This is a genomic window from Rhizobium sp. NFR03 (assembly GCF_900111275.1).
GTDB lineage: Bacteria > Pseudomonadota > Alphaproteobacteria > Rhizobiales > Rhizobiaceae > Ferranicluibacter.
This window is the reverse complement of sequence record NZ_FOGR01000006.1, coordinates 57,672-169,651: the sequence shown is the minus strand read 5'-3', so window position 1 is coordinate 169,651 and position 111,980 is coordinate 57,672. Positions and strand designations below refer to the sequence as shown.

Sequence of the window (111,980 nt, the reverse complement as noted above, 5' to 3'; positions counted from 1 at the left end):
GTTTTCCCGGCTTTGCCGTAAGGTGCAAGGAGGGCGCTTGCCTCTGCGACCAGTCGCGCCAGTTCGGCTTCGGCCCAGTCGGTGCCGCGGCGGGCGACCAGCGTCGCCTTGCCGCGAGCTTCGTCCTTGCCGGTCGCCTTGCCCATTGTCTCGGCGTCGGCCTTGAGGTCGAGAAGGTCGTCGGCGAGCTGGAAGGCGCGGCCGATGCGTTCGCCGAACTGGCGCAGGCGCGCACGGTCTTCGGCAGGCGCGCCGGAGACGATGGCGCCGGCCTCGCAGGCAAACCGGATCAGGGCGCCGGTCTTCATGGCCTGGAGCGTGACGATGCCCTGTTCGTCGGGGGCTCTTGTTTCCGCTGCGAGATCGAGCGCCTGCCCGCCGGCCATGCCGCCAAGGCCCGAGGCGCGGGCGAGGGCCAGCACGAGTGCCGTCTTCACAGCATCCGGCAGTGCGGTCTCGGGTCCGGCCAGAATGTCGAAGGCAAGAGTGAGCAGGCTGTCGCCGGCGAGGATGGCATTCGCCTCCCCATAGGCGATGTGGACCGTCGGCTGGCCACGGCGCAGGTCGTCATCGTCCATGGCCGGCAGATCGTCGTGGACGAGGGAATAGCAATGCACGCATTCAAGAGCGGCAGCGACGCGAATGGCGGCTTTGCCATCTCCGCCAAAAAGTGCGGTGCTCTCCATCACCAGAAAGGGGCGCAGCCGCTTGCCGCCGTTCAGCACGCCATGGCGCATGGCGGCCAGCAGTGCGGGCGGGCGGGCGATCTCGTCGGGCGCGACCGTGTCGCTCAGGAGTGCTTCGAGGCAGGCCTTGACCTGGTCGGCACCCTCCCGGAGCTTGATGTCGAAGGTCTGGGCAGCTGCGTTCATGGCGGCTCTTTGGCATGAGCGTGCGGCGCGTTCAATAATTTTCACCGGGAAGGCCGTCTCTAAAGGGGACAGCGGTGAAAAGGACGTTCAAATCCGCCCGATCTTAGACTATGACGGGAGACGCGGATGGGGCGACGGCGGGTTGATCAGTCGGGACGATCAGAATTGGGATATCGTACCCGAACCACGTGAGCCAGAATCGCGGGGGTCAGACACCCGTAAGCTCCCGGCCGATGTGCCATGGGAGCCTGATGTCGCAGAGGTCCGTGATGCCGGCGCTCAACCACGGACACATGAGGTTCGCGCCGAAGACCTATCCTTGCGCGACAGTGTCCGCATGGATCCGGCGAGGCTGGAACCTGAACGTCAGGACGTTCACGGGCCGGATACAGGTGGAGATGAGGAACTGCGGTCCAACACCAAACGAGGCATTTTCGCGCGGGTCAGGCGCCGGTGGCGCCAGCTTCTCGCCATCGCGGTCGTCCTCCTCCTGCTGCCCTACGCCCTGATCATCCTCTATTCGCCGAGTTTCGTGCATCCGGTGTCGTCTCTCATGCTGCGCGATCTCGCGCTTCTGCGTGGCTATGATCGGCAATGGGTACCGTTCGAGAAGATTTCTCCCAATCTCGTCCAGTCGGTCATGATGTCGGAAGACGGGCAGTTCTGCATGCATGCCGGCGTCGACTGGGTGCAGATGCGCGGTGTCGTGGATGACGCGCTCGAGGGCGAGCAGACGCGCGGCGCGAGCACCATTCCCATGCAGACGGCGAAGAACCTGTTTCTCTGGAATGGCCGCTCTTTCGTGCGCAAGGCCATGGAGCTGCCGCTGGCGCTGGCGGCCGATTTCGTCTGGACCAAGCGGCGACTGATGGAGATCTACCTGAATATTGCCGAATGGGGCCCGGGCATCTATGGCGCCGAGGCCGCAGCCCAGCATCATTTCGGGGTGTCCGCCTCCAAGCTGACGCGCCGGCAGGCGGCACTTCTCGCGGTCTCCCTGCCCAATCCCATCGACCGCAATGCCGGGAAGCCGGGGCGTGGGCTGAAGCGCCTCGCCTCCATGATCGAGCGGCGGGCAGGCGCGTCGGGTGGATACATCAAGTGCCTTTATCCCTGAAATCACGCCTTTTGATTGGATGACCTCCCAAGGGTCTGCTCTAACGCCGGGACCGCTACCGGAGAACCCAGCATGAGCGACCTCGTCCTTTATGTCGGCAACAAGAACTATTCCTCCTGGTCGCTGCGGCCGTGGCTGGCCCTGAAAGGCTGCGGCGTTCCCTTTACCGATGTCGTCATCCCCTTCGACTTTCCGAACGGTAATCCGCGTTTCCGGGAGCTTTCGCCGACGGGCCGGGTTCCGGTGCTGCATCACGGCGCGGTTCGCGTATGGGAATCGCTTGCGATCATCGAATATGTCGCCGAGCTTTTTCCGGAAGCCGGTCTCTGGCCTGGGGATCGGGCGGATCGGGCCATGGCACGCAGCATCTCGATGGAGATGCTGGCAGGGTTCCGTGCGCTTCGCGGGGCCTGCCCGATGAACATCCGCCGGCCGGTCGGCGCGATCGCCCTGCCGGAGGGGGTGATGGAGGATGTCGCACGGATCGAGGCCATCTGGGCAGAGGCGCTGGCCAAGTCGGGCGGCCCGTTTCTGTTCGGCCGCTTCACGGCTGCGGATGCGATGTTTGCGCCGGTCGTGAACCGGCTGGAGATCTACGCGCTGACGCGAGATCCGGTGTCGCTGGCCTATATGACGGCCGTGAAGGCGCATCCCGCCTTCCTCGCGTGGCAGACGGACGCGCTGGCGGAGACCTGGATCGTGCCGGAAGACGAAGCCTGAGCGCGCCTTTTCGAAAGTTCGCAGTGCCTGGGCAAAAAAAACCTGTGGGGTCTGGCCAAGATGGCATCTTGCATGTATAAGCCCGGCCAATTCCGAGATTGAAACGCCTTCATCCCGGCCCGTTCAACGGTCCGCAGACTGGTGGTTTCCCCCGATACGTGGAGTGTTTGAAATGGCTGTTCCTAAGAGAAAAACGAGCCCGTCGAAGCGCGGCATGCGCCGTTCTGCAGACGCGCTGAAGACCCCGACCTACATCGAAGACAAGAACTCCGGTGAACTGCGTCGTCCGCATCACATCGACATGAAGACCGGCATGTATCGCGGTCGTCAGGTTCTGACGCCGAAGGCGAGCTGATCTTTCTCCGTCCGGTAGGCACGCCGTTTGGCGATGCTCTGGACGGATGAACGAGAAGACAAGGTTTGGAAAGGGCTGGCCACCGCGCCGGCCTTTTTCGCATTTGCGGGCGTCGGTATTTTGTCGGTCGGCTGGATGTGGATATGGGTGTCGGAATGGCATGCCTGCCTGTGCCTTGCCGATCCGTAGCGTAGATCTGCCAAAGCCTTGATTGCCTCACATCGCTGGTTCATACCCGGAGTGAAGGCCCGTTACGAAACCCGCCGATGTCGCCAGCCAGGAAACATGCCATGCTTGCCTCCATTCCCCTCCTGATCCTGCCATTCGCGCTCTACAACCTCGCGATGACCGGGGCGCTCGGGGCGGGCGGCGTCGCCGTGTTCGAGCAGACCGTAACGAGCCTTGCAATGCTGTCCGGAGCGACATGGAGCATGAGCGTCGGCGATCTCCTGATCGTGGGAAGCCTTGTTCTCCTGTTCGTGGAAATCCTGAAAGCCACCCGCACGAGTTCCAAGACGCTGGTCGATCACATCCTGTCGATGGTGCTCTTCATCGTCTTCCTGGTCGAGTTCCTGCTGGTGGGGGGTGCCGCGACCGACGTCTTCTTCATTCTGATGGCGATCAGCCTCATCGACGTCATCGCCGGCTTCACGATCTCCATGCGCACCGCCGGGCGGGACGTGTCGATCGGGCTTTGATGGCTCAGACACACGCGCGTGGAAGCAAACGGTTGCTCAAGAGCCGCCGTTTCCGTCCAAGCATGAAGCGAGACCTCAGGTGAGGTTTTCGAGCTTGCTCTGGAGCGCGCGCAGCTGCTCCTTCAGTTCGTCGATGTCCTTGGCCTCGGCCTTGCGCGGTTCACGCGCCTGCGGAGCGGCGGCCATGAAGGGCGAGAACATCTGCATCGCCTGATGGAACATCTCGGTGTTGCGCTTCACCTGTTCCTCGACCAGTTGCAGCGGCACCTGAAGGTTCTTGCTCAAAGGCGTGTCGCCGAAGGCCTTGCCGATCTGCTCGCGCATCTGCACCTGCTGGTCGGTGAAGGCCTGCATGGAATGTTCGAGGTAGCTCGGCACGACAGCCTGCATCTGGTCACCGTAGAAGGCGATGAGCTGGCGCAGAAAGGAAATCGGCAGGAGCGTGTTGCCGGTTTTGCTTTCCTGCTCGAAGATGATCTGCGTCAGGACGGAGTGGGTGATGTCATCCCCGCTCTTGGCGTCCTGAACATTGAATTCCTCCCCCTTTTTGACCATGACCGCGAGATCGTCGAGCGTGACGTAGGTGCTCGTTCCCGTATTGTAGAGCCGCCGGTTCGCGTATTTCTTGATAACGATCTGACCGTCCTGCTTCGCCATCAGGGTCTCCTCCCCAAATTGCTGTTTTTATAGCATTTCATGAGGATATGCGGAAATCGCGCCATAAGACAATCTCTTTGTGCGGTGCAGTGATCACGCTCGCGTATCAACCTGCAGGTTTATCCACTTACGCTTTGACTTGCGCGCGGACCTCGTTCAGTCTTGGCTCATGAAGGGGGCTCGCCAGCCGGGTCCGAATGCATCACCAGGGAGGAGACCGTGATGAGCACACCATCCATCGTCATCGCAAGCGCGGGCCGTACCGCCGTCGGCGCATTCAATGGTTCGTTTGCCAATACCCCGGCGCACGAGCTGGGTGCCGCCGTCATCAAGGGTGTGCTGGCACGGGCGGGCCTTGAGGCTGCCGAGGTGGACGAGGTCATCCTCGGACAGGTGCTTTCGGCAGGCGAAGGTCAGAACCCGGCGCGGCAGGCGGCCATGAAAGCGGGCGTGCCGCAGGAGAAGACGGCCTGGGGCATGAACCAGCTCTGCGGCTCCGGCCTGCGGGCGGTCGCGCTCGGCATGCAGCAGATCGCCACGGGCGATGCCTCCATCATCGTCGCCGGCGGCATGGAGTCCATGTCCATGGCGCCTCACTGTGCGCATCTGCGCTCGGGCGTGAAAATGGGCGACTTCAAGATGATCGACACCATGATCAAGGATGGTCTGACGGACGCGTTCCATGGCTATCACATGGGTGTGACGGCCGAGAACATCGCCAAGAAATGGCAGCTGTCTCGGGACGATCAGGACCAGTTCGCGCTCGGCTCACAGAACAAGGCGGAAGCCGCTCAGAAAGCCGGTCGTTTCACCGACGAGATCATTCCCTTCGTCGTTTCCACCCGCAAGGGCGATGTGACGGTGGATAGCGACGAGTATATCCGCCACGGCGCGACGATCGAGAGCATGTCGAAGCTGCGTCCGGCCTTCGACAAGGACGGCACGGTGACGGCCGCCAATGCGTCCGGCCTCAACGACGGGGCTGCGGCGACGTTGCTGATGAGCGAGCAGGAAGCCGTACGCCGCGGGATAACGCCGCTCGCCCGCATCGCCTCCTGGGCAACGGCGGGCGTCGATCCGCAGATCATGGGCACCGGCCCCATTCCGGCATCGCGCAAGGCGCTGGAAAAGGCCGGCTGGTCCGCCGCCGATCTCGACCTCGTGGAAGCCAACGAGGCCTTTGCCGCGCAGGCCTGCGCCGTCAACAAGGATCTCGGCTGGGATACGTCGATCGTCAACGTCAACGGCGGAGCGATTGCCATCGGCCATCCGATCGGCGCTTCGGGCGCGCGTATTCTCAACACGTTGCTGTTCGAGATGAAACGCCGCGGCGCCAAGCGCGGCCTCGCCACGCTCTGCATCGGCGGCGGCATGGGCATCGCGCTCTGCGTCGAGGGTCTTTGAGGAAGGACCCGCTATGAAGGCCGGCGCCGAGCCGGCCTTTTCATTTTCACCAGCGTCGGTCGGGGCGACATCATACGCCTTGAAGAAAAGAACGATTGAGGGAGGACGAGCATGAGCAGGGTTGCCTTGGTAACGGGTGGAACGCGTGGCATCGGTGCCGCTATTTCGATTGCGCTCAAGGGTGCCGGTTATCGCGTGGCCGCGAATTACGCCGGAAACGATGAAAAGGCGCAGGCCTTCTCCGACGTCACGGGCATTCCTGTCTTCAAATGGGATGTCTCGGACTATGCCAGCTGTGCGGCCGGTGCGGCGACGATCGAGGAGGCTCTGGGGCCAGTCGAGGTTCTGGTCAATAATGCCGGCATTACCCGCGACGCTATGTTCCACAAGATGACGCCGTCGCAGTGGAACGAGGTCGTCAACGTCAATCTGAACGGCCTTTTCAACATGACGCATCCGGTCTGGTCCGGCATGCGCGACCGCAATTTCGGCCGTGTCGTCAATATTTCCTCGATCAACGGGCAGAAGGGCCAGATGGGCCAGGCCAACTATTCCGCCTCCAAGGCCGGCGATATCGGTTTCACCAAAGCGCTTGCACAGGAAGGTGCCGCAAAGGGTATCACTGTCAACGCCATCTGCCCCGGTTATATCGGCACGGAAATGGTACGCGCCATTCCTGAAAAGGTGTTGAACGAGCGCATCATCCCGCAGATCCCGGTCGGCCGGCTCGGCGAGCCCGAGGAAGTGGCGCGCTGCGTGGTGTTCCTGGCGTCCGACGATGCCGGTTTCATCACCGGATCCACGCTGTCGGCGAATGGCGGCCAGTTCTTCGTCTAGAAAAATCGCATCCATCGCAGGGCGAAGACCGGTCTTTTTGCCGGCTTGGCCTTGTGTTTCCCGCGCCGCGTGGTCATGTGTGTCGCGCCGCCGACGCTTCGACGTTTGCCGCCCATACAATGCGCAAGGTCTGAAACGTGCCTGACCAACCGATGATCTTGAGTGGCCGCGGCGTGATCGCGGTCCTCGGCCCGACCAACACCGGCAAGACGCATTATGCGATCGAACGCATGGTCGCGCATGAATCCGGCGTCATCGGCCTTCCCTTGCGTCTTCTCGCCCGCGAAGTCTACACGCGTGTCGTTGAACGGGTCGGGGCGCACAATGTCGCGCTCGTCACCGGCGAAGAGAAGATCACCCCGCATCTCGCCCGCTATTCCGTCTGCACCGTCGAGGCCATGCCGCGCGAGACGAAAGCAGCCTTCGTCGCCATCGACGAGGTGCAGCTGGCGGGCGATCTCGAGCGCGGGCACATCTTCACCGATCGTCTGATGCACCTGCGCGGACGGTCGGAAACATTGCTTCTCGGTGCATCCACCATGCGGCCGATCCTTGAACATCTCCTGCCGGGGATCACCATCGTCGAGCGTCCGCGCCTGTCGCAATTGCTTTATGCCGGCTCCAAGAAGATCACGCGCCTGCCGCAGCGCTCCGCCATCGTCGCCTTTTCGGCCGACGAGGTCTATGCGATCGCCGAGCTGATCCGGCGCCAGCGCGGCGGCGCGGCCGTGGTACTCGGGGCTCTCAGCCCGCGCACGCGCAACGCGCAGGTCGCGCTCTATCAGGAAGGCGACGTCGAGTATCTCGTGGCAACCGATGCGATCGGCATGGGTCTCAACCTCGACGTGGACCATGTCGCCTTCGCGCAGGACCGCAAATATGACGGCTACCAGTTCCGCAACCTCAATCCGGGCGAGCTGGCCCAGATCGCGGGCCGGGCCGGGCGTCATCTGAGGGACGGAACGTTCGGCGTCACCTCGCGGGTCGAGCCCTTCGACGACGAACTCGTGCACCGCATCGAGCAGCACCAGTTCGATCCGGTGCGTGTGCTGCAATGGCGCTCCAAGGCGCTCGATTTCACCTCGCTGACCACGCTGAAGAAGACACTGGAGGCGCCGCCTGCCGTGCACGGGCTGACACGGGCGCTTCCGGCAGTCGATCAGCAGGCGCTCGAATTCCTGACGACGCTTCCCGAGGTCAAGGCCCTTGCGACGAATGCGCGGACGGTGGAGAAACTCTGGGAAGCCTGCGCCCTTCCCGATTACCGTCGGATCGCGCCCGCGCAGCATGCCGATCTGATTGCCAATATTTACTCCGACCTCGTGCGGCGTGGCACCGTCAACGAGGATTTCATGTCCGAGCAGGTGCGCCGGGCAGACCATACGGACGGGGAAATCGACACGCTGTCGGCGCGAATCGCGCAGATCAGAACGTGGACCTATGTGTCGAACCGGCCCGGTTGGCTTGCCGATCCGACACACTGGCAGGAAAAGACGCGGGAAATCGAAGATCGATTGTCCGACGCGTTACATGAACGGTTGACGAAACGGTTCGTTGACCGCAGGACATCTGTGCTCATGAAGCGGCTGAGAGAGAATGCGATGCTGGAAGCGGAAATCAGTGTGAATGGCGATGTCTTCGTAGAAGGGCATCATGTGGGACAACTCACCGGTTTCCGGTTCGTGCTGGCCACCACGACGGACGGGCTGGATGCCCGCGCCGTGCAGGGGGCAGCCCAGAAGGCGCTGGCGCTGGAGTTCGAGGCCCGCGCCGCACGTCTGCATGCTGCCGGCAACGCCGATCTGGCGCTGTCGTCCGACGGCCTCGTCCGCTGGCTGGGCGACCCCGTCGCGCGGCTTGCGTCAAGCGACCACATCATGCGGCCCCGCGTCATCCTGCTCGCCGACGATCAGCTGCAAGGCGCGGCGCGCGATCATGTGTCCGCCCGCATCGAGCGCTACGTCAATCACCATATCGCGACCGTCCTGAAACCGCTCGACGATCTGTCGCGTGCCGAAGACCTTCAGGGTCTTGCCAAGGGTCTCGCCTTCCAGCTGGTCGAAAGCCTCGGCGTCCTCTTCCGGCGCGATGTCGCCGAAGACGTGAAGTCGCTCGATCAGGAGGCACGCGCCTCGATCCGTCGCCATGGCATCCGCTTCGGTGCCTATCACATCTTCATGCCGGCGCTCCTGAAGCCGGCTCCGGCCGAGCTCATCACGCTGCTCTGGGCGCTGAAGAACGATGGCCTCGACAAGCCCGGCTATGGCGATCTCATTCCGGTTCTCGCTGCCGGTCGCACGTCGATCGTCACCGACCCGTCCTACGAGCGGATGTTCTACAAGCTTGCCGGTTTCCGGTTCCTCGGCAAGCGTGCCGTGCGTATCGACATTCTCGAGCGTCTCGCCGACCTTATTCGCCCGCTGCTCCAGTGGAAGCCCGGCACGACCGTGCGTCCGGAAGGTGCCTATGACGGGCGCCGGTTCACGACCACGACGGCCATGCTGTCGATCCTGGGCGCAACGCCCGACGATATGGAAGAGATCCTGAAGGGACTCGGCTATCGCGCCGACAGCGTGAAGCCCGAAGAGGCCGCAGCCTTCCTCGGTGCGCAGGCACCGGCGACCATCCCTGCAACACCGAAGGCCGAACCCGCGGAAACCGATATCGAGACCACAGAGCTCGAAACAGGCGATGCCACGGCATCGGACGACGCCGCTACGACGGACGTTGCTTCCGGCGAGGACACGCCAGCCGAGACCGCGACCGAAGAGGCACCTGTCGAAACAGCGCCCGCCGCAGAGGCCGAAGCTGCTTCGGATACGCCTGTAACGGACGATACGCCTGCTGTTGAAGAAACGGCTGTTTCTGACCAGGTGGCCGAGCCCGCGCCGGTTGCCGCAGACGCCGCAGCGTCGGATGCCGTGGCGACCGACGCTCCCGAAGCCGAAGTCAAGCCCGTGCTTCTCTGGCGTCCGGGTGGGCGCAGCGACAACCAGCGCCCGGGCGAGCGTCGTCCCGGACAGCGCGATGCCCGCAATGGCGATCGCCGTAGCGGCAATCGTCCAGGTCAGGACAAGGCCGCTTCTGCACCGGGCGATGGTTCGGCACCTGCTGACGGCCGCCCGCAGGGCCGGCGCGACGAGCGGGACGGCGAGCGCAAGGCTGGTGCGGGCCGTCATGACGGTGGACGTCCCGACCGTAATCGCGGTCGCGATGGCAAGCCGGCCGACGGCGCACGTGGCGACAACAAGGGCGACCGCGGCGAGCGTCGTGACCGCAACGACCGTCCGGGCGGCAAGCCCGGCGGCAGCGGTCATGGCAAGTCCCAGGCTCCGGCCACCTTCGAGGCCCGCCCGCCGCGCAAGGACAAGCCGATCGATCCGGATTCACCCTTTGCCAAGCTCGCTGCTCTCAAGGAGCAGATGAAGAAGTAGGGAGCCGCAACGTCATGGCCGAACAGGAGATCACGCCCATCGAGGCCGCCTCCCGCCAGCGCCTCGACAAGTGGCTTTTCTTCACACGTCTCACGAAGTCGCGCTCGATCGCCCAGAAGGCGATCGAAGGCGGTAAGGTTCTCGTCAACGATCACCGCGTCACCCAGCCTTCGCATGCCCTGAAGGCCGGAGATGTGGTGACGCTGTCGCTCGATCGCCGGGACGTGACAGTGCGCATGCGCAGCGGCGGCAGCCGGCGCGGTCCTTTCGAGGAAGCGCGGCTGCTCTATGACGATCTCACACCCGTGCCCGTTCCCGGCGAACGCCTGACACCTTTCGAGCAGGCGACGCGTGAGCCGGGAAGCGGTCGCCCGACGAAGCGCGAGCGACGGGAGATCGACCGCTTGCAGGACGGATGGGGCGACGGTGACGAGGAGTAAAATCCTCCCTTTCCTCGCCTTCGATTGGAACGCAAGAGCCTTGCAAAGGTTGGGCAAAGCCGTTACCTCACGCAACAACACCTGGGAATGCCAAGGGCGACGTGCGCCGAGGCCCGATGATCGGACCAACGCCACGAGAGGCTCGCGCAGACCCTGGAGCATCTCCAGCCGAAACGCGCTCGCTTCGGCATCGGAGAATGCGGTAAAAGCAAAGATTTTGAGCAATTCCTGTGAGCGCTTGTCCATGGGAGTTGCTCTAGCTGCACGCCGGCGCAACGAGGCATCGGGCATGCGGTTCTTCTGAAGATAGGGCCCCTCGGGCCGAAGCTGTTTGATCCTCGCTCACGCCAAGGCTTCCCAAGCGCCCGGGTTCGAGACGAGACCGACTGGAGTGAGAGCATGACCTACGTCGTCACCGACAATTGCATTCGCTGCAAATACACCGACTGCGTCGAAGTGTGCCCGGTCGATTGCTTTTACGAAGGCGAGAACTTTCTGGTCATCCATCCGGACGAATGCATCGATTGCGGTGTCTGCGAACCGGAATGTCCCGCTGGAGCCATCAAGCCCGACACGGAGCCGGGTCTCGATATGTGGCTCAAGGTGAATGCCGAGTTCGCAACGCAATGGCCGAACATCACGATCAAGCGCGATGAAATGCCGGAAGCCAAGGAAATGGACGGGATCGAAGGGAAGTATGAGAAGTTCTTCTCGCCCAATCCTGGTCAGGGCGACTGAGAGACATCGCGATCTTCCAGACCAGTGCTTTGCACGTCACGCCTTTGCTTTTCCGCAGGTCGTTTTCGCAAAACCACTGCACATTCTCTCGCGACATGCTCTAAGGTCGGGAGGTCGCGCTCCTGAAGCGCATGATTCGATAACGGTCCCCCAAGAGGGAGACCGGCACGCCGTTTTTAACGACACGCGGCGAAGCTTGCCTGTGGCTTAAGCAAAACATTGATTTCGACAGATTTTTGTGGTAGGGTCTGGATACTGATCCACATCGTGGCACTTTTGTGTGTCCGAAACCATCACGAAAGCAAATTCTCCTTCGCCACGGTTCATGTCTCCATGCAACGTCCGTTGCTTGCGTGTGGTCTGTTCGCCGAAGTGTTTGAATTCGTTTGGGGAGTTTCAGTAAGGAGTGACCCGCAGGATGCCCGTCCATCCCGGGCCTGACTGACCCGACCCCGGCCCCATGCCGGGAGCGTAACAGGGAGTTTTTGAAACGAATGACGACCCAGCAGAAAAAATCCTCCACGCGCCATGGCTTTAAAACCGGTGAATCGATCGTTTACCCGGCTCATGGTGTTGGACAAATCGTCGCTATCGAAGAGCAGGTTGTCGCCGGAATGTCGCTCGAACTGTTCGTGATCGACTTCGACAAGGACAAGATGCGCCTGAAGGTGCCGGTTGCCAAGGCCGTCAGCATCGGCATGCGCAAGCTGTCGGAAACGGATTTCGTCGAGCGTGCGTTGAAGGTCGTCCAGGGCAAGGCCCGCGTCAAGCGGACCATGTGGTCGCGTCGCGCGCAGGAATATGATGCCAAGATCAATTCCGGCGACCTGATCGCCATCGCCGAAGTCGTTCGCGACCTGTACCGTGCAGAGAACCAGCCGGAGCAGTCCTATTCCGAGCGGCAGCTCTATGAAGCCGCTCTGGACCGCATGGCTCGCGAAATCGCAGCTGTTAACAAGATGTCCGGTACCGAGGCCGTGCGTCTGGTCGAAGCAAACCTTGCCAAGGGTCCCAAGCGCGGCAAGACGGTTGATGAAGACGAAACTCAGGAAGAAGAAGCCGCGTAAGCGTCTGACCTTCTTTCCGTTCAAAAACCCTGCCTTGCAAGAGGCGGGGTTTTTTTGTGCCTTGAGGTGGGGATTCAAGGAACGGGGTGCAAAGGCTGCCCCTCATCCGGCTACCGCCACCTGCTCCCCGCAGGCGGGGAGAAGGGACTTGAGGCGGTCCAGGTGCTTGTCCGGAAGCGGCCGCCGAGGGTTGAAGGTCAGGTACACTCTCCGTTCCTTATGGCGTGTCAGGGCTTCAGCAGGCGCGCTGGCAAACGGAGAGGGTTGAGCATCGACCATAAAAAAGCCCCGCCTTTTGCAAGGCAGGGCTTTGTTTTCAGGTCTGGCTTGAAGCCTTACGCGGCAGCGCCCTTGCCGCCCTTGCCGAAGCGCTTGCGGTCGTTGGCGTCGAGGTAGGTCTTGCGAAGACGGATGTTCTTCGGTGTGACTTCCATCAGCTCGTCGTCCTGGATCCACGACAGCGCGCGGTCGAGCGTCATGCGGATCGGCGGGGTCAGGCGGACGGCTTCATCCTTGCCGGCCGAACGGATGTTGGTGAGCTGCTTGCCCTTCAACACGTTAACCTCAAGGTCGTTGTCTCGGCTGTGGATGCCGATGATCATGCCGGCATAAACCTTCTCGCCGGGCTCGATGATCATCGGGCCACGGTCTTCCAGGTTGAACATGGCGTAGGCCACGGCTTCGCCGGACTGGTTGGACAGGAGAACGCCATTGGTGCGGCCGCCGATTTCGCCCTTGAAGGGCTGATAATCGTGGAACAGACGGTTCATGATCGCGGTGCCGCGGGTGTCCGTCAGGAGTTCCGACTGATAGCCGATGAGGCCACGGGTCGGTGCGAAGAACTTGAGACGAACGCGGCTGCCGCCGGACGGACGAAGCTCGGCGAGCTCGGCCTTGCGCTCCGACATCTTCTGCACGACCACACCGGAATGCTCTTCGTCGACGTCGATCACGACCTCTTCGATCGGCTCCAGGACGTTGCCATCCTCGTCCTTGTGCATGACGACGCGCGGACGCGACACGGCAAGCTCGAAGCCCTCGCGGCGCATGGTTTCGATCAGAACGGCGAGCTGCAATTCGCCGCGGCCCGAGACGAAGAACGAGTCCTTGCCCTCGGACTCCTCGATCTTCAGCGCGACGTTGCCTTCGGCTTCCTTGAACAGACGGTCGCGGATAACGCGCGAGGTGACCTTGTCGCCTTCCGTGCCGGCCAGCGGGCTGTCGTTGACGAGGAAGGACATGGTGACGGTCGGCGGATCGATCGGCTGTGCTGCCAGCGCTTCCGTCACGGACGGGTCGCAGAACGTGTCGGCAACCGTGCCCTTGGACAGGCCGGCAATGGCGACGATATCGCCTGCATGGGCTTCATCGATGGCGGTGCGCTCGATGCCGCGGAAGGCGAGGATCTTGGAAATGCGGCCGGTCTCGACGACCTTGCCGTCCTGGCTCATGACCTTGACCGACTGGTTCGGCTTGATCGAGCCGGAATGGATGCGGCCGGTGATGACGCGTCCGAGGAAGGGGTTGGCTTCCAGCAGTGTGCCGATCATGCGGAACGCACCGTCTTCGTCGCCGACGCTCGGCTCCGGTACGTGCTCGAGCACGAGGTCCAGCAGCGGCGCGAGGCCCTGGTCCTTCGGGCCTTCCGGGTTGACGTTCATCCAGCCATCGCGGCCCGAACCGTAGAGGATCGGGAAGTCGAGCTGCTCGTCGGTCGCATCGAGGTTTGCGAAAAGGTCGAAGACCTCGTTGATGACTTCCTCGTGGCGGCCATCCGGGCGGTCGATCTTGTTGATCGCGACGATCGGACGAAGGCCGACCTTCAGCGCCTTGGAGACCACGAACTTGGTCTGCGGCATCGGGCCTTCCGAGCTGTCGACCAGAACGATTGCGCCGTCCACCATCGACAGGATACGCTCGACTTCACCGCCGAAGTCGGCGTGGCCGGGGGTGTCGACGATGTTGATGCGCACGCCCTTCCACTCGATGGAGGTCGCCTTGGCGAGAATGGTGATGCCACGTTCTTTTTCGAGATCGTTGCTATCCATCATGCGCTCGACGGTGCGCTGGTTGTCACGGAACGAGCCGGACTGCTTGAGAATCTCGTCAACAAGGGTCGTTTTCCCATGGTCGACGTGTGCGATGATCGCGATATTCCGCATTTTCATGGTTTTGGGTATCCGGGGGCTCGGGGCGTGTCTTGGGAACGCCGCAACTGCATTGCCCGGGCTCTTACATGTTTTTTTGCAAATGCGAAAGAGGGTGCCCGGCGCTCGGTTGGATGAGCGCCGGTTCGGGCCTTTTTCAGGCGTCGCTGCCGGCAAGCGGCTCGGTGATGCCAAGCCCCTTCTTCCGCATCATGGCTTCCGGGCTCGGCAGCTTGCCGCGGAAGGCGATGTAGGCGTCCTCGGGATCGATCGATCCGCCAACGGCGTAGATATTGTCCCGCAGGCGTTTTGCCATAGCGGGGTCGAACGGATTTCCTGTTTCCTCAAAGGCTGAAAACGCGTCCGCATCCAGTACCTCCGACCACATGTAGGAATAGTAGCCGGCCGAATAGCCGTCTCCGGCGAAGATATGCTGGAAGTGCGGCGAGCGGTGCCGCATGGTGATCGACTGCGGCATGCCCAGGCGCTCCAGCACGGCGGCCTCGAACGCAGCCGGGTCCTCGACGCTGTCGGCGGTGTGGTAGGCCATATCGACTAGGGCGGAGGAGGTGAATTCCACCGTGTTGAAGCCGGCATTGAAGGTGCGAGCGGCCATGACCTTGTCGAACAGGGCCTGCGGCATGGGCGCGCCGGTCGCCTCGTGCACGGCATAGCGCTTCAGGATTTCGGGCACGGTCAGCCAGTGTTCGTAGAGCTGGGATGGCAGTTCCACGAAGTCGCGGGAGACGCCCGTGCCCGAAACGGACGGGTAGGTCACATTCGAGAGCATGCCGTGCAGGCCGTGTCCGAACTCGTGGAAGAGCGTGCGGGCATCGTCGAGCGAGAGCAGCGCCGGCTTGCCGTCGGCAGGTTTGGCGAAATTGCAGACATTGTAGATGATCGGCAGCTCGCCCTTTGCTCCATTCGGCAGGGGCAGGCGGTGCTGCGACTGGAAGGCGCTCATCCAGGCCCCCGAACGTTTGGACGACCGCGCGAAGTAATCGCCGAGGAACAGCGCGACGAGGGTGCCATCCGCATTGCGGATGTCGAACACGCGAACGTCAGGGTGATAGCCGCGGACGCCGGTCTTTTCGGTGGCGGTGATTCCGAACAGGCGGTGTGCGACATCGAAGCAGGCTTCAAGAATGCGGTCGAGCTGCAGATAGGGCTTCAGCTCGCTTTCGGAGAAATCGAAGCGCTCGGCGCGCAGCTTCTCGGCGTAATGGCGCCAGTCCCACGGCATGACCGGGTGGTTCCGCCCTTCGCGGGCGATGAGGGCCGCCAGATCGGCTTCTTCCCGGCGGGCCTGTGCGACGGCCTTTTCCCAGACGGCCGTCAGTAGTCCGTTTACGGCGTCCGGCGTCTTGGCCATCGTGTTGTCGAGCTTCAGGGCGGCGTAATTGTCGTAGCCGAGCAGGCGGGCCTTCTCGGCGCGCAAGGCCAGCGTTTCGCGGATGACGGCGCCGTTGTCCGTCTCGCCGCTGTTCTCGCCACGGGACGACCAGGCACGGAACGCCTTCTCGCGAAGGTCGCGATTTTCGGAGAAGGTCAGGAAGGGCTCGACGATCGAGCGGGAGAGGGTGACGGCATAGCCGCCCTCGGCATTGCGTTCCCGCGCTGCCGCTGCCATCGCGTCGCGCAGGAAGCCGGGGAGGCCTGCGAGATCGGCTTCGTCGTTCAGAAGCAGCGACCAGCTCTTTTCGTCGGCCAGCACGTTTTGACCGAAGGCTGCGCCGAGGCCGGCGAGACGCTCATTGATGGCGGCAAGGCGTTCCTGCTCGGGCTTTGCGAGCCGGGCACCCGATTTGACGAAGCCCTTCCAGTGGCGTTCGAGAACGCGGGACTGTTCCAGCGACAGGCCAAGCGTGTCGCGGTCGTTCCAGAGCGTGTCGATGCGGGCGAAGAGGGCGGCGTCCATTCCGATCTTCGAGTAATGCCGCGACATCTTCGGCGCGATCTCGCGCTCCAGCGCCTGAATCGTCTCGTTGGTGTGAGCGCCAGCGCGGTTCCAGAAGAGCGCCGAGACGCGGGACAGGCTGTCGCCGGCAATTTCAAGCGCCACGATGGTATTCTCGAATGTCGGAGCATCCGGATGATGGGCGATACCCGCAATTTCCGCGTCATGCTCGGCAAGGGCAGCGTCGAAGGCAGGTGCAAAATCGGTGTCTGTGACCGCCTCGAAATTCGGGAGCCCGTCGGGGCCTGTCCAGTCTGTCAAAGCGGGGTTGAGATCGGGCGTTGCCATCTTCGAAATCCTTCGGGAATGTCCTGCGGTGATGAAATGCCTGGTGTCAGGCGATTCAGAACTCGGTTAGAAAGGTAGCACTGCGAGATGGCGCTTAGCAAAGACAGCGTCAAGGGATGACGGTTGCCTGCTCTTTCTGCAAATGATAAGAAAAGCTTACTGCATTTCTGCTGAAACAGGAATGCTTTTAATGCGTTATGCAGCGGCGATCTGCCGGTCACGACCGACGCGGCGGCGCATAAGGGAGACGTCATGACCGTCCGACTGGAAGCCGATACCGTTGGCATGCTGCTGACAGACGTTTCCCGACTGTTGCGCAGTGCGTTCGACAGGCGGATCAACGCCGCAAATCTCGGCGTAACGCCCGGCGAGGCGCGCGCTCTCATACAGGTTGCCGTCAACCAGCGCATCAAGCAGGCCGATATCGCGATCCGTATGGGTATCGAGCCGATGACGCTTTCGACCTATCTCGACCGTCTGGAAGCGCTCGGTTTTGTCGAGCGCATTCCCGATCCGTCCGACCGGCGCGCGAAGAACGTCGTGGCGACGCCGGCTGCCGATGGCGTTCTGCTGGATATTCGGACCCATGTTCGTGCGCTGATGGACGACGTGACGGCGGGGCATGATGCGGCGGAGCTTGAAATCCTCAGGCGGAGCCTGAAGATGATGCGCGACAATCTGCATGATCTCGACCGCAACCCGGCGCAGACGGGGGTGACGCAGGGCCAGGAGCCTGCACCTGCACAGGCGAACGTATCGCCATCGGCAGATCGAACGCGTTCATGAGAGATGCCCCGCGTGGGCGAATGAGCGAGCGCCGCACCAGCATTCTGGGCGCTTTGCTCGCCACGCTCGGGCCCATTTCCATGTCGATCTACACGCCAGCCATGCCGCAGCTGGTGAGCGCCTTTTCCTCAACCGAAGCGCTGATCAAACTGACGCTGACCGTCTATTTCGCCGGTTTTTCCGTTGCACAGCTCGTCTCGGGCCCGTTTTCGGATGCCTTCGGCCGGCGCAATGCGACGCTGCTCTTCGTCGGCATCAACGCTATCGGAGGCCTGATCTGCGTACTCGCGCCCGACGTGACCTGGCTGCTTGCCGGGCGGCTGGTACAGGGCATTGGCGCATCTGTCGGGATCACGGTGGCGCGCGCCGTCGTGCGCGACCAGTTCACGGGCGCCGAGGCATCGCGGATCATGAATCTTATCGGCATCATGCTGGCGATCGGCCCGGCCATGGCGCCGGCGATCGGCGGGCTGCTTCTGGCCGGCTTCGGATGGCACGCGATCTTCATGATGCTGATCGCGTTCTCGCTGACGATCATTCTCTCCGTGCTCGTCTTCATGCGGGAAACGGGACGGCCGGATCCATCCCTTGCGCGGCCGCATCGCGTCGCTTCGTCCTATCGGGAGGTGTTGGGAGACGTCAGGTTTCTGGCAGCCACAGGCGTGCTCGGCGGGGCGATCGGCTCGCTCTACGCGCAGGCGACCATGCTGCCGTTCATCCTCATCGACCGGGTCGGCCTGTCGCCGACGGCGTTCGGGCTCGGAATGCTCATGCAGTCCGGCTTCTATTTTCTCGGGTCGGTTTGCCTGCGGCTGACGGCTGTACGGCTCGGGGGCGAGCGGTCGGTGCAGGTGGGGCTGGCGATGCTCGCTTCCGGCGGTGCGCTGATTGCGCTTTCCACGCATCTGCTGACCCCGACCTATCTCTCGGTCATGGCGCCGATCGCCTTTTCGAGCTTCGGCATCGCCTTCCTGACGCCGCATATGACGACAGCGGCGCTTCAGTCGTTCCCACATATTGCCGGCTCTGCGTCGGCCATGCTCGGCTTCATACAGATGGCGAGCGGGTTTATCGGAGGTTTGGCAGCGGCCTTCGTCGGTGTGCCTTTGATGGCGTTCGGCACGATCGTTCCGCTGATGTGCTTCGAAGCCGTCGTGTCCTATCTCGCCTTCATGCGTCTGACACAGAATGCCGTGGGGACGCGTGCCGAATAAGCTGCGGCCGGTTTCCCGGCCGCAGGTTCATGCGCTTACTTGGTGCGGTTGCGGGCCGCGAGCGTGCGCAGGCGCAGCGCGTTGAGCTTGATGAAGCCGGCGGCGTCCTTCTGGTCATAGGCGCCCTGATCGTCCTCGAAAGTGACGAGCTTGTCCGAGTAGAGCGACTTGGCGCTTTCACGCCCGATGACCATGACGTTGCCCTTGTAGAGCTTCAGCGTAACCTCGCCTTCCACATGCTCCTGGCTCTTGTCGATCAGGGCCTGCAGCATGTCGCGCTCCGGAGAGAACCAGAAGCCGTAATAGATCAGCTCGGCGTAGCGCGGCATGATCTCGTCCTTGAGGTGGGCTGCACCCCGGTCGAGCGTGATGCTCTCAATGGCGCGGTGTGCCGCCAGCAGGATCGTGCCGCCGGGGGTCTCGTAGATGCCGCGCGACTTCATGCCGACGAAGCGGTTTTCCACGAGGTCGAGACGGCCGATGCCGTTATCGCGGCCGAGCGCGTTCAAGGCGGTGAGGATCGAGGCCGGGCTCAGCTCCTTGCCGTCGATGGAGACGGCATCGCCCTTGCGGAAGCCGATCTTGACAGTGGTCGCGACATCGGGCGCTTCCTCGGGCGAAATGGTGCGCATATAGACGTAGTTCGGGGCTTCCAGGGCCGGATCTTCCAGAACCTTGCCTTCGGACGAGGAGTGCAGAAGGTTGGCGTCGACCGAGAAGGGGGCCTCGCCCTTCTTGTCCTTGGCGACCGGGATCTGGTGCTTTTCGGCAAACTCCAGAAGGTCGGTGCGGCTTTTGAACGACCAGTCGCGCCATGGGGCGATGATCTTGATGTCGGGGTTGAGCGCATAGGCCGAAAGCTCGAAGCGGACCTGGTCGTTGCCCTTGCCGGTCGCACCGTGAGCAATCGCGTCGGCGCCGGTTTCCCGGGCGATGTCGATCAGGTGCTTGGAGATTAGCGGGCGGGCGATCGAGGTGCCGAGCAGGTAGACGCCTTCATAGACGGCATTGGCGCGGAACATCGGGAAGACGAAGTCGCGGACGAACTCCTCGCGGACATCCTTGATGAAGATGTCCTTGATGCCCATCATCTCGGCCTTCTTGCGCGCCGGCTCCAGCTCCTCGCCCTGACCGAGATCGGCTGTGAAGGTCACGACCTCCGCACCGAGTTCCGTCTGCAACCACTTGAGGATGATGGAGGTGTCGAGCCCGCCCGAATAAGCGAGCACGACCTTCTTGACGTCTTTGGGAAGTGCCATGGTGATCCGTTCCGTCTAGGGTAAAAATCGCGGCAGAATGCGCCGTATCTCTTCGAAATGGCGGAACTCTTACTGCATATTCCGGAAATCCGAAATCCCGCGCCGGGAGAAAATCGCGGACAGCAGGGCGCGCCTCAGGTGATGTCGAGGCCCATCTGCCAGAAGTCGGTTTCCAGTCGGGTCGCCTTGCCGAAGATTGCGGAGAGACGCGAGGCGGCTGTTTCGTCGAGGCTTGCAAGACGCCGGTCCAGCCAGGCGATCTCGCTCCGAACGAGCGCCTGATAGTCGGCACTCGCATACATCTCGATCCATGCAGCGTAGGGGTTGCCGTCCATCTTGAGGAATGGTTGGGCCTGAAGCCAGAGAGCAATCTCGCCATAGCCGATGATGCAGGGCGCAAGCGCTACGTGCAGGTCGGTGAGGTCGCCGTGCAGGCCGGTTTCCAGAACGTAACCGGTATAGGCAAGGGTCGCCGGCGAAGGCGGTACGTCGGCAAGAGCTTTTTCCGAAATGCCCCACTCGGCACAATAGCCGACATGCAGGCCGATCTCGACCTCGACGATGGCCTTCAAGCTTTCCAGCCCCTGGCGGATTTCGTCGAGATCCCGGCTTCTATAGACAGCAAGACCCCAGGCGCGGGCGAACTGGACGAGGAAGAGGTAATCCTGTTTGAGATAGTGACGGAAGGCCTCTTCGGGGAGCGTTCCCGCGCCCAGCCGGCAGACGAAATCATGCTCGCAATAGGCCTGCCATTCCCCGGCATTCCGGCTTTTCAGCATTTCGAAAGACGATGTCATGCGGGAGCCCTTCAGTCAGCATTGTTGAGGTTCTTGCCTTGCGATGGAATAGCTGCAAAAGCTGATGAAGCACAGAACCCTTCTTCGAGACGATGCCATGGACTTCATCCCCAGCCTGCCGACCCTGCTGGCCTTTGCCGCCGCGAGCCTTTTGCTTGCGATTACGCCCGGTCCCGACATGACGCTCTGGATCAGCCGTGCGCTGTCTCAGGGCCGAGCAGCAGCGTTCCAGGTCAGTCTGGGGACCAATCTGGGTTGCCTGATCCACACATTCCTCGTCGCCTTCGGTGTTTCGGCGCTCGTCACGGCGTCGCCGACGGCCTTCTTCGTGCTGAAGACCGGGGGTGCCGCCTATCTGCTCTATATCGCCGTTCAGGCGGTCCGCTACGGATCGAGCCTTTCGGTGAAGCGCACGGCGGCTCCCAAGGCATCGCCTATGGCGAACATCCTGTCCGGTCTATCGGTCAATCTGCTCAATCCCAAGGTCATCATCTTCTTCATGACCTTCCTGCCGCAGTTCGTGACGGCCAGCGATCCGAATCTCAGAACAAAGCTGATCGTGCTCGGACTGATCCTGATTGCCGTGTCGCTGCCGATCAACATCGCGGTCGTGCTGACGGCGGATCGGCTTTCGGGATGGCTTCAGGCACGACCGAGCGTCATGCGCAGCATTGATTATGTGTTTGCCGGTGTGTTTTCGCTGTTTGCGGTAAAGATCGTGCTGACGCAGGCGCGGTGATCAACTGCGCTATTTCGAAGACGATCTATCGGGACGACGATCTTTTCTCGTCACGAACAGCATCAGGCATCCAATCAGCAAACCGCCGACAGGCATGATCAACATCGTCAGAAACTGCTCGGTGCTCATGGCTTCAATCCTTTCAGCACGGATCGCGCTATGAAATGTAGGCCCACCGAGTTCGAAATGCAAACGAGGCAGATAATGGCGACGGTGATGCCGGGTGCCGTTCCCGTGTTCAGCCAGCCGATTGCCGGTGCAAAGCCGCCAACGGCGAAGATCGCGATCGCGACGCCGTTCAGATAGGTCGCGGTCAGCTTCGTTCGCTCGTTGTGGATCAGGCTCATTTCAATCGTCGGCGCCGTGATTGGCGATCATCATCGCTTCGAAAGCCATCCGGTCGACCTTGCGCATACGCTCGGATTCCGACTTCAGCTGCCCGCAGGCGGCAAGGATATCGCGGCCGCGCGGGGTACGGATGGGAGAGGCGTAGCCGGCGGCATTAATGAAGTCGGCAAACGTCTCGATCTGCTCCCAGGACGAACACTGGTAGTTCGTGCCGGGCCAGGGGTTGAACGGGATGAGGTTGATCTTGGCGGGCACGCCCTTCAGCAGCTTCACCAGCTCCTTGGCATCTTCGAGACTGTCGTTGACGCCTTCGAGCATCACATATTCGAACGTGATGCGGCGGGCGTTGGAGAGGCCTGGATAGGCGCGGCAGGCCTCCATGAGGTCTTTCAGCGGATATTTCTTGTTGATCGGAACGAGCATGTCGCGCAGGTCGTCACGCACGGCATGGAGCGAGATCGCCAGCATGACGCCGATTTCTTCGCCGGTGCGATAGATTTCCGGCACGATGCCGGATGTCGACAGCGTCACGCGGCGCTTCGACAGCGACAGGCCATCGCCATCGGTCGCGATCAGGAGGGCGGTCTTGACGCTCTCGAAGTTGTAGAGCGGCTCTCCCATCCCCATCATCACGACGTTCGAGACCTTGCGGCCTTCGGCCGGCGCGATCGTGCCAGGGGGCGTGTCTCGATCGGGAAAGTCGCCGAGCCGGTCGCGAGCCAGCAGCAGCTGCGCGAGGATCTCTTCCGCCGTCAGGTTGCGCACGAGCTTCTGTGTGCCGGTGTGGCAGAAGGAACAGGTGAGCGTGCAGCCGACCTGGCTGGAAATGCAGAGCGTTCCCCGGCCTTCTTCGGGAATGTACACCGTCTCGATCTCGACCGGACGCCCGGCGCCGCGGGCCGGAAAGCGCAGCAGCCATTTCCGCGTTCCGTCCGTGGAGATCTGTTCCTCGACCACCTCTGGTCGAGCGATGGTGAAATGCCGCTTCAGCGTCTCTCGCATGTCCTTGGAGACGTTCGTCATATGGTCGAAATCCGACACGCCGCGAACGTAGAGCCAGTGCCAGAGCTGGCTGACGCGCATCTTCACCTGCCGGTCGGCCACGCCGACGGCGGCGAGCGCCTTGCCCATTTCTTCGCGGGTCAGGCCGATAAGGGACGGCATTTCCTGCAGTGCTGCCGGTCGGCTCGCCGGGCGTGCGGGGCGGTCGAGGGAAAGGATGTCGGTCATCACACAGTGTTCCTGTCGCAACTTCGCCCGCAACGCCGAACGGTTCCCCGTCGTTTGGACGAGAGGGGCGAAGAGCGAAACGGGAGCCAAGCTTATATGGTGCGCACGAGGAGCGTCTCACCCGTGCTGCATGTCGTTGATGCGGCCTCTAGCACGAATTTGCCCGGACGTCACCTCTACGGCTCGACGCCGGGACGTCGCTCATGCGGATACAGCGATACGCAAACGATAAAGGCCGGCGAAGCCGGCCTTTGGTCGATCCATTTCGCAGATGTGCCTACTTGCAGCTTTCGATCTGCTTCAGCGCAGCCGAGATGCCGGAGAGCGAGTAGGAATAGTTGGTCTGTGTTCCCTTGCGCGATTTCGCGACGACGGACATGGCCTTGCCGACCTTCATGGCGGCGACGAGCGCCGGCTCTTCGGCAGCGTTCTCGACCCAGGCGGAGTTGCCCTTGGTGAAGAGCGTGAAGTTCTTGGCGTCGATCGTGACGGTGACCTTGGAATTTTCCTGAAGGGCGTAGCCCATCATGGCCTGCGGCTCGTAGGAGATGTTCTGTCCCGGACGCTGGGAGACCAGGAAGAAGATATCGCCGTGGTCTACATTGGCGGGGCTCTTCTCCTTCGGTACCGACAGGACGTAGCAGACCTTCGACTTGCCCGACTGGTACGAATAGGCTCCCCAGGCGTTGAACTGCTGGATCCGCGTCGGAGACTGTGCCGAAGCGATGCCTGCGCCAGCGAGAAGGAGTGCGATTGCGGTTGAGAGCTGTCTTACAAACATCTTGTCCTGCCGGTTGTCTTGCTGCCAGCGCCCGTCCGATGCCGGGCGATGCATGGTCGCGATTACATTTATTGTGACTTCATTCAGGTTACCAAACCGTCAACACCACAAGAATAAGGCGGGAACGTGCGAAACGGTACGCCTCCGGCGCGCCGAGCATCGTCCGCGACGACGGATTTCGTCGCCTTCGTCTTGCATGTCGCTCTCAGACAGCCTGTTCGTCCTATCGGGGCGAGAGATTCGAAGCGCCATTGACCTCCGCAGCGTGCGGCTGTTTTCAGCATTCGATGAGTCTGGTAAGTTCGGAGACGGTCCGATTTTGTGATAAATTCACCCCAATTGCCGCTAATGTCACAAAGAATCGGGCAACAGTTTGACGTTTCCAGAATGAGCTTTACCTGTTGTTCGACATACACCAAATCTTGGGCTCGGAGGCCCTGAAGGCAGGCATGACAGGGGACGCGAGACAGCATTTCGCAGGGCTGGCGGATGCCGTCGCGAAAGAGCGGGACCAGGCCGCCTTCGCCGAACTGTTTCATTTTTTTGCTCCCCGGCTGAAGTCCTTTCTGCTGCGACAGAATACGCCTGCCAATGAGGCGGAGGAGATCGTGCAGGAGGTGATGATCGTCCTCTGGCACAAGGCCGATCTCTACGATGCCGAGAAGTCCTCGCTGTCCACCTGGCTCTTCAGAATCGCGAGAAACAGGCGTATCGACGCCGCCCGGCGGCAGTTAACCCGCAAATTGGACGAGAAGGATCCGCTTCTCCTGCCGTCCTCGCCGCCGGCGCCTGACGAGCTCGTCCAGAGCGGTGATCGGGAGGACGTGGTGCGCGTGGCGCTTGCCAAGCTTCCGAGCGAGCAGGTGAAGCTGATCCAGCTCGCGTTCTTTTTCGGCCAGTCGCATTCGGAAATCGCCGCATCGACAGGCTTGCCTCTGGGCACGGTGAAGTCGCGGATCAGGCTGGCCTTCGGGAAGCTCCGCACGCTTCTTCACGATGACGGCATCGATGGCACGGAATAGCGGTTTCCGACCTCATGACGTCAGGCGGGAAGGCCTTCCTCGCTGAGAGCCGTGTCCGCCTTGCCGTAATGTTCTTCCTTGATCTGTCCACTGATGGCTGCGAAAGCCGCCGTCAGGACCGCGATATCGTCGGAAAACCCGACCATGGCGAGCACGTCGGGCAGGACGTCGAAGGGCATGACGAAGTAGGCCAGTGCTCCGAGAAGGATACCACGGGTGCGCAATGGCGTCGCAGGATCCATCGCGCAGTAATAGGCGGCAACGAGATCGCGGCTGAAAGGAACCTGGCGGACGGCTCGCTTGAGGGTCGGCCAGAACCGGCGGCGAACCTTCTGCGCCTTCGATTCCTGCTCGCTGCGGTCGCCCGGCAGGAGAATTTCGCCGATCTTGACCTCGTCCATCGTCGTTTCCGCTTTCATGTGCCTGACCTCGCCTGTTTGTCATCCCTGATCGGGCTCGATAGGACCTGATATGGGAGAACATTCGGGCAATTCAAACGATCGTCATGGTCAAACGGACGTCATGAACGTGCGGGAGATGCCGCAGCTTCCATGCGTGCGGCAAGCGCAAGGTCGAGTGCCGTCACGCCTTGAGCGGTATGCGTCGTCAGCTTCACATCGACCCGATTATAGACGTTGAACCATTCCGGGTGATGATCGAGCTTCTCCGCTGCAAGTGCGCTCTGGCTCATGAAGCCGAAGGCCTCCACGAAGGATGGGAAGCGGTAGGTCTTCTCGATGGCCGAGCCATCTTCCGACAGGGACCAGCCGGAAAGGCCCGAAAGACCTGCTGCGATGTCGTCGGCGTTCAGTCTGTCGCGTTTGGTCATGCCGGTCACCTTCATCGATCCATGGGCAGCAATTGATGCCGCGCGGTCAGAGCATGCCCTTGCCAGCCTGTTCCGCGCCCTTCGCAAAGGCGGAAGAGGGTGGCTCGTGCAGCTCGAACACGTCTTCCGTCAGGTAGGGGCCGCCGCCGACCGAATCACGCGAGGACAGGAGCACGAAACGGGAAACGGTGAACGGATTGGTAAAAAAGCCGCCGCGTCCGGAGAGGTAATGCACGACGTCATCGACGCGCGAGGAACGCAGACGCGCCAGGGTGACATGCGGCGTGAACTTTCGCGGGTCGGCGGGAAGACCGAGACGCTGGCATAGGCGCTCGATCTCGGCCTGCAACGCCATCAGTTCGGGGGGATTGGTCACGCCGGCCCAGACGGAATGCGGCTTCTTGGAGCCGAAGGCGCCGGTTCCCATAAGTTGAAGCTGGAATTCCGGTCGCTCGATCCGGTCGAGGCGATCCACGATCTCATCGGCCGTGCGGTTGTCGACATCGCCGATGAAGCGGAGGGTGATGTGGTAGTTCTCGACGTCGATCCAGCGCGCGCCAGGAAGGCCTCCACGCAGCAGAGACAGGCTCATCGCCGCATTACGCGGGATTTCGAGGGCGGTAAACAGTCTCGGCATGACGAGCTCCCCGAATCTTGCAAACACCTCTTGCAGACATCACAGCCGACCACGACGCGCCGCGGCAGGCAACTACAAATTCACACCCGCAATATTTGTCCAACGGTGATTAACGCCCGCTGAACGCCTGACGGCGTGGCAAGCTCTAGCCGGATCGGTCCTTCGGATCATTTCGGCAATCCCTCGACGAAGCTTTCCACCACCGGCAGCATCCGCTCCACCATGACGCCAACGCCCTTGGGGTTCGGATGCATGCCGTCCTCGATCTTCAGGCCCGCATCCTCCACGACGCCATCGAGGAAGAAAGGGTAGAGCGGGACGCCATAGGTCTTGGCGAGTTCCGGATAGATCGGATTGAAGCGGTCGGCATATTCACCACCCATGTTCGGCGGTGCCAGCATGCCGACCAGAAGCACGCCAATACCGCGTGCCTTCAGCTTCTCGATCATCGCCACCAGGTTCTTGCGGCTCTCTTCCGGCGGAATGCCACGCAACGCGTCGTTTGCGCCCAGTTCCAGGATGACACCCTTGGTGCCGTCCGGGACGGACCAGTCGATGCGGGCGAGACCGCCCGATGTGGTATCGCCGGACACGCCGGCATTGGAGATGGAAACGTCATGGCCCTTGTCGCGCAGGGCCTTCTCCAGCCGCGCGGGAAACGCATCGTCCGGCGGCAGCTGATAGCCGGCCATCAGGCTGTCGCCGAAGCCGACGATCTCGATGGGCGCGGCCTGAAGCGGGGTCGCCGCGATCAAACCTGCGAGAGCAGCCAGGAAAAGCGCCCCGAAACCTTTCATTCGCATCAAGCCGCTCCTAAATCCGGTGTGAGCAATTGCAGCATAACCTATATATAGGGCGGACCAGCGTGGCAAAAACCATGATCGAACTGAAAAATGCGGATCTGACCCTCGGGCAGGCCGCAGCGTCCGTCCATGTGCTGAAAGGCATGAGCCTCGACATCGATGCCGGGCAATCGGTCGGTATCGTCGGCCCGTCGGGCTCGGGCAAATCGACCCTTCTGATGGTGCTTGCCGGACTGGAGCGTCTGGACAAGGGCGAGATCGTCATCGACGGGACACCGCTGCAAGGGCTGAGCGAAGATCGGGTGGCGGATTTCCGAGGCCGGAACATCGGCATCGTCTTCCAGTCTTTTCACCTCATTCCCAATATGACGGCGCTCGAGAACGTCGCGGTGCCGCTTGAGCTTGCCAATGTGCGCGACGCCTTCGATATCGCCCGACGCGAGTTGACGTCGGTCGGGCTCGGGGAGCGGCTGTCGCATTATCCGGGGCAGCTTTCGGGCGGCGAGCAACAGCGCGTGGCCATTGCACGTGCGCTCGCACCCTCGCCGAAACTGCTGATCGCCGACGAGCCTACCGGCAACCTCGATACCGAAACCGGACGCCAGATCGCAGACCTGATCTTCTCCAAGCAGGCCGAGCGCGACATGACGCTGATCCTCGTCACACACGACAACAGCCTTGCGGCACGCTGCTCGCGCCAGATCAAGGTGCGCTCCGGCACCATCGTCGATGATGGGCGCTCGGTGGCAGACGTCGCGCCGTCAGCGGTTTCGGCATGATGGCGTCCCTGCGCGCGGCGAACCTGTCGCTTGCCCTGCGGCTGGCGCTGCGCGAAATGCGCGGCGGCCTGTCGGGCTTCTATATTTTCCTTGCCTGCATCGCGCTGGGAACGGCAGCGATTGCCGGGGTCAATTCGCTGTCGCAGGCGATTACCGGTTCGATCGCCTCTCAAGGGCAGGCGCTTCTGGCGGGCGATATCCGGTTCGAGTTGAACAACCGTCTGGCCAATACCGATGAGACGCGCTTTCTTAAAGGTGCGGGCGAAGTATCCCTCACGTCGGGATTGCGCTCCATGGCGCGTCTTCCCGATGGTTCCAACCAGGCGCTGGTCGAGTTGAAGGCCGTGGATGCCGCCTATCCGCTCTACGGTTCCGTGGAAAGCCAGCCGCAGGCGCCGCTTTCAGCGCTTCTCTCGGCTGAAAACGGCACATACGGCGCGCTCGCGGCGCCCCTGCTCCTGGAGCGTCTCGGCGTGAAGACCGGCGACACGCTGCTGATCGGCAATTCGCGGGTCAGGATATCGGGCACGCTGGTGCGCGAGCCGGATGCGCTGTCGGACGGCTTCGGCTTTGCGCCGCGCCTGATGGTGTCGCAGGATGCGCTGGCTGCCAGCGGTCTCGTGCAGACCGGCAGTCTGGTGGAGCATGCCTACAAGGTACGCCTTGCCGATCCCTCCGGCGTGCCCGCCGTGCGTGCCCAGGCGGAGCAGCAGTTTCCGCAGGCGGGTTGGTCCGTCCGATCCAGCCAGAATGCCGCACCATCGCTGACGGCGAACATCACGCGGTTTTCGCAGTTTCTGACACTGGTCGGGCTGACGGCGCTGATCGTCGGCGGGGTCGGGGTTGCGAACGCGGTCCGGGCCTATCTCGATGCCAAGCGGGGCGTCATCGCGGCGTTCAAGTGCCTCGGCGCGCCGGGCGCTCTCGTGTCCACCATCTATCTCATCCAGATTATGCTGATCGCGATGATCGGTATCGTCATCGGCCTTGTCGTCGGTGCGATCATTCCGCTGGTCGCCGCACGGTTTCTCGCCGATATCCTGCCGATCTCGACCGATCTCCAGCTCTATCCCTCGGCGCTCGGGCTTGCGGCCCTGTTCGGCCTGCTGACAGCACTGGCGTTTGCCTGCCTGCCGCTCGGCCGCGCCCGCAGCGTGCCCGCGACGGCGCTCTTTCGCAATCAGGACTTCGACCGCAACCGGTGGCCCACCTGGCCTTACCTCCTCGCGGCGGCCTTGAGCTTTGCGGCGCTCGGCGGTCTCGCCATCTTCACGGCATATGATCGGATGATCTCGCTCGTGTTCCTCGGCGCCATTGCCTTCTCGTTCGTCGTGCTGCGCGGTGTCTCCGTTCTGGTCGCGGCTCTTGCGCGGCGGAGCCCTCGCGTGTCGTCGCCCGCCCTGCGGCTGGCCATCGGCAATATTCATCGGCCGGGCGCCTTGACGCCTTCCGTCGTCCTCTCGCTTGGCCTCGGGCTCGCGCTGCTGGTGACGCTGGCGCTGATCGACGGCAATCTGCGGCGGGAACTGACGGGCAACCTGCCCGAGCGGGCTCCCAATTTCTTCTTCGTGGACATCCAGGGCAGCGAGATCGAAGGCTTTCGCTCGCTGCTGAACACGGCGCTGCCGGCCGGCAAGGTCATCGAAGTGCCGATGCTGCGCGGCCGTATCCTCGCCTTCAATGGCGAGGACGTCGCCAAGCGCGAGGTTGCGCCGGCCGGACGCTGGGTGCTTCGGGGCGACCGCGGCATTACCTATGCCAAGAACCTGCCGGAGAATTCGCGTCTCGTGGAAGGCCAGTGGTGGCCGGACGGCTATAGCGGGGAGCCGCTCGTCTCCTTCTCCGAGCAGGAGGCGCGTGAGCTGAACCTGAAAGTCGGTGACACCGTCACCGTCAACGTGCTCGGCCGAAATATCACGGCCCGCATTTCCAACTTTCGCACGGTCGAATGGGAATCGCTTTCGATCAACTTCGTGATGGTGTTCTCGCCGAACACCTTTGCCGGCGCGCCGCATGCCTGGCTCGCCACCGTTATCGATCCCTCGGCCACTCCAGAGCAGGAAGCCGCGGCACTGCGCCAGATCACCAACACCTATCCGACCATTACCAGCGTACGGGTGAAAGATGCGCTGGACATCGTCAACGGCCTGCTCGGACAGCTGGCGACAGCCATCCGCGCTGCTGCCGGTGTGGCGCTCGTCGCCTCGGTTCTCGTGCTTTCCGGCGCGCTGGCTGCGGGCAACCGCGCACGTATTCACGATGCGGTGGTGTTGAAGACGCTGGGTGCGACCCGGGCGACGCTGATCCGGGCCTTCTGCTACGAATATGCAATCCTCGGCCTCTCCACCGCGATCTTCGCACTTCTGGCGGGCGGCGTGGCGGCGTGGTTCGTGGTGGCCCGCATCATGACGCTGCCCTCGTCCTTCCTGCCTGACGTGGCGTTGCTGACCATTGCCATCGCCCTGATCATGACGGTCGGCATCGGGCTTGCGGGTACATGGCGCGTGCTTGGGCAGAAGGCAGCACCTGTTCTTCGCGATCTCTGAAGAGCGTCCCGCATTACATTTGCGTCATGCGACAGAGCCGCCCTTGAGAATAGGGCGGTTCCGCATCATATTGTCCTCAGGCTTGCTGAAGCTCCGCAGCGGTGCCCGGTCCGAGTTCTCTCGCGACCTGTCCGTCACTTCGAGCTGATATGAGGATAAGAATGTCCGATCCCAGAAACTTTCGCATGCAGACCGCCGGCGCGCGCGCTGACGCTGCTGTCGACCAGGGCCTGCGCGCTTACATGCTGCGGGTCTACAATCTCATGGCGCTCGGCGTCGCCATCACCGGCGTCGCCGCGTTCCTGGCTTTCCAGTTCGCATTTGCCGATGGGCAGCTGACCGCGTTCGGTCAGGCGATCTATGTCAGCCCGCTGAAGTACCTGATCATGCTGGCTCCGTTCGGCATGGTCCTGTTCCTGAGCTTCCGGATCAATTCCATGAGCGTGTCCGCCGCCCAGACTACATTCTGGGTCTATGCCGCGCTGATGGGGCTGTCGCTCTCCTCGATCATGCTGATCTATACCGGTCAGAGCATCGTGCGCACGTTCTTCGTAACCGCGGCCTCCTTCGGCGCGCTGTCGCTCTACGGCTACACCACGAAGCGCAGCCTGTCGGCCATGGGTTCGTTCCTGGTCATGGGTCTCTTCGGCCTGATCATCGCCTCCATCGTCAACATCTTTTTTGCGTCGTCTGCCCTGCAGTTCGCCATCTCGGTCATCGGCGTGCTGATCTTTGCAGGCCTCACCGCCTACGATACCCAGCGTATCAAGGAAATGTACTTCGAAGGCGACGGGTTCGAGGCTGCCGGCCGCAAGGCGATCATGGGCGCGCTGACGCTCTATCTCGACTTCGTCAACCTGTTCCTCTTCATGTTGCGCTTCCTCGGAAACCGTAACTAGGCGTAAGAACACGTTCAGTTGTGATTATCGGAAAGGCGGCTTCGGCCGCCTTTTTTGTGCGCCGATGGAGCTGTCGTCTCCCTTACGCAGCACTTTCCTGTTTCCGTATTCGCCCCGCCTTGATCGTCTGAAGGGAATGTGGAAGGACGTGAGCGACACCCACGACCCACCGACTTTCTTCGAGAGTGCTGCCATGTCTTTCACCCTGCGCGATGCTACCCTTGCTGATATCCCCGTCATTACGGACATTTACAGCGAGTCCGTGCGCAACGGCGTGGCCACTTACGAGATTGCCGTTCCCGACCAGTCGGAGATGACGACGCGTTTTTCCACGATTACCGGCAACAGCTATCCCTATATCATCGCGGTAGACGGGGACGGGATCGTGATCGGCTATGCGTATGCCTCGGCATTCCGTACGCGCAGCGCCTACCGGTTTCTCGTCGAGGATTCGATCTATCTCGCGCCGGAGGCGCGCGGACGCGGCGTCGGCAAGGCGCTTTTGCAGGAGCTGATCGCGCGCTGCACGGATCTCGGCTTCCGGCAGATGGTGGCCGTTATCGGCGGCGCACATCCCGCCTCCATTGCCGTTCACCGATCCACAGGGTTCGTGGATAGCGGGACGATGAAGGGAAGCGGGTTCAAGTTCGGGCGCTGGCTCGATACCACCTTCATGCAGCTGGCATTGGGCGAAGGTCTCGAGACCGCGCCAGCCGAGGGTGTCTATCCGGATACGCTCTACGGAGCCTGATCGAGGCTTTTCACAAGGTCCGGGCGTTCTGCCGGCAATATCAGCTTTTGACGACCTTCAGCAGCTTGTCGAAGACCTTCAAGACCTGTGGCAGCTCATGCCCGCGCTTCAGAATCATGCCGTGGGTGTTGACCACGGCATAGGCGCCCTGTTTCGCGGCGAGCTTCGGGACCTTCTCCACACGATAAAGCGGTAGTTCGCCCGAGCGCTTGAAGACGGAGAAGACCGCCTTGTCGCGCATATGGTCGAGCGCGTAGTCGCGCCACTCGCCTTCCCCCACCATGCGGCCATAGACCCACAGGATCTGGTCGAGCTCTCGGCGGTGGAACGTTACGGGAAGGGGGTCCTTGGCATGTCGGTAGTCGCTGAGATCGACGACCACGCTTTCAGATGCCTTGAGGGTTTGGCGACCTTGCAAATCCGTCTGATCGGTCATGCACATTCCGGCCTTTTGTTATGACAGGACGGTGACAGTGTGCCTGAGTGCCGCTGAAAATCAAGCTTGAATGGAAAGGTTGAGGCGCAGCCGCTCACAACTCCTGAAGCAATGGCTTTTTTTGCACCGCCGCATTGCGGTCAAACCCGCGCCCGAATTCGAGGCTTAACTCCGCCGCGTCGCCGCTGCTTCGGTTTTCCGAAGTACCGCGCGCTGCCCGGCCGGTCGATCAGCGTTTTTCGTTTCGCCGCTCGGGGTTCCTGTGCGGCTTGCCATGCCCGACCTCCGGTCACGCGGGCGCACAGATGGTCATGATCGGGATCGGCCTTCGGCCTTTGCCGGCTTAGACCACCCGGTCCGGTGATATCGAAACCCTCAGCCCCCAGCCCTCGATATGCCGGACCGGTCATTCCCGCTCCTGCGCTGGACGTCTATTGCGATGCCATCAGAGTGGCCGCCCCGACGATGGCGCCGGGGGTCTCCGCATCCTTCATCTGCTGCAGCAGGATCGCGCAGCCGCTGTCCTTTTCCTGATCGAGCACCGAGGCTGGCAGCACGAAGCGGGCTGATTTCCCGTCCCACATGCCGATCGTCTGGATGTCGCGCACGGCGTGCCAGTAGGACATCTTCTTGCCGCTGTTCTCACCCTTTTCCACATCGACCACCTTCTGGCGGTTGAAGTAGACGATGACGACGTTGGCTTTGCCGCTACCTTCTCCAATCGTGATATCGATCTCGTCATCCTTGCGCTCGGCCGAAATCGGAACCTTCATGCCGGCATCAGCACTGCTCAGCGCGATCAGCCGCCCCTTGATGCCTGGGAGATTGGCGCCATTCACCTGATCCCGGCCGTTCAGCACGGCCTGTGGCGTGTAGACACCGTTACGGCCGAACATCTTGGCATAGGCATATTGGCGGGCAGTGTTCTCCTTCGAGGCAAGCGTGTCCGCCCAGCCAAGGTAATTCCAGTAATCCACGTGATAGGAGAGGGCGACGATGGAGCCGTCGTCGATCAGGTGCTTCAGCGCCGCATCGGCCGGAGGACAGGAGGCGCAGCCCTGGCTCGTGAACAACTCCACGACGCCTTTCGGCTGCGTTACCTCCAGCCCTCTGCCCTCTGTCTTCGCCTCGATCGTCTGCGGCGCTGCTTCCTGTGCTGCAGCCGGAAAGGCTGCCAGCAGGAAGAGGCTGGCGATCAGGCTCAAGCGAGAGGTCTTGGAGGCGGGCATGCAGGTTCCACTTCGGGCAGATTCCAATTCGGGCAGGATTGCGGCAGCCGGAAACCGCTTCTTCATACGCCGCAGCGTCCTCAACACAAAGTCACGTTGGAGTGAAATTTTGGCGAAGGCGATCCGTGCCCGCTGGACATGCAAAAGGCCGGAACGGTGTTCCGGCCTTCGCGATCTTCAGGTCGTTGCGCCTCAGGCGGCGAGGTCGCGCAGAACCGTCTGAAGGATGCCGCCATTGTTCATGTAGGTGACTTCATCCAGCGTATCGATGCGGCAGATCAGCGGAACTTCCTTTACCGAACCATCGGCATAGGTGATGACCGCGGTGCGCTTTTCACGCGGCTGGACGTTCGTCAGACCCTCGATGGTGACGATCTCGTCGCCCTTCAGGTTCAGCGATGCCCAGGTCGTGCCGGCCTCGAAGACGAAGGGCACGACGCCCATGCCGACGAGGTTGGACCGGTGGATACGCTCAAAGCTCTCGGCGATGACCGCCTTGACGCCCAGCAGGTTGGTGCCCTTGGCCGCCCAGTCGCGTGAGGAGCCGTTGCCATATTCGCCACCGGCGAAGATGACCAGCGGAACGCCCTCTTCCTTGTACTGCATCGCCGCGTCGTAGATCGACATCTCTTCCTTCGACGGATAGTGGAAGGTGTAGCCGCCTTCCTTGCCGTTCGGTCCGAGCATGTGGTTGCGGATGCGGATGTTGGCGAAAGTGCCGCGCATCATCACTTCATGGTTACCGCGACGCGTGCCGTACTGGTTGAAGTCGGCAACGCCGACGCCGTGGCCCGTAAGGTAGGCACCGGCAGGCGAAGCCGCCTTGATCGAACCGGCCGGAGAGATGTGGTCGGTCGTAATCTTGTCGCCGAAGAGACCGAGGACGCGGGCGCCCTTGATGTCGGAGATGCCGGAGCCGGACTTGCCCATGCCCACGAAGTAGGGCGGGTTCTGCACGTAGGTCGAATCGTCGTCCCAGGCATAGGTCTGTCCGGCGGGAACCTGAACGGCCTGCCAGTTGACGTCGCCCTTGAACACGTCGGCATACTTGCTCTCGTAAAGCTCGCGCGTGACGTATTTCAGGATGAATTCCTGGATCTCGTGCGAGGTCGGCCAGATGTCCTTGAGGAACACAGGCTGACCGTCCGAACCGATGCCGAGCGGCTCGGTCGTGAGGTCCTTCTGGACCGTGCCGGCGAGCGCATAGGCAACGACCAGCGGCGGCGAGGCGAGATAATTTGCCTGAACGTCCGGCGAGATGCGGCCTTCGAAGTTGCGATTGCCCGAGAGGACGCCGGCCGTGATCAGGCCCTTGTCGTTGATCGTCTTGGAGATCGGTGCCGGCAGCGGGCCGGAATTGCCGATGCAGGTCGTGCAGCCGAAGCCGACGAGGTTGAAGCCGAGCGCGTCGAGATCCTTCTGGAGGCCCGACTTCTCGAGATATTCACCGACGACCTGGCTTCCCGGAGCCAGCGAGGTCTTGACCCACGGCGCGCTCTTCAGGCCCTTGGCGACAGCGTTGCGGGCGAGAAGGCCGGCAGCGATGAGAACCGAGGGGTTGGACGTATTGGTGCAGGAGGTGATGGCGGCGATTGCCACGTCACCATGGCCGAGATCGTAGTCGGTGCCTTCGACCGGGTAGCGGTTTTCGAGCTGACCGGGCTTCTTGTAGTCGGCTTCCAGCGACGTTGCGAAGCCGGGCGCGATGCCTTCGAGCGGAATGCGGCCCTCGGGACGCTTCGGGCCGGCCATGGAGGGCACGACGTCGCCGAGATCGAGTTCCAGCGTGTCGGTGAAGACCAGTTCGGCGCCATCGCCATTGCGCCACATGCCCTGCGCCTTGGAATAGGCTTCGACCAGCGCGATCCGGTCCGTCGTGCGGCCGGACATGGTGAGGTAGTTGATGGTTTCGCCATCGACCGGGAAGAAGCCGCAGGTCGCGCCGTATTCCGGGCCCATGTTGCCGATGGTGGCGCGGTCGGCGAGCGTCATCGAATCAAGGCCGGGGCCGAAGAATTCGACGAACTTGGAAACAACGCCCTTCTTGCGCAGCATCTGCACGACGGTGAGCACGAGGTCGGTCGCGGTGACGCCTTCCTTGACCTTGCCGGTGAGCTTGAAGCCGATGACTTCCGGCAGGAGCATGGAGACGGGCTGGCCGAGCATGGCCGCTTCCGCCTCGATGCCGCCGACGCCCCAACCGAGTACGCCGAGGCCGTTGATCATCGTGGTGTGGCTGTCCGTGCCGACGCAGGTGTCGGGATAGGCAACCGTTTCGCCGTCCTCTTCCTTGGTCCAGACGGTCTGGCCGAGATATTCAAGATTGACCTGGTGACAGATGCCGGTGCCCGGGGGAACGACGCGGAAATTCTTGAATGCCTGCTGGCCCCACTTGAGGAAGCGGTAGCGCTCGCCATTGCGCTCGTATTCGAGCTCGACGTTGCGGGCAAACGCGTTCGGCGTGCCGAACTCGTCCACGATGACGGAGTGGTCGATGACGAGATCGACCGGCACGAGCGGGTTGATCTTTTCCGGATCGCCGCCCAGCGCCACCATGGCATCGCGCATGGCCGCGAGATCGACAACGGCGGGAACGCCGGTGAAGTCCTGCATCAGCACGCGGGCCGGGCGGTAGGCGATTTCGTTTTCAGCCGTGCCCTTGTCGTTGAGCCAGGCGGCGATGTTGAGGATGTCCTGCTTGGTGACGGACCGGCCGTCCTCGTTGCGCAGAAGGTTTTCCAGCAGGACCTTCATCGAGTAAGGCAGCCGCGAGATGCCGGCGAGACCATTCTCTTCGGCCTTGGGCAGGCTGAAATAGACATAGTCGGCACCGTTGACCGATAGGGTCGAACGACAATTGAAACTGTCTAGGGACTTGGACACTTGGATACCCCGTTCCGTCTGATCGCCATAAACTGACGTGCGAACGCCCGAGCGCCTGAAGGCGCAGATTGGGATGCGGGTACGGTCATTTCCGCTGTCCGCACGTGGAAAAAACTTCCATGTTCGGCGCTAGGATGAAATTCACGCCGACCGCTGGCGTGTTGGGCGGGTTATAGATAATTTCGCCAAAACGTGCCAGATCGAACGCCGTCAATTCGAGACAATTTTTTTCAATGCGACCAACGTCGTAAAAGGACGATGAATGCCATTTCGCCTGCGCGTGGACGGGCTGGGCGCCAGCCGCGGCGAAGACCCGATCTTCCGGGAGGTTTGCCTCGTTCTCGATGCCGGTGGTGCCCTTCTCGTCACCGGTCGAAACGGCACCGGAAAGTCCACCTTCCTGAGGACACTCGCCGGGCTTCATCCGGCCGACAGCGGTACGATCCTGCTGGAGGGGGGCGTCGATCCCAGGTCGCCGGTGCGCGAATCACTTCATTATCTCGGCCATCGCAATGCGATGAAGCGGGATCTGACGGTTGCGGAAAATCTCGTGTTCTGGTCGCGGTTTAGCGGGCAGGGCGACGATCCGGTGAAGGATGCCGATCCCGCTCTTCATGCGGATACCGCGCTGGAGGCGGTGGGCCTCGGCGGGCTTGGTCACCTGCCGTTCGGCTATCTCTCGGCCGGGCAGCAGCGTCGTGCGGCGCTTGCCCGGCTTCTTATCGCATACCGTCCCGTCTGGCTCATGGACGAGCCGACGGCAGCGCTCGATACGGCGAGCGAACGAATGGTGGAGGCGCTGATTGCTGGACATCGCGCCACCGGTGGCATCGTCATCGCCGCCACGCATCAGGCTCTGGACATTCCCGGTGCGCAGATGCTGACCATGACCGGCTTTGCGGTGCCGGTATGAGGATCGCAAGCGATCACCCCGCGCGTTCGCCCCTTAAGGGATGCCGGTCATGATGGCGCTCTATCTGCGCGACCTGAGGCTTGCGACCCGTGCCGGCGGCGGTGCGCTGACGGGCATCCTGTTCTTCATGGCCGTCGTCGCGGTCGTACCCTTCGGTCTGGGGCCCGACCTGAAGCTGCTCGCGCGGGTGGGGCCCGCCATGTTGTGGATCGGCGCCTTGCTGGCCTCGCTCCTCGGGCTCGACCGCCTGTTTCAGGCGGAGCGTGAGGACGGCGCTCTGGATGTGATGCTGATGCAGGAGACACCGCTGGTCCTCACCGTCTTCGTCAAGTGTCTTGCCCACTGGACCGCCTCGGGCTTGCCGCTCGTGCTCGTGTCTCCGCTTCTCGGGCTATTTCTCAACATGGAGCCGACGGCCATCCTTGCCACCATGCTGACGCTTCTGGCGGGAACGCCGGCGATCACGCTGATCGGCGCGATGGGCGCGGCGGTCGCGGTGGCTCTGCCGCGCGGCGGGCTTCTCGTGTCCATCCTCGTGTTGCCGCTCGTCATTCCCGTGCTCATCTTCGGCGTCAGCGCGGCCTATGCCGCCGTCCAAGACCCCGCGCCGTTTCTGCCGCCTTTCATGATCCTGACGGCGATCACCCTGTTCTTCGCCGTCATCGGTCCGGCCGCGGCGGCTGTCGCCCTGCGCGCCTCTTCCGAATGACGTAAAGGTGACCATGTCAGTCGCCGCGACGTTCATTGAAGCGGCCTCGCGAACTTGGTAGAGACGTTCGTATGCATGAGAAGAGCCTTGCCATTCGCAGCTTTGCAGACCTTGCCAATCCGACGCGCTTCGTCGCGCTGGCCGGGCGCCTGCTGCCATGGCTCGCCGGTCTGACGGCGCTGCTGTTTGCGATCGGCCTGACGCTCTGTTTCACCACCGCGGCTGATTACCAGCAGGGCGAGACGGTGCGGATCATGTATATCCATGTGCCCGCCGCCTGGCTGTCGATGATGGGCTATACGGTCATGGCGGCGTCCGCGCTCGGCACGCTCGTCTGGCGCCATCCTCTGGCCGACGTCGCGGCAAAGTGCGCCGCCCCCATCGGTGCCGGTTTCACGGCGCTGGCGCTCGTTACCGGCTCGCTCTGGGGCAAGCCGATGTGGGGAACATGGTGGGTGTGGGATGCGCGGCTCACCTCCGTCTTCATCCTGTTCCTGATGTATCTCGGCCTGATTGCGCTCAACCGCGCCATGGACGATGCCGGACGGGCGGCGAAGGTCTCGGCCGTGCTGATCCTCGTCGGCTTCGTCAACATCCCGATCATCAAGTTCTCCGTCGACTGGTGGAACACATTGCACCAGCCGGCAAGCGTGCTGCGTCTCGGCGGTTCTGCTATCGATCCGGAGTTCCTGCGGCCGCTCCTCGTCATGGCGCTGGCCTTCACATGCCTGTTCTTCACGCTGCATCTGGCCGCCATGCGAACAGAGATCTGGCGTCGCCGTATCGCGGCCATGCGCCGGCAGGCTGCGCGGGGCGCGGTGTCCGCATGAGCGCGCATATGGGCTATGTCGTCGCCAGCTATGGGGCAGCGCTCGTCGTGGTCGCGAGCCTCATCGTCTGGGTCGCTCTCGACGCGCGCGCCCGGCGCCGTGAATTGCGGGCGCTGGAGGATGCCGGCATCCGCCGCCGCTCGTCTGGTGCAGGTGTGCCATGAGCGACTTGCCCGAGAACCGCGCACCGACGAAGGGCCGTCTGGCGCTCGCACTGCTGCCCTTGACCGTCTTTGCCTGCCTTGCAGCCGTGTTCTGGAGCCAGCTCGACTCCGGCCGCGATATCAGCGAGATCCCGTCTGCGCTCATTGGAACGCAGGCGCCGTCGCTAAGCCTTCCAGCGCTCGAAGGTGCGACGCTGAAAAATGCGGCCATGCCCGCGCTGACGGATGCGGCGGTGAAGGGCAAGCTCACGCTCGTCAATGTCTGGGCCTCCTGGTGCGTGCCCTGCCGCGCGGAAAACCCCGTGATCCTCGCTCTGGCAAAAGACCCGCGTCTGCAAGTCGTCGGCATCAACTACAAGGACCAGACGGACAACGCGCTGCGTTTCCTCGACGAACTCGGCAATCCCTTCTCCGCCATCGGCGTCGATCCGCGCGGCCGTGCCGCCATCGACTGGGGCGTCTACGGGATTCCGGAGTCCTATCTCGTCGCACCCGACGGCATGATCCTCTACAAGCGCGTCGGCCCGTTCGACGACCGCAGCCTGCGCGAAGGCCTGATGCCCGCTATCGAGAAGGCTTCAGCCGGCTCCTAAAGCGCGCCCTGCCACGCCTTCACAGCGTCCAGCGGCCAGACCAGCATCAACACGTTGAGCGTCAGGTTGTCGCGGATCAGCCAGCCTGTGAAGATTTCGAACAGGATGGCTATGGCAATCGTCACGGCGACGGGCAGACGGGCGGCGGCGAGGAAGCCGAGCGCCATGAAGACGGTGTCCATGGCGGAGTTCAGCACGCTGTCGCCGACATAGTTCAGAGAAACGGTCGCGGAGCGATAGCGCTCGATGATGATCGGCGAGTTTTCCAGCAGTTCCCAGCCCGCCTCGATGAGCGTTGCGACGAACAGACGGGCCGAGAGGGGCTTTCTCGGGAAGAGCCAGGTGGTCAGCGCATAGAACAGGAAGCCGTGGATGATGTGGGACGGCGTGTACCAGTCGGCGAGGTGCTGGGAGTTGCCGGGGCTGTTGACCACGGGCTCGAACAGCTTGACGGTGCCGCAGGTGCAGATCGGCGTGCGGCCCATGAAGAGCTCCACGGCCACCTGAAACGCGACAACGCCGAGGCAGGCGCCGATCCAGAGCAGGGTGCGGCTGCGGGGCAGGGCTTCGACGGGTGTGGGGCCAAGGGGTGGGGGAACGGCGGTCATATCTTGTCGGACGCCGATTCGACGGAGTGCCGCAGGATGAGCGGCATCTGCGCCATGGTGAAGAGGATGGTGATCGGCATGGTGCCCCAGACCTTGAACGCCACCCAGAAATCATCGGCCGCCTGAGCGTCGGGCGCATACCAGACCGCGGCACCGCGCCAGACGACCTCGTTGAGGACGGCCAGAAACAGGAAGAAGATGCCCCAGCGCAGGGTCAGCTTGCGCCAGCCGGCCGCGTCCAGCTGGAAGGCGGCATTGAAGACGTGGCCGAGCAGCGATTTGCCGAAGAACAGGCCGCCCAGAAGGACCGCGCCGAACAGCGTGTTGACGATAGTCGGCTTCATCTTGATAAAGGTGTCGTTCTGCAGCCAGATCGACAGCGAGCCGAACACCAGGACGACGATGCCCGAAACGAAGGGCATGACGGGGAGATGGCCGAGCACGATCTTCGAGACGACCAGCGAGATCACCGTCGCCGCCATGAAGAGGCCGGTGGCGATGAACAGCGGGCCGCCGAGTTCGGTCAGCACCGGAAAAGTCTCGGCAAGCCAGGGTCCGCGCATGTTGGCGAAGAAGAAGACGAGCAGAGGCCCGAGTTCCAGAGCGAGCTTGAGCCCGGGATGGTGACGCTCGGCGGGGGTCGGCGTGACGTCGGTGTCTACGGGCCGTTCGGTCTTCATCGTCTCTGCCTTGTGGTCTTTTCGTGAGATGCGTGTGATGTGGCCGCAGACGGCGGCGGAATTTCGGCGGAGGCGCAATGCCTAATCCGCGATCCCGGCAATCGCCTCGGCGAAATCCTGGGCCTCGAAGGGTTCGAGATCGTCGATGCCCTCGCCGACGCCGATGAAATAGACCGGCAGCTTGTGCTTGGCGGAGATGGCGACGAGGATGCCGCCACGGGCGGTGCCGTCGAGCTTGGTCATGATCAGCCCGTTGACGCCGGCAACGTTGCGGAAGATCTCGACCTGGTTGAGCGCGTTCTGCCCGGTTGTGGCGTCCAGCGTCTGGAGCACCGTATGCGGCGCATCCGGATCGAGCTTGCCGAGCACGCGAACGATCTTTTCAAGTTCTGCCATCAGCTCCGTGCGGTTTTGCAGGCGACCGGCGGTGTCGATGATCAGCACGTCGCTCTTCTGTCGGCGCGCCTCCTCGAAAGCTTCGTAGGCGAGGCCCGCGGCGTCTGCGCCGAGCTTCGAGGAAACGATATGGCTGTTCGTCCGGTCGGCCCAGATCTTCAGCTGCTCGATGGCGGCGGCGCGGAAGGTATCGCCGGCGGCAAGCATGACCTTCAGGCCAGCACCCGAGAGCTTGGCGGCGAGCTTGCCGATGGTCGTCGTCTTGCCGGTGCCGTTGACGCCGACGACAAGGATGACGTGGGGGCGATGGTTGAGGTCGAGTTGCAGCGGCTTGGCGACCGGCGTCAGAACCTTGGTGATCTCGGCTGCCATGATGCGCGAGACATCGGCGCCCGAAACGTCTCGGCCATAGCGCTCCGAGGCAAGCGTATCGGTAATGCGGAGTGCCGTTTCGACACCGAGGTCCGCCTGGATCAGCAGGTCTTCGAGTTCTTCGAGCGTGGCGTCGTCCAGCTTGCGCTTGGTGAAGAGCGCCGTGATCTGACCAGTCAGCTGCGACGAGGTGCGCGACAGCCCGGCGCGCAGGCGCTGGAACCAGGTGAGGCGCTCGGCTTCGGGGGCGACCTCCGGCTCTGGCGCCGGTCCTGTGGCGAAGCCTGCGGGCAGGGCGGCGATGTCGCGCGGCCGCTCAAGGTCGGCGGTCGGGCTTTCGGTCAGGCTTTCACCAGGGGGAAGCTCCGCCTCTGCCTCCAGCAGCGACAACGGCACGACGCCGAGATCGCCAATATTTTCAGCTGGCGGAAGCGGGAGCAGCGTCTCGTCCGCGTCTTCGGCCTCTGCCTCACTATCGGACGAAGGACCGCCGGCCGTGGCGATTTCCTCGGCAAGAACCGGATCCTTGGCGAGGGGCAGGGCGTCGTCCGGCGCGGCATCGGCGGCAAGGAGCGGTTCGAAAGCCTCTATGTCTTCGCCGACCGGAGCCGGAGCTGGGGGTGTGACCTCCGCAGGCGTCACCGCATCCGGCGCGCTCTCGTCCATGGGCGGGGCGTCCGCAGGCGGGGCTGCGGGGGTTTCCGGCGGCACCTGATCGAATGTGAAGACCCTTTTGAGGAAATCGAACGCCATCTTATATCCTGAAACCTGCGGGGCCGCTCATGTCACGCAGCCTGTCTTTCGGCGGTGTCGATGGAGAGGTTCTTGCCATCGTGGCCCGTGATCGTCGTCGCGACCAGCGAGCGGGGCTCAAGCCCCGGTGTCGCGACGCGGGTGAAGTTTTCCGTATGGCCGGTGCCGTTGCTTTCGACCAGCACGGTCTGCGCGGTGCCGACCATGGAGGTCAGGTGTTCGCGCGCCAGATCCTCGCCGATGGCGCGCAGGCGCGTGGCGCGCTCCCGGATCAGCGAGGGATCGTGTTGCGGCATACGGGCGGCGGGCGTGCCGTCGCGCGGGCTGTAGGGAAAGACGTGGAGGCTTGCGATTCCCGCCTCCTGCGCCAGCGTTCCGGCTTGCTGGAACATCTCTTCCGTCTCGGTGGGAAAGCCGGCAATCATGTCGGCGCCGAAGGCAATGCCGGGGCGCAGGCGACGGGCCTCTTGCATGAAGGCGAGCGCATCGGCCCGTAAATGCCGCCGCTTCATCCGCTTGAGGATCATGTCGTCGCCGTGCTGGAGCGAGAGATGCAGGTGCGGCATGAAGCGCGGCTCGTCTGCAATGAGGTCGAGCAGGTGCCGGTCGGCCTCGATGCTGTCGATGGAGGAGAGGCGCAGGCGCGCAAGCTCCGGCACCTGCCTCAGAAGCGTCTTGGCCAGGAGGCCGAGCGTCGGCGCGCCTGGCAGGTCGCCGCCGTAGCTGGTGGCGTCGACGCCGGTCAGCACGATCTCGCGGTAGCCGTTTTCCACCAGCATGCGCGCCTGATCGACGACGGCGCCCATCGGCACCGAGCGGGAATTGCCACGGCCATAGGGGATGATGCAAAAGGTGCAGCGATGGTCGCAGCCGTTCTGCACCTGCACGAAGGCGCGTACATGGCCCTCGATCATGCGCACCATCTGCGGCGCGGTTTCCCGCACGCTCATGATGTCGTTGACGCGCAGCTTCTCCTCGCCGCCAACGCCGAAATCGGGCAGAGAGCGATAGGCGTCGCTGTCCAGCTTTTCCGCATTGCCGAGAACGGCGTCGACCTCCGGCATGTCGGCAAAGCTGCCGGCTTCGGTCTGGGCGGCGCAGCCGGTGACGATGATGCGGGCGTCCGGGTGCTCGCGCCTTGCGCGGCGGATCGCCTTGCGGGCCTGACGCACGGCCTCGCCGGTCACCGCGCAGGTGTTCACCAGCACGGCATTGTTCAGCCCCGCCTTTTCGGCAGCGCCGCGCATGACTTCGGATTCGTAGGTGTTCAGGCGGCAGCCGAATGTGATGATCTCGACGCCGCTCACTCTGCCTGTGTCCCTGTCGCTTGCGCTCCGGTATCAGGTTCGCGCAAGAATGTGCCGGTCGCGGGATCGACGCGGCCGGACCACTCCCAGGTGGCCGGTCCGGTCATGACGACATGATCGTCACGCTCGCGCCAGTCGATGGTGAGCACGCCCGCAGGCACGGCACTGGCAACGGTCACCGCCACCTTGCGCCCGGTGCGCCCGGTGCGCGCACCGCTGACAGCCGCCGCACAGGCGGCTGAGCCGCAGGCAAGCGTCAGCCCGGCGCCCCGTTCCCACGTGCGTGTGGTCATGCCGCTTTGCGATGTCACCTGCGCAAGCGTGATATTGGCGCGCTCGGGAAACATCGGGTGGTTTTCGAGCAGCGGGCCGAAGCGTGCGAGGTCGTAGGACATGACATCGCGGTCGACCCAGAAGATCGCATGCGGATTGCCCATCGACATCACGGACGGCGAATGCAGGACGGGAGCGTCGATCGGGCCGATCTGCAGCTCGATGCGGCTCGTATCGTGGAAATCTTCGGCCAGCGGGATACGGTTCCAGTCGAAAACCGGCTTGCCCATATCGACGGAGATCGTGCCGTCCGCGTGTTCCTCGGCATTGAGGATGCCGGCAACGGTATGGAAGGTGAAGGTCTTGCGGCCGGTTTCCGCCGCCAGCGCCTGCACCACGCAGCGCGTGCCGTTGCCGCAGGCCTGCGCCTTGGTGCCGTCGGAGTTCAGAATGTCGATCCAGGCATCGGTTCCGGACGCCTTCGGGTCGTGGATCGCCATGATCTGGTCGAAGCGGGTCTGCGGGTCGGCATTGAGCGCGATGGCTGCCGCCGGGGTGACCACATCGCTCCGGCCGCGCATGTCCACGACCAGGATCGCGTTGCCGAGCCCGTTCATCCTCGCGAATTCGACCGTTCTGTCCATGCCTGTCCGTACCTGTGCGCAAAGGTCTTGGCGAAAGGGCGTATATGGCGGAAAATGCTCCGGATTACCAGAGGGCGGGATTAGCGCGGGATGCCGCTAACGGCGCGTGGCGACACCCTCCGCGATCACGCAGAGCAGCTCGAACAGAATGGTCGCGCCGGCGAGCGCCGTCATGCCCGCGACGTCGAAGGGCGGCGCGACCTCCACGACATCGGCCGCCACGATCCGCACGCCGGTGAGTTCCCGCACCAGCGCCTGCGCCTCGCGCGTGGTAAACCCGCCGATCTCGGGCGTTCCCGTGCCGGGCGCCATGGAGGGGTCGATGCAGTCGATGTCGAAGCTGACATAGGTTGGCCCGCTGCCGGCAATGGCTCGGGCTTCCGCCATGACGTCTGGGATGCCGCGGCGGATGCATTCCTCCATATAGATGATGCGGATGCCTTGCGCGCGGGCCCAGTCGTGCTCGTCGGTCGCGTAAATCGAGCCGCGAATGCCGATCTGCACCGTGCGTTTCGGATCGAGCAGCCCCTCCTCGATGGCCCGGCGGAACGGTGTGCCATGGGTATAGGGGTTGCCGCCGAAATAGGTGTCGTTGGTGTCCGAATGCGCGTCGAAATGGATCATGCCGACCGGGCCGCCCGCGGCCACGGCGCGCATGACCGGCAGCGTCGTCAGGTGGTCGCCGCCGACGGACAGCGGGATCGCGCCTGTCTCCACGATGGCGCGCATGCCGGTCTCGATCCGCTTCAGGCCATCGAGAAGATCGATCGGATTGACGGCGAGATCGCCGACATCGGCAACATTGGCAATGCTGAACGGCTCGGTGAGGGTGACGTGATGGACGCGCCGCATCAGGCTCGACTGGTTGCGCACCTCTCGCGGCCCGTGGCGCGCGCCGGCCCGGTTCGTCGTGCCGCCGTCCCACGGAATGCCGACGAGCGCGATATCGAGGCCGGTGGCGTCTTGAACGGCGGGCAACCGCATGAAGGTGGAGTGGCCGGCAAAGCGCGGCACTTCGGCGGCATCTACCGGCTGGTGAAAGGTGCTGGTGGTCATGCGGGGGTCCTTTCGGGAGGCACGTCGAAGACTTCGCCGGCATGGAGCGGGCGAACGCGGGCAGGATCGACCTTATGTTTTGCCAGCGCTGCATCCAGCGCCCTTTCCGGCGCATCCATGGCCTCGTCGGTGAGCTGGATGGTTGCGAAGTGATGGCCGACGACATAGGCGGCTTTTGCAAGAAGCATGCCCTCGATCGCTTCGTTAGGGTTCTGATGCTGTCCCTTCATAAACCAGCGCGGCTCGTAAGCGCCGATCGGCAGGATGGCGAGACGGAAGCCGCCATATTTTTTCCCGGCCGCGCGGTAGTTGATGCCGTCGTGAAAGCCGGTGTCGCCGATGTGGTAGATCCGGCCCGCCGGCGTCGAGATGACGAAAGCCGCCCAGAGCGCCTTTCGCCTGTCGCCGAGGCCGCGCGCCGACCAGTGATGCGCCGGCTCGCAGTTGATCGAGATGCCGTTCGTGACATCCAGAGCATCGCCCCAGTCCATGAGCGTAATTCGCGCATCCGGTGCAGCCTTGCGGATGAAGATGTCGTTGCCGAGTGGCGTGACAAAGGTCGGCTTATTGGCTGCCTCGAGGCTTGCGATCGTGGTGATGTCCAGATGGTCGTAATGGTTGTGACTGATCAGTACGACATCGATGCGCGGCAGGTCTTCAAGGCGGATGCCGGGCGGCGAGACGCGGCGCGGCCCGGCAAAGGAGACAGGGCTCGCGCGTTCCGACCACACGGGATCGGTGAGGATGTTCAGGCCGGCCACCTGGATCAGCATGGAGGCATGCCCGACCATGGTGACGCGGAGGTTTTGCCCGGTCACCGATAGGTCCGGTTTGATCACGGTCGCGCGCGGGTCGGGCTTTTCGGGCCAGCTTGCCCGCTGGCCATTGAACTGCCACCGCAGGAGATCGCCGAAGCCGTTCGGCTCCACGCCGCCGGGATTGAAGAATCGGGTACCGTCGAAATGGTCGCTGACGGGGCCTTTATAGTAGCGGTTCGCGGCCATGCTGCTCCTTGCGGTAAAGCCGCCGGACAGGACGGCGACAGCGCCGGCGAGCGACCATTTGAAGAACGTACGGCGTTTCATCAATGTCCCCGTGAACGAGCGGTCGTCTTTGGCAGCAGTCGGTGCCCGACGTGATGGGTGATGATGGCGGCTTTTTCTTTCCGGCGCCATCGGAAAGCGGCACCTTTCCGGTATTGGATCGATGGCCCCGGAGAAGCATGAAGGCAGCAAGCCTTGACTTTCCGGGCCGTTTGCTGTTTACCGCGCTCCATCTGCGACGAGACACGACTCCGAGCCGCCGACCGGGACCCTTTGAAGGTATAAACGTTCCCGGAGGTCAACACCCGACAGCGCGATGCGCCCTCGGGTGCCGTTCGGCTTTGCGTCTTGTTTGAAAACGACCCGGAACCCACGTTTGCGGCATCGCCGTAAACGAGAAGGAAGAACCGATGTTTGAAAGCCTCCAGGACCGCCTTGGTTCGATCCTCAATGGATTGACGGGACGCGGTGCGCTGTCGGAAGCCGATGTTTCGGCTGCCCTGCGCGAGGTTCGCCGTGCGCTGCTGGAAGCCGACGTGGCGCTGGAAGTCGTGCGGTCCTTCACCGATCGCGTGCGCGAAAAAGCCGTCGGCGCGGAAGTTCTGAAGTCGATCAAGCCCGGGCAGATGGTCGTGAAGATCGTCCATGACGAGCTGGTCGAGATGCTGGGTGCCACCGGCGTCTCCATCGACCTCAATGCGCCCGCCCCCGTCGTCATCATGATGGTCGGTCTTCAGGGCTCGGGCAAGACCACGACATCCGGCAAGATCGCCCACCGGCTGAACACGCGCGAGAAGAAGAAGGTCCTGATGGCCTCGCTCGACACGCGCCGGCCGGCAGCCCAGGAGCAGTTGCGACAGCTCGGCGTGCAGGCGGGCATCGACACGCTGCCGGTGATCGCCGGTCAGTCGCCGACCGATATCGCCGCGCGCGCCGTGCAGGCGGCAAAGCTCGGTGGTCATGACGTCGTCATTCTCGACACCGCGGGCCGCACGCATATCGACGAGCCGCTGATGATCGAGATGGCCGAGATCAAGCGGCGCTCGAACCCGCACGAAATCCTTCTGGTCGCCGATGCGCTGACCGGTCAGGACGCCGTCAACCTCGCCCGCAACTTCGACGAGCGCGTCGGCATCACCGGCCTCGTTCTGACCCGCATGGATGGCGACGGTCGCGGCGGTGCGGCGCTCTCCATGCGCGCCGTCACCGGCAAGCCGATCAAGCTGATCGGCGTCGGCGAGAAGATGTCGGAGCTGGACGAGTTCCATCCGCGCCGCGTCGCCGACCGCATCCTCGGCATGGGCGACATCGTATCGCTGGTCGAAAAGGCCGCCGAAAATATCGATGCCGAGAAGGCGGCGGCCATGGCCGCCAAGATGAAGTCGGGCAAGTTCGACCTCAACGATCTCGCCGACCAGCTTTCGCAGATGCAGAAGATGGGCGGCATGGGCGGCATCATGGGCATGATGCCCGGCATGTCCGGCATGAAGGACAGACTAGCGTCGGCCGGTCTCGACGACCGGATGTTCAAGCGCCAGATGGCCATCATCTCGTCCATGACCAAGGCCGAGCGCGCCAATCCAGACCTCCTCAAGCATTCCCGCAAGAAGCGCATCGCGGCCGGCTCCGGCACGGATGCCTCCGACATCAACAAGCTGCTCAAGATGCACCGCCAGATGGCCGACATGATGAAAGCCATGGGCGGCAAGAAGGGCGGCGGCATGATGAAGCAGATGATGGGCGGCCTTGCCGGCAAGATGGGTCTCGGCGGCATGGGTGGCGGAATGGGCGGCATGCCCGACCTGTCGAGCCTCGACCCCAAGCAGCTGGAAGCCCTGCAGAAGCAGGCGGAAGCGGCCGGCCTTGGCAAGGGAATGCCGGGCGGCATGGGAGGACTTCCGGGTCTCGGCGGCGGCAAGCTGCCCGGCCTTGGCGGTGGCTTCCCGGGCCTTCCCGGCCTGCCGAAGAAGAAGTGAGGCCCATATGAGCATTGACCGTGTGAGCATCGACCCTTCGATCCGAGAAGAGCTTTCCGGCTACCGCCAGTCGATCGACAATATCGACGCGGCACTTGTCCATATGCTGGCTGAACGCTTCCGCTGCACGAAGGCCGTGGGCGTTTTGAAAGCCCGCCACGATTTGCCGCCGGCCGACCCGGCGCGCGAGGAATACCAGATCGAACGCCTGCGCCGTTTGGCACAGGACGCTCATCTGGATCCGGATTTCGCCGAGAAGTTCCTGAACTTCATCATCAAGGAAGTCATCCGGCATCACGAAGACATCGCCGCCGATCTGAAGGATTGACGGCTTTCGCATACCGACATCAGGCCGCACCCGCGGCACGCCAACATTCAAGGAGATATTGACATGGCACTGAAAATTCGTCTCGCCCGCGGCGGTTCCAAGAAGCGTCCGTTCTACCAGGTCGTCATTGCCGACGCCCGTTCGCCCCGCGATGGCCGTTTCCTCGAAAAGGTCGGTTCGTGGAACCCGATGCTTGCCAAGGACGATGCCAAGCGCGTCGAACTGAACAACGAGCGTATCCAGCATTGGCTCGACAATGGCGCCCTGCCGACCGACCGTGTCCTGCGCTTCCTGAGCGAAGCCGGCATCGTCACGCGCGAAGCCCGCAACAACCCGACCAAGGGCAAGCCCGGCAAGAAGGCGACCGAGCGCGCCGCCGAAGCCAAGCAGAAGGCTGAAGACGCCGCTGCTGCCGCTGCCGAATAATCGGACGGACATCATCTTCGGGAACGGGCGGCATTTTCATGCCGCCCGTTTTCGTTTATGGGGTCGCGCAATCTTTCCGACGAATGATCTCAAGAACGGTTCATCGATGAGCAAGCTGAAAAACCCCGTCCTGATGGGCACGATCGGTGGCGCGCAAGGATTGCGCGGCGAGGTTCGCGTGAAGAGCTTTGCCGAAGAGCCGACGGCGCTGGGCGATTATGGCCATCTCTACAGCGAGGACGGGCGCGTCTTCGAGGTACTGGAGGTGCGCGAGAGCAAGAACGTCGTCATCGTTCGCTTTCGCGGCATCAATGACCGCATGGCGGCCGAGGCGCTGAACGGGCTCGACCTGTTCATCGAGCGGGAAAACCTGCCGGACGACGATCTCGACGAGGACGAATTCTTTTACGCGGACCTCGAAGGGCTGGAGGCGAAGGACGCCGAGGGCAAGAGCTATGGCGTGGTGACCGGCGTGTTCGACTTCGGCGCCGGCGACCTTCTGGAACTCAAAGGTCCGGGCCGACGTCCGGTTCTCATTCCGTTTTCGGAATTTTCCGTGCTCGAAATCGACCTTGAAGGCGGCACGATGTTGGTCGATCCGGTCGCTGCCGGACTTGTCGACGACAAGGACGATCCGTCCGGACCGTTCGATCCCAATACGTCCGGCACGTGAGCACCGCCATGGCGTTCCGGGCCACTATCCTGACGCTGTATCCGGAGATGTTCCCGGGGCATCTCGGCCATTCTCTGGCCGGCAGAGCGCTGGAGCGTGGGCAATGGTCGCTCGATGCGGTGCAGATCCGCGACTTTGCCGAGGACAGGCACCGGACCGTGGACGATACGCCGGCCGGCGGCGGCGCCGGCATGGTGCTGCGGGCGGATATTCTCGCCCGCGCCATCGATCATGTGTCGGGCGATGACGCGCGTCCACGGCTGCTGATGAGCCCGCGCGGGCGGCCGCTGAGCCAGGCTCGGGTGCGGGAAATCGCTGCCGGGCCGGGCGCCGTCATCGTCTGCGGCCGGTTCGAGGGCGTCGACCAGCGGGTCATCGATGCGCGCGCGCTCGAAGAGGTCTCCATCGGCGACTATATTCTTTCGGGTGGGGAGCCTGCGGCTCTGACGCTGCTCGATGCCGTCGTGCGGATCCTGCCGGGCGTCATGGGCAATGCGCTCTCGGGCGTGCATGAGAGCTTCGAGGGAGGATTGCTGGAGCATCCGCATTATACCCGCCCGCAGGTCTTTGAGGAGCGGGAGATTCCCGCCGTGCTGACCTCTGGCAATCACGGTGCCATCGAACGGTGGCGGCGGGCGGAGGCCGAGCGGCTGACGCGGGAGCGCCGGCCGGATCTTCTGGCTCAGCCCCTTTTGTCTCAGCCAGTCACGAAATAATAGAAGGCGAGCAGCAGTCCGACCGCGACGACGAAGGCGCGGATGATGGCTTGCGGGATGCGGCGCGCCAGCCAGACGCCGCTATAGCCGCCAAGCGCCCCGCCCGGGATCATCACGGCCGCCTCCAGCCAGGAGACGACCCCGCCGAAGGTGAAGACGACAACGGCGATGGCGGCGATGACAACGGCGAGCAGGTTCTTCAGCGCATTGATCCGGTGATATCCGCCGCCGGCTGTCAGCCCCAGCACGGCCAGCATCATGATGCCCATGCCCGCCCCGAAGAATCCGCCATAGATCGACGTCGCGAACTGCCCGAGAAGCCCCAGGGCACCAAGCGGCGCGCCGACCTCTCGCGCCTTCGGGCGGAGCAGGGGGCCCGCCGCAAAGATCGCCGTCGCACCCAGCAGCAGCCATGGCACCAGCGCCCGGAACGAGGGGTTGGACATGGCGAGCAGGATGCCGGCGCCGATGAGGCCGCCGACGGCGGAGAGAAGCCCCAGCATGACCGCCATCCGCTTGTCGGCCATCAGTTCGCGCCGATAGGCCAGCGCCGAGGTGATGTAGCCCGGGAACTGCACGATGGAGGAGGTGGCGTTCGCCACGATCGGCGGCAGGCCGGCCAGCGTCATCGCGCCGAAGGTGAGAAACGTGCCTCCACCGGCCACTGCATTGACGGCGCTCGACAGGAAGCCGGCGAGAAAAAGAAGAACGGCGGTTGTAACGGACATCGGCGACTCATCGAAAAAGGGCTGTTTTTCGTGGTATAGCCCTCGTGCATAAACGCAAGGACGCATGTTCGCGCAAGGAGCGTCGCTGCATGACTTTGTCCGACATTTCTTCGAAAGCCGACATCTGGCGCATTCGACAGGTCACTGTACGCGACAAGGGTGTGCTGCGAGATCTTCTCGATGCGTATCTCCTCGGGCTTTCCGCCTTCGGCCCCGTCGATGCCGCCTATCCCTATTTCGATCTTTATTTCGAAGACATTGATCGTTGGGCTTATCTGATCGAGGTCATGCAGGAGGATGCGTGGAATCCCGCTGGTTTTGCCCTCGTCAACCGCCATTCGTGCTCGGGAGTGCCGGTCGATCATGCGATGGCGGAATTCTGCGTGGTGCCGGAATTTCGCAGAACGGGCCTCGGACAATATGCTGCGAACCAACTGATTGCGCGGCATCCGGGTGTGTGGGAGCTCGGCGTCGTCAAGAACAACGCCGTTGCAGGGTCGTTCTGGCGCGGTGTTGCCGCAGCCATTCATGGCGTCGCGGTGATTGATGACGGCGATACGAGCATTCTCCGCTTTGAGAGCCCCGATGCTTCAACCAGAATCCCTTCGGTGGAGGGGTGACAAATCGCTGTTCCCGGTGTATAGGCCGCACCGGCTCGGGTTCCTGCCCGCGACCGTCAACAAAGAATAGTGCATCCGCCGTCGCTCTTCACTGGAAGAGACCTGTCCAGAGGCATTGCCGAAAGACACACGGGCGCTCTGACTGTTTGAGAAGAAAGCAAGGTTAAACCGATGAACATCATCCAGCAGCTGGAAGCCGAACAGGCCGCCAAGATCGAAGCCAAGCGTACCCTTCCGGAATTCTCCGCAGGTGACACGCTCCGCGTCAACGTGCGCGTGACAGAAGGTACCCGTACCCGCGTGCAGGCCTATGAAGGCGTCTGCATCGCCCGTTCGGGTGGCGGCATCAACGAGAGCTTCACGGTTCGCAAGATCTCCTACGGCGAAGGCGTCGAGCGCGTATTCCCGGTCTATTCGCCGATGGTCGAAAGCGTCGAGATCGTTCGCCGCGGTAAGGTTCGTCGCGCCAAGCTCTACTACCTGCGCGATCGTCGCGGCAAGTCGGCTCGTATCGTCGAGAACACCGGTACGCGCGCCCGCAAGCTGAACGATACGGCTCGCCAGTCGGCTGCCGAGGAAAAGGCCCGTCTGGAAGCTGAAAAGGTTGCAGCAGCCCAGGCGCTTGCCGCCGAAAAGGCAGCAGCAGAAGCCGCAGCCGCTGAGGCAGCCGCCGCCAAGGCCGCTGAAGACGCCGCTGCTGCAAAGGCTGCCGAAGACGCAAAGTCTGCAGAATAAGATCTTCGGATCATGTCATTCGAAAAAGCCGCCGGTGCGAACCGGCGGCTTTTTCATCTCCGAAGAGCGGGATGACCGGTTCAAGGCTTGGTTGCCGGATCCCAGTGCTCGTCGGCCTTGCCGTCCAGGATACGCCACGTGTCGAACCATGTCGTGGTGTAGCTCTTCGACGCGTCCTTCTCGTCCTTCACCTCCCTGACATAGCCGACGGTGACGAGATCGCCTTCCGCCGTGACGAAGGCGACGGGCGTCTTCATCTTCTCGGGGATCGGCGTTGGTTTACGTTTCAGAACGTCCGTAAAATAGGCGACCACGCCGGCGCGGCCTGATGCTGCATTCGGATTGTGCTGGAGATAGCGCTCCGTCAGATACTGGTCGGCCTTGTCCCAGTGGTTGGCTTCCAGCAGATCCCTGACGATGCCGAGGGCAACCTGTTTGTTGGCGTTGAGTTGCGGATCCGGGCTGGTAAACAGCGCCTCCGCGTCGGGCGCCGCCACAACGGCTTCCTGCGCCTGCGATGGCGCTGCTGTCAGCAGCGATCCGAACGAGAGGGAGACTGCGAGGAGGGCGGGTGCGAGCGTGTGTTTCATGAACATTCCTTCCAGAAGACCTGATCGCCAGAAGACCGTATCGATGAGCGTCTCGGTCTTGCCAAGAAAACTCTAGGGACAAGCGACGTGTGACGGAAGGAGGCAGGTTTTCCGCCTCTAGTGCCGGAAAAGGAACCATGGCAGGTGCGATGCGGCTTCCTTCATCGCACGCGTTCGACAGGATCGGGACCGGTGCGAACTGAGCGCCGCAGGGAAATGTCGTCATCGTCCGCTCTGCCCTTGCCGTTCGGGCAAGTTTCGTGACAGTCTCGCGCGTCACACGCCAGGAGCCTGCCTCATGTTTTCGCGCCGCCATGTTCTCGCCGGTCTGACCGTTCTTGCTCTTCTGCCGATCAGCGCTGTTGCCGCCGACCTTGCCGATCTCGGCGGGCGCGAGATCGTCGTGGTGACGGAAAATGCTTATCCGCCGCTGCAGTTCATCGACCCGAAAACCGGCGAGGCCGCCGGCTGGGAGTATGATGCGGTGGGCGAGATCGCCAAGCGCTTGAACGCCAAGGTGACGTATCGCAATACCAGCTGGGATGCGATGATCCAGTCCGTTTCCGATGGGCAGTACGACATGGGCATGACCGGCATCACCATCAAGGAAGAGCGCAAGGAGAAGGTGGATTTCTCCGACCCCTATATGCGCTCCGAGCAATTCATGCTGGTACGCGGCGACGAGAGCCGGTTTACGGATGGCAAGTCCTTTGCCGCCCTCACGGAGGGTCTCATCGGCGCCCAGCCGGGAACGACGCCGTTCTACACCGCCATTTACGAGGTGCTCGACGGCAACGAGCAGAATCCGCGCGTGAAGCTGTTCGAAACCTTCGGCGCGACGGTGCAGGCGCTGAAGGCCGGTGATGTCGATGCCGTGCTCACGGACGGCACGGCCGGCAAGGGTTATGTGGATACGTCCGATGGCGGGCTGAAGCTGATCGGCGGGCCGCTCGGCACCGAGGACTTCGGTTTCATTTTCCCCAAGGGCTCCAAGCTGGTTGCGCCCGTGAACGCAGCCATCGCGGCGCTGAAGGCGGATGGCACGCTGGAAAAACTGAACCGCAAGTGGTTCGTCGATTTCAAGATGGGTGAATAGGTCGAGGCTGGATCGGACACGTAGCTCGTGATGCCGCCTCGCCCGTCAGATCCGCCTTCGCAATTCTCTCCGAATAATGCTGCAGGCAGCCCCGGCGAACGCCTCATGGCGGTTCGCCCGGGAGATGGCCGGAGTGCTGCCGGGCGGGAGTTGCCCTGGTGGTTGATCGCCCTTGGCGCAATTGCCGTCGGCCTCGCCATTCTCATCGCCGTCAACGATCTCTATTCCCGCGTTTTCACGGTGGTCGCCGTCGGCATCGGCGTGACGATCTTCGTCACGATCGTCGGCTTTGCCCTTGCCACGCTTCTCGGGCTCGGCGTGGCGCTGATGGCGCTGTCACGGCGCTCGGTGTTGCGTCAGGTCGCACGCTTCTACACCGAGGTGGTCCGTGGCATTCCCGTCCTCGTGCTGCTGTTCTACATCGCCTTTGTCGGCACGCCCGCCCTCGTCTGGCTCATCAACCTCGTCTTGACGCCGCTGATTTCGGCCGGTGCGATGGAGCCGGTGCTGGTGCGCGACCTGTCCTTGATGTGGCGTGCGATCATCGCGCTCACGATCGGCTATTCCGCCTTCATCGCCGAGGTTTTTCGCGCGGGCATCCAGTCGGTGGACCGGGGCCAGGTGGAGGCGGCGGAGGCGCTGGGCCTCAACCGGTTCCAGCGGTTCCGGCTCGTGGTCTTTCCCCAGGCCATCCGCACCATCCTACCGCCGCTCGGCAACGACTTTATCGCGATGATCAAGGATTCGTCGCTCGTCTCCGTGCTCGGCGTGCAGGACATCACCCAGATGGGCAAGGTCTATGCCTCCGGCTCCTTCCGTTTTTTCGAAACCTACTCGATCGTCGCCTATGTCTATCTGCTTCTCACCATCGGCCTGTCGCTGGCGCTTCGGGGTTTGGAGAAGCGGCTGCGGGGCGATCATCGGGGGTGAGGGCTTCTGGATATCCGTCGCGCGCGAGCGCTGGTATCAGTCGCGCGCGAGAATGATCAGCTTGTCTCCGGCCCCGTACTGCACAGCCTCTCCCTTTGCAGGATTGACCACCACACCGCCAAGTCCTCTCGTGTCGCGAACGGCTGCGCCTACCTTGCTGTAGCCGAGTGCCACTTCGCCGCGCATCAAGGCTGCCAGCGTGATCGTGTAGAAGTTCACCGGGCGGTCGATCGCGATGTAGTCGGTGACGGCACGCATGTAGATTTCCGAACCGTCCTCGTCGAGAAGCTCGTTGAAGATATCGGCCATCAGTTCGTTTTCCGAGGCCTGCGCCAGCATGAGGCTGACGAGCTTGTTGCTGACGACGAAGTCGTCGGCGCGGGTCACGGCGGCAAGATCGCGGTTGCGAACGTCGATCATCTCGCTGACGATGCCGATATGCGTGTTTGCGGCCTCGGCAATCTTGCGCAGTTGCAGCAGCGTCACGAGCGTTGCCGTATCGGCCGGCTGTGCAGCCAGATGGTCGCTGTAGCCCAGAACCAGCACATGGTCGAAGGAAGGCACATCCAGCGCATCCAGTGCGGCACGGTTGCTGGTATCGATCACGCGGCACTCGACCGACAGGTTCTCGTTCAGATACGGCATGGCCGCCACCTCATCGAGAAGCTCCGGCGTATCCGCCGCAATCATCAGGCGGGAACCGGGCGCGACGTAACGCGAAAGCTCCTGGGTGATGATGGGTCCCCTGCGGTTCCAGCCGAGCAGGAGCGTGGTTTCCGCCCGGCGCGTGACCGGCGGCCGCGGGCGGATGACGTCGCGATCCACGGTGAAGTCGCCCGTGCGCAGGCGGATGGTGTCGTCGTCCTCGGCAATGAGAATGGCACGCTCGCCAGCCGCGATGACACGGTTGGTGGGCGGGTTCAGATGCACCTTGCCGTCCGTGGTGCCGACGCCGATCAGGGTGGACGTGTCATAAGCCATGACGGCGGCGCCGAAGGATTTGCCGACGAGGTCCGGCTGTTCGAGCGCGTAGATCTCCGAACCGTCGAAATCGAGCAATTCGGTATAGACGCCGCTGAGGCCCGACTGGCGGCTGGAGCTGACGACGATGCGGGAAATAAGCTCGTCGGCCAGAACCAGCTGCAATTCGCTGCCGCCGACAATGCGCGCAACCTCGGCATTGGCCGCATCGCGGATTTCGGCGGCGATGCGGTAGCGCTCCGGGCGCCGCGACGGATCGTTCACGAGTGCGAGGATGGTCTTGATGACCTGCGAATCAGCATAGTCGCCCTCCGGCGAGAGAACGACGATGGCGCGGGAAGCCTGGGGATTGACGATGTTGATGTCGTGCAGATCCGTCGGATCGCCGCTGCGGCAGATGATGCGGGTGTTGCCGAGATCCGGGATCTTGTCGGCAATCTCGTCCTCCATCTCCACCTTGTCCTTGCCGGCCATGATGACGATGCGGGGGCGACGCCGGCTGCGGTTGGCGATGACGAGTTCGGAAATCACGTCGAAGATCGAGGGCGACCAGTTGAAGATGATCGTGTGCTCCTTCTCCAATACGTGCGACCGGCCCTTGCGAAGCTCGTCCAGCTTCTCATCGAGACCGGAGGAAAGGACGCCGATCAGGGCGGAGAAGACGAAGATGCCGGCAACGGTGACCGCCAGCGAGACGCCGCGAAAGCTCCAGCCGACATCGCCGCCCATGGCGCCCGCATCCATCGTGCGCATCAGCGATTCCCATGCGCCCTCGATGAAGGAGACGGGCTCGCCGCCATCCTGCGCGATGCCGCTGATGGCCAGCAGCAGTCCTGCGAGCACGATGACGATCAGCGAGATGACCGCCAGCCAGCCGATCAGCGCGATCGGCCCGGCCGCCATGCTCTTGTCGAACTGATAGCGCGCGCGGTCCCGCCAGGTAATCGGTCGTGTCATGATGTTCCCCCAGATCCGCCTGATGACGGACGTCTTCGGCGTCTCAAACTTTCGGCCTGTTGGCAAGTAAAGCATGAGAAAATCGACAAACACCGTAAAGATCGGAGGTCTGCGGAGCGAGCGGTCGAGCGCCGGCGAAACTTGCAGTCCTGCCTGGAAACTGCTATTCGAGACGCCATGGAATCCAAGTTCGGATGTCGCGCGCAGAATGTCGTCGTGCTGCAGGATCACAAGCGCCTGCCGGCACGCTTTTACGCGCGTGTTTCCGGGGCGCTCAACAGCCGACTTCGATAGATCCTTCGGGGGCGCCTGCCCCGGCTTTTGAAGCCTGATCTCTACCGGCAGACCAGCCGGCTTTTTCCGATTTCTTCTTTCGAATGGATGACACGCCATGAGCGCACCACGGACCCTCTACGACAAGATCTGGGACGACCACGTCGTCGATCAGCAGGATGACGGCACCTGTCTTCTCTATATCGATCGCCACCTCGTCCATGAAGTGACGAGCCCGCAGGCGTTCGAAGGCCTTCGCCTGACGAACCGTCAGGTGCGCGCTCCGCAGAAGACGCTCGCCGTCGTCGATCACAACGTTCCGACCTCGCCGGATCGCCATCTCGGTATCAAGAACGAGGAAAGCCGCATCCAGGTGGAAGCGCTGGCCCAGAACGCCGCCGACTTCGGCGTCGAATACTATTCGGCATCCGACAAGCGACAGGGCATCGTCCACATCGTCGGGCCGGAACAGGGCTTCACCCTGCCGGGTATGACCATCGTCTGCGGCGACAGCCACACGTCCACGCACGGCGCTTTCGGCGCGCTGGCGCATGGCATCGGCACGTCAGAGGTCGAGCATGTGCTCGCGACCCAGACGCTGATCCAGAAGAAGGCGAAGAACATGCTGGTGCGCGTGGACGGGCAGCTGCCCGAAGGCGTGACGGCAAAGGACATCATCCTTGCCATCATCGGCGAAATCGGCACGGCCGGCGGCACGGGGCACGTCATCGAGTTTGCGGGCGAAGCCATTCGCGCGCTGTCGATGGAAGGCCGCATGACCATCTGCAACATGACGATCGAGGGCGGTGCCCGCGCCGGTCTCATCGCGCCGGACGAGAAGACCTTCGAATACATCAAAGGCAAGCCTCGCGCGCCGCAGGGCGAAGCGCTGGAGCAGGCGATCGCCTACTGGAAGACTCTCAATACCGACGAAGGCGCGCATTTCGATCGCGTCGTCGTGTTGAACGCCGCCGAATTGCCGCCGATCGTTTCCTGGGGCTCCTCGCCGGAAGACGTCATTTCGGTTCAGGGCGTGGTTCCCAATCCTGACGAGATCCAGGACGAGAACAAGCGCGTCTCCAAGTGGCGCGCGCTTGACTATATGGGCCTGAAGCCGGGCACGAAGATTACCGATATCGCGGTCGATCGCGTGTTCATCGGGTCCTGCACCAATGGCCGTATCGAGGACCTGCGCGAGGTGGCCAAGGTTGTCGAAGGCCGGACGGTTGCTCCAACCGTATCCGCGATGATCGTGCCGGGTTCGGGCCTCGTCAAGGAACAGGCGGAAGCCGAAGGCCTCGACGTCATCTTCAAGGCGGCCGGTTTCGACTGGCGCGAACCGGGCTGCTCCATGTGCCTGGCCATGAACGACGACCGGCTGAAGCCGGGCGAGCGTTGCGCCTCGACCTCCAACCGTAACTTCGAAGGCCGTCAGGGCTTCAAGGGCCGTACACATCTGGTATCCCCGGCCATGGCGGCTGCGGCGGCGGTCGAAGGCCACTTCGTCGATATCCGCACCTGGCAGTAGCCGGGCGTCGATCTCTGCGATAGCAAAAAGCGCCGCTTCCGGTATCCGGGAGCGGCGCTCTCGTTTGTTCGGCAGGGCGTCAGATCATGTTCGGGGCATGACGGTGAGCGTGAAGCCGTCCTTGCGGAGAAGCTCGACTACGCCTTCGGGGCCCGGCAGGTGCAGGGCGCCGACGGCCATGAAAACATTGCCGGTGTCGAGGCTTTCGCGCGCGCGTGTTGCCATGACATGGTTTCGATCGGTGACGATCCGCTGTTCGAAGGCGACCGCTTCCTGCTCGGAGTCGCTGCCTTCGACGGTTTGCGATGCCGCCTTCAGCATCGGCATGATGGTGGCGATCCGGCCGTCGAGATAAAGCTCGGTCGTCGTTTCCATGGCATCCTCGACCAGATTGCCGAGTTTCAGCGTATCGACAAGAGCCGAGACATGAAAGGCCATCGGGAGGTCGTTGAGCGCCTGGATCTGCTCGACGATGGTCTCCAGACCCTTCAGGGTCTTTCCCTGCGATACCGCATCCTGCGCCAGTTTCTGATCGAGGAAGACGGCGCCGCCGGCCTTCCGGCCGAGTTCGCAGGGCGGCAGCGAGACGAAGCTTGCGATCATCCACGGCTTCATTCGGGCGACGGTCGCCAGAGGCAGGCCACGAGCTTTCAGACCCTCTGTCAGGATCACCTTCTGGTCCGCATCGAGATAACTTTCGATCGTGCTGCCATCGGTGAACATGGTGAGGCTCGGGTCGGAGAACAGCGCGACTTGCGCCTTCTTTTCGTCGAGGATCTCGTCCGATTCGACAATGACCGTCGAGGCCGCCGTGAAGGCTTCGGGCGCACCCTTCGGCATGGTCAGCACGCGGGGATCGGTGACGTGCATCGTTCCGAGCAGATAGGAAGGGGGGACGCCCGGTTTCTCGATCTTCCAGAATGTGCCGGTGCCGTTGGGCACGAGCGCAGCTTCTGCCTCAATGCGGTCGATACGATCCGGCGCTGTCTTTTCCCAGCTGTCGAGCAGGTTCACGCCGTTGCAGGCGATGTCCTCGGCATGCGCGCGGCCGATACCGAGGAAGGCGGCGACGAGGGCTGCGAGAAGAATGACGGGCAGCAGTGCTGCCATCGAGACGATGTTATCGACAAGGCGGCTGGCACAGTATGCGGCAAGAGGGCGTCTTGTCGGGGTCGTCGCGGGCACGGGTCGTCCTTTCCTTGGCGGGTCCCGCCACCCTAGAGCCGGAGACCTCACAAGCGGATTAAGCGGCATGGTTAATGCCGTTTGCGTCTGTTCTCGTATTCCGGCTCAGGCCCGGGGATGCGCCCGGTCGTAGATGTCGAGCAGGCGGGCGGAATCCACGCCGGTATAGATCTGCGTCGTGGAGAGGCTGGCATGGCCGAGCAGTTCCTGGATGGTGCGCAGATCGCCACCACCGGCCAGCAGATGCGTCGCAAAGGAGTGCCGCAGGGCATGGGGCGTTGCCGTATCCGGCAGACCGAGCGCGCCGCGAAGGCGCTGCATCTCCCGCTGGATGATCGCCGGCTGCAAGACGCCGCCTTTGGCACCGCGGAAGATCAGGTCGTTGCCCTCGGCCGCGTAGGGGCAGAGCGCGAGGTAGCGGTGCACGGCGTCGAGTGCTGGCGCGATCAGCGGCACGATGCGCGTCTTACCGCCCTTGCCGGTTACCCGAAGGGCGCGAGGCGCGCCCGCGACATCGTCGGCGGTCAGGCCGAGCGCCTCGGAAATGCGCAGGCCGCAGCCATAAAGCAGCGTCAGCACCGCCTCGTTGCGGGCGGCGATCCAGGGCTCCTCGCTCAGCTGCGCATCGCTTGCAACCACGGCCAGCGCATCCGTGTCGGTCAGCGGCTTCGGCAGGGATTTCGGCTGTTTGGGCGAGCGCACCGCACCGGCGCCCGCTGCATTCACCAGCCCTTTACGCTCCAGATGGCGGAGGAAGGACCGCAGGCCGGCAAGGCCGCGTCCGAGCGTCCGGGCACCCGCGCCATCACGGCGGCGGGTGGCGAGGAAACCGCGCAGGTCACCCGGTCGCAGCGCCTTGATGTCCGACAGCTTGGGAGGGCCGGCGAGGTGGCCCGTAAGGAAGGCCAGGAACTGGCGCGTGTCGCGCTCATAGGCCTCGACCGTCTTGTCCGACAGCCGCCGCTCGTTCGACAGCGCCTTCAGCCACGCTTCCCGCTCGGCCATCAGCACGGCATCCCCGATGACCAGAAACTCATTCATGTCGAAGCCCTTGCATGTCCAAGCCTTACGCAGCTCGCTCATACGGAGTCTGGGCGTACACATCTTGCCGAATTGCTAACGTCCCCTTGGAATCCGTCATCCCTCAATCATATTCATTTGCGATAGGTGAGCGATACGCGGCGGCGGGACGACAATGACACGACATGGCTCGGCAGGCGGTTTCTCTCAGTTCGCGGAAGCGGTGTCGCTCGTTTCCCAGGGGCAGCCCGGACATATCGTGGATACGCTGATTGCAGAGCGCGGACAGCGCATTGTCCACCATCCGCTGTGGCCTGTCATGCGGCCGGCCCTCTACACGCTTCTGAACTACCGCAAGGCGCTCGAATTTGCGAACGGCGTCGCCAACCTGCCGGGCTTCCAGGCTTTCCAATATCTGAGCGACACCCTGTCGCTCGATATCCGCGTGGCGCATGAAGAGCGTATTCCGCGCACGGGCGGGTTCCTGCTCGTCAGCAATCATCCGACCGGCATCGCCGATGGCGTCGCGGTGTTCGACCTTTTGAAGGCCCATCGTCCGGACATGATGTTCTTTGCCAACCGCGATGCGATCCGCGTCAATCCGCGCTTCGTGGAGATGATCATTCCCGTGGAATGGCGCGACGAGCACAAGAGCAAGCTGAAGGCGCGCGAGACGCTGCAGGTGACGAACCGCGCGATTGCCGAGGGAAAGGCGACGGTGCTGTTCCCCTCCGGCCGCATCGCCTATTGGGCGGATGGACGTCTGAACGAGCGACCCTGGAAAACCTCCGTCGTCGGCTTCGCCCGCAAGCACAACCTCGCCATCCTGCCTGTCCACATGCAGGCACGCAACTCCGGCCTGTTCTACTGGCTGGCCAAATGGTCGACCGAGCTGCGCGACATGACCGTGTTCCACGAGCTTCTCAACAAGAAGGGCAACGTCTTCGACATGACCGTCGGCCATCTTATTCCCCCGGATGCGCTGGATGGGGATACGGCCGAGGTAACGCGGGCGCTGGAGCGCCATACGGTGTTTGATCTTGCCGCAAACGACGATGCCGTGTTCCAGCCCGTGCAGACGGCAAAGACGACCGTTGCCGCACGGTCCGCCGCAAATCGGGTCCCTGTGCCGGTCGAACTCTGAAGAGGCGCATCGACGCCAGCTCTTTTCTTTCCGCGCCCGTGGGAGCAATGTCCGCCGCAATGACGGGCGATTCGATTGATCTGTTCGGGGACAAGGCTTGCCCCGAGATGCCGCGCAGGGTCGTGCCGGTTCTGGTGCCGATGCCCGCGGACAAGGCCTATTCCTATCTGGTGCCGGAGGGCATGGCGGTTCAGCCGGGCTCGATCGTGCAAGTGCCACTCGGGCCTCGACAGGTCTGGGGCGTCGTCTGGGATGCGACCGACGGGCCGGCCGTCGATCCCAAGAAGCTGAAATCCATCACGCAAGTTTTCGATTGCCCCCCGCTTTCGCAAGATATGCGCGCTTTTCTCGACTGGGTGGCCGCCTATACGCTGTCGCCGCCGGGGCTCGTCGCGCGCATGGCACTGCGCGTCCCCGCCGCCTTCGATCCCGAGCCGATGGTGGAGGGGCTGCGGCTGACCGACCGGCGCCCGGACCGGATGACGCCTGCGCGCCTGCGCGTCGTGGAAACGGCGGCAGACGGTTTCTTCTGGACGCGCTCGGGTCTGGCCCATGCCGCCGGTGTCTCCACCAGCGTGGTGGAGGGCCTGCGGTCCCAGGGCGTGTTCGAGACCGCCTTCATGCCGCCGCCACCCGTGGTGGCTGCGCCCGACGCGGACTACGCCGTGACCGAGCTGGAAGAAATCCAGCGCGAGGCGGCCGACACGCTCATCGCCGCAGCGGCGAAAAAAACGTTCTCCGTCTCGCTGATCGACGGCGTGACAGGGTCCGGCAAGACGGAGGTGTATTTCGAAGCCATCGCCGAGACTTTGCGGCAGGGCCGGCAGGTGCTGATCCTTCTGCCGGAAATCGCTCTCACCGCAGCGTTTCTCGATCGCTTCGAGAAGCGCTTCGGCGCAAAGCCTGCGGAATGGCATTCGGATCTTGCGCCCCGCACCCGCGAAAAGGTGTGGCGGCAGGTGACCGAAGGCGGGGTGCGGGTGGTGGCCGGTGCGCGCTCGGCGCTGTTCCTGCCGTTCGAGGATCTCGGCCTCATCATCGTCGATGAAGAGCACGACCCCGCCTACAAGCAGGAAGACCGCGTGTTCTACAATGCGCGCGACATGGCTGTGGTGCGGGCACGGCTCGGCAGTTTTCCCGTCGTGCTGGTCTCGGCCACGCCATCGGTGGAAAGCCGTGTCAATGGCGAGGTCGGGCGCTACCGGCCGATTCACCTGCGCACCCGTTTCGGGGCCGCCGCCATGCCGGATCTCGGCCTGATCGACATGCGCCGGCATCCGCCGGAGCGCGGCGGGTTCCTGTCGCCGGTGCTCCTCTCGGCCATCGGCAAGGCAGTGGAGAAGGGCGAGCAGGCGCTTCTGTTCCTCAACCGGCGGGGCTATGCGCCGCTGACGCTCTGCCGCGTTTGCGGACATCGCTTCCAGTGCCCCAACTGTTCGAGCTGGCTCGTGGAGCACCGGTTCCGCAGCCAGATCCAGTGCCATCATTGTGGTTATGCCGAGCGCACGCCGGACGCGTGTCCCGAATGCGGCACGTTCGATCATCTCGTCGCCTGTGGGCCGGGCGTCGAGCGGATCGCCGAGGAGGTGGACCGGCATTTTCCGCAGGCGCGCACTATCGTGCTTTCCTCCGACCTGATGGGCGTGAAGCGCCTGCGGCTGGAACTCGAGGCCATTGCCAAGGGGGAGGCCGATATCGTCGTGGGGACACAGCTGGTCGCGAAGGGCCACAATTTCCCGATGATGACTTGCGTCGGCATCGTGGATGCGGATATCGGGCTTGCCAATGGCGACCCGCGTGCCGCCGAACGGACGTTTCAGCTTTTAAGTCAGGTCACGGGCCGCGCCGGACGTACAGGCCTGAAGAGCCGCGGCCTGCTGCAGACCTACCAGCCGCAGCATCCGGTGATGCAGGCGATCGTCTCCGGCGACGCCGAAGCATTCTACGAGCGCGAGATCGGCGAGCGGGAACGGGCTGTGCTGCCCCCGTTCGGGCGGCTCGCCTCCGTCATCGTCTCGGCGGATACGCGCGCGGATGCCGAATTGCATGCGCGCGGCCTTCGCCAGGCGGCCCCGCAGGTCTCGGGCATCACCGTCCTTGGACCCGCCGAAGCGGCACTGGCGCTCGTTCGCGGCCGGCATCGGTTTCGCCTTCTCGTCCATGGTCGGCGCAACAGCGACATGCAGGCGTTCATGCGGGCGATGATCGCGGCCGGGCCAAAAGTGCGCGGCTCCGTGGCGGTCCAGCTCGATATCGATCCGCAAAGTTTCCTCTGACCCTCGGGCTGCACGCGATTCCCTTCCGTGCGGACTTGCTCTAGATCTTTGAAGACCGGCGAAGCCGGACGTTAATGGGCGCATGGGATCGCGGCGATGGATCTGTATATACCAACCGAGACCGGCGAATTCCTCGCCTTCCTCAGCGCCGTGGCGACCTGCGTCATCGGCCTCTTCTTCCTCTTCGCACCGGGTCTCTCGTTCCGGGCGATGGGGTTGTCGTTACGGGAAGGCCGGCGCGGGGGCTATGCCGAGGCGCGCTCGACGCTTGGCGGTTTTCCGCTCGGTCTGGGTCTGGCCGCCATCGTGCTCGCGCAGCCGATGGTCTATCTCGCGCTCGGCTCGGCCTTCGCGCTCGCGGCCTTCGGGCGCATCCTGTCCATGCTGTCGGATCAAGGTAACACGCTCGTGAACTGGCTGTTTGTTCTCGTGCAAATGGTGCTGGCCATCCTGCCATTGGCCTATGTTTTCGGCTTCCTGTAAGCTCCGGGCCCCGCATTACACCTCGCCGAGGCCATCACACTCCCGCTTTTGGGCAGAATTTGGCCCGAGGAACGTGCAATCGCTCCCCTCGCGTGTTGCGAGTCCAATTTTCCTATGCTAGACGAACCCCGACTTCGTGGGGGAGCCGGGCCTGTCAGGCCAGGATGTCCTTGAGGATATAGCAACAAATTCAATGTGTTCGGTTTTCGGGTCTCCGAAAACCGCTCTTGGATCATAGCAAGAGAAGCGCGCTCGTGGCAAAAACGTCCGACCATATTTCCGGTGTTGCAGAAAGATACGCGTCGTCGCTTTTCGATCTGGCGCAGGAAGCTGGTTCGATCGAAAGCGTGCAGGCCGATCTCGATCGTTTTCAGGTCATGATCGACGAGAGCACCGATCTCAAGCGTCTCATCCTGAGCCCTGTTTTCTCGGCTGACGACCAGTTCAAGGCGATCTCCGCCATCGTCGAAAAGGCCGGTCTTGCCGGCCTCGTGGGCAACTTCCTCAAGGTCGTCGCCCGCAACCGCCGTCTCTTCGCCGTCCCGGGCATCGTCCGGTCGTATCGCGAGACGGCAGCCCGCCATCGTGGCGAAGTATCTGCCGAGGTCATCTCGGCCCATGCGCTGAGCGATCAGCAGCAGACTGAATTGAAGGCGGCGCTCAAGGGCGTCACCGGCAAAGAGGTGGCGATCGACGTCACCGTCGATCCGTCTATTCTCGGTGGTTTGATCGTCAAGGTCGGGTCCCGCCAAATTGACACTTCCCTTCGCACAAAGCTCTCGAGCCTTAAGCTTGCACTGAAAGAGGTCGGCTGATGGATATCCGCGCCGCGGAAATTTCCGCAATTCTCAAAGATCAGATCAAAAACTTCGGCCAGGAGGCTGAGGTCTCCGAAGTCGGCCAGGTTCTGTCCGTCGGTGACGGCATCGCCCGCGTTTACGGTCTCGACAACGTCCAGGCGGGCGAAATGGTCGAGTTTCCCGGCGGCGTGCGCGGCATGGCGCTCAACCTCGAAGCCGACAATGTCGGCGTCGTCATCTTCGGCTCGGACCGGGCCATCAAGGAAGGCGACACCGTCAAGCGGACCGGCGCCATCGTGGATGTTCCGGTCGGCCCCGAACTGCTCGGCCGCGTGGTCGACGCTCTCGGTAACCCGATCGACGGCAAGGGCCCGATCAACGCATCGCGCCGCTCGCGCGTCGACGTCAAGGCTCCCGGCATCATTCCGCGCAAATCGGTGCATGAGCCGATGTCGACCGGCCTCAAGGCTATCGACGCCCTCATCCCGGTCGGCCGCGGCCAGCGCGAACTCGTCATCGGCGACCGTCAGACCGGCAAGACCGCGATCATTCTCGATGCGATCCTGAACCAGAAGGCCATCCACGACAACGGTCCGGAAAGCGAAAAGCTTTTCTGCGTCTACGTCGCCATCGGCCAGAAGCGCTCGACCGTTGCCCAGTTCGTCAAGGTGCTCGAAGAGCGCGGCGCGCTGCAGTACTCGATCATCGTTGCCGCTACGGCCTCCGATCCGGCTCCGATGCAGTATCTCGCACCGTTCGCCGGCTGCGCCATGGGCGAATACTTCCGCGACAACGGCATGCACGCTCTGATCGGCTATGACGACCTGTCCAAGCAGGCTGTGTCCTACCGCCAGATGTCGCTGCTCCTGCGCCGTCCGCCGGGCCGCGAAGCCTATCCGGGCGACGTCTTCTACCTGCATTCGCGCCTTCTCGAGCGTGCTGCCAAGCTGTCGGACGAAAAGGGCGCCGGTTCGCTGACCGCTCTCCCCGTTATCGAAACGCAGGGCAACGACGTTTCGGCGTTCATTCCGACCAACGTGATCTCGATCACCGACGGCCAGATCTTCCTTGAAACCGACCTTTTCTACCAGGGCATCCGCCCGGCCGTGAACGTCGGCCTCTCGGTCTCGCGCGTCGGCTCCGCCGCGCAGGTCAAGGCGATGAAGCAGGTTGCCGGATCGATCAAGGGCGAGCTTGCGCAGTACCGCGAAATGGCGGCCTTCGCGCAGTTCGGCTCTGACCTTGATGCCTCCACGCAGCGCTTGCTGAACCGTGGCGCCCGCCTCACCGAGCTTCTGAAGCAGCCGCAGTTCTCGCCGCTGAAAACGGAAGAACAGGTTGCGGTGATCTTTGCCGGCGTCAACGGCTACCTCGACAAGATCCCCGTCAACAAGGTTGGTCCGTTCGAACAGGGCCTGCTGTCCTACATGCGCTCCGAAGGTAAGGGCGTGCTCGACACGATCCGTACCGAAAAGGCCATTTCGGACGATACGAAGGGCAAGCTGAAGGCGTCCATCGACGCATTCGCAAAGACCTTCTCCTGATCGCCTGCTTAAAGACGCACCCGCAGACGCTACCTAGGACGGATACTGGATGCCTTCTCTCAAGGATCTGAAGAACCGGATCGCCTCCGTCAAGGCGACGCAGAAGATCACCAAGGCGATGAAAATGGTCGCCGCGGCGAAGCTTCGGCGTGCGCAGGAGGCGGCCGAGGCCGCACGGCCCTATTCGCAGCGGATGAGCATCGTCCTGTCGAACATCGCTCAGGCGGTCGGCACGGATGATAGCGCGCCGCTGCTGATGACGGGCACCGGCCGCGACAAGACGCATCTTCTCGTGGTTTGCACGGCGGAACGTGGTCTTTGCGGTGGCTTCAACAGCCAGATCGCGCGTTTTGCGCGCGATCACATCCGCAAGCTGCTGGCCGAAGGCAAGACCGTCAAGATCATCTGCGTCGGCAAGAAGGGCTACGACATCCTTCGCCGCGAGTTTGCTTCGCTGATCATCGATCGTGTCGATCTGCGCGAAGTCAAGAAGATCGGCTTCGAGAATGCCGACCAGATCGGCAAGAAGATCATCGGCCTGTTCGACAAGGGCGAGTTCGACGTCTGCACCCTGTTCTACTCCGAATTCAAGTCGGTGATCAGCCAGGTTCCGACGGCTCTGCAGCTCATCCCTGCCGCCGTTCCCGCAGCAGCATCGGCCGACACCGGTTCTGCCGCTATCTACGAATATGAGCCGGATGCTGGCGAGATCCTGAGCGACCTCATTCCGCGCAATATTTCGGTCCAGGTGTTCCGGGCGCTGCTCGAGAACGTCGCGGGCGAAATGGGCGCGAAGATGAGCGCGATGGACAATGCCACGCGCAATGCCGGCGAGATGATCAACAAGCTGACGCTGAGCTACAACCGCCAGCGGCAGGCTCAGATCACCAAGGAACTCATCGAGATCATTTCGGGCGCGGAAGCGCTCTAAGGTTAGGACAAGAGGGTAAGAACATGGCTGATACAGCGACCCCGAACTACACCGCAGCGACGGCCGCCGCCGTTGGCCGCGTCACGCAGGTTATCGGCGCTGTCGTCGACGTTGCTTTCGAAGAAGGCCAGCTGCCTTCGATCCTGAACGCGCTCGAAACCGACAATAACGGCTCGCGCCTGGTTCTCGAAGTGGCACAGCACCTCGGCGAAAACGCCGTTCGCACCATCGCCATGGACTCGACCGAAGGTCTCGTCCGCGGCCAGAAGGTGACGGACACCGGCGCACCGATCACGGTTCCCGTCGGTCTGGAAACGCTCGGCCGCATCATGAACGTCATCGGCGAACCGGTTGACGAAGCCGGCCCGCTGATCACGTCGGGCAAGCGCTCCATCCACCAGGAAGCGCCGTCCTACGTCGAACAGTCGACCGAAGCGCAGATTCTCGTCACCGGCATCAAGGTGGTCGACCTGCTCGCGCCTTACGCCCGCGGCGGCAAGATCGGCCTCTTCGGCGGAGCCGGCGTCGGCAAGACGGTTCTCATCATGGAACTGATCAACAACGTTGCCAAGGCGCACGGCGGTTACTCCGTGTTTGCCGGCGTTGGCGAGCGTACCCGCGAAGGCAACGACCTCTATCACGAAATGATCGAGTCGGGCGTCAACAAGCATGGCGGCGGTGAAGGCTCCAAGGCCGCTCTCGTTTACGGCCAGATGAACGAACCGCCGGGCGCCCGCGCTCGCGTCGCTCTGACGGGTCTGACGATTGCCGAACAGTTCCGCGACGAAGGTCAGGACGTTCTGTTCTTCGTGGACAACATTTTCCGCTTCACGCAGGCCGGTTCCGAAGTGTCGGCTCTGCTCGGCCGTATCCCGTCGGCCGTTGGCTATCAGCCGACGCTCGCAACGGACATGGGCCAGATGCAGGAGCGCATCACGACCACGACCAAGGGCTCGATCACCTCGGTTCAGGCCATCTACGTTCCCGCCGACGACTTGACCGACCCGGCGCCTGCGACCTCGTTCGCACACCTCGACGCAACGACGGTTCTGTCGCGCTCGATCGCCGAGAAGGGCATCTACCCCGCTGTGGATCCGCTCGACTCGACGTCGCGCATGCTCGACCCGATGGTTGTCGGCGAAGAGCATTACGAAGTTGCTCGTAAAGTGCAGACGACCCTGCAGCGCTACAAGTCGCTTCAGGACATCATCGCCATCCTCGGCATGGACGAACTGTCGGAAGACGACAAGCTTTCGGTCGCACGCGCCCGCAAGATCGAGCGCTTCCTGTCGCAGCCGTTCTTCGTTGCCGAAGTCTTTACCGGCTCGCCGGGCAAGCTGGTCGCTCTCGAAGACACGATCAAGGGCTTCAAGGGCCTCGTGAACGGCGAATACGACCATCTCCCGGAAGCTGCCTTCTACATGGTCGGTTCCATGGAAGAAGCTGTCGAGAAGGCCAAGCGTCTGGCTGCTGAAGCCGCTTAATATCGAAGACGGCGCGCCCTCGGCGCGCCGTCGCTTCGCCCTTGGTGGTGAAGCGAGAGGTCAGGGACCCGCAGGGCCGTTTACCGGCATCCGCGTCACAAGAAGCGAAGATCATGGCTGATTTCAAACTCGAGCTCGTTTCCCCGGAGCGCCTGCTGCTTTCCGAGCAGGTCAGCGAAGTGGTTATTCCGGCAACGGACGGCGAGATGACCGTCATGGCCAATCACGCGCCGACCATGACGACGATCAAGCCTGGCATCATCACCGTGAAAACGGCGGGTGGCCAGACGAACCGTTACGTCGTATTTGGCGGTTTCGCCGACATCCTGCCGACGGGCTGCACGGTTCTTGCCGAATCGGCCGTACCCGTCAGCGAATTCGATGCTACGCTGGTCGAGCGCCGGATCGAAGCGGCACGCGCCGAACTGGAGCAGCCGCACCACGGTGACGAGCATCGCACGAAGATCGAGAATTTCCTCTCCGAGCTCACACAGCTCAACGAGAATGTCTCGGGCTGATCGAGACGACGAGAACCGGCTTAGGCCGGTTTTTTTGTGTCTATCGTCTGTCGGAGGCGAGGCTCATTCGGCAGGTTCAGCCGTCCCCACGACGAAACGATGGACTTGCGTTTTAAGAGCATTTAATCCCTCCGACGAGATGTCCTCTAGCTCGCGCCCCGCAAGGCGCTGGCGCCAGTAGGCGCCTTGCCGAATTGTCAGGGTGGGTCCGCAAAGGCCTCTAACCTCTCGTACATTAAAGGATATGAGATGGCTGCAAAGATTGTTCCCGTAATTATGGCCGGTGGCAAGGGAACGCGACTTTGGCCGCTATCCCGCTCGACTGCGCCGAAGCAGTTCCTTCAGTTCCTTGGCGACCATTCGCTGTTTCAGAAGACGCTGCAGCGCGTTTCCGACCCTGAGCTCTATGAACCGGCCGTCATCGTGACGAATGCGGAATTCCGGTTCATCGTTGCGGAACAGGCTCAGGTGGTGGGCGCACGCCTCTCATCGATCCTGCTGGAGCCGGTCGCGCGCAATACCGCGCCGGCACTGGCTGCAGCAGCTTTCGTCGTGGCTCGCGACCACGGGGAAGACGCGATCATTCAGGTGCTCGCCTCCGACCACGAGATCGATGCGAACGAGATCTATCGCGATTGCATTCGTCTTGCGCGGGATACGGCTCAGGCCGGCATGCTGGTTACGTTCGGCATCACCCCGACCGAGCCTGCAACGGGCTATGGTTACATCGAGATCGGGGAGGAGCTTGCCGGCGGCGCCAGAACCGTTGCGCGTTTCGTGGAGAAACCGAACCGGGAGAAGGCAGAAGCGCTGCTGGCGACGGGCCGCTATCTCTGGAACTCCGGCATGTTCATGCTCCCGATCCGGCTCTTCCTGACGGATCTCGCAACATTCGAGCCGGAGGTGCACGCGCGTGCGCTCGCGGCCGTGAAGGCTTCGCGGCGTGATCTCGATTTCGAGCGACTGGACGCGGCGGCATTTTCGGAAGCACCGGATATCTCTGTGGACTACGCGGTCTTCGAACGCACGGCGCATGCGGCTGTCGTTCCCTCGTCGTTCCCCTGGTCTGATCTCGGTAGCTGGGATTCGGTCTGGGCCGTCGGCGAGAAAGACGCGGATGGCAACGTGGTTGGCCAGAAGGCGAGCGTCTCCGATACGCGTAACTCGCTGGTTCTCTCGCGCGACATTCATGTGTCCGTGCATGGCCTTGACGATATCGCCGTTATCGCCAGCGAAGATGCGGTTTATGTCGGCCGTCTTGCCGACAGCCAGAATGTCGGACAGATCGTCAAGGCACTGGCGCGCAACGAGGCGACCCGTAGCCTGACGGAGGTGCATCCGACCTCCTACAAGCCATGGGGCTCGGTTGCTTCCGTGCTCAGCGGCGAGCGGTTCGAGGTCAAGCGACTGTCGATCGCCCCCGGCCGCAAGATCTCGCTGCAAAGGCATTTCCACCGCTCGGAGCATTGGGTGGTCGTGAAGGGAACAGCCGAGGTGACGCTGGGCGAAGAGACGCGGCTTCTCAACGAGAACGAGTCGGTCTACGTGCCGCAGGGCGTTACCCACCGGCTTGCCAATCCGGGCAAGATCCCGCTGGAGCTCATCGAGGTCCAGACGGGGTCCTATCTCTCCGACGACGACACGGTGCGTCTCGACGACGAGTTCGGCCGGCTATGAGGCCGGCCCTGTGGCTCAGCCGGCCAGCTTCTCGGTGAAGCGACTTTCGGCGTAGTGGCGACCGAAGCGGTTTGCGAGAAAGGCGTCGAGTGCGATGTCTTCCTGGCGGATGAAACCGAGGGAGGGAAGATCGCCTGCTGCGAGCATGTCGAGAACGGCGCAGATGCTCGCGGCCGTCGTGATCTGGATCGCGCTCATCATCCGGCCGGCAACAACGCCGCTATAGATCTTATTCGCGTACGTCTCCTGAACGAGCCGCCCGTCGCGATGACCGGAGACGGTGACGAAAACAATGACCACGTCCTGAGTGGTTGCGGGCAGGGCGTTCTCCAGAATATCCTTGAGCACGTCGCGGCGGTGGCGCAAGCCAAGATCGTTGAGAAGCGCTTTCATGATCGCAGCGTGGCCGGGGTAGCGGATCGTGCGGTAGTTGAGCGTGCGAACGCGGCCGGCAAGGCTCTCGCAAAGCGTGCCGAGACCGCCCGACGTGTTGAACGCCTCATAGGTCACGCCGTCGAGTGAAAACTCTTCCCGCTCCTCAAGGGCGGGCACCGCCGTCAGCCGGCCCTCGACGATGGCTTCGCAGGGCTCGATATATTCGTTGATGACGCCGTCCGTGCTCCAGGTCAGGTTGTAGTTGAGCGCGTTGGAGGGATATTGCGGCAGGGCGCCGACGCGCATGCGCACGCTGTCGAGCGTGTCGAAGCGCGCAGCGAGATCCTGGGCAACGATGGAGATGAAGCCGGGTGCCAAGCCGCATTGCGGGATGAAGGCACTCTTTGCGCTCTCTGCCAGCCTCTTGACCTGCCGCGTGGACTCTACATCCTCGGTGAGATCGAGATAGTGGACACCGCTGCGCGCGGCAGAGGCGGCAATATTGACGGTGAGGTGGAAGGGCGCGGCGCTGAGCACGGCGAAGGCGCCCTTCAGCAGCGCATCCATGGCGTCGGCGTCGGCGATGTCGATGGCTCTGACCGACAGCGCAGGATGCGTTCCGAGCCGCGACAGTTGCTCCTCGCTCCGGTCGGCCACGATGACGGTGTAATCACCCGAGGTTGCCAGGAGATGTGCGATGGTGGCGCCGATTTTTCCGGCTCCAATGACGATGATGGTTTTCATGCTGTTCCCCTGCTTTGGTTTTCGCCAAGCATGCACCCGGCCGCTGTTGTCCAGAAGCGCCGATCCGTGCAAAACAGCGGAGGGATTTCGGCATTTCGCCGATGGGATTGGTCGATATGAACCTATCAGACAGCGATCGTAGCCTCCTCGCGCTGCTCGGCGAGAACGCGCGGATGCCGACGGCCGTGCTTGCCCGCAAGCTCGGGCTTTCCAGAACCACCGTGCAGGCGCGTCTGGAGCGGCTGGAGCGGGACGGGGTGATCACAGGTTATGGCGTGCGGCTGTCAAGCGACTACGAGCGCGGGCTGGTGCGGGCGCATATCCTCGTAACCCTTGCGGCGCGCGCACTCCCACGGGTGACGCGTGATCTGGAGGCAATGCAGGCCGTGCGCGTGGTCCATTCGGTCAGCGGCAGCTTCGACTTGATCACCATCGTCGAGGCGCCTTCGATCAGCGCGCTCGATCTCGTCATCGACCGGATCGGCACCATCGAAGGTGTGGAGAAAACCTTGTCGTCGATCGTGCTGTCGACGCGGATCAGCCGCTAAGGCTTTCCCTGCGCTTTCGCGCAGCTCCCATGAAAAAGCCGCGTCCCTTGCAGGGCGCGGCTTCAGGGGTATGCCGATGATGCAGACTCACTTGACGGTCTTGGCGCGTTCGATCGCTTCGACGATCAGCTGGCGGGCAACGGTTGCATCCTTCCAGCCGAAGATCTTGACCCACTTGCCGGGCTCCAGATCCTTGTAATGCTCGAAGAAGTGCTCGATCTGCTGCAGGGTGATTTCCGGCAGATCGGTATATTCCTTGACCTTGTCATAACGCTTGGTCAGGTGCGCGCTCGGGACGGCGATGATCTTCTCGTCCTTGCCGGAATTGTCTTCCATCATCATCACGCCGATCGGGCGGACGTTGATGACACAGCCGGGAACGAGCGGACGCGTGCTGGCGATAAGGACGTCGATGGGGTCGCCATCGTCAGACAGCGTGTGCGGCACGAAGCCGTAATTGCCCGGATAGGTCATGGGCGTGTAAAGAAAACGGTCGACAACCAGCGTGCCGGCTTCCTTGTCCATCTCGTACTTGATCGGATGGCCGCCAACGGGAACCTCCACGATGACGTTGATGTCTTCCGGTGGGTTCTTTCCGATCGAGATAGCGTCAATACGCATGAAGCCTCCATGCTCCTGAAGTGGGACTGACGTCCGATAAAGCCAAACCTGCCGTTGTGCAATATCAGTGGCCGCTCGAAGCGTTCATTTATGGAGCAAAGAGGTTAAAGAGCGATCATTTCGCCGCTACGGAACACGGCGAGAGAAGCACGTCAGTTCCAGACGTAGCCGATCTTCTTCAGGCTCTTGCCGCCGAAATCCTCCATGCCCTCGCAGATATCGCGGCCGCCAGCATTGCGGAAGAAGCGGTCGGCCTGCGCGCAGTCCTCCAGGCACCAGACGACGAGGCCGCGGCAGCCGAGCGACGTCAGGAGGCTGCTCGCCTCACCGAAGAGGATGCGGCCGAGGCCGATGCCCTGATATTCCGGGCGGAAATAGATTTCGTAAACCTCGCCTTCCTGCGGCAGAGCGCGTGCGCGGGAAAGACCAAGAGTGGCGTAGCCGGCAATGACGCCTGCAACCTCGATGATGAGAAGCGTGGAGGGGCCACCGGTCGCCTTGCGCCACCAATTCGCGTTGCGCCTGTCGATCATCTCGTTCAGCGGGCGATGGGGGATAAGGCCAGAATAGGTGTGCAGCCAGGACAGGCGGTGGACCAGAGAGATTTCGGCAGCATCTCTCGGCAGGCCGGGGCGCACTTCGATGGACAATGTCTTCATGTTGCGCGTGTCGACCCTGTCCGTCCCATCTTCGTCACACCGCGGCATCATGCCCGGCTTTGGCGAAATTAACGGTATTTTAACAGGATCGGCAAGCGCGAAATCTCGCCGCACACAGAAGCCAGTCATCAGGAAGATGAGCAGCAAAGGGGGAACGCGGTAATCCGGGCGAAGCTAGAACTGCTGCACAGTTCGACAGGGCTTGCTCACAAAACACCTCTCCGGTGCACATCGGCGTTGGCGCGCGGAACTTTTGTGAAATGCAGGCGTTATGAAACGTCCGATCGACTGGCCAAGCGCCCGGTCGGGCCCAGATCGAACCGATGTCCATCCGCTTGGCGTCGTCTCATACAACGGAAATAGGGCGTCTCGATTGCAGGTCAAGTCTTTCACCCTCGCAATGCGGTTCCCCAAAGCACAGCCCGGAGGCACGGTCGCGTGCCCGTCATGGAGTAGCCGATGAAAAATCTTTCTGCAGACAGGCGCATGATCAAGATTGCCATGGCGGCTCCCTATCTGGAGCGGGGCGAAGAGCAGCTTCTGGCGCAGGCCTGGAAGGACAATCAGGATCAGGATGCCCGCAACAAGATCGCGATGGCGCATATGCGTCTTGTCATCTCCATGGCGGCAAAGTTCCGGCACTTCGGATTGCCGATGAGCGATCTGGTTCAGGAAGGGCATATCGGCCTTCTGGAAGCTGCGGCCCGTTTCGAGCCGAGCCGCGATGTTCGCTTCTCCACCTATGCCACATGGTGGATTCGCGCCTCGATGCAGGATTACGTGTTGCGCAACTGGTCGATCGTGCGCGGCGGTACCTCGTCTGCCCAGAAGGCGCTTTTCTTCAATCTGCGCCGTCTGCGCGCAAAGCTCGCCCAGGGTAACAGTCAGCTGACGGCCCGCGCGGTGCACGAGGAAATCGCCTCTGCTCTCGGCGTCAGTCTTGCAGATGTGCAGACGATGGATGCCCGCCTCTCCGGCAGCGACTCTTCTCTTCAGGCGCCGATCTCTTCCGGCGACTCTGACAGCGGCGAGCGTCTTGATCTCTTGGCGTGCGCTGCACCCCTGCCGGATGAGCAGGTCACCGACATGATCGATCAGGAACGCCGCAAGAACTGGCTCGGCCATGCCCTGGAACAGCTGAACGATCGTGAAATGAAGATCATCCGTGCTCGCCGCTTGTCGGAGGACAGTGCGACACTGGAAGAACTGGGCGCCGATCTCGGTATTTCCAAGGAACGTGTCCGCCAGATCGAGACGCGTGCGCTCGAAAAGCTGAAGGTTGCGCTCGTCGCACAGGCCCCGGAACTGGCGCTGACGGCACACTGAAATCCTTTAGCCCTGCATACGAAAAAGCCCGCCATCCCCGGCGGGCTTTTTCGTTGTCTCGTCGCGTGTTGGTCTATTCCGAAATGATCTTGATGCGATCGCCGGGCTTGATGGTCGAGGTAATCTGGAGGGCGTTGATCAGGCGGAAGAGATCGAGCTTGCGGTCGGTGCCCATCATGCGGGCGGACAGGGTCGCGAGCGTATCTCCCGGAGCGACTGTGATCACACGGATACGCAGCGGCTTGAGCGCTGCAGCCTCCTGCGGGCTCATGCGGCGGAAGGATTTGCGCAGCACGTCGGCCGTCGGTTCCAGCGACGGCATGCCCTTGGGCACGGCCGTCAGGAACCGGTAGATCTGATTGTCGATGCGCAGCACCGTCACGTCGAAATCCCAGCGCTCGGCGGAGGCGCGCGCGGTTGCGGCTTCCAGTCCGTTGATGGTGATGGCGTGGATCGTCTCCGGCTGCAGGCCGGTCACCCAGCCGCTCGCGATGTAGTCGGTCAGGCTGCGACGCTGCGTATCGGCGACACCATCGAAGCGGATGGCGATCTCGCCGGGACCTGTCGCCAGAACGGCTTCGGCCTTGTTGTCGATCTGGAAGCCTGCCGGCACATCGAAGCGAATGCCAAGCTTGCCATGCAGGAAGGTCTGTCCGCGGACATAGCCCTCTTGCGGGCTATCGCCATAGAGCAGGCCGTCGATGCCATCGAGAAAGTAGTCGCGACCGCGGTCGCCCGTCGTGCCTTCGGGGCCGAAGGCGCGTGCGTGGCGGCGGGCCAATTCCACGCGCTGCGGCGCGTTCGGATGGCTCGACAGGAAGTCCATGCTCTGGTCGGTATCCGGATCGACGGAGGAGAATCGGCTGTAAGCTGCCATGGCATCGAGAAAGCGCGCCGCCGCATATGGGTCGTAGCCCGCCTCGCCCAGCATGCGCACGCCGATCACGTCGGCCTGAAGCTCCTGGTTTCGCGAGAAGGCGGCGAGCCGCAGCTTGCCGCGGGCGAGTGCCTGCTTGCCGGCGATATCGCTCGAAAGAACCTCCGAGACGACGCGGCTGGCGATGACTTCGGCTTCCTCGCGCTGCTGTCGCTGAATGCCGTGATTGGCGGTGACGTGCGCCATCTCGTGCGACAGCACGGCAGCGACCTCGGAGGCATCGTCTGCAAGTGCGAGCAGGCCGCGCGTAACGTAGAGATAGCCGCCAGGCAGGGCGAATGCATTGATCGCCGGCGAGTTCAGGAGGGTGATGCGGTACGACTGGTTGGGGTTCTCGGAAACGGCTGTCAGCGCGCCGGTGATGCGGGCCACCAGCCGTTCCGTTTTCTCGTCCTTGTATTCGCCGCCATAGCTTGCGACGATTCGCGGATGTTCGCGGGCACCCATCTGCGCGCGGGGATCGTTCTTCTGGACCTCATCGACGATCTGCGGGTTGGCGGAGGGGGAGACGCTCGGCTCGTAGCTCTGCTCGATGGCGCTCTGGCAACCGGCAAGCGCCAGCAAAGCGAGACCGGCGACGGACGCGCGCAGAGTGCTTGCAATGCCACGGGTCGACAGGTGTCCGCCGTTCCGCTCGTTCCGCTCGTTCACCGTCATGCCTCAGCCCATGTTCGCGTCCAACGGCGTGCCGAACGCTCTTGCGGCAGTTCCGGCAGAGCCGCCTACATCCTGAGATACGTGCAATCACGCTGTTTCCCAGAGCCCGATCTAGCCTATTCGTGCCGTCCGTGCCTACTGCATAATTCCGCAAAGACTATTCGTTTTCGGAAAAAGCTCCGGTTCCCTGTCCGTATCGTCATGCCCCTTATCGATGCCAGCCTCCATCGCGGGTGCCACAGGCGGACGGTCAAATTGTGGCGTTCCGACATCCCTGCGGTTCAGGAAGCCGGTGGGCGTGCGCCCAGGAAGCGGACGACGGCGTCCGGTTCGCTCCGGCGAAGAAACCTGTCGGCGTCTTCATGAAGGGCGATTTTGCCGTCATCGAGGAACAGGACGCGATCGGCAAGGCGGCGCACGTCATCGGCGTGGTGCGTGACGAGAAGAATGGTGCTCGCCTCCTTCTCCTGCAAGGCTGCAAGGAGATCTCCCATCTCCTGTCGCAATCCGGGGTCGAGCGCGGCGAAGGGCTCGTCCAGCAGGAGGATCGGGCGCTGGCGAACGAGCGCGCGGGCCAGCGCCACCCGCTGTCGCTCACCGCCGGAGAGCGTCGGCGGCAGGCGGCTTGCAAAGCCTGCAAGTCCGACATCCCTCAATGCCCGTTCGATCCGCTCGCGATCCTCGCCTGTGAGCTTCAGGGCCGGGTCGATGCCGAGCCCGACATTGGTCGCGATGTCGAGATGGGCGAAGAGATTATGCTCCTGGAAGATAACGGAGACCGGGCGGAGTGCGGGCGGAACATCCGTTGCGTGCCTGCCGAGGATGCTTATGCGACCTTCGTCCGGCGTCTCGAAGCCGGCAACAAGGTTGAGCAGGGTCGATTTGCCGGAGCCGGAGGCTCCGGTGATAGCGGTGACCTTGCCCCTCTCGATGGTGGCATTGAAGAGGAGCGTTCGCGGGGAGGGGTGGTCGGGAAAGCGGACCGCGACGTTTTCGAGGCGGACGGCGATATCAGGTGATGTGGGCGTCATGATGCGCGCTCCGGCCTGCGTTCGCGTGCGGTTCCGAGGATGGTGAGGGCCATGCAGACGGTGCCGAGGAGAAGGGCGAGACCTGCGGCGTCCGTGGTGCGGTAGCTGCCCATGCGGCTGTAGAGCAGGTAGGGCAGGGTGACCATATCCTGCGATCCTAAGAGCGCGACCGCGCCGAGATCGCCGAGGGAGAGGGCGGCGGCAAAGGACAGGCTCATCAGCAGAGGGCGGCGCAGGCCCGGCCAGTCGACAAGAACGATGCGCGACCAGCCATTGATGCCGAGGCTCGTCGTCAGCCGTCCGGTGCGGGCGGCGTGTGTTGCGATGGCCGGGGCCAGCACGCGGGTGACGAAAGGCAGCGCCATCAGCGTGTTGATGACGATGATGATGGCCGGCGCGAAGCGGGCGACATCGCCGAGCGGGCGCAGCAGCAGAAACCACCCCGCGCCGATGACCACCGGCGGCACGAGAAGAATCAGCGACGTGCCGGCGGCAACGCTGCCCGAGAAGACATGGGCGAAACGTCCCGGCCGGCGTGGCGACATCAGGATCTGGTTGGTCGTGAGCATGACGGTGGCGAGCGTGACCGAAAGACCTGCCGATACCGCCGCGATGGCGAGGCTGGTGACGATCGCCCGGTGGACCTGGGCATCGGCGGCGAGTTTGGGCAGATCGGATGCAAGGCCCGAAAAGAGCACGGAGGCGAGGGGTGCCGCGACGAAGAGAGCGGCAATCGCGATGACGAGGATATCGGCGAGGATGGCGATGTTCGACCGCCCATCGAAGCGGCGCACCGGCCGGCCGGTCGTAAAGCCTTCGGTGACCGGCGGGGTCAGCCACCGAAGGACGAGGAGGAGCGCGGCCGTGACGGCGATCTGCAGAGCTGAAAGCGCGATGGCGCGTGGAGGATCGAAATCGAACCGCAGGGCCTGGTAAATCGCGACCTCCAGCGTGCTGGCGGCCGGGCCTCCGCCGAGCGTCAGCACCAGCGTGAAACTGGTGGCGCAGAGCATGAAGATGAGCCCGGCAATGCCGGACAGCAGGCCGCGAATGACCGGCCACTCGATAAAACGGAAGAGGGAGAGGCTGGATAGTCCCAGATTGGCAGAGACCAGCCAGTATTCTCCGGGAATGCGGTCGAGCCCGGACAGGAGAAGTCTGACGGCGAGCGGCATGTTGAAGAAGACGTGCGCGACGAGAATGCCGGCGAGCCCATAGATCGCGACCGGACGATCGAGATCGATGAGGGCGAGCAGATCGTTGACGACGCCCTGTCGCCCCCAGATGCCGACGATGCCGAGGGCCGCGACCAGAGCCGGCAGGCCAAGCGGCAGCGCCATCAGCCGGATGATCCAGATGCGGCCCGGAAAGCTGCGCCGCCGTGCCAGCGCCAGAGCGACGGGAATGGCAAAGGCAACCGACAGGATCGTGGAGAGGCCGGCCTGGATGAGCGTGAAGCGGGCAATGCGCCAGACATAGGCGTCGAAGACAGCATTGCTGCGATTGATTCCGGCCGTTTCGACCGTCGCAGCCAGCGAGAGTGCGAGAATGGCGGCACCGACGAAAAGCGCGATGCCGACGATGCTTGCCACGCCGAACGCTCGCGTCAGACGGCGATCACGACCGGCGGGCACGGGACGCTCAGTTCCGGCTCATGGCGGCCAGCCATTCGTCGATCCATGCCTTGCGGTTCGCAGCGACCTCCTCGGGGCTCATCAGGAAGGTCGTCTTTGGCTGGACCAGCTTTCCGAAAGCCTCCGGCAGCGGTTCGCTGGGGGTTGCGACCGGCATCATCCAGTTCGTCGTGGGCAGAATGGTCTGCGCTTCCGGCCCGTCGAGAAAGGCGAGGAAGGCTCTGGCGAGATCAGGGTCGCGCGCGGCTTTCGTCATGCCGGCCACCTCGATCTGGATGTAGTGACCCTCGGCGAAATCGGCCGCCTGATAGCGGTCGCTGTTCTCGGCCACCATGTGGTAGGCGGGCGACGTCGTGTAGGAGAGAACCATGGGCGCTTCGCCCTTGGTAAAGAGGCCATAGGCTTCCGACCAGCCGGGGGTGACGGTGAGGATGCGGTCCTTCAGCTTGCTCCAGGCTTCGGCGGATTTGTCGCCGTAGACGGACTTTACCCACAGAAGCAGGCCGAGGCCGGGTGTGGAGGTACGGGGGTCCTCGATGACGATCTTGTCCCTTGCGTCGCCTTCGATCAGTTCCTTCAGGCTCTTCGGCGGGGTCTTCAGCGTCTGCGTGTCGTAGACGAAAGCGAAGTGGCCATAATCATAGGGCACGAAGCTATCGTCGGAAAAGCCGCCGGGAACCTTGAGCGCCGAGGTGTCGAGGCCGTGCGGGGCAAAGAAGCCGGTGGCCTTGGCCTCGGCGACGAGGTTCGTGTCGAGGCCGACGACGACATCGGCCTTGGACGCCGGTCCTTCAAGCTTCAGCCGCGTGAGCAGTTCCACGCCATCGGCGACGCTGACATAGGTCAGCTTGCAATCGCAGGTCTTCTGGAAGCTTTCGGCGATCTTCGGCCCTGGGCCCCATTCGCTGGTGAAGCTTTCATAGGTGTAGACAGTCAGCGTCTTCGTCTCGGCAGCGTGTGCGTCCGTGAACATCAGGCCCGGAAACATCAGGCCCGTGACGAGAAGCAGAGGTGTCGTGGTGGTGAAAAGCCATGTGCTGCGCATGCGCGCCTCCTTCAAAAAATACGTGTTTCAAGGGGAGTAGCGCTTGCGAGCCGTCTAATCCCTCCGCCGGTGCTAACCGGATCAGGTTCCGCGGGTTGGCTTTCAGCCTCTCAGCCCGTCTTCCCGCGACGAAGGATCGTCGCGCTGAAAAGGCACCCCGTTAGAGCATGCAAAGATCTAGACGCGGTGCCGCCCCTTGGCAAGATCCAAGGTTGCAGGATGCGCGGATGCGAAAGCGCCATGCCGTTCGGGACTTTCACACCCTTTGACCTTTGCCTCCGGGGCTGCTTCGCGCTATGGCAGCGCGATGACCGCAACCGCATTCACCATCCTGCTCGGCGGGCCGCTGACGATGACCGACCGGCTGGCCGCGCAACTTGCCGGCACGCGCGTGATCGCCGCCGATGGCGGCATGCGGCACGCGGACGCCATCGGGTTGACACCGGAGCTCTGGGTCGGCGATTTCGACTCGACGCCGGCAGCGCTGATCGCCGCCTGGCCGGACGTACCACGCGAGCCCTATCCGCCGGCCAAGAACGAGACGGACGGCGAGATCGCCGTGGCGGCGGCACTGGAGCGTGGTGCAACGCGGCTCATCCTTGCCGGCGCGCTTGGCGGCGAGCGTAGCGACCATGCCTTCCAGCACCTGTTGCACGGCCTGCACCTTGCCGAGACGGGGCTCGACGTGCTCCTGACTTCGGGCGAGGAGGAAGCAGTGCCGCTGCTGCCCGGCATCACCGAGATGGATTTGCCGAAAGGCTGCCTCTTCTCCGTGCTCGGTCTCGATACACTGAGCGATCTTTCCATTGCGGGCGCACGGTATTCGCTCGCCCGTTTCGCGGTGCCCTTCGGGTCGTCGCGCACCCTTTCCAACGTGGCGGAAGGACCCGTGCGGCTGACGCTTGGCACGGGCCGCGCGATGCTTCTCGCCCGCCCCCTCGACATGACAGGAGCCTGACCATGGCGCCGCCCATTCTGAAACTCGACGATATCGTGCTGACCTTCGGCGGCACGCCGCTGCTCAACGGCGCGGCGCTGCAGGTGGAGCCGGGCGACCGGATCTGCCTCGTCGGCCGCAACGGCTCCGGCAAATCGACGCTGCTCAAGATCGCAGCCGGGCTGATCGAGCCGCAGTCGGGGGAGGTGTTCCGGCATCCGTCGTCCACCGTGCGCTATCTGGAGCAGGCGCCGGATTTCGGGGCCTATACCACTGTGCAGGCCTATGCCGAAGCGGGCCTCGGGCCGGGCGACGATCCCTATCGGGTGACCTATCTTCTCTCGCATCTGGGCTTGAGCGGCGAGGAGAATCCGAACGATCTCTCCGGTGGCGAGGCCCGCCGCGCAGCACTCGCCCGGGTGCTGGCGCCCGAGCCTGACATCCTCATGCTCGACGAGCCGACCAACCATCTGGACCTGCCAACCATCGAGTGGCTGGAAGGCGAGCTACAGAAGACCCGCAGCGCCCTCATCCTCATTTCGCATGACCGTCGCTTTCTGGAAAAGGTCTCGACCGCCACCGTTTGGCTCGATCGCGGCACCTCGCGCCGGCTCGACCGGGGGTTCGGCCAGTTCGAAGCCTGGCGCGACCAGGTGCTGGAACAGGAGGAGCTGGAGCAGCACAAGCTCGGCAAGCAGATCGAGCGGGAGGAGCACTGGCTGCGCTATGGTGTGACCGCCCGGCGCAAGCGCAACATGCGCCGCCTCGGCGCGTTGCAGGATCTGCGCTCCAATTATCGCGGCCACAAGGGGCCGCAGGGCTCCGTGCAGGCGAGCGTCTCGGACGCGCAGGAGTCCGGCAAGCTGGTGATCGAGGCGGAGAAGATCACCAAGGCCTATGGTCCGCGAACCATCGTCGCGCCCTTCTCCATCCGGGTGCATCGCGGTGACTGCATCGGTCTCGTCGGCCCGAACGGGGCCGGCAAGACCACGCTTTTGAAGATGCTGACCGGCCAGCTGAAGCCCGACGAGGGCAAGGTGAAGCTCGGCACCAACCTCGAGATCGCCACGCTCGACCAGAAGCGCGAGGACCTGAACCTCGAGGATACGCTGGCCAATTACCTGACCGACGGGCGCGGCGAGACGCTGCTGGTCAATGGCGAGCAGCGGCATGTGACCGGCTACATGAAGGAGTTCCTGTTCCAGCCGGAACAGGCGCGCACGCCGATCAAGAACCTCTCCGGTGGCGAGCGGGCGCGGCTCATGCTGGCGCGCATCCTGTCGCGCCCGACGAACCTCCTGATCCTCGACGAACCGACCAACGACCTGGACATCGAGACGCTCGACCTGTTGCAGGAGATCGTGGCAGGCTTTGCCGGCACGGTCATTCTCGTCAGCCATGATCGCGACTTCCTCGACCGTACGGTGACCTCCACCATCGCGCCGGCCGATCCGGAAGCGCCGGATGGCCGCTGGATCGAATATGCCGGCGGCTATTCCGACATGATGGTCCAGCGCAAGGGCGTGGCGGACGAGCGCAAGCGGGCCGAGAAGGCGGAAAAGGCTCGTCAGACCGGTGCTGCACAAACGTCGGGGCAGGGCGCTTCCGGCAAGCCGGCCAAGGGGAAGCTCTCCTTCAAGCAGAAGTTCGCGCTGGAGAACCTGCCGAAGGAGATGGAGAAGGCGCAAGGCGAGATCGCCAAACGCGAGGCCGAGATGGCCGACCCGAAGCTCTTCACCAAGAATCCGGACCGCTTTGCAGCGCTTGCCGCCGAGCTTGAAAAGCTGCGCGCCTCCATCGAGAGGATGGAAGGCGAATGGCTGGAGTTGGAGATGCTGCGCGAAGAGCTGGAGGGATAGGCCGCCGCACAGCGCCATCCTTGATTCGGGGTGGCATCGGGTCTATGACTTGCGGCGTGGTGATTTGGCCGGCCGGCTTGCAGCCACGTTAAACAAGTCGCTAAAGGGCCGTGGGACGATGTTTCGCCCGCTGCCCTCCATCTCGGCCGGTGTCGTTATTCCGAGTGAAGCCGATGCCCATCAAGATACCCGATACGCTGCCCGCCTTCGAAACCCTCGTCTCCGAGGGTGTGCGGGTGATGACCGAAACGGCCGCCATCCGCCAGGATATCCGGCCGCTGCAGATCGGGCTTCTCAACCTCATGCCGAACAAGATCAAGACCGAGGTGCAGATGGCGCGCCTGGTCGGCGCGTCCCCGCTGCAGGTCGAGTTCACGCTGATCCGTCTCGGCAGCCACAAGGCGAAGAACACGTCGGAAGATCACCTGCTCGCCTTCTACGAGACATTCGAGGATGTCCGCGAGCGGCATTTCGACGGGCTGATCATCACCGGCGCGCCGGTGGAACTGCTGCCCTTCGAGGAGGTCACCTACTGGGAGGAGATGCAGCAGATCTTCGACTGGACGCACAGCCATGTCCATTCGACGCTCAACATCTGCTGGGGCGCGATGGCGGCGATCTATCATTTCCATGGCGTGCCGAAGCACGCGCTTCGCGAGAAGGCCTTTGGCGTCTATCGCCACCACAATCTCAACCCGTCTTCGGTCTATCTCAGCGGCTTCTCCGACGATTTCCAGATTCCCGTGTCGCGCTGGACCGAGGTGCGCCGCGAAGATATCCAGACGGTTCCGGGGCTGGAGATCCTGATGGAATCCGACGAGATGGGCGTCTGCTTCGTGCATGAGAAGGCCGGCAATCGTCTTTATGTGTTCAACCACGTGGAATATGATTCGACGTCCCTCTCGGACGAGTATTTCCGTGACGTGAATGCCGGCGTTCCCATCAAGATGCCGTATAATTATTTTCCGCATAACGATCCCGATCTGCCGCCGCTGAACCGCTGGCGCAGCCATGCGCATCTGCTGTTTGGCAACTGGATCAACGATATCTACCAGACCACGCCCTACGAGCTGAGCGAGATCGGCAAGGGCCGCTGACAGGTTTTCCGCGATGGACGCGGGACAGGATGAGGTCGGCGGTGCCCGGTGGTGCTGCGACCGGACAAGAGCGAGGACCATATTTTGACGAGCAGCACTGCAATGGAGATTTTCGGCCATCTGAAGACGGGCGAACCCGTGCACCGCGTGACGATCCGCGGGGGCGGGCTGACTGCGAACGTCATGTCCTGGGGCGCCGTTATTCAGGACCTGCGGCTTGAGGGGCATGCCCCGCCGCTGGTGCTCGGCTTCGAGGCGTTCGACGACTATCCCGCCCACTCCTCCTACTTCGGAGCAACGCCCGGGCGCTCCGCCAACCGCATCGGTGACGGGCGCTTTACGATCGACGGCGAGGACTTCCAGCTGGAACTGAACGAGAAGGGCGTGACGCATCTCCATGGCGGCAGCGACGGCATTGCCAAGCGCCTGTGGACCATCGTCGATGTCTCCGAAGATTCTGTGTCGCTGAAGATCGTCGATCCCGCAGGTCGCGCCGGCTATCCCGGCACCTGCGAGATCAATGCGACCTACCGGCTTTCCGGACATGGGTGCCTCAGCGTCACCTATACGGCGACGACGGATGCGCCGACGATCGCCAATCTCTGCCAGCACACCTATTTCAATCTCGATGGTCGCCCCGACACGCTCGGTCACGACATCATGATCGCGGCCGATCATTACCTGCCGACGAACGAGCATCAGATCCCGACCGGTAACATTGCTTCGGTCGAAGGCACGGTGTTCGATCTGCGCGAGATGACCTCCATGAGCCGCCAGACCGAAGGCGAAAAGGTGCTCTACGACCATAATTTCTGCCTGTCGCCCGAGCGCGGCCCCAAGCGGTCTGCCGCATTGGTTCGTAGCATCGATTCCGGCGTCTCTCTGGAAGTCCGCACGACGGAACCCGGGGTTCAGTTCTATTCCGGTTTCAAGCTGAAGACGCCCGTTCCGGGCCTCGAAGGCCGCAGCTACGGCCCGTTTGCAGGCTTCTGCCTGGAAACCCAGATCTGGCCGGACGCCGTCAACCACGAGGGCTTCCCGAACGCCATTCTGCGCCCCGGCGAAACGTTGCGCCAGGAAACGGACTATATCTTCTCGAAGAGCTGATGAGGTGAGGAGTGCGTTCATCCGGGCGCACTCCGGTTTCTCACGCTCTGTCGATCATCATCGCGTGGGCTTCCCGGAGAACGTCGGCCGCTGGCTTCGTGTCGGGCAAGACAGGTTGAAGCGCAGCAATGCACGTCAGTGCCAGCATCATTCAGCGCCAGATAACGGCATACTGCCTGGAACGGCGCACCTTGGCAGGCGCCGACTTTTCATCATGTTGTGATTGGAAAAAATGGAGCGGGTGAAGCGATTCGAACGCTCGACCCCAACCTTGGCAAGGTTGTGCTCTACCCCTGAGCTACACCCGCTCTTCAACCAAGGTCCGGGGGTAGTCGGTGGACCGTGGCGTCACCGTTTTCGTTGGCGACGGGCGCTATATCGCTCACCCGATTTGGAAATGCAACAGGGAAATGACGGGAGTAGAGAAAAAATGCTGGAATTTCTTTTAACCCATTGAATATAAATATTTTTGTGTTCGGATTTTTAACGGGGTGGATGTCTCATGCCACGCGGTGGCACGGTCGGTCGTCTTGCGCCGCGCTCTGGAGACGGCCACTGTCGCCTCTGCGATTGCATCGCGGACTGGCGCTTCGTAATCACATGGCAGCAGAGACAGGAGCCACGACATGACCGATGCACAGCCGAAGACGGCAGAGGATCTTTTCCGCTTTCTCGATGATCTCGGGATCGCACACCAGACGAAACGGCATGCGCCGGTGTTCACGGTGGCCGAATCGGTCTCGCTTCGCGACGAGATCCCCGGCGGGCATACAAAGAACCTGTTCGTGAAGGACAAGAAGGACAATTACTTCCTCCTGACGGTCGAGGAGCATGCGACGGTCGACCTGAAGACGGTGCACACGCTGATCGGTGCCGCAAGCAAGGTCTCCTTCGGAAAGCCGGAGAAGCTGATGGAGTATCTGGGCGTCATCCCCGGTGCCGTGACCGCGCTCGGCGTCATCAACGACCACGCCGGTGCCGTGACGCTGGTGCTGGATGCGGACCTGATGCGCGAGGACATCGTCAACTGCCACCCGCTGACGAACGACGCCACGACGTCGCTGGCGTCGAAGGACCTCATCCGCTTTGCCGAGGCGACCGGGCATGTGCCGCTTGTCTTGAAAGTCACGGCCTGACATACGATCTTTGAGGGCAAGTGCCGGATCTCATCCGGTCAGGACAGGATCGGGGCTGCGCATGCCCCCGCAAGGAGCATTCGATGAGCGGCAACAATCCCTATTCCGGTTCCTACGGCAGCCAGATGAGTGCGACAGCGACCTATGGCGGCGCGCCCAGTTCGGCGATGCCCGCCGCGGCTGCACCCGCCAGCGGCGGAGCCCTCATCTCCGACACGACAACGGCGACGTTTACGCGCGACGTGCTGGAAGCCTCCCGCGACCTGCCGGTTCTGGTCGATTTCTGGGCGCCCTGGTGCGGCCCGTGCAAGCAGCTGACGCCGATCATCGAGAAGGTGGTGACGGAGGCGGGCGGACGGGTGAAGCTCGTCAAGATGAACATTGACGATCACCCGTCGATTGCAGGCCAGCTCGGCATCCAGTCCATCCCGGCCGTGGTTGCCTTCGTCAATGGCCGTCCGGCGGATGGTTTCATGGGTGCGGTTCCCGAAAGCCAGATCCGGGCTTTCATCGAGAAGATTGCCGGGCCCGCGGTCGACGATCAGGCGGCCGAGATCGAGGCGGCGCTTGTCGAGGCGAAGCAGCTGCTGGACGCTGGCGATCTTCAGAATGCCGGCGGCATCTTCGCCTCCGTGCTTCAGGTCGAGCCGGAAAATCTGCCGGCACGGGCCGGGCTCGCCGAAGTGATGATCGCATCCGACGCGCTCGATCAGGCACGGGAGATCCTCTCCGAACTCTCCGACGAGCAGAAGACCGATCCGCAGGTCTCTGCACTTCTCAAGCGTCTCGACCAGATCGATGAGGCCCGCAAGCTCGGTGATCCCAAGGCGCTGGAAGCGGCCCTCCTTGCCAATCCCGACGACCATGCCGCTCGATTGAACCTCGCCAAGATCCGCAATGTCGAAGGCGACCGCCAGGCGGCGGCCGAGCACCTGCTGGCAATCATGCGGCGCGACCGCGCGTTTGAAGACGATGGCGCTCGCCGGGCGCTGGTCGAGTTCTTCGAGGTCTGGGGTCCTGCCGATCCGGCAACGCTGTCTGCACGTCGCAAGATGTCGGCTATCCTGTTCTCCTGAACTTTTTCGTCCCGGAGGCGTTTCTTCCGGTTCAAAATGCCGCGTCCGGGAAAGCATGTTTCCCGCTTGAGATTTCCGGCAAGCGCACCATCTCATCCCATAATGCGAGGCGGACGGGCCGATGATCGGCCCGTTGCCCGAGATACGGCGGAGTTTGCCTGAGATGCAGGTCGGAAATGCACGTTACCTGAAGCCACGGGATATTCCGGATGTCATTCCGGTGTTTCCGCTGACCGGCGTTCTGTTGCTGCCGGGCTCGCAGCTGCCGCTCAACATTTTCGAGCCGCGCTATCTCGCCATGTTCGACGACGCACTGTGTGGCAACCGGCTGATCGGCATGGTGCAGCCCTCGCTGACCGATCATAGCGAGGATAGTCAGGCGCTTTGTCAGGTCGGCTGCGTCGGTCGCATCACGTCGTTTGCCGAAATGGAGGACGGGCGCTACATCACGTCGCTCACCGGCATTTGCCGCTTCCGCCTGTTTGACGAAATGCATCCGGTGAAGGGCTACCGAACCTTCAAGATCACGCCCTTTGCCGGCGATCTCACCGAATCCGAGGATGAGGCGCAGGTCGACCGCGAAGCGCTGCTTGCCGCCTTCAAGGCCTATCTCGACACCAACAAGCTGGAAGCCGACTGGGAGAGCGTGGAGCGTGCCGGCAACACGACGCTGGTCAACTCCATGGCCATGATGCTGCCTTATGGCCCGGCCGAGAAGCAGGCGCTGCTGGAGGCACCGGACCTGAAGACGCGCGCCGATACGTTGATCGCTATCACCGAGATCGTTCTGGCGAAGACGTTTGGCGACATCGAAACCATGCTGCAATAGGCGTTGAGATGGACGAGAGGACCCGCCGCGTCGATCCGAAGCTGCTTGAGCTTCTCGTCTGCCCGCTCACCAAGGGCCGGCTGAGCTATCATGCGGCGGAAAACGAACTCATCTCGGAAAAGGCGCGTCTCGCCTATCCCATTCGCGACGGCATTCCCATCATGCTGATCTCCGAGGCGCGCAAGATCGAGGACTGATGCGTCCGATCTAGATTGCCCTGCCTGTCAGCAGCTTCGGATCGCTGCTCGCAGCGGCACCCGCCTGACGGATGAAGAAAGACTTCAGCGGTGTCAGGCGATCCACAATGCCAAGTCCAAGGTCGCGCATCATGCGCACGGGCATGATGTCGTTCGAGAACAGTCGGTTCAGCACATCCGTCGTCACGCCCATACGGAACGTGTCGAAACGGCGCCAGGTCTGGTAGCGCTCAAGGACGGCGAGCGAGCCGATGTCGAGGCCGAGGCGGTCTGCATCGACGATGGTTTCGGCCAGCGCGGCGACATCCTTGAATCCGAGATTGAGGCCTTGCCCGGAAATGGGGTGGATGCCATGAGCGGAGTCGCCGGCCAGCGCGAAGCGGTTGGCGACGAAGGCGCGGGCAAGCGTCAGGCCGAGCGGAAAGGCGCGGCGGCCGCCGACCACTTTCAGGGCTCCGAGCTTGTAGCCGAAGCGACGTTCGAGTTCGGCCTCGAAGACGAGATCGTCGCTTTCGATCAGGCGGTTCGCGTCCTCCGTCCGCTCGGTCCAGACGAGCGACGAGCGATTGCCTTTGAGAGGCAGCGTGGCGAACGGGCCTGCCGGCAGGAAGTGCTCCTCGGCGGTGCCGTCATGCGGCCGCTCGTGCTCGACCGTGGTGACGATGCCGGACTGGGCATAGTCGAAATTCACCGTCTTGATGCCGGCCGCGTCGCGCAGCCTGGAGCGCACACCGTCACAGGCGACCAGCAGGCGGGCCTCGATCTCGCTCCCATCGGCAAGCTTCAGCCGAACCGCGTGATCGTCGGCGGTAAAGCCGCTCGCGGTGGTCGACGGACGGATATCGATGCCGAGGCTCGCCGCCTTCTCGCGCAGGGCGCCAACCAATGCGACATTCGGGACCATGTGCGCGAAGGGGCGATCCGCGTCCGGCTCACCCTCGAAGGTCAGGAACACGGGGCGCACGGGATCGGCGGTCTTGGAGTCCGTGATGACCATGCGGCGGATCGGCTCGGCCTCCGGCGCGATGGTCTGCCATATACCCAAGACGTCGAGCATCGAGGAGGCCGCGGCGGCGATGGCGGAGGCCCGCTCGTCACCGCGCCAGGCACCGTCCGGGGCGCCGTCGATGAGCGTCACCGAGAGGTGTGGCGCCGCCGTCTTGACCGCAACCGCCAGCGAGAGCCCGACATATCCGCCGCCTGCCACCAATAGATCGATCATCCGTCTCGTCCTTCGCTCTTGTGCTTGCGCCCTATATAGATCATCGACGTCATGCTTCCTACCGCCGGAGATCGCGCAATGTCCAATGATGCCCTGCCCGAACCTGCCTTGTCCGAGGCCGCCGCGACGGAAACGGCGATGGACGTTCTCCTGCAGACGCTCGATCTGGAAACGCTGGAGGAAAACCTTTTCCGCGGCGTGTCGCCGCAGGTGGGCTGGCAACGCGTGTTCGGCGGGCAGGTGATCGGGCAGGCGCTGGTGGCTGCGCAACGTACGGTGACGGCGGACCGCTTCGTGCATTCGCTGCATGCCTATTTCATGCGGCCGGGCGATCCGGCTGTCCCGATCATCTACGAGGTCGACCGGATCCGCGACGGCGGCAGCTTCACCACGCGGCGTGTGGTGGCGATCCAGCATGGCGCGGCGATCTTCGCGCTGTCGGCCTCCTTCCAGGTGGAGGAAGGCGGGCTCGAACATCACGTGTCACCGCCATCGGTCCCACAGCCGGAAGAGCTGATGGGCGAAGCCGAGATGAAGGCGATGTTTCTGGCGAACGCCCCGGGGGCGATCCGTCGCTACTGGGAGCAGCCGCGCCCGATCGAGATCCGTCCGGTGTCGCTGAAGCACTATTTCTCGCGCGAGCGTCAGGAGCCGGTCCAGCATGTCTGGGTCAAGGCGACGGGAGCCGTGCCTGACAACCGGCCGATGCAAGCAGCGGTGCTTGCCTATCTCTCCGACATGACGCTGCTCGACACGTCGCTGCGCGCTCATGGCACCTCGATCTTCGACCGCAGTCTGCAGGTGGCGAGCCTCGATCATGCCATGTGGTTCCATCGCCCGGTGAGGCTCGACGACTGGCTCCTCTACACGCAGGACAGCCCCAGTACGAGCGGCGCGCGCGGCATGAACCGTGGCAGTCTGTTCGACCGTTCGGGAAACCTGATCGCATCCGTCGCTCAGGAGGGACTGATTCGGAAAAAGGCAAATGACTAATCTGTGAGCAATTTTTTAAATTTGCACAATTTTTAGACGGAAAATCTGGCGAATATTTAACGTTTCATCGGCTGTCCCTCGGTGAATGCGGTGATTTCGTGTCATTTCATCTATTTTTCACGACGACGCGGAACTGGCACGCGCCTTGAATAGAACTTGGCGGTCGTTGGGGAAACAAGGCTCATCGGCATGCACAGACGGCACGTGAGCCGCAGATGAACAAGGATGGGAAACCAGATGAAAATTGTGATGGCCATTATCAAGCCGTTCAAGCTCGATGAGGTTCGCGAAGCGCTCACCGCCGTTGGAATTCAGGGCCTGACCGTCACGGAAGTGAAGGGCTACGGCCGCCAGAAGGGGCATACCGAAATCTACCGCGGCACCGAATACGCCGTCAGCTTCCTGCCGAAGCTCAAGATCGAAATCGCCGTCGCTTCCGAGATCGTGGACAAGGCCGTCGAAGCGATCGCGTCTTCCGCCAAGACCGGCCAGATCGGCGACGGCAAGATCTTCGTCTACTCCATTGACCATGCGGTGCGCATTCGTACCGGCGAAACCGATTCAGAAGCGCTGTAAGCAACGGCTGTTAGAGGGAGCTTTCTTCACATGACATCTCACACATTCTCGACAACCCTCGGACGCTTCGGCGCCGCAACGGCCGCCTTCCTGGCGCCGGTTGTCGCATTCGCACAGGATACCGCGGCCCCGGCCGTCGCCGAAACGGCTGCTGCCGCTGCACCGGCCATGACGGTCGACAAGGGCGATACGACCTGGATGCTTCTGTCCACCATCCTCGTGCTTCTGATGACGGTGCCGGGGCTGGCACTGTTCTACGGCGGCCTGATGCGCACCAAGAACATGCTGTCCGTCCTGATGCAGGTGATGATGGTCGCGGCCGTCGCCATGATCGTCTGGGTTACCTATGGCTACTCGCTCGCCTTTACCGACGGTGGTTCGCTGAACAGCTTCATCGGCGGCTTCTCCAAGATGTTCCTGTCGGGCGTCGATGTCACGACGCTGTCGGAAAGCTTCTCCAAGGGCGTGGCCATTCCCGAACTTGTCTTCGTCTGCTTCCAGATGACGTTCGCGGCCATTACGCCCGGCCTGATCATCGGTGCCTTCGCCGAACGCATCAAGTTCTCGGCCGTCATCCTCTTCACCATCCTGTGGCTGACCTTCGTCTACTTCCCGATGGCCCACATGGTCTGGTTCTGGGGCGGCCCGAGCGCCTACGACGGCCCGACCGGCCTCATCTTCGGCTTCGGCGCGATCGACTTCGCAGGCGGCACCGTAGTTCACATCAATGCCGGTATCGCCGGTCTGGTCGGCGCACTCATGGTCGGCAAGCGCACAGGCTACGGCAAGGACATGATGGCTCCGCACTCCATGACCATGACCATGATCGGCGCCTCGCTGCTCTGGGTCGGCTGGTTCGGCTTCAATGCCGGCTCCAACCTCGAAGCCAACGCCTATGCCGTTCTCGCCATGATCAACACCTTTGTCGCGACGGCTGCCGCGATCATCTCCTGGTCGATCCTGGAAACCTTCACGCGTGGCAAGGCCTCCATGCTCGGTGCCGCTTCGGGTGCCGTCGCCGGCCTCGTCGTCATCACGCCTGCCGCCGGCTTCGTCGGCCCGATGGGCGCGATCGTCATGGGTCTCATCGTCTCCCCGCTCTGCTACTTCTTCGTCTCCACGGTGAAGAACAAGTTCGGCTATGACGACACGGCTGACGTGTTCGGCGTTCACTGCGTCGGCGGCATCGTCGGTGCGTTGCTCACCGGTGTGTTCGTCAATCCCGCGCTTGGCGGCGCCGGCATTGTCGATTACTCGACGGCCGATTTCGCAGCCTCCTATGCCGGCACGGCAACGCAGGTCTGGGCTCAGCTGAAGGGCGTCATCGTTACGGTCCTGTGGTCGGGCATCGGCTCGGCGATCCTCTACAAGGTCGTGGACGTCATCGTCGGCCTGCGCGTCCCGGTCGAAGCCGAACGCGAAGGTCTCGACCTCGCAAGCCATGGCGAAGCTGCCTACCACTCGTAAGCGCTTTTTAGAGGAGATCGGCCGCAAGCTGATCTCCTCTATCATCCTCAGGCAAACGTTCTTCAGGCCCGGCAATCACTTGCCGGGCTTTCGCATTCTCCAGGGCCACTCTGCTGCGTCGTTTCCGGTCTTCTTCCGGCCTGTCTTTCGTTCTCTGACACGCCTCCACCACGGTTGGCGCTCAAGCCCGCGCCGTTTGCGGATTGACATCGTCCTTCAATCTTCTGAACTTCCGGTTTTCCTAAAGAGGACATCATGGCCACTGCGATCCGCCTTCAACATCCTGGCACCGGTCTGACGAAGATCGGCTATTTCGGCTTCAGCTGGACCAGTCTCTTCTTCGGCGGCATTCCGGCGCTGCTACGGGGTGACGTCGGGATAGGGCTCGGCATGATCGTTGTGGGTATGATCGCCGGCTTCATCGGCGTCGGTCTCGGCTGGTTCATCGTCGGAATCATCTGGGCGTTCATCTACAACAAGATCCATACGACGCGGCTGATCGAGGCCGGCTACAAGCTGGCAGATGCGCCGGAGCGGGTGCGGGATGCCCAGCGGGCACTTGGCATCGGCGATCAGGCCGTTCTGTAGCGCCAGCATGACTCAGACGTCGATTTTTTCCGGTCCTTGCCGTTCAGGCGGGCATGGTTAATCGAGCCTTAACTCTCTCTGCCTACCCTGCGGGCTGGGGCGCCTTTTCTTTCAGACGATCGGGCGTTTCGGACGATCAGGGCGCTTTAAGCGATCAGGACAGGCAGATTTTCCATGGCAAGAAGCAATCAGGCGACATTCGACACCCGGTCCGACAGGTTCGTGCTGTCGGCCTTCGTGTGGCGCCAGTCGGTGGCGCTTGCCGGGTACGCGCTGTTCGCGCTGCTGATGGCTGCGGTCGCAGCCCTTTCCACGTGGAACGTCGCCGACCCCAGCTTCTCCTACGCCACGTCCAATCCCCCGACCAATATTCTCGGTACGGGCGGCGCGGCCTTTGCCGACGGCATGATGCAGTTTTTCGGGATCGGCAGCGTCGTGGCTCTGTTGCCCGTTCTGGCCTGGGCGCTGGTCCTGATTGGCAACAAGCCGTTCGACAAGGTCATAAAGCGCGGCGCCTGCTGGTTCATTGGCTCGGTGCTGGCGGCAGCGGCGCTCTCCTGCGTGCCGGCGCCGGTCACCTGGCCACTACCCAACGGCCTTGGCGGCGTGTTCGGCGACATGATCCTGCGCCTGCCCGCGCTGATCACCGGGGAATATCCGACCGGCACCTTCGCCACCGTGCTCGGTTCGATCATCGCCATTCCCGCGACGGTCTTCCTCGTCTACGCCGCCGGTCTCTTCGGCGTGGCCGATCCTGATGAGGAGGAAGCGCCGGTGATTACGCCCAGCAAGGCGAAGACCGTGCGCGACGAAATCGAGGACGACGAGACGGGCGGCGGGTTCGTCATGTTCCTCGCCGGCGCCTTCACACATATGCGCTATACGACGCAGGCCCGTTTCCGCCGCCTTTTCGGTCTTGCCCGCCGCAAGCCTGCGCCCGAGCGCGATTTCGATGAGCCGTATGATTTCAACGATGACGAATTCGGCACGCTGAACGAGCCGGTGCGGCGCAAATCCGCCATACGCGTCGAGCCCTCGATGGATGGTCCCGCCGCGGCGCGCCGTGGCGCACCCGCCATCGATCCCGGCTTCGATATGGATGATTCCGATGACGAGGACGATGCCGACGACGCCGATATGCTTCCGTCGGGGCTTCTCTCGGGCGATGCCGACGCGCCGTTCGCGCCGCCGGCCCGTCGTGCGCCCGTTCCCGGCCGTGTGGTTGCCGCGCAGCCGCGGCCGCGCGCTCCGGAAGCCGCGTTCGAGCGCCGGGGCAGTGGCAACGGCACCTTTACCCTGCCGCCGCTGGAGTTCCTGAGCGAGCCGAAGAATGTCGTGCGCGATGCGACGCTGTCGGCCGATGCGCTGGAGCAGAACGCCCGCATGCTGGAAGGCGTGCTCGAAGACTTCGGCGTGAAGGGTGAGATCATCCATGTCCGCCCTGGCCCCGTCGTCACGCTTTACGAGCTGGAGCCGGCGCCCGGCATCAAGTCCTCCCGCGTCATCGGCCTTGCCGACGATATCGCCCGCTCCATGAGTGCGATCGCTGCCCGCGTCGCCGTCGTGCCCGGCCGCAACGCCATCGGCATCGAACTGCCGAACCAGCGCCGCGAGACGGTGTATCTGCGCGAACTCATCGGCTCCAGAGACTTCGAAGGGAGCAAGGCAAAGCTTGCCATGGCGCTCGGCAAGACGATCGGCGGCGAGCCCGTCATCACCGATATCGCCAAGATGCCGCATCTGCTCGTCGCCGGTACGACCGGCTCGGGTAAATCGGTCGCGATCAACACGATGATCCTGTCGATCCTCTATCGCATGACGCCAGACCAGTGCCGGCTGATCATGATCGACCCGAAGATGCTCGAACTCTCCGTTTATGACGGTATCCCGCATCTGCTCTCGCCCGTGGTGACCGATCCGAAGAAGGCCGTGGTGGCGCTGAAATGGACGGTGCGCGAGATGGAAGAGCGCTACAAGAAGATGTCGAAGATCGGTGTGCGCAACATCGACGGCTTCAATTCCCGCGTCGAGCAGGCGCTGGAGAAGGGCGAGGCGATCAGCCGCACCGTGCAGACCGGGTTCGACCGCCAGACCGGCGAGGCGACCTACGAGACGGAAGAATTCGACCTTCAGCCGATGCCCTATATCGTCGTGATCATCGACGAAATGGCCGACCTGATGATGGTGGCCGGCAAGGACATCGAAGGGGCCGTGCAGCGGCTTGCCCAGATGGCGCGTGCGGCCGGCATCCATGTGATCATGGCGACGCAGCGTCCGTCCGTCGATGTCATCACCGGCACGATCAAGGCGAACTTCCCGACGCGCATTTCCTTCCAGGTCACGTCGAAGATCGACAGCCGTACCATTCTTGGAGAGCAGGGTGCCGAACAGCTGCTCGGTCAGGGCGACATGCTCTACATGGCCGGGGGCGGGCGCATTCAGCGTGTCCATGGGCCGTTCGTGTCGGACAACGAGGTCGAGCAGATCGTCTCCTACCTGAAGACGCAAGGCGCGCCGGATTATCTCGATGCGATCACCGAGGATGACGGCGAGGACGATGAGGGCGGCAGCGGCGGCGGCCCGGCCGGCACCGGCAATCTTGCGGAATCCGATGACCCCTATGATCAGGCGGTAGCAATCGTTCTGCGGGACGGAAAGGCCTCGACCTCCTATGTCCAGCGCCGCCTCGGCATCGGCTATAACAGGGCGGCCTCGCTGATCGAGCGCATGGAGAAGGAAGGCATCATCAGTGCGGCCAACCACGCTGGCAAGCGCGAGATCCTGGTGCCGACGGAAGACGAGATCACCGGACGCTGACGGCGCCCGGTCCTGGCCTCTGGGCGAGGCTGACATCTCCGCCCCATTTGGTGGTGACGAGGCTCGCGAGCGGCCTGCACGTCTTGCCTCGGTTAGGTCTTGTCCGGCGAGGTCTTGAAGGTGCCGCAGTTGCGCGCCACATCACGCACAGATTGAACAGGAGTTTCCCATGACAGAGACACGAACGACCGACAGAACTGGACAGGCGGATCGGTCGCTCCTGTCGCGGCGCACCTTTGTGGCAGGCGTGGCGGTTTTCGGCGTGCTGGCGATGACAGGACTGCCGCTCGATCCGGCGGCTGCCCAATCGACCGCGACGGCCCAGAAGATCGCCGATCATTTCGCATCCGTGAAGACCATGAGCGGCGAATTCGTGCAGTTCGGCCCGCGTGGCGAGCAGACGGGCGGAAAGTTCTTCATCAGCCGCCCGGGCCGCATCCGCTTCAACTATGAGGCGCCATCGCCGATGCGTGTCATCGCCGACGGCAAGTCGGTCGTCATCGGTAACCAGAAGCTCAAGACCTGGGATATCTATCCCCTGTCGAAGACGCCGCTGAACCTGCTTCTCTCCAATTCCATCGACCTCTCCGGCAAGACGGTGCGCGACGTGAAGGAGGAGACGGACCTGATCACCATCGTGCTCGGCGACCGCTCCATCTTCGGGGACAGCACCATTACCATGATGTTCGATCCGAAGACCTACGACCTTCGCCAGTGGACGATCACCGATCCGCAGAAGAAGGACACGTCCGTGATGATCTTCAACGTCAAGACCGGCATGCCGATGGACGATGCCGTCTTCCGCATCCCCTATGACGAGATCCGCAAGTAGACTTTCAGCCCACGCTTGTCGCGTGCTCTCAAAATTGCTTAAAGGTCCCGTCCCGGCGGGACCTTTTTTGCATTCCGGAAGGCACATCATGACATTGTCGATCGCAACCTGGAACATCAACTCCGTTCGCCTGCGCATGCCGCTGGTCTCGGATTTCCTCGTGCGCTTTCAGCCCGACATCCTGTGCCTGCAGGAGACCAAGTGCCCGAACGATCTCTTCCCGGTGAAGGCTTTCGAGGCACTGGGCTACGGGCACATGGCGATGCACGGCCAGAAGGGCTATCACGGTGTGGCCACGCTCTCTCGCCTGCCGCTGACGGAACTTGTGGACCGGCGCGACTATTGCGGCGTCGGCGATGCGCGGCATCTCTCGGTCGTCTTTTCGCATGGGACCAAGCGCATCCGGTTGCACAATTTCTACGTTCCGGCCGGGGGTGACGAGCCAGACCGGACCATCAACAAGAAGTTCGGCCACAAGCTCGATTTTCTCGAAGAAATGAAACTGTTGCATGCGGAGGCGGAAGCCGGGGTGTCCTCGATCCTCGTCGGCGATCTCAACGTGGCGCCGCTGGAGCACGATGTGTGGTCGCACAAGCAGCTGCTGAAGATCGTCAGCCACACGCCGATCGAGACCGAAGGGCTGACGGCGATCATGACAGGCGGGGCCTGGGTGGATCTCATGCGCCAGCACACGCCGTCGCCGGAAAAGCTCTATACCTGGTGGAGCTACCGCGCCAAGGACTGGCAGGCGGCAGACCGCGGGCGTCGCCTCGACCACATCTGGTCGTCCGCCGATCTCTCTGCGCATCTTCGGCAGGTCGATATCGTCAAGGAAGCCCGCGGGTGGGAGCGTCCGTCCGACCACGTGCCGGTGATCGCGACCTTCGACCTCTGACAGTTCGTATTAGAGGAAGCGCGGGGCGAGCTTGCCGACGCGGCGGATCATGGCCTCGAGGTTGTCGCGGATGCGCTTGTCAACGAGGGCGGCGACGTCGGGATATTCCTCCAGCATGCGGTGGAAAAGCGGCCGGGTGATGCGGATGACTTCGGTCTCGACCTCTGCCGTTGCGGTGAACTTGCGTTCCACCAGCGAGATCATGGCGAGTTCGGAAAGAAGCGTGCCGCGGCCGACGGTCGCAATGGTCTCGATACCACCGCTGGCTGTCGCCCGCGTGAGCGCCAGCCGCCCGGCCGCAACCGCATAAGCGCAATCAGCCGGCGCACCTTCGCGAAACAGCTGCTGGCCACGCACCAGCCGTCTGCGCTCTGCACCGAATGCGATGAGGCGGAGCTTTTCGTCGTCGATATCCGCAAACAGCGGCACGATCGAGAGAAGGGCGATATCGTCGTTCAGCGCCAAGGGGCTCTCCGATCCTTTGCCGTCCGCAAGGGGACGGCCGATCGTCAGCCGGCCTTATGGGACGATCTTGTAGCCGCCATTTTCTGTCACCAAAATCTCGGCATTGGAAGGGTCGCGCTCGATTTTCTGGCGGAGACGATAGACGTGCGTTTCCAGCGTGTGCGTGGTGACGCCGGAATTGTAGCCCCAGACTTCCTCCAGCAGCACATCGCGCGTCACCACCTTCTGATCGGCGCGGTAGAGATAGCGGATGATGGCCGCTTCCTTCTCCGTCAAGCGGATCTTCTGCCCGTTTTCGAGCGTCAGCAGCTTCTGGCTGGGCTTGAACGTGTAAGGTCCCACGGTGAAGGTGGCATCCTCGCTCTGCTCGTGCTGGCGCAGCTGGGCGCGGATACGGGCCAGCAGAACGGCAAAGCGGAACGGCTTGGTGACATAGTCATTGGCGCCCGCTTCGAGCCCCAGAATCGTGTCGGAATCCGTATCATGGCCCGTGAGCATGATGATCGGCGCCTTGAAGCCGCCTTTCCGCAGGAGCTTCACGGCCTCGCGTCCGTCCATATCCGGCAGGCCGACATCCATGATCAGGAGAGACACCGTGCCGGTACGTGCCGCCTGCACGCCCTTGCTTGCCGTCGCCTCCTGCAGAATGACGAATTCTTCGTAGAGCGACAGTTGCTCGACCAGCGTCTGGCGCAAGACGTCATCATCGTCGACGAGCAGAATGGTACGGGATGACATGGTGGATTTCCTCCTGGGCGCCTCGGGTAAATTAGCTCTCGCATCGACCTTGGCAAGCACTTGCCAAGGTCGGTACAGACCGGGAGGCCCTTGCCGGAACGCCGAAGATAGGCGCTCCCGACGTTACCTGCGAGAGGGTGTCTGGCAAAAATACACGTTCACGAATGCATCGCGGCCTTTCGCTGACGAAACCTTGCTAACATGGCATGATGGCACCGCACCATCACGACCCATGCACTTTCCTGTGAGCCTCCATGCGCAAGATCCCTTCAAAACCACGTTCTACCCCCGGTACCATCACCGTGCGGGCCGCACCGGGAAGGCGCTGCCGTGCGCTGGTCTCCTTTGGCGGACGGACGGAGCAGGCGGCGATCGGGCGGGGCGGCATCACAGCGCGCAAGCGCGAGGGTGATGGCGCCACGCCGATTGCCGCCATGCCGCTTGTGGGCGGCTATGTCAGGGCCGACCGGATCGTACCGCCTGCCACGCGCCTCTCCCTCAAGCGGACACGGCCCGACATGCTGTGGTGCGATGCCCCGGATCACGCGAGCTACAACCGGCCGGTCGCGGCCCCTTTTGCCGGCCGCCACGAGAGGATGATGCGCAGCGACGGGCTTTACGACGTCTGCCTCGTCATGGACTGGAACATGCGGGTGCGCAGGCGCAATGGCGGCTCGGCGATCTTCTTTCACCTCATCCGGCCCGGCTACCAGCCGACGGAAGGCTGCGTCGCCGTCAGCCTACCGGCCATGCGCCGGATCCTCGCTTTCGCCCGAAAAGGCACCGTCGTGAAGGTGCTCGGATAGCTTCGAAGGATTATCAGAAGGTCGCGGGCGTATTGATCCAGATGAGCACGGTTTCGGCCTCGTGCAGGTTGCGCCATGCGTGGAAGCGGGTGCTCTCGAAAGTGAAGCTGTCGCCGGCGGCAAGATCGAAGAACTGGTCGCCGTCGAGCACGATCTGCATCCGGCCCTGAAGGATATGCATGAACTCCTCGCCGTCATGCCGGTAGGCGCCCTCGCTGGAGGCGCCGGGGGCGAGGACGAAGCGATGGCATTCCATCTGGTGCCGGCCTTCGGCGAGCGGCTGGATGGTGACGCCGGAGGCGGTCGCAGGCCAGGCGGACCACTGCCCGGCGCGCACGAGCGATTGGCGGTGCTCTCCACCTTCCTGGCCGGAGAGCGCCGCCAGCGTCGTTCCGAAGCAGGCCGCCAGCGCATGCAGTGCGGGCAGGGACAGACCCTGAGAGATCCGCTCGAAAGAGGAGAGGAGGGACGGGGCAATGCCGGTCTCGTCCGCGACGCTCTGCAGCGTCCGTCCGGCCTGACGCCGGAGATGACGGATTTTCGCACCGATGGCGGGTGCCATGTCGCCCTCGGCCGGTGTGGCTTGTGCCTCCGCTGATAGAGAGGGATCGTTGTCGTCCTTCAGAACCTCGCGGATGGCAGCCGGATTGAGGCCTTTCTCCGTGCGTAGCCAGCCGATGGTTTTCAGCCGGTCCATGAGCGCCTGGTCGAACAGGCGCTGACCTGTCGGGGACCGCAAGGGTTCGATCAGCCCCTGGCTTTCCCAGAGACGCAGAGTCGAGGCGGACACCCCGGCCATGCGGGCGGCTTCCGTGATCTTGAAGCGAATGTCGTCCATACCGGTCGGCCTGAAATGCGTGTGAGGCCTCTCATAGCCGCTTGAAACAGGATTGCAAACTCTACAGAAAAAATATAGGTAATTTCTTCCGAGATCGTTCGGGGGCGAAGGCGCCTGTTTCTAAGGGGATGATGCCATGTTGAATCTCGATGTCGCCGAACGTCGCGGCGCTGCCATATCGCGCGGCGTCGGCGTGACCACGCAGGTCTATGCCGAGCGGGCGGAAAATGCGGAAATCTGGGATATCGAGGGGAAGCGCTATATCGACTTCGCCGCCGGTATCGCCGTCGTCAACACAGGGCATCGTCACCCCCGCGTGATCGCTGCCGTGAAGGACCAGCTCGACCGCTTCACCCACACCTGCCATCAGGTGGTGCCCTACGAGAACTACGTCCGTCTCGCAGAGCGGCTGAATGCGCACGTGCCCGGTGACTTCGAGAAGAAGACGGTTTTCGTGACCACGGGTGCCGAAGCGGTGGAAAATGCCGTAAAGATCGCGCGGGCAGCGACGAAGCGCTCCGCCGTCATCGCCTTCTCAGGCGGCTTCCACGGGCGGACCTTCATGGGCATGGCGCTGACCGGCAAGGTGGCACCCTACAAAGCCGGATTCGGTGCGATGATGCCGGAGGTCTTTCATGTTCCCTTTCCGGCTGAACTGCATGGCATGACGGTCGATGCGTCGCTGGCGGTGCTCGACCGCCTGTTCAAGGCCGACGTCGATCCGGCGCGGGTGGCGGCCTTCATCATCGAGCCGGTGCAGGGCGAGGGCGGTTTCTACGAGGTGCCGAAGGCCCTGATGATCGCACTGCGCGAGATCGCCGACCGGCATGGCATCCTGCTGATCGCCGATGAGGTTCAGACCGGTTTTGCACGAACCGGGCGCATGTTCGCCATGGAGCATTATCCTGTCGTGGCCGATATCACGACCATGGCCAAGGGGCTGGGCGGCGGGTTTCCGATCGCAGCCGTGACCGGGCGTGCCGACGTCATGGACGCACCGGGCCCGGGCGGCCTCGGCGGGACCTATGGCGGCAACCCGATCGGGATTGCAGCCGGCCTTGCCGTGCTTGACGTCATCGATGACGAAGATCTCTGCGCCCGCGCCGGACAGCTGGGCGCCCGGCTGAAGCAGCGGCTGCAGTCGTTCAAGGATTTCGTGCCCCAGATCGTCGATATCAGGGGACCGGGCTTCATGAATGCAGTGGAATTCAATCTGCCGGGCACCACGACGCCGGATGCCGATTTCACGAACAGGGTTCGGCAACGGGCGCTGGAGAAGGGGCTGATCCTGCTCACCTGCGGTGTTTATGGAAATGTCATCCGTTTCCTCTCGCCGATCACGATCCAGGATCATATCTTCACCGAAGCGCTCGATATCCTCGAGGACACGCTGCGCGACTGCGTCAAGGGAGACTGACAATGAGCCTATCACCGGACCTTCTCGCCAAGCTGAAAGACCCGAGCCTTGCGACCGACAAGGCGCTGATCGGCGCCGACTGGGTGGCGGCATCCGCCGACGGCAAGACCTTCGATGTGTCTGACCCGGCAACCGGTAAACATGTCGCGACCCTTCCCGACATGGGACGCACCGAGACGGTGCAGGCCATCGCCGCTGCGCACAAGGCGCGGAAGGCCTGGGCCCGCAAGACCGGCAAGGAGCGGGCGCAGATCCTTCGCCGGCTATATGACCTTCTTGTTGAGAACGCTGACGACCTTGCGGTCATCCTTACGACCGAGATGGGCAAGCCGCTCGCCGAGGCGAAAGGCGAGGTGCTCTATGGCGCTTCCTATGTCGAATGGTTCGGCGAGGAAGCAAAGCGCGTCTATGGCGACACGATCCCTGGGCATCAGCCGGACAAGCGCATCATCGTCGTCAAGCAGCCGATCGGTGTCGTCGCCGCCATCACGCCGTGGAACTTCCCGAATGCAATGCTCGCCCGCAAGGTGGCGCCGGCGCTGGCGGCCGGCTGCGCCATCGTGTCGAAGCCTGCGGCCGAGACGCCGCTGTCCGCTCTGGCGCTTGCGATCCTTGCCGAGCGGGCGGGCCTTCCAGCAGGGCTCTTCAGCGTCATCCTGTCGACGGACTCCGCAGCCGTCGGGCTTGAGATGTGCGAGAGCGACAAGGTGCGCAAGCTGACCTTCACCGGCTCCACGAATGTCGGCAAGATCCTCTTCCGGCAGTCTGCCGGACAGGTGATGAAGCTCGGGCTTGAGCTCGGCGGAAACGCGCCCTTCATCGTGTTCGAGGACGCCGATCTCGATGCGGCGGTCGAAGGCGCGATGGTGTCGAAGTACCGGAACAACGGACAGACCTGCGTCTGCGCCAACCGTCTCTATGTGCAGTCGAGCGTCTACGACGCTTTTGCCGAAAAGCTTGCCGCGAAGGTACGCGCCATCAAGGTCGGCGGTGGGTTCGAGCCGGATGTCAGTGCAGGGCCGCTGATCTCGGACAAGGCTCTGGCCAAGGTCGAGGATCACATTGCCGACGCGGTCTCCAAGGGTGCCGAGATCGCGGTGGGCGGTGCGCGGGCGACGGACAAGGGCGATCTTTTCTTCCAGCCGACGATCCTGACCGGTGTTACGCCCGACATGAAGCTCGCACGCGAGGAGACCTTCGGCCCCGTCGCCCCGCTCTTCCGCTTCGAGACGGAAGAAGACGTGATCGCGATGGCCAATGACACGGAATTCGGCCTTGCCGCCTATTTCTACGCCCGCGACATCTCCAAGATCTTCCGCGTGGCGGAGGAACTCGAATACGGCATGGTCGGCATCAACACCGGCCTGATCTCCACCGAAGTCGCCCCCTTCGGCGGCATCAAGCAATCCGGGCAGGGCCGGGAAGGCTCCAAGTACGGGATCGAGGACTATATCGAGGTGAAGTATCTCTGCCTCAGCGTTTGAGATCGAGAGACAACGGATGTCTGTTGTAAGGCGGACATCCAATGCCTTCGCCTCTACCTCGTCTTAAAGAGGCCCAAGCGGCCCATCGAAGTTATCTTGGAAGGCGGTGGAAGCGTCCCAGCGCACTTGCGACGATGAGCCGGTGAAATGGCTCGATGGCAGCGAGGTAGAGTTTGCCGAAGAAAATTTTGCGATGGACGAGCGTCGTTATCCGGACACACTGCCGCACGTCATCAATCGCCGCTACGTCTACGATGATTCTGAAATCGAGATGACGATCGTCAAAGCCGAGGACAATCTGGTCACGGGTCTCGGAGAGGATCGGAAAGAGACCGATCTTTCGCTCGTCGGAAAAACTCCTTGAGGTCTTAAGGCCGAGGGGACTAACCACGATATCCCTCGCCTTCATCAGCGCACGGACCCACAGCGGTGATTGCATCAAGGCAATTTCCGCGGCCTCGAATGCTGTCAGAAACGCAATTGCATCGTTGATTTCCCAGCAGTCTGCCCAATCTGCGTTCGGCAGGGCTCCATGAGGCAAGACAACAGATTTCTCTTGGGGACGCATGAGCGGTATCCTTTCAGAAGGTACCGCTCATATTCTTCGTCTCGTGCTGCATGGCAATCGGCAGATTGCCGCAGGCCGTTTCTTACATATGGATCGGCTTGAAGAAGGTGGCAAGGGCGGCTTCCTTGACGGCTTCCGACATGGTCGGGTGGGCGTGGCAGGTGCGGCCGAGATCTTCCGAGGAGCCGCCGAATTCCATGAGGACGGCGATTTCGTGGATCATTTCGCCAGCGCCGAAGCCGATGATGTGGCCGCCGAGAACGCGATCCGTCTCTTTGTCCGCAAGGATCTTCACGAAGCCGTCGACGGCCTGCATCGCGCGGGCGCGACCATTGGCGGTGAAGGGGAACTTGCCGACCTTGTAGGCAATGCCGGCGCTCTTCAGCTCTTCCTCTGTCTTGCCGACGGAGGCGACTTCCGGCTGGGTGTAGACGACGCCGGGAATGACGTCATAGTTCACGTGTCCTGCCTGACCGGCAAGGATTTCGGCCAGCGCCACGCCTTCGTCTTCTGCCTTGTGGGCGAGCATCGGGCCGCGCACGACATCGCCGATGGCGTAGATGCCATCGACATTCGTCTTGTAGTGGCCGTCAATCTCGACGCGGCCGCGATTGTCGAGCGCGACGCCGGCTTCTTCGAGACCGAGGCCCGCCGTGTATGGCTTGCGGCCTGTCGCCACGAGAACTACGTCGGCGGAAATCGTCTGGGCTTCCCCGCCCTTGACCGGCTCGAAGGTTACGATTGCGCCGTCGCCCTCGCGCGCAACGCCTGTGACCTTGGCGCCGAGGTTGAAGGTGATGCCCTGCTTGGCGAGAATGCGCTGGAACTGCTTGGAGACTTCGCCGTCCATGCCGCCGAGGATGTTGTCGAGATATTCGACAACGGTGACCTGTGCGCCGAGGCGGGCCCAGACCGAGCCGAGCTCGAGGCCGATGACGCCGCCGCCGACGACAACCATGGTGCCGGGCACTTTTTCAAGAGCGATGCCGCCCGTGGAGGAGACGATGACGGTCTCGTCGATCTCGACAGGGACGCCGGGGATGCCGGCAACGTCGGAGCCGGTCGCGATCACGATGTTCTTCGTTTCGACCGTCTGCTCCTCGCCGGCATCATTGGTAACAACGACCTTTCCGGCACCGGCGATGCGGCCTGTACCCTGGATGGCGTCGATCTTGTTCTTCTTGAAGAGGAAGGCCACGCCTTCGACGTTCGACTTTACGGTCGCGTCCTTGTGCTCCATCATCTTCGGCAGGTTGAGGCGCGGTGCCTCGATCTCGATGCCGAGGCTGTCCATATGGCCGGCGGCGTGGAACATCTCGGATGCATGCAACAGGGCCTTGGAGGGGATGCAGCCGATGTTGAGGCAGGTACCGCCATAGGTGGCGCGCTTCTCGATAACGGCGACCTTCAGGCCGAGCTGGGCTGCCTTGATGGCGGCTACATAGCCGCCGGGGCCGGTTCCGATAACAACGACGTCATAAGCCATGAATACTTTCCTTCCGTGCGCAGCCTGTCCCGACTGCCGATGTTGACGTTGGCTGCCGCTTGGCAGCTGCCGGATGTGAATGTCGAGCAAGCCAGCCGGGTTTACGCTGCCTTCTCGGTTGCAAGTTTGAGCCCGAGCGCGATGAAGACCATGCCGCTGGCGCGGTCGATCCAATGGCTGATTCGGGTGAAGCGCAAGCGCATGGCGGGCGTCGTCATGAACAGGCTGACGCCCACGAACCAGAGGATGAGGCAGCCCGCCATGACGAGGCCGTAGCCGAACTTGACCGCGACGGGCGTCTGCAGGCTCACGACCGTGGAGAAGATCGATAGAAAGAAGAAGACCGGCTTCGGGTTCAGAGCGTTGGCGGCGAAGCCCAGACCGAAGGCTTTGAGAGCAGATTGCGGCTCGCGTTGTGTAACCTGCACAGGCGCTCCGTCCGCGGCGGCGGCTGCCGGCTTCGAGCGCAGCGCCTTGATGCCGATATAGACGAGGTAGGCGACACCGCACCATTTGATGATGTTGAAGAGCGTGATCGACTGCGAAATGATCAGGCCGAGTCCTAGGATGGTATAGGTGACGTGCACCATCAGCGCCGTGCCGACGCCGAACGAGGTCAAAATCGCCGAACGGCGACCGTTGACGATCGACTGGCGCATGACCATCGCAAAATCCGCTCCGGGCGAGATGATCCCGAAGAAGAACACCGCCATCAGCGAGGCGAGTTCGAGCAGATAGGGGTGCAGGGACATATCCATCATCATCTCCGGTGATCGCTTGACGTCAGAAGATCAGGACCAGCCCCATCACGATCAGGCCCGCCAGCGAGCCGAGCCAGACGAGCGAACGGATGTAGGGGATGCCTGCGAGGTAAAGGGGAACATAGACGATGCGGCAGGCAAACCAGATCCAGGCGCCAATCAGCCCCCAGCCGGAGGGATCGCCGGCAATGGCGAGACCGAGCGCCAGACCAACGAAGGCCGGATAGGTTTCCTGGAGATTTTTGGACGCCCGTCCGGCGCGGCCTGCAACCACGCCTTCCGGCTGTTTGTCGCCATCACGCGGGCCGGCGTTCCAGCTGGACCCGAGTTCGCGCGTCGCCAGCATGCCCTGGAGGCAGATCTGCACAACGAGCAATACCACGCTCCAGGCGACAAGCGCCGGAAAGGGCGAGGCAGCGATGACGGTCGGTTCCATGAGGGGATCTCTCAGTCAGGCGAAGGCCCGCCCTTGCCGGGCAGGCCTCGTTATTCAGTCTCAGAGGTCGAGAACGAGACGTTCGGGATCTTCGAGGCTTTCCTTGACGCGGACGAGGAAGGTCACGGCTTCCTTGCCGTCAACGATGCGGTGATCGTAGGAGAGCGCGAGATACATCATCGGGCGGATAACGATCTGGCCGCCGACGACGACCGGGCGATCCTGGATCTTGTGCATGCCGAGAATGCCGGACTGCGGTGCGTTGAGGATCGGCGAGGACATCAGCGAGCCGTAGACGCCGCCATTGGTGATGGTGAAGGTGCCGCCCTGCATGTCGGCCATCGACAGCGAGCCGTCACGGGCAGCCTTGGCAAGGCGGCCGAGTTCCTTCTCGATCTGGGCGATCGACATCTGGTCGGCATCGCGGATGACCGGGACGACGAGGCCCTTGTCGGTGCCGACGGCCATGCCGACGTGGCAGAAGTTCTTGTAGACCAGATCCGTGCCGTCGATCTCGGCGTTGACGGCCGGCAGTTCCTTCAGCGCGTGCGTCACGGCCTTGGTGAAGAAGCCCATGAAGCCGAGCTTCACGCCATGCTTCTTTTCGAAGACGTCCTTGTACTTGGTGCGCAGATCCATGACCGCCTTCATGTCCACCTCGTTGTAGGTGGTCAGCATGGCGGCCGTGTTCTGGGCGTCCTTGAGGCGCTTGGCGATCGTCTGACGCAGGCGCGTCATCTTCACGCGCTCTTCGCGCGGAGCGTCTGCTGCGTTGGAAGGGCCGCGAGCAGGAGCCTTGGCCTGTTCGGCAGGCGCTGCCGGCGTCTGGAGGCCACGGTTGACGGCGGCGATCACGTCGCCCTTGAGGACCTGGCCACGCTTGCCGGAGCCGTCGATGTCATCGGCGGAAACATTGTTTTCAGCCAGCATCTTGGCGGCAGCCGGCGCGGGCGGCATGGAGGAGGGGGCGGACTGCGAAGCGGCAGGCGCCTCGGCAGCCGTCTTGTCCGCGGCAGGGGCAGTGGCTTCGGCAGGCTTTGCAGCTGGAGCGGCGGCAGCGCCCGCACCTTCGGCGATCTGACCGAGAAGCGCACCCAGACCGACCGTTTCGCCTTCATTGGCAACGATTTCCGACAGCGTGCCGGAGGCCGGTGCCGGGACTTCGATCGTAACCTTGTCGGTTTCGAGTTCCAGCAGGGGCTCGTCGGCGTTCACGGTGTCGCCGACCTTCTTGAACCAGGTGCCGATCGTGGCTTCGCTGACGGATTCACCCAGGGTGGGCACGCGGATTTCGGTTGCCATTGTTAAAACGTCCTGATGTTGCGGGCGTTGCTGCCGGACCGGTCAGTCGCGCCTGAAAAGGGAATAGATGAGGAAGCAGACCGCGGCGGAACGGCGTTCCGCCCACGGGACCGACCATGAGAAAGGCCGGTATCGGGCTGACAGTCCAGCCACCTCGCCAGAGCTGTCGAAACCGCTGCCGATGCAACGGTCCGACCGATCTGGTGCGAGGTGGTGGAGAGGATGCCCATATCGACGCGTCAGCCTCCGAGCGCGTCTTCGAGGAAGGCGGCAAGCTGGGCCAGATGTTTGGACATCAGACCTGTTGCCGGCGAGGCTGCGGCCGGGCGGCCGGTGTAGCGCACCCGCTGGTACTTCGCATCGATATGCGCCAGCACCCATTCGAGATAGGGATCGATGAACGACCAGGACCCCATGTTCTTGGGCTCTTCCTGGCACCAGACCATCTCCGCATTGCGGAAGCGGCTGAGCTCGTTGATCAGCGCCTTGGCCGGGAACGGATAAAGCTGTTCCAGACGCAGGAGGTAGATGTCGTCGATGCCACGCTTTTCGCGCTCTTCGAGCAGGTCGTAATAGACTTTGCCCGAGCAGAGCACGACGCGGCGGATCTTCGCATCCTTCTGGAGCTTGATCGGGCCGTCCTTGATGACTTCCGCATCGTCCCACAGCAGGCGGTGGAACGAGGTCTCGCCCGCCATTTCCGACAGGCTGGAGACGGCGCGCTTGTGACGCAGCAGCGACTTCGGCGTCATGATGATCAGCGGCTTGCGGAAGTCGCGCTTCATCTGGCGGCGCAGCACATGGAAGTAGTTTGCCGGCGTCGTGACGTTGACGACCTGCATGTTGTCTTCCGCGCACATCTGCAGCCAGCGTTCGAGGCGGGCGGAGGAGTGCTCCGGACCCTGACCTTCATAGCCATGCGGCAGCAGGCAGACGAGGCCCGACATGCGCAGCCACTTGCGTTCGCCCGAAGATATGAACTGGTCGAAGACGACCTGAGCACCGTTGGCGAAGTCGCCGAACTGGGCTTCCCAGAGCGTCAGCGCGTTCGGACGGGCCAGCGAGTAGCCGTATTCGAAGCCGAGGACGGCCTCTTCCGACAGCATCGAGTTAATGACCTCGTAGCGCGCCTGGGTCGGCGAAAGGTTGGCAAGCGGGATGTAGCGCTCTTCCGTCTGCTGGTCGTAGAGAACGGTGTGGCGCTGCGAGAATGTGCCACGCTCGCAATCCTGGCCCGACAGGCGGATCTTCGTGCCTTCGACGGCAAGAGAGCCGAAGGCCAGCGCTTCCGCCATGGCCCAGTCGATGCCTTCGCCCGTCTGGATCATGTTGGAACGATTGTCCATGAAGCGCTGGATCGTCTTGTGGACGTTGAAGCCTTCCGGAACTTCCGAGAGCTTGCGGCCGATTTCCTTCAGAGACTTCATTGGCACCGAGGTCTTGCCACGGCGCTGTTCGTCCTGATTGTCGGCGGTGCGCAGGCCCGACCATGCGCCATCCAGCCAGTCGGCCTTGTTGGGCTTGTAGGACTGTCCGGCCTCGAACTCCTGTTCGAGACGTGCGCGCCAGTCGGCCTTCATCTTCTCCAGTTCGCCGTCCGTGATCAGGCCTTCGGCGATTAGGCGTTCGCCGTAGAGCTGAACGACCGTCTTGTGACCGCGGATGACCTTGTACATCTTCGGCTGCGTGAAGGACGGTTCGTCGCCTTCGTTATGGCCGAAGCGGCGGTAGCAGAACATGTCGACCACGACCGGCTTGTGGAACTTCATCCGGAATTCGATGGCGATCTTGGCGGCGTAAACCACCGCTTCCGGA

Annotated in this window: 108 protein-coding genes, 1 tRNA gene and 2 riboswitches (2 of these 111 cut by a window edge); of the genes, 63 read left to right on the top strand and 46 right to left on the bottom strand. The window is 62.9% G+C overall.

Features of this window, described 5'->3' with window-relative positions:
* Positions 1-872, bottom strand: partial view of a polyprenyl synthetase family protein gene (locus BSG19_RS19105; protein WP_092989606.1) — the 5' portion only. It extends 43 nt beyond the left edge of the window; only the first 872 of its 915 coding nucleotides appear in the window; it begins with the start codon at positions 870-872; the stop codon falls past the left edge of the window.
* A 319-nt stretch (positions 873-1,191) separates the two neighbouring features.
* Between BSG19_RS19105 and mtgA the strand changes: the two genes are divergently transcribed.
* The 5 genes from mtgA to BSG19_RS19085 all read left to right on the top strand — a co-directional run bounded on the left by mtgA (position 1,192) and on the right by BSG19_RS19085 (position 3,762).
* On the top strand, positions 1,192-1,989 hold the full coding sequence (gene mtgA / locus BSG19_RS19100; protein WP_244529323.1) for a monofunctional biosynthetic peptidoglycan transglycosylase: 798 nt from the start codon (positions 1,192-1,194) through the stop codon (positions 1,987-1,989).
* Positions 1,990-2,061: 72 nt separating this feature from the next.
* The gene (locus tag BSG19_RS19095) at positions 2,062-2,709 is read left to right on the top strand and encodes a glutathione S-transferase family protein (RefSeq protein ID WP_092989604.1); all 648 of its coding nucleotides are present in this window, start codon (positions 2,062-2,064) and stop codon (positions 2,707-2,709) included.
* A gap of 172 nt (positions 2,710-2,881) precedes the next feature.
* On the top strand, positions 2,882-3,064 hold the full coding sequence (rpmF, locus tag BSG19_RS19090) for a 50S ribosomal protein L32 (RefSeq protein WP_062477634.1): 183 nt from the start codon (positions 2,882-2,884) through the stop codon (positions 3,062-3,064).
* Between the two features lie 27 nt (positions 3,065-3,091).
* Positions 3,092-3,253: a hypothetical protein gene (locus BSG19_RS26140; protein ID WP_170866034.1), complete on the top strand. Its 162-nt coding sequence runs from the start codon at positions 3,092-3,094 to the stop codon at positions 3,251-3,253.
* Positions 3,254-3,354: 101 nt separating this feature from the next.
* Entirely contained in the window at positions 3,355-3,762 is a 408-nt protein-coding gene (locus tag BSG19_RS19085) for a hypothetical protein (protein WP_092989603.1), read from the top strand.
* A 75-nt stretch (positions 3,763-3,837) separates the two neighbouring features.
* Here the strand turns inward: BSG19_RS19085 and phaR are convergent, their stop codons facing one another.
* On the bottom strand, positions 3,838-4,419 hold the full coding sequence (gene phaR / locus BSG19_RS19080) for a polyhydroxyalkanoate synthesis repressor PhaR (RefSeq protein WP_092989602.1): 582 nt from the start codon (positions 4,417-4,419) through the stop codon (positions 3,838-3,840).
* Between the two features lie 222 nt (positions 4,420-4,641).
* Here phaR and BSG19_RS19075 point away from each other — a divergent pair, with 222 nt between their 5' ends.
* The 6 genes from BSG19_RS19075 (at position 4,642) to BSG19_RS19050 (ending at position 12,339) form a co-directional block, all read left to right on the top strand.
* Positions 4,642-5,823: an acetyl-CoA C-acetyltransferase gene (locus tag BSG19_RS19075; RefSeq protein ID WP_092989601.1), complete on the top strand. Its 1,182-nt coding sequence runs from the start codon at positions 4,642-4,644 to the stop codon at positions 5,821-5,823.
* A 111-nt stretch (positions 5,824-5,934) separates the two neighbouring features.
* Complete coding sequence (locus BSG19_RS19070; RefSeq protein ID WP_092989600.1) at positions 5,935-6,660, top strand: beta-ketoacyl-ACP reductase; 726 nt, start codon at positions 5,935-5,937, stop codon at positions 6,658-6,660.
* 152 nt (positions 6,661-6,812) lie between these two features.
* Positions 6,813-10,094: a helicase-related protein gene (locus BSG19_RS19065; RefSeq protein ID WP_170866033.1), complete on the top strand. Its 3,282-nt coding sequence runs from the start codon at positions 6,813-6,815 to the stop codon at positions 10,092-10,094.
* Positions 10,095-10,108: 14 nt separating this feature from the next.
* Positions 10,109-10,534: an RNA-binding S4 domain-containing protein gene (locus tag BSG19_RS19060; protein WP_092989598.1), complete on the top strand. Its 426-nt coding sequence runs from the start codon at positions 10,109-10,111 to the stop codon at positions 10,532-10,534.
* 399 nt (positions 10,535-10,933) lie between these two features.
* On the top strand, positions 10,934-11,272 hold the full coding sequence (gene fdxA, locus BSG19_RS19055) for a ferredoxin FdxA (RefSeq protein WP_092930905.1): 339 nt from the start codon (positions 10,934-10,936) through the stop codon (positions 11,270-11,272).
* A gap of 494 nt (positions 11,273-11,766) precedes the next feature.
* Positions 11,767-12,339, top strand: a complete 573-nt coding sequence (locus BSG19_RS19050) for a CarD family transcriptional regulator (protein WP_092989597.1) — start codon at positions 11,767-11,769, stop codon at positions 12,337-12,339.
* Positions 12,340-12,674: 335 nt separating this feature from the next.
* On the opposite strand, the gene typA is transcribed toward BSG19_RS19050, so the two are convergent.
* Positions 12,675-14,507, bottom strand: a complete 1,833-nt coding sequence (typA, locus tag BSG19_RS19045; RefSeq protein ID WP_092989596.1) for a translational GTPase TypA — start codon at positions 14,505-14,507, stop codon at positions 12,675-12,677.
* Between the two features lie 136 nt (positions 14,508-14,643).
* On the bottom strand, positions 14,644-16,731 hold the full coding sequence (locus BSG19_RS19040; RefSeq protein WP_092989595.1) for a M3 family metallopeptidase: 2,088 nt from the start codon (positions 16,729-16,731) through the stop codon (positions 14,644-14,646).
* 252 nt (positions 16,732-16,983) lie between these two features.
* Here BSG19_RS19040 and BSG19_RS19035 point away from each other — a divergent pair, with 252 nt between their 5' ends.
* Entirely contained in the window at positions 16,984-17,517 is a 534-nt protein-coding gene (locus BSG19_RS19035; RefSeq protein ID WP_092989594.1) for a MarR family winged helix-turn-helix transcriptional regulator, read from the top strand.
* 20 nt (positions 17,518-17,537) lie between these two features.
* On the top strand, positions 17,538-18,731 hold the full coding sequence (locus BSG19_RS19030) for a multidrug effflux MFS transporter (RefSeq protein WP_092989593.1): 1,194 nt from the start codon (positions 17,538-17,540) through the stop codon (positions 18,729-18,731).
* A gap of 35 nt (positions 18,732-18,766) precedes the next feature.
* On the opposite strand, the gene BSG19_RS19025 is transcribed toward BSG19_RS19030, so the two are convergent.
* On the bottom strand, positions 18,767-19,990 hold the full coding sequence (locus tag BSG19_RS19025) for an argininosuccinate synthase (RefSeq protein ID WP_092989592.1): 1,224 nt from the start codon (positions 19,988-19,990) through the stop codon (positions 18,767-18,769).
* Between the two features lie 134 nt (positions 19,991-20,124).
* The gene (gene tenA / locus BSG19_RS19020) at positions 20,125-20,787 is read right to left on the bottom strand and encodes a thiaminase II (protein ID WP_092989591.1); all 663 of its coding nucleotides are present in this window, start codon (positions 20,785-20,787) and stop codon (positions 20,125-20,127) included.
* A 97-nt stretch (positions 20,788-20,884) separates the two neighbouring features.
* Here tenA and BSG19_RS19015 point away from each other — a divergent pair, with 97 nt between their 5' ends.
* Positions 20,885-21,526, top strand: a complete 642-nt coding sequence (locus BSG19_RS19015) for a LysE family translocator (RefSeq protein ID WP_092989590.1) — start codon at positions 20,885-20,887, stop codon at positions 21,524-21,526.
* 125 nt (positions 21,527-21,651) lie between these two features.
* Here BSG19_RS19015 and BSG19_RS19010 read toward each other — a convergent pair whose 3' ends face one another.
* From BSG19_RS19010 to BSG19_RS19000, 3 genes are all read right to left on the bottom strand, one after another.
* A complete protein-coding gene (locus BSG19_RS19010; RefSeq protein WP_244529322.1) occupies positions 21,652-21,873 on the bottom strand; it encodes an amino acid transporter in 222 nt (73 codons plus the stop codon).
* Position 21,874: 1 nt separating this feature from the next.
* Positions 21,875-23,104: a dual-specificity RNA methyltransferase RlmN gene (gene rlmN / locus BSG19_RS19005; protein WP_092989588.1), complete on the bottom strand. Its 1,230-nt coding sequence runs from the start codon at positions 23,102-23,104 to the stop codon at positions 21,875-21,877.
* A gap of 277 nt (positions 23,105-23,381) precedes the next feature.
* Entirely contained in the window at positions 23,382-23,885 is a 504-nt protein-coding gene (locus tag BSG19_RS19000) for an invasion associated locus B family protein (RefSeq protein WP_092989673.1), read from the bottom strand.
* A 449-nt stretch (positions 23,886-24,334) separates the two neighbouring features.
* Here BSG19_RS19000 and BSG19_RS18995 point away from each other — a divergent pair, with 449 nt between their 5' ends.
* Positions 24,335-24,907, top strand: a complete 573-nt coding sequence (locus BSG19_RS18995; protein WP_092989672.1) for a sigma-70 family RNA polymerase sigma factor — start codon at positions 24,335-24,337, stop codon at positions 24,905-24,907.
* Positions 24,908-24,927: 20 nt separating this feature from the next.
* Here BSG19_RS18995 and BSG19_RS18990 read toward each other — a convergent pair whose 3' ends face one another.
* The 4 genes from BSG19_RS18990 to BSG19_RS18975 form a co-directional block, all read right to left on the bottom strand.
* Positions 24,928-25,308 carry a YkvA family protein gene (locus BSG19_RS18990; protein WP_092989671.1) on the bottom strand — a complete coding sequence of 127 codons (381 nt, stop codon included), beginning with the start codon at positions 25,306-25,308 and terminating at the stop codon, positions 24,928-24,930.
* Between the two features lie 119 nt (positions 25,309-25,427).
* The gene (locus BSG19_RS18985) at positions 25,428-25,736 is read right to left on the bottom strand and encodes a 4a-hydroxytetrahydrobiopterin dehydratase (protein WP_092989670.1); all 309 of its coding nucleotides are present in this window, start codon (positions 25,734-25,736) and stop codon (positions 25,428-25,430) included.
* A gap of 46 nt (positions 25,737-25,782) precedes the next feature.
* Positions 25,783-26,373 (bottom strand): RNA 2',3'-cyclic phosphodiesterase, encoded by a 591-nt coding sequence (thpR, locus tag BSG19_RS18980; protein ID WP_092989587.1) that lies wholly within the window; start codon positions 26,371-26,373, stop codon positions 25,783-25,785.
* Between the two features lie 167 nt (positions 26,374-26,540).
* On the bottom strand, positions 26,541-27,176 hold the full coding sequence (locus tag BSG19_RS18975; protein WP_092989586.1) for an arylesterase: 636 nt from the start codon (positions 27,174-27,176) through the stop codon (positions 26,541-26,543).
* A gap of 62 nt (positions 27,177-27,238) precedes the next feature.
* On the opposite strand from BSG19_RS18975, the gene BSG19_RS18970 reads away from it, so the two are divergent.
* The 4 genes from BSG19_RS18970 (at position 27,239) to BSG19_RS18955 (ending at position 32,151) form a co-directional block, all read left to right on the top strand.
* A complete protein-coding gene (locus tag BSG19_RS18970) occupies positions 27,239-27,955 on the top strand; it encodes an ABC transporter ATP-binding protein (protein ID WP_092989585.1) in 717 nt (238 codons plus the stop codon).
* On the top strand, positions 27,952-30,501 hold the full coding sequence (locus tag BSG19_RS18965; protein WP_092989584.1) for an ABC transporter permease: 2,550 nt from the start codon (positions 27,952-27,954) through the stop codon (positions 30,499-30,501). Before BSG19_RS18970 ends, BSG19_RS18965 begins: the two co-directional genes overlap by 4 nt.
* A 161-nt stretch (positions 30,502-30,662) precedes the next feature.
* Positions 30,663-31,400, top strand: a complete 738-nt coding sequence (locus BSG19_RS18960) for a Bax inhibitor-1/YccA family protein (protein WP_092989583.1) — start codon at positions 30,663-30,665, stop codon at positions 31,398-31,400.
* Between the two features lie 193 nt (positions 31,401-31,593).
* A complete protein-coding gene (locus BSG19_RS18955; protein WP_092989669.1) occupies positions 31,594-32,151 on the top strand; it encodes a GNAT family N-acetyltransferase in 558 nt (185 codons plus the stop codon).
* Positions 32,152-32,191: 40 nt separating this feature from the next.
* Here the strand turns inward: BSG19_RS18955 and BSG19_RS18950 are convergent, their stop codons facing one another.
* The 3 genes from BSG19_RS18950 to acnA form a co-directional block, all read right to left on the bottom strand.
* Positions 32,192-32,587: a DUF2794 domain-containing protein gene (locus BSG19_RS18950; protein WP_092989582.1), complete on the bottom strand. Its 396-nt coding sequence runs from the start codon at positions 32,585-32,587 to the stop codon at positions 32,192-32,194.
* A gap of 431 nt (positions 32,588-33,018) precedes the next feature.
* A complete protein-coding gene (locus BSG19_RS18945) occupies positions 33,019-33,816 on the bottom strand; it encodes a DUF1223 domain-containing protein (protein ID WP_092989668.1) in 798 nt (265 codons plus the stop codon).
* Positions 33,817-34,008: 192 nt separating this feature from the next.
* Entirely contained in the window at positions 34,009-36,699 is a 2,691-nt protein-coding gene (gene acnA, locus BSG19_RS18940) for an aconitate hydratase AcnA (protein WP_092989581.1), read from the bottom strand.
* Positions 36,700-36,961: 262 nt separating this feature from the next.
* Between acnA and ccmA the strand changes: the two genes are divergently transcribed.
* The 5 genes from ccmA to BSG19_RS18915 all read left to right on the top strand — a co-directional run bounded on the left by ccmA (position 36,962) and on the right by BSG19_RS18915 (position 39,908).
* Positions 36,962-37,612: a heme ABC exporter ATP-binding protein CcmA gene (gene ccmA / locus BSG19_RS18935; RefSeq protein ID WP_092989580.1), complete on the top strand. Its 651-nt coding sequence runs from the start codon at positions 36,962-36,964 to the stop codon at positions 37,610-37,612.
* A 49-nt stretch (positions 37,613-37,661) separates the two neighbouring features.
* Positions 37,662-38,321, top strand: coding sequence for a heme exporter protein CcmB (gene ccmB, locus BSG19_RS18930; protein ID WP_092989579.1), 660 nt, complete (start codon positions 37,662-37,664; stop codon positions 38,319-38,321).
* Positions 38,322-38,392: 71 nt separating this feature from the next.
* Complete coding sequence (locus BSG19_RS18925; protein ID WP_092989578.1) at positions 38,393-39,151, top strand: heme ABC transporter permease; 759 nt, start codon at positions 38,393-38,395, stop codon at positions 39,149-39,151.
* On the top strand, positions 39,148-39,315 hold the full coding sequence (ccmD, locus tag BSG19_RS18920; protein ID WP_092989577.1) for a heme exporter protein CcmD: 168 nt from the start codon (positions 39,148-39,150) through the stop codon (positions 39,313-39,315). Before BSG19_RS18925 ends, ccmD begins: the two co-directional genes overlap by 4 nt.
* Complete coding sequence (locus tag BSG19_RS18915; RefSeq protein ID WP_092989576.1) at positions 39,312-39,908, top strand: DsbE family thiol:disulfide interchange protein; 597 nt, start codon at positions 39,312-39,314, stop codon at positions 39,906-39,908. Before ccmD ends, BSG19_RS18915 begins: the two co-directional genes overlap by 4 nt.
* Here BSG19_RS18915 and BSG19_RS18910 read toward each other — a convergent pair.
* The 7 genes from BSG19_RS18910 to BSG19_RS18880 all read right to left on the bottom strand — a co-directional run bounded on the left by BSG19_RS18910 (position 39,905) and on the right by BSG19_RS18880 (position 47,001).
* Positions 39,905-40,516 (bottom strand): DUF2585 domain-containing protein, encoded by a 612-nt coding sequence (locus BSG19_RS18910; RefSeq protein WP_092989575.1) that lies wholly within the window; start codon positions 40,514-40,516, stop codon positions 39,905-39,907. The two genes, BSG19_RS18915 and BSG19_RS18910, sit on opposite strands and share 4 nt — an antisense overlap.
* Positions 40,513-41,196 carry a septation protein A gene (locus tag BSG19_RS18905; RefSeq protein ID WP_092989574.1) on the bottom strand — a complete coding sequence of 228 codons (684 nt, stop codon included), beginning with the start codon at positions 41,194-41,196 and terminating at the stop codon, positions 40,513-40,515. Before BSG19_RS18905 ends, BSG19_RS18910 begins: the two co-directional genes overlap by 4 nt.
* An 81-nt stretch (positions 41,197-41,277) precedes the next feature.
* Positions 41,278-42,717 carry a signal recognition particle-docking protein FtsY gene (gene ftsY / locus BSG19_RS18900; protein ID WP_092989573.1) on the bottom strand — a complete coding sequence of 480 codons (1,440 nt, stop codon included), beginning with the start codon at positions 42,715-42,717 and terminating at the stop codon, positions 41,278-41,280.
* A gap of 32 nt (positions 42,718-42,749) precedes the next feature.
* Positions 42,750-44,024, bottom strand: coding sequence for a tRNA (N(6)-L-threonylcarbamoyladenosine(37)-C(2))-methylthiotransferase MtaB (gene mtaB, locus BSG19_RS18895; RefSeq protein ID WP_092989572.1), 1,275 nt, complete (start codon positions 44,022-44,024; stop codon positions 42,750-42,752).
* Entirely contained in the window at positions 44,021-44,941 is a 921-nt protein-coding gene (gene dapF, locus BSG19_RS18890) for a diaminopimelate epimerase (protein WP_092989571.1), read from the bottom strand. The genes mtaB and dapF overlap by 4 nt, the downstream gene beginning before the upstream one ends.
* Positions 44,942-45,037: 96 nt before the next feature.
* A complete protein-coding gene (speB, locus tag BSG19_RS18885) occupies positions 45,038-45,997 on the bottom strand; it encodes an agmatinase (protein WP_092989570.1) in 960 nt (319 codons plus the stop codon).
* Complete coding sequence (locus tag BSG19_RS18880) at positions 45,994-47,001, bottom strand: MBL fold metallo-hydrolase (protein WP_244529325.1); 1,008 nt, start codon at positions 46,999-47,001, stop codon at positions 45,994-45,996. Before BSG19_RS18880 ends, speB begins: the two co-directional genes overlap by 4 nt.
* A 449-nt stretch (positions 47,002-47,450) precedes the next feature.
* Here BSG19_RS18880 and ffh point away from each other — a divergent pair, with 449 nt between their 5' ends.
* From ffh to trmD, 5 genes are all read left to right on the top strand, one after another.
* Positions 47,451-49,016 carry a signal recognition particle protein gene (gene ffh / locus BSG19_RS18875; RefSeq protein ID WP_092989568.1) on the top strand — a complete coding sequence of 522 codons (1,566 nt, stop codon included), beginning with the start codon at positions 47,451-47,453 and terminating at the stop codon, positions 49,014-49,016.
* 7 nt (positions 49,017-49,023) lie between these two features.
* Positions 49,024-49,344, top strand: a complete 321-nt coding sequence (locus BSG19_RS18870) for a chorismate mutase (RefSeq protein ID WP_092989567.1) — start codon at positions 49,024-49,026, stop codon at positions 49,342-49,344.
* Positions 49,345-49,407: 63 nt separating this feature from the next.
* Positions 49,408-49,770, top strand: a complete 363-nt coding sequence (gene rpsP / locus BSG19_RS18865) for a 30S ribosomal protein S16 (protein ID WP_092989566.1) — start codon at positions 49,408-49,410, stop codon at positions 49,768-49,770.
* A gap of 106 nt (positions 49,771-49,876) precedes the next feature.
* Entirely contained in the window at positions 49,877-50,443 is a 567-nt protein-coding gene (gene rimM / locus BSG19_RS18860) for a ribosome maturation factor RimM (protein ID WP_092989565.1), read from the top strand.
* Between the two features lie 8 nt (positions 50,444-50,451).
* Positions 50,452-51,159, top strand: a complete 708-nt coding sequence (gene trmD / locus BSG19_RS18855) for a tRNA (guanosine(37)-N1)-methyltransferase TrmD (RefSeq protein ID WP_092989564.1) — start codon at positions 50,452-50,454, stop codon at positions 51,157-51,159.
* Here trmD and BSG19_RS18850 read toward each other — a convergent pair.
* On the bottom strand, positions 51,141-51,887 hold the full coding sequence (locus BSG19_RS18850) for a sulfite exporter TauE/SafE family protein (protein ID WP_092989563.1): 747 nt from the start codon (positions 51,885-51,887) through the stop codon (positions 51,141-51,143). The genes trmD and BSG19_RS18850 overlap by 19 nt on opposite strands.
* A gap of 89 nt (positions 51,888-51,976) precedes the next feature.
* On the opposite strand from BSG19_RS18850, the gene BSG19_RS18845 reads away from it, so the two are divergent.
* Positions 51,977-52,507 (top strand): hypothetical protein, encoded by a 531-nt coding sequence (locus tag BSG19_RS18845; protein ID WP_092989562.1) that lies wholly within the window; start codon positions 51,977-51,979, stop codon positions 52,505-52,507.
* 171 nt (positions 52,508-52,678) lie between these two features.
* The gene (gene rplS, locus BSG19_RS18840; RefSeq protein WP_092989561.1) at positions 52,679-53,242 is read left to right on the top strand and encodes a 50S ribosomal protein L19; all 564 of its coding nucleotides are present in this window, start codon (positions 52,679-52,681) and stop codon (positions 53,240-53,242) included.
* Positions 53,243-53,322: 80 nt separating this feature from the next.
* Here the strand turns inward: rplS and BSG19_RS18835 are convergent, their stop codons facing one another.
* Positions 53,323-53,832, bottom strand: coding sequence for a nuclear transport factor 2 family protein (locus tag BSG19_RS18835; protein WP_092989667.1), 510 nt, complete (start codon positions 53,830-53,832; stop codon positions 53,323-53,325).
* Between the two features lie 298 nt (positions 53,833-54,130).
* Here BSG19_RS18835 and BSG19_RS18830 point away from each other — a divergent pair, with 298 nt between their 5' ends.
* Both BSG19_RS18830 and BSG19_RS18825 read left to right on the top strand, forming a co-directional pair.
* Positions 54,131-54,928 carry a transporter substrate-binding domain-containing protein gene (locus BSG19_RS18830; protein WP_092989560.1) on the top strand — a complete coding sequence of 266 codons (798 nt, stop codon included), beginning with the start codon at positions 54,131-54,133 and terminating at the stop codon, positions 54,926-54,928.
* A 105-nt stretch (positions 54,929-55,033) separates the two neighbouring features.
* Positions 55,034-55,858 (top strand): amino acid ABC transporter permease, encoded by an 825-nt coding sequence (locus tag BSG19_RS18825; protein ID WP_092989559.1) that lies wholly within the window; start codon positions 55,034-55,036, stop codon positions 55,856-55,858.
* 36 nt (positions 55,859-55,894) lie between these two features.
* Here the strand turns inward: BSG19_RS18825 and BSG19_RS18820 are convergent, their stop codons facing one another.
* Complete coding sequence (locus BSG19_RS18820; RefSeq protein WP_092989666.1) at positions 55,895-57,796, bottom strand: CASTOR/POLLUX-related putative ion channel; 1,902 nt, start codon at positions 57,794-57,796, stop codon at positions 55,895-55,897.
* Positions 57,797-58,187: 391 nt separating this feature from the next.
* Between BSG19_RS18820 and leuC the strand changes: the two genes are divergently transcribed.
* The gene (leuC, locus tag BSG19_RS18810) at positions 58,188-59,597 is read left to right on the top strand and encodes a 3-isopropylmalate dehydratase large subunit (protein ID WP_092989558.1); all 1,410 of its coding nucleotides are present in this window, start codon (positions 58,188-58,190) and stop codon (positions 59,595-59,597) included.
* A gap of 84 nt (positions 59,598-59,681) precedes the next feature.
* Here the strand turns inward: leuC and BSG19_RS18805 are convergent, their stop codons facing one another.
* Both BSG19_RS18805 and BSG19_RS18800 read right to left on the bottom strand, forming a co-directional pair.
* The gene (locus tag BSG19_RS18805) at positions 59,682-60,707 is read right to left on the bottom strand and encodes a TraB/GumN family protein (RefSeq protein ID WP_092989665.1); all 1,026 of its coding nucleotides are present in this window, start codon (positions 60,705-60,707) and stop codon (positions 59,682-59,684) included.
* A gap of 180 nt (positions 60,708-60,887) precedes the next feature.
* Complete coding sequence (locus BSG19_RS18800) at positions 60,888-61,823, bottom strand: tyrosine recombinase XerC (protein WP_092989664.1); 936 nt, start codon at positions 61,821-61,823, stop codon at positions 60,888-60,890.
* A gap of 154 nt (positions 61,824-61,977) precedes the next feature.
* Here BSG19_RS18800 and BSG19_RS18795 point away from each other — a divergent pair, with 154 nt between their 5' ends.
* The 9 genes from BSG19_RS18795 to BSG19_RS18755 all read left to right on the top strand — a co-directional run bounded on the left by BSG19_RS18795 (position 61,978) and on the right by BSG19_RS18755 (position 72,659).
* Entirely contained in the window at positions 61,978-62,946 is a 969-nt protein-coding gene (locus BSG19_RS18795; RefSeq protein ID WP_092989557.1) for a GNAT family N-acetyltransferase, read from the top strand.
* Between the two features lie 59 nt (positions 62,947-63,005).
* On the top strand, positions 63,006-65,222 hold the full coding sequence (locus BSG19_RS18790; RefSeq protein WP_092989663.1) for a primosomal protein N': 2,217 nt from the start codon (positions 63,006-63,008) through the stop codon (positions 65,220-65,222).
* Between the two features lie 96 nt (positions 65,223-65,318).
* On the top strand, positions 65,319-65,705 hold the full coding sequence (locus BSG19_RS18785) for an AGROH133_08824 family phage infection protein (RefSeq protein WP_092989556.1): 387 nt from the start codon (positions 65,319-65,321) through the stop codon (positions 65,703-65,705).
* Positions 65,706-65,959: 254 nt separating this feature from the next.
* The gene (locus tag BSG19_RS18780) at positions 65,960-66,520 is read left to right on the top strand and encodes a F0F1 ATP synthase subunit delta (protein WP_092989662.1); all 561 of its coding nucleotides are present in this window, start codon (positions 65,960-65,962) and stop codon (positions 66,518-66,520) included.
* The gene (gene atpA / locus BSG19_RS18775; protein WP_092989555.1) at positions 66,520-68,049 is read left to right on the top strand and encodes a F0F1 ATP synthase subunit alpha; all 1,530 of its coding nucleotides are present in this window, start codon (positions 66,520-66,522) and stop codon (positions 68,047-68,049) included. The genes BSG19_RS18780 and atpA overlap by 1 nt, the downstream gene beginning before the upstream one ends.
* Positions 68,050-68,098: 49 nt before the next feature.
* Positions 68,099-68,980 (top strand): F0F1 ATP synthase subunit gamma, encoded by an 882-nt coding sequence (locus BSG19_RS18770; RefSeq protein WP_092989554.1) that lies wholly within the window; start codon positions 68,099-68,101, stop codon positions 68,978-68,980.
* A 23-nt stretch (positions 68,981-69,003) separates the two neighbouring features.
* Positions 69,004-70,464, top strand: a complete 1,461-nt coding sequence (atpD, locus tag BSG19_RS18765) for a F0F1 ATP synthase subunit beta (RefSeq protein ID WP_092989553.1) — start codon at positions 69,004-69,006, stop codon at positions 70,462-70,464.
* Between the two features lie 113 nt (positions 70,465-70,577).
* On the top strand, positions 70,578-70,982 hold the full coding sequence (locus BSG19_RS18760; protein WP_092989552.1) for a F0F1 ATP synthase subunit epsilon: 405 nt from the start codon (positions 70,578-70,580) through the stop codon (positions 70,980-70,982).
* A gap of 249 nt (positions 70,983-71,231) precedes the next feature.
* On the top strand, positions 71,232-72,659 hold the full coding sequence (locus BSG19_RS18755; RefSeq protein ID WP_092989551.1) for a mannose-1-phosphate guanylyltransferase/mannose-6-phosphate isomerase: 1,428 nt from the start codon (positions 71,232-71,234) through the stop codon (positions 72,657-72,659).
* A gap of 15 nt (positions 72,660-72,674) precedes the next feature.
* Here BSG19_RS18755 and BSG19_RS18750 read toward each other — a convergent pair whose 3' ends face one another.
* Positions 72,675-73,778 (bottom strand): saccharopine dehydrogenase family protein, encoded by a 1,104-nt coding sequence (locus tag BSG19_RS18750; RefSeq protein ID WP_092989550.1) that lies wholly within the window; start codon positions 73,776-73,778, stop codon positions 72,675-72,677.
* 116 nt (positions 73,779-73,894) lie between these two features.
* Between BSG19_RS18750 and BSG19_RS18745 the strand changes: the two genes are divergently transcribed.
* On the top strand, positions 73,895-74,326 hold the full coding sequence (locus BSG19_RS18745; protein WP_092989661.1) for an Lrp/AsnC family transcriptional regulator: 432 nt from the start codon (positions 73,895-73,897) through the stop codon (positions 74,324-74,326).
* 87 nt (positions 74,327-74,413) lie between these two features.
* Here BSG19_RS18745 and ppa read toward each other — a convergent pair whose 3' ends face one another.
* The gene (gene ppa, locus BSG19_RS18740; protein ID WP_092930802.1) at positions 74,414-74,947 is read right to left on the bottom strand and encodes an inorganic diphosphatase; all 534 of its coding nucleotides are present in this window, start codon (positions 74,945-74,947) and stop codon (positions 74,414-74,416) included.
* A gap of 152 nt (positions 74,948-75,099) precedes the next feature.
* Complete coding sequence (locus BSG19_RS18735) at positions 75,100-75,606, bottom strand: GNAT family N-acetyltransferase (RefSeq protein ID WP_092989660.1); 507 nt, start codon at positions 75,604-75,606, stop codon at positions 75,100-75,102.
* A 459-nt stretch (positions 75,607-76,065) separates the two neighbouring features.
* On the opposite strand from BSG19_RS18735, the gene BSG19_RS18730 reads away from it, so the two are divergent.
* Positions 76,066-76,932, top strand: a complete 867-nt coding sequence (locus BSG19_RS18730; RefSeq protein WP_092989549.1) for an RNA polymerase factor sigma-32 — start codon at positions 76,066-76,068, stop codon at positions 76,930-76,932.
* Between the two features lie 73 nt (positions 76,933-77,005).
* Here the strand turns inward: BSG19_RS18730 and BSG19_RS18725 are convergent, their stop codons facing one another.
* The 4 genes from BSG19_RS18725 to thiB form a co-directional block, all read right to left on the bottom strand.
* Entirely contained in the window at positions 77,006-78,526 is a 1,521-nt protein-coding gene (locus BSG19_RS18725) for a M48 family metalloprotease (RefSeq protein WP_244529321.1), read from the bottom strand.
* A gap of 281 nt (positions 78,527-78,807) precedes the next feature.
* Positions 78,808-79,557: a thiamine ABC transporter ATP-binding protein gene (gene thiQ, locus BSG19_RS18720; RefSeq protein WP_092989548.1), complete on the bottom strand. Its 750-nt coding sequence runs from the start codon at positions 79,555-79,557 to the stop codon at positions 78,808-78,810.
* Entirely contained in the window at positions 79,554-81,167 is a 1,614-nt protein-coding gene (gene thiP / locus BSG19_RS18715; protein ID WP_092989658.1) for a thiamine/thiamine pyrophosphate ABC transporter permease ThiP, read from the bottom strand. The genes thiQ and thiP overlap by 4 nt, the downstream gene beginning before the upstream one ends.
* Positions 81,168-81,198: 31 nt before the next feature.
* A complete protein-coding gene (thiB, locus tag BSG19_RS18710; RefSeq protein ID WP_092989657.1) occupies positions 81,199-82,179 on the bottom strand; it encodes a thiamine ABC transporter substrate binding subunit in 981 nt (326 codons plus the stop codon).
* 98 nt (positions 82,180-82,277) lie between these two features.
* Positions 82,278-82,406, bottom strand: a riboswitch (TPP riboswitch).
* Positions 82,407-82,543: 137 nt separating this feature from the next.
* On the opposite strand from thiB, the gene BSG19_RS18705 reads away from it, so the two are divergent.
* The 4 genes from BSG19_RS18705 (at position 82,544) to BSG19_RS18690 (ending at position 87,236) form a co-directional block, all read left to right on the top strand.
* Entirely contained in the window at positions 82,544-83,194 is a 651-nt protein-coding gene (locus tag BSG19_RS18705) for a thiamine diphosphokinase (protein ID WP_092935782.1), read from the top strand.
* Positions 83,195-83,196: 2 nt separating this feature from the next.
* On the top strand, positions 83,197-85,032 hold the full coding sequence (locus BSG19_RS18700; protein WP_092989547.1) for an ABC-F family ATP-binding cassette domain-containing protein: 1,836 nt from the start codon (positions 83,197-83,199) through the stop codon (positions 85,030-85,032).
* A gap of 46 nt (positions 85,033-85,078) precedes the next feature.
* A riboswitch (SAM riboswitch) is annotated at positions 85,079-85,156 on the top strand.
* A gap of 49 nt (positions 85,157-85,205) precedes the next feature.
* Entirely contained in the window at positions 85,206-86,129 is a 924-nt protein-coding gene (gene metA / locus BSG19_RS18695) for a homoserine O-acetyltransferase MetA (RefSeq protein WP_092989546.1), read from the top strand.
* 102 nt (positions 86,130-86,231) lie between these two features.
* Positions 86,232-87,236, top strand: a complete 1,005-nt coding sequence (locus tag BSG19_RS18690; protein ID WP_092989545.1) for an aldose epimerase family protein — start codon at positions 86,232-86,234, stop codon at positions 87,234-87,236.
* Positions 87,237-87,469: 233 nt separating this feature from the next.
* On the opposite strand, the gene BSG19_RS18685 is transcribed toward BSG19_RS18690, so the two are convergent.
* Positions 87,470-87,544 (bottom strand) — tRNA-Gly (locus BSG19_RS18685).
* Between the two features lie 318 nt (positions 87,545-87,862).
* On the opposite strand from BSG19_RS18685, the gene BSG19_RS18680 reads away from it, so the two are divergent.
* The 4 genes from BSG19_RS18680 (at position 87,863) to BSG19_RS18665 (ending at position 90,474) form a co-directional block, all read left to right on the top strand.
* Entirely contained in the window at positions 87,863-88,372 is a 510-nt protein-coding gene (locus BSG19_RS18680) for a prolyl-tRNA synthetase associated domain-containing protein (protein ID WP_092989544.1), read from the top strand.
* 83 nt (positions 88,373-88,455) lie between these two features.
* The gene (gene trxA / locus BSG19_RS18675; protein ID WP_092989543.1) at positions 88,456-89,448 is read left to right on the top strand and encodes a thioredoxin; all 993 of its coding nucleotides are present in this window, start codon (positions 88,456-88,458) and stop codon (positions 89,446-89,448) included.
* Positions 89,449-89,611: 163 nt separating this feature from the next.
* Positions 89,612-90,277: an LON peptidase substrate-binding domain-containing protein gene (locus BSG19_RS18670; protein ID WP_092989542.1), complete on the top strand. Its 666-nt coding sequence runs from the start codon at positions 89,612-89,614 to the stop codon at positions 90,275-90,277.
* A gap of 8 nt (positions 90,278-90,285) precedes the next feature.
* On the top strand, positions 90,286-90,474 hold the full coding sequence (locus BSG19_RS18665) for a Trm112 family protein (RefSeq protein WP_092989541.1): 189 nt from the start codon (positions 90,286-90,288) through the stop codon (positions 90,472-90,474).
* 10 nt (positions 90,475-90,484) lie between these two features.
* Here the strand turns inward: BSG19_RS18665 and BSG19_RS18660 are convergent, their stop codons facing one another.
* A complete protein-coding gene (locus tag BSG19_RS18660) occupies positions 90,485-91,768 on the bottom strand; it encodes a ubiquinone biosynthesis hydroxylase (protein WP_092989656.1) in 1,284 nt (427 codons plus the stop codon).
* A gap of 6 nt (positions 91,769-91,774) precedes the next feature.
* Here BSG19_RS18660 and tesB point away from each other — a divergent pair, with 6 nt between their 5' ends.
* From tesB to BSG19_RS18625, 7 genes are all read left to right on the top strand, one after another.
* Positions 91,775-92,689, top strand: a complete 915-nt coding sequence (tesB, locus tag BSG19_RS18655; RefSeq protein WP_092989540.1) for an acyl-CoA thioesterase II — start codon at positions 91,775-91,777, stop codon at positions 92,687-92,689.
* Positions 92,690-92,914: 225 nt separating this feature from the next.
* Positions 92,915-93,265: a P-II family nitrogen regulator gene (locus BSG19_RS18650; protein ID WP_018328583.1), complete on the top strand. Its 351-nt coding sequence runs from the start codon at positions 92,915-92,917 to the stop codon at positions 93,263-93,265.
* Between the two features lie 30 nt (positions 93,266-93,295).
* A complete protein-coding gene (locus BSG19_RS18645; protein ID WP_092989539.1) occupies positions 93,296-94,732 on the top strand; it encodes an ammonium transporter in 1,437 nt (478 codons plus the stop codon).
* 255 nt (positions 94,733-94,987) lie between these two features.
* Positions 94,988-95,320, top strand: a complete 333-nt coding sequence (locus BSG19_RS18640; RefSeq protein ID WP_092989538.1) for a hypothetical protein — start codon at positions 94,988-94,990, stop codon at positions 95,318-95,320.
* Positions 95,321-95,494: 174 nt separating this feature from the next.
* Entirely contained in the window at positions 95,495-98,137 is a 2,643-nt protein-coding gene (locus tag BSG19_RS18635; RefSeq protein ID WP_092989537.1) for an FtsK/SpoIIIE family DNA translocase, read from the top strand.
* A 169-nt stretch (positions 98,138-98,306) separates the two neighbouring features.
* Positions 98,307-98,969, top strand: coding sequence for an outer membrane lipoprotein carrier protein LolA (locus BSG19_RS18630; RefSeq protein WP_092989536.1), 663 nt, complete (start codon positions 98,307-98,309; stop codon positions 98,967-98,969).
* Positions 98,970-99,057: 88 nt separating this feature from the next.
* Positions 99,058-99,864 carry an exodeoxyribonuclease III gene (locus BSG19_RS18625; protein ID WP_092989535.1) on the top strand — a complete coding sequence of 269 codons (807 nt, stop codon included), beginning with the start codon at positions 99,058-99,060 and terminating at the stop codon, positions 99,862-99,864.
* A 9-nt stretch (positions 99,865-99,873) separates the two neighbouring features.
* On the opposite strand, the gene BSG19_RS18620 is transcribed toward BSG19_RS18625, so the two are convergent.
* Together BSG19_RS18620 and BSG19_RS18615 are read right to left on the bottom strand one after the other, a co-directional pair.
* Complete coding sequence (locus BSG19_RS18620) at positions 99,874-100,329, bottom strand: cyclic nucleotide-binding domain-containing protein (RefSeq protein WP_092989534.1); 456 nt, start codon at positions 100,327-100,329, stop codon at positions 99,874-99,876.
* 54 nt (positions 100,330-100,383) lie between these two features.
* Positions 100,384-101,067, bottom strand: a complete 684-nt coding sequence (locus BSG19_RS18615; RefSeq protein WP_092930763.1) for a response regulator transcription factor — start codon at positions 101,065-101,067, stop codon at positions 100,384-100,386.
* 254 nt (positions 101,068-101,321) lie between these two features.
* On the opposite strand from BSG19_RS18615, the gene BSG19_RS18610 reads away from it, so the two are divergent.
* Positions 101,322-101,873 (top strand): L,D-transpeptidase family protein, encoded by a 552-nt coding sequence (locus BSG19_RS18610; RefSeq protein ID WP_092989533.1) that lies wholly within the window; start codon positions 101,322-101,324, stop codon positions 101,871-101,873.
* 13 nt (positions 101,874-101,886) lie between these two features.
* Here the strand turns inward: BSG19_RS18610 and BSG19_RS18605 are convergent, their stop codons facing one another.
* Complete coding sequence (locus BSG19_RS18605) at positions 101,887-102,711, bottom strand: MerR family transcriptional regulator (RefSeq protein WP_092989532.1); 825 nt, start codon at positions 102,709-102,711, stop codon at positions 101,887-101,889.
* Positions 102,712-102,847: 136 nt separating this feature from the next.
* Here BSG19_RS18605 and BSG19_RS18600 point away from each other — a divergent pair, with 136 nt between their 5' ends.
* Both BSG19_RS18600 and BSG19_RS18595 read left to right on the top strand, forming a co-directional pair.
* Positions 102,848-104,128 (top strand): 4-aminobutyrate--2-oxoglutarate transaminase, encoded by a 1,281-nt coding sequence (locus tag BSG19_RS18600; RefSeq protein ID WP_092989531.1) that lies wholly within the window; start codon positions 102,848-102,850, stop codon positions 104,126-104,128.
* Positions 104,129-104,130: 2 nt separating this feature from the next.
* Positions 104,131-105,612, top strand: a complete 1,482-nt coding sequence (locus tag BSG19_RS18595; RefSeq protein WP_092989530.1) for an NAD-dependent succinate-semialdehyde dehydrogenase — start codon at positions 104,131-104,133, stop codon at positions 105,610-105,612.
* Positions 105,613-105,703: 91 nt separating this feature from the next.
* Here BSG19_RS18595 and BSG19_RS18590 read toward each other — a convergent pair whose 3' ends face one another.
* From BSG19_RS18590 to BSG19_RS18565, 6 genes are all read right to left on the bottom strand, one after another.
* Positions 105,704-106,180 (bottom strand): DUF2867 domain-containing protein, encoded by a 477-nt coding sequence (locus tag BSG19_RS18590; protein WP_092989529.1) that lies wholly within the window; start codon positions 106,178-106,180, stop codon positions 105,704-105,706.
* Positions 106,181-106,262: 82 nt separating this feature from the next.
* Positions 106,263-107,666 carry a dihydrolipoyl dehydrogenase gene (lpdA, locus tag BSG19_RS18585; protein ID WP_092989528.1) on the bottom strand — a complete coding sequence of 468 codons (1,404 nt, stop codon included), beginning with the start codon at positions 107,664-107,666 and terminating at the stop codon, positions 106,263-106,265.
* A 101-nt stretch (positions 107,667-107,767) separates the two neighbouring features.
* Positions 107,768-108,412: a LysE family translocator gene (locus BSG19_RS18580; protein WP_092989655.1), complete on the bottom strand. Its 645-nt coding sequence runs from the start codon at positions 108,410-108,412 to the stop codon at positions 107,768-107,770.
* A gap of 37 nt (positions 108,413-108,449) precedes the next feature.
* Complete coding sequence (locus BSG19_RS18575; protein ID WP_092989527.1) at positions 108,450-108,863, bottom strand: MAPEG family protein; 414 nt, start codon at positions 108,861-108,863, stop codon at positions 108,450-108,452.
* A 60-nt stretch (positions 108,864-108,923) separates the two neighbouring features.
* On the bottom strand, positions 108,924-110,165 hold the full coding sequence (gene odhB / locus BSG19_RS18570) for a 2-oxoglutarate dehydrogenase complex dihydrolipoyllysine-residue succinyltransferase (RefSeq protein ID WP_092989526.1): 1,242 nt from the start codon (positions 110,163-110,165) through the stop codon (positions 108,924-108,926).
* Positions 110,166-110,404: 239 nt separating this feature from the next.
* Positions 110,405-111,980, bottom strand: the 3' portion of a protein-coding gene (locus tag BSG19_RS18565; protein ID WP_092989525.1) for a 2-oxoglutarate dehydrogenase E1 component. The gene runs 1,421 nt beyond the window's last position; 1,576 of the gene's 2,997 nt are visible here — the last part of the coding sequence; its start codon lies off the right edge, out of view — the gene reads right to left on this strand; its stop codon occupies positions 110,405-110,407.

Coding starts and splice junctions, on each gene's coding strand:
- BSG19_RS18750 (WP_092989550.1), bottom strand. CDS start 73,778: ATGAAAACCATCATCGTCATTGGAGCCGGAAAAATCGGCGCCACCATC.
- BSG19_RS18805 (WP_092989665.1), bottom strand. CDS start 60,707: ATGGCAGCACTGCTGCCCGTCATTCTTCTCGCAGCCCTCGTCGCCGCC.
- phaR (WP_092989602.1), bottom strand. CDS start 4,419: ATGGCGAAGCAGGACGGTCAGATCGTTATCAAGAAATACGCGAACCGG.
- BSG19_RS18820 (WP_092989666.1), bottom strand. CDS start 57,796: ATGACACGACCGATTACCTGGCGGGACCGCGCGCGCTATCAGTTCGAC.
- rimM (WP_092989565.1), top strand. CDS start 49,877: ATGAGCAAGCTGAAAAACCCCGTCCTGATGGGCACGATCGGTGGCGCG.
- BSG19_RS18575 (WP_092989527.1), bottom strand. CDS start 108,863: ATGGAACCGACCGTCATCGCTGCCTCGCCCTTTCCGGCGCTTGTCGCC.
- BSG19_RS18605 (WP_092989532.1), bottom strand. CDS start 102,711: ATGGACGACATTCGCTTCAAGATCACGGAAGCCGCCCGCATGGCCGGG.
- thiQ (WP_092989548.1), bottom strand. CDS start 79,557: ATGACGCCCACATCACCTGATATCGCCGTCCGCCTCGAAAACGTCGCG.
- ffh (WP_092989568.1), top strand. CDS start 47,451: ATGTTTGAAAGCCTCCAGGACCGCCTTGGTTCGATCCTCAATGGATTG.
- BSG19_RS19065 (WP_170866033.1), top strand. CDS start 6,813: ATGATCTTGAGTGGCCGCGGCGTGATCGCGGTCCTCGGCCCGACCAAC.
- BSG19_RS19030 (WP_092989593.1), top strand. CDS start 17,538: ATGAGCGAGCGCCGCACCAGCATTCTGGGCGCTTTGCTCGCCACGCTC.
- BSG19_RS18625 (WP_092989535.1), top strand. CDS start 99,058: ATGACATTGTCGATCGCAACCTGGAACATCAACTCCGTTCGCCTGCGC.
- BSG19_RS18770 (WP_092989554.1), top strand. CDS start 68,099: ATGCCTTCTCTCAAGGATCTGAAGAACCGGATCGCCTCCGTCAAGGCG.
- BSG19_RS18785 (WP_092989556.1), top strand. CDS start 65,319: ATGGATCTGTATATACCAACCGAGACCGGCGAATTCCTCGCCTTCCTC.
- BSG19_RS18995 (WP_092989672.1), top strand. CDS start 24,335: ATGACAGGGGACGCGAGACAGCATTTCGCAGGGCTGGCGGATGCCGTC.
- ccmB (WP_092989579.1), top strand. CDS start 37,662: ATGATGGCGCTCTATCTGCGCGACCTGAGGCTTGCGACCCGTGCCGGC.
- BSG19_RS19075 (WP_092989601.1), top strand. CDS start 4,642: ATGAGCACACCATCCATCGTCATCGCAAGCGCGGGCCGTACCGCCGTC.
- BSG19_RS18795 (WP_092989557.1), top strand. CDS start 61,978: ATGACACGACATGGCTCGGCAGGCGGTTTCTCTCAGTTCGCGGAAGCG.
- BSG19_RS18705 (WP_092935782.1), top strand. CDS start 82,544: ATGACCGCAACCGCATTCACCATCCTGCTCGGCGGGCCGCTGACGATG.
- speB (WP_092989570.1), bottom strand. CDS start 45,997: ATGACCACCAGCACCTTTCACCAGCCGGTAGATGCCGCCGAAGTGCCG.
- BSG19_RS19050 (WP_092989597.1), top strand. CDS start 11,767: ATGACGACCCAGCAGAAAAAATCCTCCACGCGCCATGGCTTTAAAACC.
- BSG19_RS19095 (WP_092989604.1), top strand. CDS start 2,062: ATGAGCGACCTCGTCCTTTATGTCGGCAACAAGAACTATTCCTCCTGG.
- BSG19_RS18760 (WP_092989552.1), top strand. CDS start 70,578: ATGGCTGATTTCAAACTCGAGCTCGTTTCCCCGGAGCGCCTGCTGCTT.
- BSG19_RS18910 (WP_092989575.1), bottom strand. CDS start 40,516: ATGACCGCCGTTCCCCCACCCCTTGGCCCCACACCCGTCGAAGCCCTG.
- BSG19_RS18985 (WP_092989670.1), bottom strand. CDS start 25,736: ATGACCAAACGCGACAGACTGAACGCCGACGACATCGCAGCAGGTCTT.
- tenA (WP_092989591.1), bottom strand. CDS start 20,787: ATGACATCGTCTTTCGAAATGCTGAAAAGCCGGAATGCCGGGGAATGG.
- BSG19_RS18945 (WP_092989668.1), bottom strand. CDS start 33,816: ATGCCCGCCTCCAAGACCTCTCGCTTGAGCCTGATCGCCAGCCTCTTC.
- BSG19_RS18880 (WP_244529325.1), bottom strand. CDS start 47,001: ATGGCCGCGAACCGCTACTATAAAGGCCCCGTCAGCGACCATTTCGAC.
- BSG19_RS18670 (WP_092989542.1), top strand. CDS start 89,612: ATGCAGGTCGGAAATGCACGTTACCTGAAGCCACGGGATATTCCGGAT.
- atpA (WP_092989555.1), top strand. CDS start 66,520: ATGGATATCCGCGCCGCGGAAATTTCCGCAATTCTCAAAGATCAGATC.
- BSG19_RS18990 (WP_092989671.1), bottom strand. CDS start 25,308: ATGGACGAGGTCAAGATCGGCGAAATTCTCCTGCCGGGCGACCGCAGC.
- lpdA (WP_092989528.1), bottom strand. CDS start 107,666: ATGGCTTATGACGTCGTTGTTATCGGAACCGGCCCCGGCGGCTATGTA.
- BSG19_RS18825 (WP_092989559.1), top strand. CDS start 55,034: ATGGCGGTTCGCCCGGGAGATGGCCGGAGTGCTGCCGGGCGGGAGTTG.
- BSG19_RS18965 (WP_092989584.1), top strand. CDS start 27,952: ATGATGGCGTCCCTGCGCGCGGCGAACCTGTCGCTTGCCCTGCGGCTG.
- BSG19_RS18950 (WP_092989582.1), bottom strand. CDS start 32,587: ATGACCGATCAGACGGATTTGCAAGGTCGCCAAACCCTCAAGGCATCT.
- fdxA (WP_092930905.1), top strand. CDS start 10,934: ATGACCTACGTCGTCACCGACAATTGCATTCGCTGCAAATACACCGAC.
- BSG19_RS18730 (WP_092989549.1), top strand. CDS start 76,066: ATGAAAAATCTTTCTGCAGACAGGCGCATGATCAAGATTGCCATGGCG.
- thiB (WP_092989657.1), bottom strand. CDS start 82,179: ATGTTTCCGGGCCTGATGTTCACGGACGCACACGCTGCCGAGACGAAG.
- BSG19_RS18595 (WP_092989530.1), top strand. CDS start 104,131: ATGAGCCTATCACCGGACCTTCTCGCCAAGCTGAAAGACCCGAGCCTT.
- dapF (WP_092989571.1), bottom strand. CDS start 44,941: ATGGACAGAACGGTCGAATTCGCGAGGATGAACGGGCTCGGCAACGCG.
- ccmA (WP_092989580.1), top strand. CDS start 36,962: ATGCCATTTCGCCTGCGCGTGGACGGGCTGGGCGCCAGCCGCGGCGAA.
- ftsY (WP_092989573.1), bottom strand. CDS start 42,717: ATGGCGTTCGATTTCCTCAAAAGGGTCTTCACATTCGATCAGGTGCCG.
- BSG19_RS19015 (WP_092989590.1), top strand. CDS start 20,885: ATGGACTTCATCCCCAGCCTGCCGACCCTGCTGGCCTTTGCCGCCGCG.
- BSG19_RS18915 (WP_092989576.1), top strand. CDS start 39,312: ATGAGCGACTTGCCCGAGAACCGCGCACCGACGAAGGGCCGTCTGGCG.
- rpmF (WP_062477634.1), top strand. CDS start 2,882: ATGGCTGTTCCTAAGAGAAAAACGAGCCCGTCGAAGCGCGGCATGCGC.
- rpsP (WP_092989566.1), top strand. CDS start 49,408: ATGGCACTGAAAATTCGTCTCGCCCGCGGCGGTTCCAAGAAGCGTCCG.
- BSG19_RS18905 (WP_092989574.1), bottom strand. CDS start 41,196: ATGAAGACCGAACGGCCCGTAGACACCGACGTCACGCCGACCCCCGCC.
- BSG19_RS18690 (WP_092989545.1), top strand. CDS start 86,232: ATGGAGATTTTCGGCCATCTGAAGACGGGCGAACCCGTGCACCGCGTG.
- BSG19_RS18790 (WP_092989663.1), top strand. CDS start 63,006: ATGACGGGCGATTCGATTGATCTGTTCGGGGACAAGGCTTGCCCCGAG.
- BSG19_RS18850 (WP_092989563.1), bottom strand. CDS start 51,887: ATGTCCGTTACAACCGCCGTTCTTCTTTTTCTCGCCGGCTTCCTGTCG.
- rlmN (WP_092989588.1), bottom strand. CDS start 23,104: ATGACCGACATCCTTTCCCTCGACCGCCCCGCACGCCCGGCGAGCCGA.
- typA (WP_092989596.1), bottom strand. CDS start 14,507: ATGAAAATGCGGAATATCGCGATCATCGCACACGTCGACCATGGGAAA.
- BSG19_RS18665 (WP_092989541.1), top strand. CDS start 90,286: ATGGACGAGAGGACCCGCCGCGTCGATCCGAAGCTGCTTGAGCTTCTC.
- trxA (WP_092989543.1), top strand. CDS start 88,456: ATGAGCGGCAACAATCCCTATTCCGGTTCCTACGGCAGCCAGATGAGT.
- tesB (WP_092989540.1), top strand. CDS start 91,775: ATGTCCAATGATGCCCTGCCCGAACCTGCCTTGTCCGAGGCCGCCGCG.
- BSG19_RS19060 (WP_092989598.1), top strand. CDS start 10,109: ATGGCCGAACAGGAGATCACGCCCATCGAGGCCGCCTCCCGCCAGCGC.
- BSG19_RS19000 (WP_092989673.1), bottom strand. CDS start 23,885: ATGTTTGTAAGACAGCTCTCAACCGCAATCGCACTCCTTCTCGCTGGC.
- BSG19_RS18835 (WP_092989667.1), bottom strand. CDS start 53,832: ATGAAACACACGCTCGCACCCGCCCTCCTCGCAGTCTCCCTCTCGTTC.
- BSG19_RS19040 (WP_092989595.1), bottom strand. CDS start 16,731: ATGGCAACGCCCGATCTCAACCCCGCTTTGACAGACTGGACAGGCCCC.
- ppa (WP_092930802.1), bottom strand. CDS start 74,947: ATGCGTATTGACGCTATCTCGATCGGAAAGAACCCACCGGAAGACATC.
- BSG19_RS18600 (WP_092989531.1), top strand. CDS start 102,848: ATGTTGAATCTCGATGTCGCCGAACGTCGCGGCGCTGCCATATCGCGC.
- BSG19_RS18870 (WP_092989567.1), top strand. CDS start 49,024: ATGAGCATTGACCGTGTGAGCATCGACCCTTCGATCCGAGAAGAGCTT.
- BSG19_RS18755 (WP_092989551.1), top strand. CDS start 71,232: ATGGCTGCAAAGATTGTTCCCGTAATTATGGCCGGTGGCAAGGGAACG.
- trmD (WP_092989564.1), top strand. CDS start 50,452: ATGGCGTTCCGGGCCACTATCCTGACGCTGTATCCGGAGATGTTCCCG.
- BSG19_RS19035 (WP_092989594.1), top strand. CDS start 16,984: ATGACCGTCCGACTGGAAGCCGATACCGTTGGCATGCTGCTGACAGAC.
- BSG19_RS18975 (WP_092989586.1), bottom strand. CDS start 27,176: ATGCGAATGAAAGGTTTCGGGGCGCTTTTCCTGGCTGCTCTCGCAGGT.
- BSG19_RS18830 (WP_092989560.1), top strand. CDS start 54,131: ATGTTTTCGCGCCGCCATGTTCTCGCCGGTCTGACCGTTCTTGCTCTT.
- BSG19_RS18640 (WP_092989538.1), top strand. CDS start 94,988: ATGGCCACTGCGATCCGCCTTCAACATCCTGGCACCGGTCTGACGAAG.
- BSG19_RS18845 (WP_092989562.1), top strand. CDS start 51,977: ATGACTTTGTCCGACATTTCTTCGAAAGCCGACATCTGGCGCATTCGA.
- BSG19_RS18635 (WP_092989537.1), top strand. CDS start 95,495: ATGGCAAGAAGCAATCAGGCGACATTCGACACCCGGTCCGACAGGTTC.
- BSG19_RS18700 (WP_092989547.1), top strand. CDS start 83,197: ATGGCGCCGCCCATTCTGAAACTCGACGATATCGTGCTGACCTTCGGC.
- BSG19_RS18955 (WP_092989669.1), top strand. CDS start 31,594: ATGTCTTTCACCCTGCGCGATGCTACCCTTGCTGATATCCCCGTCATT.
- BSG19_RS18680 (WP_092989544.1), top strand. CDS start 87,863: ATGACCGATGCACAGCCGAAGACGGCAGAGGATCTTTTCCGCTTTCTC.
- BSG19_RS19025 (WP_092989592.1), bottom strand. CDS start 19,990: ATGGCACTTCCCAAAGACGTCAAGAAGGTCGTGCTCGCTTATTCGGGC.
- BSG19_RS18735 (WP_092989660.1), bottom strand. CDS start 75,606: ATGAAGACATTGTCCATCGAAGTGCGCCCCGGCCTGCCGAGAGATGCT.
- BSG19_RS19070 (WP_092989600.1), top strand. CDS start 5,935: ATGAGCAGGGTTGCCTTGGTAACGGGTGGAACGCGTGGCATCGGTGCC.
- BSG19_RS18630 (WP_092989536.1), top strand. CDS start 98,307: ATGACAGAGACACGAACGACCGACAGAACTGGACAGGCGGATCGGTCG.
- BSG19_RS18960 (WP_092989583.1), top strand. CDS start 30,663: ATGTCCGATCCCAGAAACTTTCGCATGCAGACCGCCGGCGCGCGCGCT.
- BSG19_RS18610 (WP_092989533.1), top strand. CDS start 101,322: ATGCGCAAGATCCCTTCAAAACCACGTTCTACCCCCGGTACCATCACC.
- BSG19_RS18645 (WP_092989539.1), top strand. CDS start 93,296: ATGACATCTCACACATTCTCGACAACCCTCGGACGCTTCGGCGCCGCA.
- odhB (WP_092989526.1), bottom strand. CDS start 110,165: ATGGCAACCGAAATCCGCGTGCCCACCCTGGGTGAATCCGTCAGCGAA.
- BSG19_RS18925 (WP_092989578.1), top strand. CDS start 38,393: ATGCATGAGAAGAGCCTTGCCATTCGCAGCTTTGCAGACCTTGCCAAT.
- BSG19_RS18725 (WP_244529321.1), bottom strand. CDS start 78,526: ATGACGGTGAACGAGCGGAACGAGCGGAACGGCGGACACCTGTCGACC.
- BSG19_RS19010 (WP_244529322.1), bottom strand. CDS start 21,873: ATGAGCCTGATCCACAACGAGCGAACGAAGCTGACCGCGACCTATCTG.
- thpR (WP_092989587.1), bottom strand. CDS start 26,373: ATGCCGAGACTGTTTACCGCCCTCGAAATCCCGCGTAATGCGGCGATG.
- BSG19_RS19085 (WP_092989603.1), top strand. CDS start 3,355: ATGCTTGCCTCCATTCCCCTCCTGATCCTGCCATTCGCGCTCTACAAC.
- BSG19_RS18650 (WP_018328583.1), top strand. CDS start 92,915: ATGGGAAACCAGATGAAAATTGTGATGGCCATTATCAAGCCGTTCAAG.
- rplS (WP_092989561.1), top strand. CDS start 52,679: ATGAACATCATCCAGCAGCTGGAAGCCGAACAGGCCGCCAAGATCGAA.
- BSG19_RS18615 (WP_092930763.1), bottom strand. CDS start 101,067: ATGTCATCCCGTACCATTCTGCTCGTCGACGATGATGACGTCTTGCGC.
- BSG19_RS18745 (WP_092989661.1), top strand. CDS start 73,895: ATGAACCTATCAGACAGCGATCGTAGCCTCCTCGCGCTGCTCGGCGAG.
- atpD (WP_092989553.1), top strand. CDS start 69,004: ATGGCTGATACAGCGACCCCGAACTACACCGCAGCGACGGCCGCCGCC.
- BSG19_RS18590 (WP_092989529.1), bottom strand. CDS start 106,180: ATGCGTCCCCAAGAGAAATCTGTTGTCTTGCCTCATGGAGCCCTGCCG.
- metA (WP_092989546.1), top strand. CDS start 85,206: ATGCCCATCAAGATACCCGATACGCTGCCCGCCTTCGAAACCCTCGTC.
- BSG19_RS18800 (WP_092989664.1), bottom strand. CDS start 61,823: ATGAATGAGTTTCTGGTCATCGGGGATGCCGTGCTGATGGCCGAGCGG.
- ccmD (WP_092989577.1), top strand. CDS start 39,148: ATGAGCGCGCATATGGGCTATGTCGTCGCCAGCTATGGGGCAGCGCTC.
- leuC (WP_092989558.1), top strand. CDS start 58,188: ATGAGCGCACCACGGACCCTCTACGACAAGATCTGGGACGACCACGTC.